Genomic DNA, 115343 nt, shown 5'->3' on the forward strand with positions numbered 1-115343 from the left:
ATCATACAACCACGTGCTTCCTGACTGGGTTGAGAAGTGTCGGATCTTTCGATGAACGCCAGACAGTGTGCCTCTCCGATGTGCCGAAGAAATGTCAGCGTATCATGTGTTGCTCAGAGAAGGCATTCGGTACGGTCTCTGAGCGCTCTCCATCAAGCCCAATCTCGAACGGCGGCCATTGCCTCGTCTCGATCGTGTGTCGGCGCAAATTCGCAGCCGACATAGCCGTCATAGCCGGCCTCGTCGATCGCTGCGAAAATGTTTGCGTAATTCAACTCACCTGTCCCTGGTTCGTGACGACCTGGCACGTCGGCAACGTGAATATGCCCGATTGACTCAACGTTCTCCGTGATTGTTTGAATGACGTTCCCTTCGGTGATCTGTTGGTGATAGACGTCATACAGTAACATGACGTTTGGTGATCCAACTTCATCGACGATTTCGAATCCCTCGTTGCTCGTCGTCAAGTAATAGCCTGGGTGATCGACACGCGTATTCAACGGTTCGAGTGCGATGGTGACGCCGGCGTTCTCGGCGTCAGGCGCAACCTGCGAGAGCACGTTGACGATAGAGTCATGTTGTGTTGCACGATCCAATTCGTCATGGTCGGGTCCGGTCGTCGCGATTAGCGTCGGAATCTCCAAACTCGCCGCCATGTCGATCGATTCCCGGATAGTCTCGACGGCGACGTCGGCTTCCTCAGGATCGGTCAGTACACCACCGGCGACGCAGCCGACGATCTTGACGCCTGCCTCGTTGGCCGCCGTCACGACGGCCTCTAGGTCCTTTTCGCGCCAGTCCCAGAACTCAACGGCGTCAACGCCGGCTGCCGCAGCGTGGTGTATTCGTTCGTGAAACGGATCACCGTCATAGACCATCTCAATACAGACTGATAACTGGGCCATCAGTCACCACCTGTACTCGGCGTAAGCGCACCCGAATCAAGCATCGCCCGAAGCGGATTGTCCTCAATCGTCAATGGGAGATCGACGCGGCCGCGGCATCTGGACGATTCCCACGTTGCAAAGATGAGTTCCGTTGCGTTGAGCGCATTCTCCGCACAGAGTTCTGGCGTTTCATCTTCGCGAAGACAGCGTACGTTCTCTGCGATAGCGCGGTCAATGAACTCCCAACCATGAAGGCCGTCCTCTGTTTCCACCGACGCCCAGTCTCCACCGTCCTGACGGATACGAAGTGGGGGGAGCACTTCGTTTTCGTCGTCACTTTGCGGGCCAACTTCGATGACACCTTTCGTGCCGATCAGGCGGTTATGGCATGCGAAGGCACTGGCGGGGCCACCGGTTCCGGAACTGTCGGACGCCGCGATCCCGTGAACGCCGTTTTCGTACTTCCAGTGGACGATCGCCTGATTTTCGTTGTGGGTACCGAAGAGAATGTTCTCTGTGGAGTAGTCGATCTGTCCAAGCACCCACTTACCCGGTGTCTCGTCGTTGAAGTAGTTGCAGAGGTCGAAAGAGTGGCTCCCATAGTCGAAGATGCCGACCGGTGCAGAAAATTCGACGCGCTGGAGATCGCCGATTTCACCGCCATCGAGTAGCTTTTTTGCGGTCCGGACGGCGTCGCTGAACCGTCGTTGGTGGTTGAACGTGAGTTGAACGCCGTAGCGATCGGCCTCTTGAGTCATCAGCTTCGCGCCACCGTAGGTGTCGGCCATGGGCTTTTCACAATGGATCGCCTCTACGACACCACTGCGGATGCAATCGATCGTGATGTCATCGTGCACCGCCGGCGGGACGCAGATTGAAACGATGTCTGGCTCAATCGCTTGCAGCATGGCTTCGTAGTCTTCGAAGACGTTGTCATCGTCGAGTCCGAACGCTTCAGCGAAGGCTTGGGCGTTTTTGAAAATGATGTCTGCACAGGCGACGAGATCACAGCCATCGGTGTTTTCATAGCCTGCTGCGTGGTGATATGCCATTGCGTATCCGTCACGTCCAGGATCTTCGGGCTCTGCTCCAGTGCCAATTACGGCTACTGTGTAGGTCATACCAGCGTTAGTTTCCGGTGTCGTGATAAAAACACGTTGTGAAGCGGCAACGTGGGCATCTTGCGGACCAATCGAACCAGAGCACGCTCGCTTCGTCTATGGCTAGTAAACACGGTTGATACAGCTTCGGGTCCCTACCCTTCGGATGTATACTAATTGTTTACTCGGGTCATACCCGTTACAGACCTAATTCAGTAATACAAGACCAAGATTGGTGTATACTATTTGTGGAATAGATACGTGTTCAATTCCTACCTGACTAGAAAGCAACCGTGAAGGTTACACAGACGCCTATTCGTCTCAGTTTTCTGCCTCGGTTGTGGATCAGCGGAGGGTGTCACAAACCAATCGATAATTTATGAATATCAATTAAAGTGATGTGAATGTGCAATCGGCGATATTCATTATAACCTATATTTTCGACAGAATCAGACACGGACAGCCGAAATAATCAGAATACAGATCTGACATGTTCGGTCTATAGTAGCACAGTAGATGATATCTATATCATTTGTATGTTCAAACAATATTGTTCAAGAAGCATCCTCCCAGTAGTCGCAAAGGAGAAGGACAATGTTCGTAGCAGCGAAGCACCAGTGGAAGAAATCTACTTCGGAATATTGTCAAAATACGGGCGATGAGGCCATTGCCGCGTGTGAGAACAGTATCCAAAAGGGAGAGGTGATAGTTCACGTGCGGACGATCGCTCTCTCCAGGCTGGAACCATTCGTTGTGCCGTGATAATAATAATAAGAATATAGATATAATTACCATCTCAGCGGATTTATAGCATTTCAACACGTATCTTGTTTGCAGTGTCTGTGAGTAATCCGCTGATATTATACTCCACGTCGAGACTAGTTGCTCGCTCGGAGGAGATGACTATCTCGATAGCCGCCACTGGGTGACCTGAGGGATCGATAACCGGCGTCGCAATGGATGTCCACTTTCGTGAAAAGGAAAGCGGCTCTTCAAGAAGCTGCCGCTCTCTGAGTTCTTTAAGTTGAGAGGCTAGCTTTTGGTCTTGTGCTTCGATCAGGTTGTCGTGTCGCTCACGCGGGAGGTGCGCCAGAATTACCTTTCCGGGGGGACTTTGCACAAGAAGTTCGCTATCACCTCGGCTTCTAGGGTAGGTATTTTGATCCGTAGAGGGGGCTGTGTGAACGCAGTGGCATCTATCGTCGTTATTAATCCAAAGATTAGTTGGCGCATTAAGCGACTGTGCTAGGTCATCGATCTTCGGTGTTTGTTTGAGTAAGAACTGTGAATACGTGTTTCCGAGCCCGTACTCAGTGAGCTTTGGCCCTAGGACGTAGACTCCGTTGCGATTTACGAGGGCACTTACGTCGACGAGTGTACGCAGATGTTTGTACACACCCCCTCGGGAGAGCTCTGTCGCAGTAATTAGCTCCTTCGCTGTAGCGCCTTGAGATTCGTGGATTATGTCCAGAATCTCGAAGGCTGTCTTTGTAGCCGCGATTCGATCTTGCTGAGGCATGCTCACGGGAATGTAATCTATCCAAATAAGTATACGGATAGTGTACTTCGCCATCGACCGACACGAGACCAGCCCCCTAGACGATTAGGTCGATCATCACCACTCGACGAGACTGCCGTCGTCGTATTGACGAGTTGGCGTTCGCCAGTCACTGACATTCCCTGCGTGGTCTTGGATTCCCTCTTCGTTGACGACGATCCCTAGACCGGGTCTCTTAGGAAGTGTCACATAGCCGTTCTCGCTTCGGAACTCGTCGACATTGTCGATGTATGCGTCGATGTATCGCTCATCTAACGAGGGTTGGAGGACAGCGTTCGGTATATGGTGACTGAGTTGCGTACTCGCGGCATAGGCAATTGGTCCGACAGAGCAGTTCATCATCAGCTGTGCACCGTATGTCTCAGCCATGGAGCCAATATTCGTGATCTCAGTGATTCCTCCAGCGTGAGAGATATCCGGCTGCACGATATCAACTCGACCCACTTCCAAATGAGGACGGAACTCCCATCTCGAATACAGTCGTTCGCCAAATGCGATCGGCGTATCGCAGTTTGACGGCCGCTCGAACAGGTGTAAATGTTCTGGACGAACCGGCTCCTCAACGAACATCGGATCGAACGCATCGAGACGTGATAGTAAACGTGGGACCATGGTCGTAGAGATATGTCCATGTAGGTCAATCCCGATGTCGATCTCTCTTCCAACTGCGTCTCGAGCAACGTCGAAATATTCACACAGTGCGTCGATGTCTGCGGTTGATTCGAGAGGGGACGTTTGGTACGTGGTCAGGAGTTTGAGCGTGGTGAACCCATCTTCGACCGCGTCCGTGGCCAATTCGGCAATTTGATTGGCCTCATCAGGGATGAGTTTCTTGTAAACGGAGACGCGTTGTCGAGTGCTGCCACCAAGGAGATCACAGACGGATTCGTTGCAGTGTTTGCCTTTGATGTCCCAGAGCGCTTGGTCGATACCCGCAATGGCGCTCATCAAGATCGGTCCTCCGCGGTAAAACCCATCGCGATACATCCGTTGCCAGAGGTCTTCTATCTGGGTTGAGTCTTCTCCGAGCAGGTACCCATCCATGAGCTCTTCAACCGCGGTTTTCACGGTGTCAGCTCGCCCCTCAAGTATTGGTTCCCCCCAGCCTGTGGTCCCATCCTTGGTTTCGATCTTCAGAAAGAGCCATCGGGGCGGCACTTTGAACAGTTCGTAATCGACGATCTGCACCATACTCGTCCTCACAGTGTTCGACTGTGTTAAGGTTACTCACCCTTTCTGAAAGCGGTGTCTCATTCTGTAAGCTACCCACGACTCAAGTCGTGGGCTTTTCCCCGAAGGTTTCGGCGCACGACTCGGTCACTCGTGGGCGCGGTTCACGGCGGCAGGACGGGCACACGGAGGGGATTCTTGCGTGGTTTTCAACCCGGTGACCGTTCTCGAAGACCTGTCGTACATCCGTGAGCATCTCGACTACGGGAAGTGGATGAACCGCCGTCTCCACAATTGGGCATTCGCACGTCTCACCGGACGCATTGAAGACAAGGCCCGTGACGCCGAGATTCCGGTTCGGTTCGCGAATCCCGCCTACACGTCGCAGACGTGCCACGTCTGCGGCCACCTCGGTTCTCGCAGTTCGCAGGCGGCGTTCCGATGCACGAACGATGAGTGTTGGGTGACGGAGTACCAAGCAGACATCAACGCGGCGGCCAACATCGCCGGTCGCCTCAACCCGTGGGGAGAGAGCCTGTCGCTGAAACCGACGGGCGATGACTCGCCACGGGACGAGAGTGCTTGTGACAGCACCACAGGACACCGCACGCCGAGTCCGAAACCGTACAGACGACGCTTGCGGCGTTTCAGTCCTGAAACCTCCCTCGACGCGAGGCTTCCCTTGTAGGAAGCCTCGCCCTTTAGGGCGGGTGAGGATGTCACACTGAGGAATTCTCCCCGAATGCAAGCGATTTGACGACAACAGGAACAGCGTCACCAGCACCGACCGGTTCTCCGATGTCGAGATAGTCCCCTCCAGAGACGACAACTTCGTCGATCAGTACCCGCGATATTGACGGGTGGCAGGTTGTTTCGAGTCGTTGTCCAAGCGCTTTAGCACAGTTCTGTCGAGTGAGGACGATACAGGCTTGATTATCAAGTACCTGTGAGTATACCTGCGCGAGTGCCTCGGCGAGGGTGGTCAGTCGCTCGTAACTCAGTGGAGAAACCTTCGGCAAGTAGAGCACGAACGGCATTCCATCGGCGACGTCGTATATCTGTGTTTCACGGTCTATGCATGTGACTAACTGATTCGTGACGGCGTTTACATTCTGCTCGGCATCGATACTGGGTCCCTCGATGACGGGGAGGTTCTTCACTGGGAGAAGTGACTCGTCGATATCGGTCGTCGTTCCGCTGAACGAGGTTGCGTGCGTACCAGCGCCGATGACGGTCGCTCTAATGTCTTCGTCCGAGGATCTGACCCGAAACGGTCGCCCTTCGATCCGCTCTCGGAGCGCAGTAGCGAGGACAATTCCGAAATCACCAAACTCGAACGGTGAATTATCTGACCGCTCGCTGAACCCCGCGAGCAACCGCCCGACGCCGCCGCTGAACATGACCTCGTCGACGCTCGAATCGACGTAGTCGGACGAGCCGATCGTCACCGACTCCGTGACCGGGCTGAGCGGGCAGCCGCCAATCGTATCGACGATAGCATCGGCCATCACCGCCGCGAGATCCGAGAGCTGGTCGTCCATGGGCTGACTCCCGACGGAAATCGTGATATCCGTGTGGTCGAGCAACCGCGCAGCCGGTTCCGAGATGTGCGTCACGATGCCTGTCTCGTCGAATCTGAGCAGACGACCACCGACATCCAAGCACCGGGTCTCGACGACGTCCTCGCCGGAAAACAGACACATATTGGTGGTCCCACCACCGATATCGACGTTGAGTACCGGCCGGCCCGTTGCCGCGGCGCGCGCCGCAGCACCGGCGCCTTTGCCTGCGAGAATTGCCTCTAGTTCTGGCCCCGCCACCGCGACGACGAAGTCACCTGTGTCGTCGGCAATCCGCGCCACTAGCGTTTCTGCGTTCTCCTTGTACGATGACTCGCCAGTGACGATGACAGCACCGCTATCGATCGAATCCGGAGGACACGCCGCGCGCGATAGCTCCAAGGTGACCAGTTCACTGATTCTCTCAACGTCAAGCGTCTGTTGGTCGAGGAGCGGCGTCTCGTAGATTTTGCCCTGATAGATGATTCGCGTATCGACGATTTCGACCCCAAGGTCACCGATGGTCGACCCCTTGACCGTCAGTTCGCTCACGACGACTTGCGTCGTCGTCGTGCCGATATCAATACCGACACTCGTCAGCGTCGATGGATCAGTTCCAGCCATGGGCACCCCTGGAGGTCACGCGAGATCGACCCCGCTTGCCTGTGCGTCGTGAATCGTCTCGACGAGATCGACGATTTGGGCACCCGCTTCGACCGCCGGTATCCCATCGGCGTGGATGTTCGAGATAACCGATTTCTTCGCCGTCGGTTTGCTCGGCAGTGGGTCGTAGACGAGATATGCGCTTAGACTCTTGGCGGTGTTCAGGCCTGGTCGCTCTCCGATGAGGTTCACGACGACATCCGCACCGAGCGTCTTCCCAATCACGTCCATCACATCGACGCGGCCGAACCGCACGAAGAGGGGCTTCCCGACATCGAACCCCCGATCTTCGAGACCGTGAGCGAGCGTCGGCAATAGGTCGGGGATGTTCGCTTCGACGGCCGTCGAACTCAACCCGTCGCACACGACGATCTGCACGTCAGGGTCGAGCATGCACGCGTCGCGGATGGTCGACCGGGTCTCCTCGCTGAGTTGCCGTCCTAGGTCGGGCCGTGCGAGGTACTCGTCCTGGTCCGTGATTCGGCTCTGAATCGCAAGCAAACCGTTCTCCTCGATGACCTCGTTCGGGACCGTGGTGAGGACCGCATCACGGGCCCGAGCGTGGTCTGCTCGAAACGAGAGGACAGAGGAGGTTCGAGGACGCGTCCCGCGCCGTCCGACCCCGAGACGAGAGGGGCTTTGACTCACGATACGTTCGAGTGCTACTTCATCGTCCGGGTCGTCGATGTGGTGTGGTCGGGAATCACTCATCTGCTCGCTCCAGAAAGTGTGTCGGGTCGCCAGCGTGCGCCGTCAACCGTCCATCCTGCATGATGCCCATCTCCTCGAGCCACTCCTCGAACTCGGGGGCCGGGCGCAAATCGAAGACATCCCAGAGCGCCGCAGCGTCGTGGTAGCTGTTCGACTGGTAGTTGAGCATCGTGTCATCGCCCATCGGGACGGTGATGAAGTAGTTCGTACCGGCGGCCGTCAGCAGGACAGCCAGGTTCTCGATGTCGTTCTGGTCGGCCTGGATGTGGTTGGTGTAACAGGCGTCGATCCCCATCGAGATGCCAGTGAGTTGGCCCATGAAGACGTCCTCGAGCCCGGCTCTGATGACCTGCTTCCCGTCGTAGAGGTACTCCGGCCCGATGAACCCAACCACTGTATTCACGAGAAACGGGTCGTACCGCTTCGCGAGGCCGTAACAGCGCGCTTCGAGCGTTACCTGATCGATACCGGCGTGGGCGTCGGCCGAGAGTTCGGACCCCTGACCGGTCTCGAAGTACATAACGTTCGGGCCAGAGGCGGTGCAGTGTTGTTGTCCGAATTTGTACGCCTCGTCGAGGAGGTCGACGTCGATACCAAAGCTCTCATTCCCCGCTTCGGTTCCCGCCAGACTCTGGAATAGGAGGTCCGCGGGCGCGCCGTTCTCGACGGCTTTGAGTTGTGTCGTGAGGTGCGAGAGCACACAGTTCTGTGTCGGAATGTCCCACGTCTCGATGAACTCCTTGGTCACCTCGAGCAGTCGCTTCGTCTGCTCGGCGGTATCTTCGACCGGATTCAGCCCGATAACGGCGTCACCGACTCCGTAAGAGAGTCCCTCTCGAATCGAGTGACGGATGTTCTCGATGTCGTCTGCAGGATCGTTCGGCTGAAGGCGAAACGAGAGTGTCCCCTCCGTCCCAATCGTGTTGTTGCACCGGGCGGTGACCTGCATCTTCGATGTCGCTTGTATCAGGTCCAGGTTGGACATGATCTTCGCGACGGCGGCGACCATCTCGCTGGTCAACCCGGGACGGATCTGGTCGATATCTGGTTCTCGGGTCCGGTCGTCAAGGAGGAACTCTCGTAGGTCGGCGACTGTCCAGTCTCTGATTCGGTCGTACACCGTCTCGTCGACCGCATCCTGGATCACTCGAGTCACTTCGTCGTCGTCTGGTACTGCAGGCGAGTCTCGGAGTGTTTCGAGCGGGAGTCGACTGAGCGCGTCCTTCGCGGCGACCCGTTCGGCTTCGGAGCTCGCCGCAATTTCCGCGAGTTGATCGCCGGTCTTCTCCTCGTTGGCCTTCGCAAGGAGCTCTGCGACCGAGTTGAAGTCCCGTGACTTTCCTGTGATAGATGATGTGTAGCTCATATACATTCGTGGTATTGTTCTAACGGTTTAGTAAAGGTATGCAGCTTCAGCGTCGGTGACCAAATCACTCATCTTTCTTAGGAGGAGTGCGTAGACACTAGGCAGCGTGTGGATGAGACTTTCAGTTCACGGTGGAGTATCTGTGAGGTAGGAAAGGTCGAATGTCACAATAAATCTGAGTTTGTGTTCATTTAACTGATCAACATCTGCCAGCTGCATATTTAACGCTGATTCGCCGACTAATAAAAAGTGAATTTTATTTGGGTCCTACGACTACGTGGAACACATGGCAGACGTTATCGTCGTCGGTGGGGGTCCCGCCGGTCTGAGCGCCGCATTATTCACGAGCAAGAACGGCCTCGAGACGACGGTGTTCGACACCGATAAGACGTGGATGCACAAGGCTCACCTGTTCAACTACCTCGGCATTCGTTCAATGGACGGTGATGTGTTCATGCAGCGCGCCCGTGAGCAGGCGACGAAAGACCACGGCGTCAACTTGAACGAGGGTGATGAGGTCACGGCCGTCGAGAAACGCGACGGCGGGTTCACAGTCTCTACCGAGGAGGACGAGGACGACGCGGACTACGTCGTCCTCGCGACGGGCGCGAACCGGGGTCTCGCCGAGAGTCTCGGGTGTGCATTCACTGACGAGGACGTCGTGGACGTGGACGTAACGATGGAGACGAGCGTCGAGGACGCCTACGCAACGGGTGCGATGGTCCGCGCGGAAGAGTGGCAGGCTGTCATCTCCGCCGGCGACGGCGCCGCAGCGGCACTCAACATTCTCACTAAGGAGAAGGGTGAGCACTTCCACGATTTCGACGTACCGAGCGACGTCGCCGACCAGTAGATGGACTGGTCGGGGTAGACTGGTCAGCTACCCACGACTACAGTCGTGGGCTTGCGGCGGCGTCTCGGCATGGACTCATGCCGACGAAAGCCGCTTGTGGCGCAGGGCCAGACGCCAGTGGCAATTTAATTAGCCGTAACCTCCACTCTACCCCGCAACCGAGGTCACGGGCGACGGAGAGGCACATGGCGTCACGTTCGCTTCGGTGGTCTGGCTTTCGGGGTCGGCTGACCACGACCCATCCATGCCGAGAAACGCAGCGTGGCCTCGGTGCCGCGCCAGCCCTCGCGGACTGTCTGTGGCCCGTCATGGACAGTCTGCATTCGTTGCGCTCGGTGTTAACTGTTCGCATGCGATTCCTCCCACGACTTCAGTCGGGGGATTCCTCGATACCGCGATTTGAATGCTTGATTGTGGGGCTACCTGATTCGAGGAGAGAGTCCCGCCGTTTACGGCGAGCGTGAATCCAACCACTTTCAGCGCGAACCACGTGCTTATGCTGGCCGGGGTCGTCTCTCCGGTAACTCAACGCGGAAAACTGGAGGTGGTTTGGCGTTCCTCCCGTCGGCGTGGTCGATAAGACACCTTCGACCGGACTCGCGTCCACCGACGCACCCGCCGAAAGGCAGGTATCAAAAACGCGAGCCTGCCGCGCTTGAGCGTCACCGTTGTGTCAGAGAGGTGACGCAGGTCGATGGCACGACCCGTGCTCGGACGCCTCGAAAGGGTCGTCCGGGGGCATCCCCCAACTCCCTCGTGGACGACGGGGATGCACGGTGCAAGGAGATACCGCGTCCCTCGGGACGCCGAAGACGCCACATCCCTCACGGGACTCACGTACTGCGCACAAACAGAGACACCCCGCGCAAGCGGGTGGATTTGCCCCCGTCGGACGCCCCGGAGTCCCACGCACCATTTTGCGAGGTGCGATGGCCGGGGCGACCCCGAGCGCGGATGGGGAAACCCCACCGTTCACGGCGGGGAGGATGTCATCACACTCCATCGAGCATGTCCTGCAACTTAGGGGCCGAACCGACAAGGCCGACGACCTGCCCAGTCCATCTCTACAATCTGTCGACTGATTCCGTATCCACACGCCGTCCCGTCGTCTTCGGGTGGGTATCGGAACATTCGGAACCGACACCCATCGGCCTATGTCCCGTCTCCACACAGTATCGACCGTCCATGTCGATTGACTCCACAGAACTCACGTCCAAGACGATGGCACGTCAGGGCGAACATTCACTCTGCGAACACTGTGGCGATTGTCACCCTCGCTGGGAATACACGGAAACACTCGAAGACAGCCTTCCACACCTCACGTGTCCAAGCTGCGGCGGGACGTTCAGCTACTGGACGCATCTCGACGTCCACACTGGGCTGTTCGTTACGATCAACAGATACCGCCACGGAGACCACGCCGCGAACATGGCCCAGGCGATCACTCGCTACGAACAGGGAACCCGAGAACTCGTGGCCTTAGATGCCGAGTGCACCAGAGCCCTCTACTGTAACACTGCGGCAGAGACACTCGTTGCCGTTGAGTTCAACAAACATGGTGTGTCCAAATCTGGAGAACGGGTTGCAGACGTGAGTGACGCACGCGCGTGGATCGATGCCTTCGGAGATGATCTTGCGTGGATCCATCCACGGTATCTCGACTAATGCAGAAGACCCTCCGAGAAGCCACGCTCTGGCCGTGTTGAACCTCAAGCGGTCTTTAAGATGGGTGGGTGCGTTACCACGCAAAAGGGATTCACTACCGACTGAGTATGTGCTAGGAGCTCATAATCCGCACACCTGGAACCGTATTGACACGTAGAGGCAAATTTTTCTCCACGTCACACCAACCGAGGAGGTATGACCGACGACTCGGAGCAGCCAGAAAACGGGGGAAACCTGCAACGAAGCGTCGATGACTACATCCGGAGTGCTCACTCGCCTCCTGCAGAGATCTTGGAGTTAGATTTCGTCTATGAGGCACTCGCCCACCCGAGACGGCGGTACATCATCTAGTCGCTCCTCTCGAGCTCGCGCTGGACGCTCAAAGAGTTGGCGACGGAGCTCGTCGCCTGGGAACGTGACATCCCCGAAGAGGATATCACAGCCACCGCTCGCGACGAGATGTACGTCTCGTTATACCACACTCACGTCCCAAAGCTGGTCAATTTGGATATTATCGAGGTCGAGGACGGCGAGACTGAAAAAATACTCGTCGCGGACAAAAACGCCGTGCAGGTGCTCGCCGTCCCCGAAGGGGCAGGAGCGAGTCTTGACGCCGCCCAAGAAACACATGCGCAAAGAGACTACGAACAGGGATAAACACGACCAAGAATAAGAAAACTCACAACCAGGAGTGACGCTAGTGGACGAGAAACCAGCCGATTCACGTCCTTCACACGAGACCGACCACACCGAACCCAAACCCGCACCCGCCGACAGGCGAATGGATGCTCCAACGCCCAGAGAAATCTCTGATGGTGATGGATGCTGGACCTTCGTGATACAAACTCACTATGACCCTACCGAGCCTCGCGACTTAACCACCCTGATTATGAGTGCGATCACTGAGACCGAGAACGTCTCACTGACCAACATCACGCACCCACGATTATACGAACTAGTGGATGTTACAGGATTTCAGGTGAGACAGCCCACGACTTGAGTCGTGGGATGAATCGCCGTCATCGTCTCCTTTCAGTGTGTGGCATAGTCTTAGGTGCTCTCCGCGCGGTTCTCTGTACATCCGACGCGGCACGTCCGCGCTCATACTGGGACAATCGGACACATTCGGACCTCCCGACCGAGGCTCGACGGTACCCCGTCGGAATACCTCACGTCAGGTACCGACGCTACATCCCCAAGTACCTCCGAATCCGTCGACACACCTCGTAATCCACTTGGAAACGAGTGGAGTAGTGGTGTTGAGGATAGGAGTAACGGCCGTTTGGCCCGGCCAGCACCTCGTTGGTGTGCGAACCGTACCCATCCTAACTCAACGGGCCGTCGCTCGTGGGAATCCCACGACTGTAGTCGTGGGAGGAGGTCAAAACCATAGAACGTACTCTCTTCGACCGCTCTGAGACGGTCGAAACCAACACGGACGCGACCGTCGAATTCCAGTACAAGCAATACAAGGTGCGCGTCGAAGCCGACGGCTGGGTAACTGTCTTTGATCGCTCCACGGAAGGAGCGACTGACGGAAAAACAGAGAAGATGTGAAGCCAAGGAGGTGAAAACATATCAGACGAAAGTGGGCTGGACTCACAACTGACTCGTTTCCACGGCTGGAGAACCTCGTCAGTCGGTATCACTATAACCGAGATGAAACGTTCGATTTGACGGCTGCCATCCTCAAAGCCGTCGCCAAAGCCGAAAGGGTTGACATCCTGTCCATCACTGGATCGCCGCTCTTGTACGACTCGGTTGACGCGGTGGCTCTCGAAAAATCCCTGTTTACCGGTTCGACGAGTGCTGTCCCTCGAGTAGTCCAGTTTTCATTTTACGACTATGAGATCACCGTTGAGAGCGATGGCTGGATTCAGGTGTATGAGCCAACACGTGAGTGACTCTCGCTAACTTGTCCAAGTGGACGTAAACCGCGTCCACCGATCTGATAATTGTCCGTCACCCACGAGGAGCTGATTCGCAGACGTGCTCGTCGCCGTGATCGGGTGGGACGGGTAACCCGCGCAGTCTTCGAACTTCGTACTCGAGGTTGCGTCGCTCGACGAGGCCGAAGCCGACGACGATGACTGCGAAGCCCAAGACGGTTCGGATGGGGATCGCCTCGCCGAGGACGACCGTGCCGACGCCCGTGGCCACGAGCGGCACCGAATAGCTGATGAGGTTTGCTCGAACCGGCCCGGCGCGGTCGATGAGACCGTAGTACGCTGGGAACGCAAGCGCCGTCGCGGGCAGACCGACCCAGAGAACGGCGACGAGCGCCCGGAGCGTTGGGGTGACGTCGGTCGGCGATTCGCCCATCAGCAGGCTGAGCCCGTGGACCAATCCAGCGGCGAGTACGAGCGCCCACGCCGTCATGCCGAGACCCGGGATCGAGCGATCGGTCCGGCGCAGGAGGACGCTCCCGAACGCCGCCGCGACCGCAGCACCGCCGACCAGAGCGACGCCGAGGGCGGTCTCTTCACCGGTCGTCGAGAGTGAGTTCAATCCGACGATGATCGCCACGCCGACCACGCCGAGCAGGATGCCGACCATTCCGACGAGGTCGACGCGCTCTTCAGGCAACAGCGCCAGCGCAAACAGCGGTGCTAGGACGGGAACGAGGCTGAAGATGACCGCGGCGGTCCCGGTGGTAAGGTATTGCTGCCCCGAAAAGAGGAGCGTGGCGTTCAACCCTGACAGGAAGACGCCGGCGATCGCGACCGCGATCACGTCGTTTCGGGTGTGCGGCCGCCAGTAGCCGCCGCGCCGGTAGACGTACGCGAGCAGGACGGCCGCTCCGATGTCGTAGCGAATCGCGGCGAAAAGCACCGGCGGGAGATCGACCAACCCGGCCTTGATGCCGACGAAGGCGGTACCGAAGGTCAACGAGGCGACGACGAACAACAGGAGTGTCCGACGACCCGATTCCGTTTCCGCTTCGTCCTCGTTCGCGGTCCGGCCGCCCGTGGCACTCATACTATTCGTACGCCAACCGAGCGCATAAGGGTGCTGAGGGGAAGCTCCACCGGAAACACGTTTCGTCTCGCTCACCGCAGCGGCGATTCGATCGTACGCGCTGGGGCACGCGACGGAAGCGTGATCAGCGCCGGAATACGCCGAGCAGTTTGTAGTCGTGATCGGGGGTGTACCGACGGAACAGCAGGCTGTTGGTCAGGACGGACACGCTGGAGAACGCCATCGCGGCGGCCGCCAGAACCGGCTGGAGCAGCCCGAGCGACGCAAGTGGAATCAGCGTCGCGTTGTACCCGAGCGCCCAGCCGAGATTTTGCTTGATCTTCGCCAGCGTCGCGTCGGAGATTCGAACCGCCTTCACCACGTCGAGTGGGTCGTCGCGCATCAGCGTCACGTCGGCCGCTTCAATGGCCACGTCCGTTCCGCTCCCGATCGCCGTGCCGACGTACGCCACCGCCAGCGCCGGTGCGTCGTTCACCCCGTCGCCGACCATCATCGCGCGCCGTCCCTCGTTTTGAATCCTCCCGATGGCCTCCGACTTGTCCTCCGGGAGCACCTCCGCGCGAACGTCCTCGGGGCCGATGCCGACCCGCTCGGCGACGGCGCGCGCGGTGCGCTCGTTGTCCCCTGTGATCATCAGCACGTCGACGCCGCGCTCCTGCAGCGCGGCGACCGCCCGCGCCGCGTTCTCCTTGACCGTGTCGGCGTTGGCGACGACGCCCGCGAGTTCGCCCTCGTTCGTGCCCACCGGCACACGGGCAACGAGCATCGCAGTCTTCCCCTCGTTTTCGAGGCGTTCCATCGTCGGCTCGGCCGTCGACGGATCGACGCCGTTGTCGCGCAGCAGCTTGCGGTTTCCGACCAGCACCTCCCCGCCGTCGACCGTTGCTCGGACGCCGTGTCCCGGGACGTTCTCGAAGTCTGCAGGGTCACTCACGTCAAGGCCGCGTTCCGCGGCTCCCCCGACGATGGCGCGGGCGAGCGGGTGTTCGCTCCCGCTCTCGGCCGTCGCCGCGAGCCGGAGCACCTCGTCCTCGGAGAGGCGGTCTCGCGCGGCGAGTTGGCCGCCGTCCGCCGTCGGATTGCGACCACCGGTCTCCGCGCCGGCGGCATCCGCCTCGCCGTCTCCGCTCCCCACGTCGCCGCCATCACCCCTCGCGTCGCTGCCGTCACCCCCCGCGTCGCCACCGTCGGTGATCGCTCCCCCCTCGGCGTCAAAGGCGATCACGTCGGTCAGCTCCATTTCGCCCTCGGTGAGCGTCCCCGTCTTGTCGAAGACGACCGCGTCTACGTCCTTGGCCCGTTCGAGAACGTCGCCGCCCTTGAACAGTACGCCGTTTCTCGCCCCGATCGTCGTCCCGACCATGGTCGCGGCCGGCGTCGCCAACCCCAGCGCGCAGGGACAGGCGATGAGCACCGCGCTCGCGAAGACGATGACCGCGAATTCGAACGCGGAAAGCGCCGTCGGCCCGCCCCCGACCAGCCCCCAGACCGGTAGGGCTCCGACGAAGCCGACGAGCGCCTCGGGGAAGAGGTACCAGACCGCCCCCCACAGAATCGCGTTCAGGATGACGGCGGGGACGAAGTACGCCGAGATGCGATCCGCGAGGTTCTGGATGTCCGGTTGACGGGATTGGGCCTCCTCAACCGTCCGGACGATCTGCTGGAGCGCAGTGTCTTCCCCAATTCTCGTCGCCCTGACGACGAGGACGCCGTTCTCGTTGACCGTCGAGCCGACGACCTCGTCGCCCTCGCCCTTCTCGACCGGAACGGACTCGCCGGTGACCATCGACTCGTCGACGGCGCTCTGACCCGCTACGACGACGCCGTCGGTCGGAATCCGCTCCCCGGGTCGGACTTTCATGTGGTCGCCGACCTCGACCTCCTCCAGCGGGATCTCGGATTCGTTTCCGTCGTCGTCGACGACGGTGGCCGTCTCGGCCTCCATCTCGAGGAGCTTCCGCAGCGCGTCGCCGGCCTGTCCCTTCGAGCGCGCTTCGAGGTAGTTCCCCAGCGTGATGAACACGAGGATGAGCGCGGCGGTGTCGAAGTACATCCCGCCGGCGACGAGTCCGAGTAGGACGACCACGCTGTAGAGGTACGCCGTGGACGAACCCAGCGCGATCAGGACGTCCATGTTGGCGGTCCCGTTCTTCGCGAGCGCCGTGTAGGAGTTCCTGTAGAACTGCCAGCCGAGCACGACCTGAACCGGCGTCGCCAGCAGGAACTCGACCCACCCGAACTCTACGCCGAGGATTGTCTCCGGCAGCACCGCCCCCCCGAGCAAAAACCGCTCCACGATGAAGAACAGGAGCGGGGCCGAAAGCGCAGCCCCGAACAGCGTCAGCCGGAGCTGCTTTCGGACCTCGACCCGGCGCGCGGCGTCACGTCGATCTCGATCGGACTCCTCGCCGTCACCGCCGTCGCGAACGGGCGTGTAACCGGCGTTCTCGATCGCATCATAGAGATCCTCACGGGAGACGTCCCGCGGGTTGTACTCGACCTGCGCCTCGTCGGTCGCGTAGTTCGCCTCCGTCTCGACGACGCCGGGCACGGATTCGAGCGCCCGCGCCGTCGTCTCGGCGCAGTTCGCGCAGGTCATATCCGAGATGCCGATCGCGGCCGTCGCCCGCTCCGCCCGGTACCCAGCGTCGTCGATCGCGCGGTAGATCTCGACGAGCGAGACTCGCTCCGGGTCGTACTCGACGGTCCCCTCGTCCGTCGCGAAGTTGACGTTCGTCTCGAAGACGCCGTCGAGCGAACGTAACGCGTCGGTGATCGTCCCCGAGCAGTTGGCACAACTCATTCCCCGGATGTCGAGTTGCGTTTTCCGCGTAGTCATTACACTAGACGAGGCGTCCCTCATTCATGCGGTTTGTTCTTTAGAATGGTAGCGACGTACGACCCCGTACTTTCGAATCAAAAGCTGATTCCAGATATGTCTTCCAATGGGTCGTCCGATCCGCGTTTCGCCGCGGGAACGAAGACGACGACGTGCTCCGCAGACGCGAGGTCGCGATCCCCATTTCGACGGATCCTTTCCGGATTATATATCAGGGGGCGGTCCCGAATCCATACCGGAGCACGGTCAGTGTGAGGAGTTTCGAATGACGTCGAATCGGTTGGTCGTCGACTCGCAAGTGCTCGCCCTAGCGCTCGCTCGGATGACCGAGTCGATCGGCAACTCGTTTCTGATCGTGGTTCTCCCGCTTTTCATCGGAAGCGAGTTGATAGCCGGGAGCACGTTCGGGTTGACCGAGGTCGCCATCACCGGCATCGTCCTCTCGCTGTTCGGGTTCGTCAACAGTCCGCTACAGCCGATCACCGGGCGGCTGTCGGATCGACTGAGACGACGCAAGATCTTCGTCCTCGTCGGTCTGGTGCTCATCGGAGCCGCGAGTTTTTCGTATTCACTGGCGTCGACCTACTGGCACCTGTTCGTCCTGCGCGTGTTACAGGGGGTCGCCGGTGCGTTGATCATTCCGACAACGGTCGCGCTCGTCAACGACCTGGCGACGTCGTCGAACCGCGGCGGGAACATGGGTCTGTACAACACGTTCAGACTCGTCGGATTCGGCGTCGGACCCGTCGCGGCCGGATTCGTGGTCTCCACCGGTCCTTACGAACTCGACCTCGGGGGGATCCGAGTCGGATTCGGGGGGTTCGACGCGGCGTTCTACCTCGCCACGTTTACCGCCACTCTCAGTTTCCTCCTCGTGCTGTTTTTGATTCGGGACCCGGAGATATCCCCGGCGACGGAGCAAGCTCCGACGGCGGAGAAAAGCGAGTCGACCGACGGATTTTCGATCTTTGACCGAACGGGTGCGGGAACGCTCGACCCCGTCTTCACCCTCGGCGTCGTCTCGTTTTTCATGGCGGTCGGAATCGCCATGTTCGCGACCCTGGGCGATATCATCAACGCCCGCCTCGATCAGGGTCCGACGCTGTTTGGCCTCCAGTTTGCCGCGTTCGTCCTCGCCCAGATACTCCTGCAAGTGCCGATCGGTCGCGCGACCGACTTCTACGGCCGGAAGGGCTTCATCGTGATCGGGATGGTCCTTCTCGTGCCCACCACGCTCGTGCAGGGGTTGCTTTACGACCCCTGGCTGATGTTCCTGGCCCGATTCGGGCAGGGCGTGGCCGGCGCGATGGTGTTCGCGCCCGCCCTCACGCTGGCCGGCGACCTCGCACCCGACCGGCGATCCGGATCGACGCTGTCGGTGTTGACGATGGCATTCGGATTCGGTGTGGCCTTCGGGCCGTTGCTATCGGGATTTCTGGTCGCGTTCGGCTTCGTCGTCCCGTTCGCGTTCGGCGCGGTCCTCGCGGCGGTCGGCGTGGTGCTCGTCTGGACGCAGGTCGAAGAGACCGTCACGCCGCGACGTTCGCCGTTTTGGGCGGATTGATCGTGAGGCGCTGGTTGCGATCCTCATCGAGCGCCGAGTTCTCGGTCGAGGACGTGGCGTCGGTCTTGGCCATTGACATCCTCCTGCGCGTTTACGCGCAGGAATCATCCGAACATATTATTCCACAGACTATTCCATAGAGTTACAATACTGGTCGAAGACACTACTGGTTGCAATGTTAGATAGTGGGGTTTTTTCTCATTGCAGGAGTTAAAACCCCGTCCTTCAGGGCGGGGATACAGCGCCGTCTTTGGGTGCGAAACAGTTACAGAGATTCCCGCCGTCTTCTGAGTGTCGGACGAATACAACCAACACACCAAACAACAGAGCGGAAGGAAACCCCTTCTGGCGCGTCCGAGTGCGACTCCAAGCAAGTAACTCCGAATCTGGCGACGACGTGTTTCGGTTCCGCCGGAACCGAAACGGCGGGTCCGAACACGGTGAGGATAGGAGTACCGGTAGTGTGGTGGTTCGAGACGGCTTCGCCGTCTCGTCATCACGAAAGACGCGGAGCGTCTTTCCGAACGACACTGCCAGCAGTCCACCAGTACCCTCACGGGACTGCGCTCGGAGATTCCAACTCCGACTGCGGTGGTGGAGTGCACACCTGCAAACACCCAATTCAGCAGAACCGGTCTGTGGGAAGCCCCGCCGTTTACGGCGAGGAGGATGTCACGCGCTAAAAAAGGACAGTGAAAGGGGAACACTGTCCGCAGGGATCAGCCTACTCGGTAAGTCGCCCCGGGCGGCTACAGCTCGTTCTCCCAAGGCCAGTCTTTCGCTTCCCCCCACGGCCACGACTCTGTCGCCTTCATCCCAACGTCGAATCCCTCTTCCACACAGTTTTGCCTTATCTCCTCAGCGTCGACGTGACTGACTTCAACATCGCGCTGGGCGAGTCGCGCGATGCCTGCGGCGCAGAGAATCGACAGATCGCGCAGGTCGCGCACGTCAAGTTTGTCGAGTGTATCGCCATGAGTGTGGCCCCACCCGCGCCCGCTTTCGTCTGAGGAAGATCGTCCTTGGACGCCCGCGACGCCACGCTGGACGAACGGCCAGTGATCGCTATTTGGTTGGATCTGGTCTTCGGTGGTAATGGGAATTCCGTACTCCTCGCTGACAGTGTTGAATACGTCGGCTATCGTTTCGAAGCCGTGACTGTGGATTTCGAGGTTCCGAGAGTAGCCTGCGCCGTCGATATTGACGATGCATTTCACATTGTGTAAGTCGTGGGTGTGGGTCCAGTAATACGACCCGTACAGGCCGGTTTCCTCGGCCCCGAAGACGACCAGGCGAACTTTCGTTTCCAACTCGTCTGCGACCCGCACCAGCATCTTCCCGACTTCGATGACCATGGCAGTCCCGAACCCGTTGTCGTTGGCGGCCGTCCCTACGTCATGTCCGTCCACGTGCGCCGTGAACAGCACTTCTTCGTCTGTGTCGGGACCAACGGTCCCCTCGACGTTGTGCGAGGTGCCGCGGCCAACCTCCGACATGACTGACAGGGTTGCCTCAACAGCGTCGTCATCGCAGTAACGCTGGAGTCGTGCGCCGATTTCTTTGCTCGTACCAATAGCCGGAATCGGCCCCGGTCCGTTCACGGCCCCGACGTTTCCTGTCGGTGGAAGTGCACCTTCGACGTGGTTGTAGAAAACGAACGCCGCGGCACCGGATTCAGCGGCGTAACGGTATTTTTCCGACCGGTGGACCCACCGACCGTAGTCGTCGGGGGTGAGACTGGACGCCATCGCAATGTCTCCCGAGAGGTCTACGGTCTCGAAGTCTTGGGGGAGACCGTATCCCATATCCACGAGTTTACCCGTCACCTCGCCCGATGGCGTCCCTGGCAACTCGACAAGTTCGTGCGACTGATCGAACGTTGTCTCTCGGTCGCCGTGAGCCACGGTGAGGCTAGCGTCGCCGCGCCACCAGGCTGGTATCGGAAACGCGTCCAACGAAACGTTGTCCAGCCCGATTGCCTCGAACGTCTTGGACACTCGGTCCGCACCGAGTCTTTCGCCCTCGTGACCCGGCATTCGGTCGTTTAGGTCCTCCAACTCGGTCAGGAGTTCCCATCCGACCGTACTTCGGTAGGCGTTTCCCACGACCTCGTCTGGTAGTTTGGTCATCGACATGTAGTGTGACATGGTTTCACAATAGTCTTCCTATTTATGGCAATATCAATGGTGATATAGTACAAAATATGTATCTAAACGGTTATAACTCGGATTTCACCGCTTTTGAAATTATATTTTAACTATTTCGTTACAATATTGTATACGTGACAAAGTCACCGGAAATATTTTGTAGGTCGGTTCACGATAACAGGTATCATGAGAGATGATAACACCCAAATGAAACGTCGCCGCTTTCTGAAAGCGACGACAGCGGGTGGAATCGTAGGTATGACGGCCTTGGCCGGTTGTTCAGATCAAGGCGGCGATGGGGCCGGTGGAGATAATACGGGCGGTGGCGCCAACAATAGTGGTCCAGGTTCAGGTCTTTCTACGTATACGTACGTGAACAATGCACAGAGCTACAACCCACCTAGACACGACGCGATCAATCTCATCGCGGACCAATTAAACAAGCTCGGGCTGGACGTGGAAGTCGACGTGCTCGAATGGGGCACGTTGTACAGTCGAGTGTCTGAAGAGTATAACTACAGCTTCGCGACGTGGCACACGTTTTTCGTTTCTGAACCGGTGATGGAGTTGAACAACCTGTTTAATTCCGAGAACACGGGGGCGGGTCAGGGTAACTATTCCGGCTACGAAAACCCCGAACTCGACAAGATGATGGCGAACTACCTGGCCGAACCGAATAGCGATACCCGAGTTGAGCTGGCTCACAAGATTCAGCGGACGCTGATGGACGACGTGCCGACAATGCCCATCACGCAGATGCCACAGGCGGCCATCTACAATAAGAATCAGGTTGGAAATTGGGAGGCGGATCTTGCGAACGGGTTCAACTCCTATTGGACCATGATAAACCTCGAGATGAAGGGCGGCGAGGACACCCTGAAGGGCTATTGGCCAGAGACACTGTCGACGATGAACGTACTGGGCCACAACGACGAGAGCAAGCACGTCTACCAGTTCAACGTGATGTACGACTTCTTGGTCCAAATTAACAATAATGCTGAACCTGACCCCGAGGTCAGCCTCGCCACGGATTGGAACCGAGTCGACGAAACCACGATGGAATACACCATCCGAACCGACCACTCATGGCATGACGGTGAGAATCTCACCGCCGAGGACGTAGCGTTCACATACAACTATATCAACGAGAATGAGGTGCCCCTGTACTCTACGCAGTCGGAGTATATCGACAATGCCGAAGTGATCGACGAGGAGACGGTTCGAATCAATATGTCTGAGCCGCTTGGTCCGTTCAATCTCGCAGTCGCGAATCTCATCCCCATTATTCCCGAGCATATGTGGGCTGACCGCAATAATCCGAGCCAGGCGAACATTCAAGAGCCGGTCGGTAGCGGTCCAATGATGTTCGACTACTGGGAGCAGGGAAGCGAATTTGGATTATCGAAGTTCACCGAGCACTTCGCGCCCGTCGATTTCGAAAAGCGGTTCTGGCGCGTTATCCCCGAGGCGTCCACGGTATGGGAAAACCTGATCAACGGCGACCTCAACTACGAACCGTTCGGTCGCATCGACCGTAGCCTCGATCAAAATCAAAACAACGAGAACATCGGTACGACGTTTCAGACCGCTCCAACGTTCTGGATGTTCACTCCCAACGAGCGCGAAAAGGGCCTCGGCGACAAGCAGCTTCGGAAGGCGATGGTCGAGACGATTCCGCGGACGCCCATCGTCAAGCAAATTCTATTCGGCCTCCCAGATCCCGGGTTCAACATCGTCTCATCAGCGTTCGGTTCGCTCCACACGGAGGACGTGCCCACGTACAAGGAGAGCCGAGAGGCAGCTCGGAACCGACTCAAAGAGGCTGGCTACACGTGGAACGACGATGGCATGCTCCAAGCGCCAAGCAACGACTGACCGATGGTGACCCAACTTCAATGTGGTCGTTCACATAAAGCAACGTAAACACAATAACAGTACAATAATATGGGAAAAGCGAATTTTGTCATAAGGCGCATACTCCAACTCATTGTGACGCTTTGGGCGGTCGGAACCGTGCTATTCGGGTTGTTTCGGCTCATGCCCGGCGACCCGACGTCCTACGTGGTCTCCTCGCAGATGACGCAGGAAGCACGCCAACAGATTATCGCGAGCTACGGACTTGACCAACCACTGCACGTTCAGTACATCAAGTTCCTCGAGAACCTACTAATGTTGGAGTTTGGTCGGTCATTCCACTCGAACCAACCGGTCACAGATGTCATCACGACCTACCTGCCGAACACGCTCGTGCTCATGCTGACGGCGTTCATTGCGGCTTACGCCATCGGTATCACGCTCGGTGTGTTATCGGGCTGGTATCGCGGCTCCCGGTTCGAGCGGAGTGCGGTCATTACCGCGCTGACCGCACGAAGTGTTCCTACCTTCTATGTAGGGTTGATCGTCCTGTGGATATTCGGTGCGGGCCTCGGCGTCATCCCGATGAGTGGCATGACCAGCCTCGGTACCCAAAACACGGGGTTTTGGGAGATGGTGTTCTCGGTGGACTTCCTGCATCATCTCTTTGCCCCGGCGTTGGTGCTGGGATTTTATTTCATGGGATATCCGCTGCTCATCATGCGCTCTAGCATGCTCGAAGTGCTCTCTGAGGACTTCATTGACGTCTGCCGCGCGAAGGGGCTGAAAGAGCGGACGATCATGTTTAGACACGCCGCGCGGAATGCCTTGCTGCCCATCGTTACGGCTGCGGCCATCGCTCTCGGCTACGCCGTCGGTGGAAGCGTCCTTATCGAGACGGTGTTCGCGTGGCCCGGCCTCGGTCGGGAGATGGTCCGAGCAGTGCTTCGGCGGGACTTTCCTGTCGCGCAAGGGACGTTTATGGTCCTCGCTTCGACCATCATCGTTCTGAACTTCGTCGCCGACTTGGCGTACGGATACCTCGATCCGCGGGTAACCTACGACTAAAATAATGGCTCAAGAAGAACAAACCAGACAGTCGATATTCGCCGACCTCGACGGCAGTTCATCCGACGAGGATATCAATAAGTGGCAACGGACTGCTCGCCTCTGGCGTGAGACGCTTCACGATCACTGGGGGAAGCTGACCGACGAACTATCGGTCAAGCTCTCGCTGATAACCGTGGCAGTATTCGTTCTTATCGCCATCTTCGCGCCATTCATTGCGACTCATAAGCCGCTCGAGCGCCAATATCAGGGCGACGCAGAGATAATTATCGACAAGTGGGCCGAGCCATCACTTCTTGGTGCCGACAACGCCTATTTCCTCGGGACGACCGCAGAAGGGTTCGACATCTTCAGCCAACTCGTGTACGGCACACGGGCGGCTCTGCTGGTCGGCCTCATCGCTGCAGTGTTCACCGCTGGGATCGGGACGCTCGTCGGACTCATTGCAGGGTACTACGGTGGGAAAGTCGACGATGCGCTGATGCGGCTGGTCGACTTTCTGTATGGAATGCCCTTGCTGCCGACCGTCATCGTCCTGGTCGCGGTACTGGGGCCGAGCCTGTGGAACATCATACTTTCACTGATAATTCTCCAGTGGCGTTCGACCGCTCGCGTCATTCGGTCACAGGCATTGTCACTCCGCGAGCGGCCATTCGTGAAGGCAGCGGAGGTCGCCGGTGCGAGCGACTGGCACATCATTAGCAGGCACCTCGTGCCCAACGTTCTGCCACTGACGTTCCTGTACGGTTCGTTTGGCATCGCATGGGCTATCCTCGCCGAGGCAGGCGTCTCGTTCATCGGCCTTGGCGACCCGAATACTATCTCGTGGGGTACGATGCTCCAAGCTTCGCGGGCGTATTCGGCGCTGCAGTTCGGTGCGTGGTGGTGGTTCGTACCGCCGGGCATCTGCATTGGGCTACTCGTGATTAGCGGCTTCCTCATCGGCCGTGGTTACGAAGAGATAACCAACCCCAAGTTACAATGAGTCTACTCGAAGTCAACGACATCGAAGTCTACTACGAAACCGAAGACGGTCCAGTGCAGGCGGTCGACGGCGTGTCGTTCGAGCTCGAAGAGGGCGAGAACCTCGGCATCGTCGGTGAGTCCGGCTGCGGCAAGACGACGCTCGCCAAGGCGATAATCGGCATCCTCCCCGACACCGGATACGTAAACGGCGGCAGCATCAAGTTCAAGGACGACGATCTCACCACGCTGTCCGACCCCGAGCGCCGCCGTCTCAAGTGGGAAGAAATCTCAATGATTGCTCAGTCAGCGATGAACTCGTTGGACCCCGTGTATACCATCCGCGAGCAGATTGTCGAAGCCATTGAGACACACCGACCAGGAACAGGTCGCGTCGAATCCAACGAGATGGTGACCGAGATGTTCGAACTCGTGGGGCTGGATCCCGACCGTGCTGACGATTATCCTCACCAGTTCTCAGGTGGGATGCGCCAGCGCGCTATGATCGCGATGGCCCTTGTGCTCGAACCGGCACTGATCTTAGCCGACGAGCCGACCACGGCGCTCGACGTCATTATGCAAGATCAAATCCTCAAACGTATCAATTCAATCCAAGAGGAAGTTAACTCCTCAATGCTGGTAATTACCCACGACGTGAGCGTCGTCGCCGAGACCTGCGACCGCGTCCTTGTGATGTACGCCGGGAAGGTGGCAGAGGAGGGACAAGTTGAGGAGATATTCAAGCAACCGTATCACCCCTACACGATTGGCCTAAAGCGGGCGTTTCCAAACATCCGAAAGATAGACCAAGACTTATTATCCATATCGGGTTATCCGCCTGAATTGGTAGACCCACCGCAGGGGTGCCGATTCGCAGCGCGGTGTCCGATGGCGACCGACCGATGCCACGAGGAAGAGCCTGAAGCACACTACACTGACGGCCTGCGATCGTACTGTCACTACGCCGAAGACATCAACACGGAACTGCGACCATACGCCGACGACCCGAGGACGTGGAACCAGGCCGCAGTAGCCCAGGATGTGGGGGACGACTGAGATGAGTGATGATGTACTCCTCAGGGTCGACAGCCTCAAAAAGCACTTTAAGGTCAGTCAGGGGTGGATAGCAAGTCTGATGCAGTCGATCTCCAACGGGGAGCCCGAATACGTCCACGCAGTTGACGGTGTCAGCTTCAATCTCCACGCAGGCGAGACGCTTGGGCTGGCAGGCGAGTCCGGTTGCGGGAAGACCACGACAGGGATGTCGCTCGTGAAACTCCACGAGCCGACCGACGGTGACATCGTGTATAACGACAAAGCGCTCTCTGAGGCTAGTGACGCTGAAATCAAGGAATTCCGGCAGAACGCGCAGATGATCTTTCAGGATCCGTTCGAGAGCCTGAACCCCCGGATGACGGTGTACGATATCGTAGCCGAGCCACTCCGCATCCATAACATCCGTAACGAGACCGCACGCGTCCAGCGTGCGCTAGAGTTCGCGGAGCTCCAACCCGCCGAACACTACTTCGACCAACACCCTCACGAACTATCGGGCGGGCAGCGCCAGCGGGTCGCCATCGCGCGAGCGCTTGTGCTTGACCCCGATTTCATCGTCGCGGACGAACCGGTGTCGATGCTTGATGTGAGCCTCCGAGCCGGAGTCTTGTCGCTGCTTGACCGAATGACCAACGAGTTTGGACTCTCGGTCGTCTACATTAGCCACGACCTCTCTTTGCTCCGACATATGTGTGACCGTCTCGCCATCATGTATATGGGTAAAATCGTCGAGAAAGGGCCGACAGACCAAATAATCGAAAATCCCCAACATCCGTATACGCAGGCACTCATTAATGCAGTCCCTGTGCCTGACCCGGAAGTGGGGCGCGAGCGGGTTGAGCTGCAGGGCGAAGTAGGCGACGTCATCGATATTCCGACTGGCTGTCGGTTCAAAGCGCGCTGTCCAGAGTACATTGGGGATGTCTGCGACAAGGTCGTTCCACCGCTAGAACAGAAGGCGGACATTGACGCAGACCAAGACATCGCGTGCCACCTCTACGAGAGCGCCGACGGGTTCAACCCCCACAACGAGTTACCGTCCAACCGTCGAACAGGCGACGTTGCCACGAGCGACGACGCCGAGTCAGCGCCAGCAATCGACTGATCCTGCGCTCTTCTACTCCCGCTTGCAGACGGACATCAATTCCGTCACCGCGAACCGAAGCTGAGATTTGTGTTTCCCACAGAGCTCGTAAGTACCTTCTGGAGGGCGTCGAGCGCTCAGTCCAAGCGGACTGGAGCACCTCAAATGGTAGTCCATCGAGACGCCGTCGATTTACCTGAATTGCAGGCGGATAAGGCGCCTTCCTCACCGAGCGCTGACGGCGCGAGGAAGGAAGGGATACGCCCGCCGTCTTCGGCTTTCTGACGTGTGCGCTAGCGTGATGTACTATCCCACCAATGCGGTACTGTGCATGATAGTAGAACGGGTTGGGGGTTCAACTCCTCGCACGCACTGCGCAGTGGGGTCAGATAGGCATGGGACGGGCTGAATCGACGCCTCTGGAGACTGCGACCGCTGTGGATTCCGTGTGAATCTGTAAGTCGCGTCGGTGACCGAGGAAGCTCCCACCTCAAGAAGCGAGGGGTGGGTAACCCCGAGCGCGGTAGGTGGGGGTAGTTCACCCCCGTACATCGTATTGTGTAGTCATCGGTTGCGTCCTCAGTCCAAGACGGCCTGCGGCAGCGTTGTCGGTCAAACTTCGGCGTCGTACGCGCGTCCCGTACGGATTGGCGTGGGCCGTACCTTCACTGGCACGATCGCTCGACTCATCGATCGTCTCTACAAGAGCGGTCACACCGGGTGTTTCCGCAATAACGATTCGTCGTCTGGAACTGCCATATCGAGGAGGGGATCGTTCTCGTAGACTGCTACGCCTTCGTAGCGACTGAGGACATATCCTGGGTGCTCGGCTCTCACTTGCGTCTTCGTTTCTCCGTGGGGAGTGACGATATCTGCAACCACCTGTCCCGGTTCAACCGATTCCCCCTCTTGTACCCTGTATCGAACGATTCCTGCCGTGTCTGTGTGTGGATGCACAGACCGTTTAAGATCATTTTCGGCAGGAAGGGTGAATTCTGCCGAGACCGTCACCGGTTCAGCAACCATCCCAGACGCGTAGAGTACGTTGTGCAACCCGCCGACGGCCGCCTCACAGACGTCTTGTTCTACAACGAACCGCCCACCGAGTTCCGGAGTGAACGCCGGAATGCCATCTTCGGTGGCGGCTGCGCCAGTTAACGTATGGTCTAGTGACCGCCGCTTGGTTTCGTCGCAACCAAATTGATTGACGACAGGAAGGCCGAACGCATCAGTGAGTTCGACAATACGGTCACGTAACTCGATCGCTGTCGTTTTCTCTCGGTGATCTCCGTAGGTCACTCGTGGGCGGATCGTATACGGGTACGTCGCGATCCAGGATGTGTGAAGCGAGATAACCGCATCTGCGCTTGCCCTGATAACCTTGTACACGCGCTCACATATCAACCGCTGGACGCTCGGAGGTATCTCGTCGGTTCCACTCTGGAGTCCAAAGTACCGGTTTGGGTCTTCATCGTGATAGTACGAGGTTCGAGCGTTCGTCCGGAGCCCAGATGGGTTCATGATCGGGACACAAACGACGGTCCCTTGAAGCAACTTATCTCGAATGTGGGTCACGAACTCATGTATCGCTGTCATTCCGGTCGGCTCATCACCGTGGATCGTTCCGGTCACCCAGATTGTCGGTCCCGGGTCTTCCCCGTCGACAATGATGACTGGGACCTGTTCTGGTTGCCCTGTCGGTAACGTAGTGACGGACAAGTAGCCAGTAGAAACCTCACCGGGCACTGACTCTGCTGTGCCGACCTTCATAGGTCTCTCAGACGAATAATCGTGCTAGTCTGGACTCTCGAAACGTGCTGTGACTCTTTTGGCAAATCACGCAACCGACTCGGCACGACAGGAGTAGTCCGTTGTTTCTGACTGACTTGTTGTCTTGTATTGGGATAATTCCCACACCGTTTAATAGTGTTTTTATGATACATGGTGGTCGTATTTAGTCGTGTAGTTGGCGTCTTTCTTCTCAGTAATCAATTATACTGATAATCCCCATGGGTGAAAAGCCGTAACGAACTTACATAACACCATCGACTGCTACGCTGATGATGATGTGCTCGTGGGTCATACCTCCTGCAGAAATCATTCCCCTGAACATCTTCTGCTAGTGATCTCTACTACACTGACGCCACCGATGCCGGTCGGAACAGTTCAGGAAGCGTATAAACGACTTCTACGGCCAATTTGGGGCCAAAACTCCCGATGACGTGAATTTCGAGCGCAAGCCTCGCCCTTTAGGGCGGGGTCGAGCGATAGGCCCGGCCCGAAAACCACAAATGTTAGGCCCTCTGGCGTCGCACACGGCGGTAAGCCAATCGCGTAAACTCTCAATCGGGAGATCCGGGGTCCCTCCCGTAGTCGCGCCGTGTCAAAACGCTCCGGGCGTGGATGCGGTTGGGCGAGGTTGTACGAGCGCCGGGGGAAACCGCCGTCGTGTGCCACCTGGCTTGGCGGCGAATTCGCCACCGAGCAATCAAAAACTACCCCATTCGCGGTTGTCCACTCCGCCGATGCGGTCTGGTGGAGTCCGGTCGATGGCACGGCCCGTGTCGGCCCCGTCGAAAGGGCGGGACCGAACGCACACGTCCGGACGGTCGCCCCTGTTGCGGTTGGGCGACCGGGCGTGTGTGGAGCCACAAGCGGGGGAGTCCGCACTAAGACGGACTGGCGTCGTCATGCGCCCACCGCCCCGACGTGGTGCTCACGAACCCGGTACTCCCTCCGGGGAAGAAGTTACCGCCGGGGTAGCGTCGGAGCGCCCGACGTGATTCGGAAGACCTTCGGTCTTCCGTCATCACGAAACGGCTTCGCCGTTTCGAACGACCCCACGGAGGACTCCTCGCGCTTCAGCGTGGGGAGGATGTCAAAGTGGACACCTTCGTGGCCGAACCACTTCGCATCCGTACCATCACCAACGAGACGATGCGGGATCAGGACGACTGACGCTAGTGGCATCCTCTCCGTGCTTACTCGACGGGCCGAAACGTCGTCCGGAGGCGAATGCCGGGCGCGGTCACCGCGTACGGAATATGCGACTTGTGTTTCTCGTCGACGCCTGTGACGGTGTCGCGAATATCTCCAATGGCGGTTACTCCGCGGAGCGTCGCAGGATCATATACAAGAGACACACCCTCAATATAGCCAGCGCGATCGCCATTTAGGAGGCGATAACCCTCCGCAACGGGGAACGCGGCGCAGCCTCGGCCGATTCGGTCGTCAGTCTTCCGGTCGATATCCCGTGCATAGAGGGCGCTGGCAGGCATGACGCCCGACCGCTGGACGCGTTCGAATTCGTCACGAACCCACGGATCATCGAATCGTTCGACAAGAACGTCGGCCCCGTCGCAGAGGGTTGAGTCAGTTGCATCGCCAGGTGCGACCTCTAAATGACGCGCATGAATCCGTGGCGGTTGTTCAAAGCTGACACTGTGCACCGCGTTTCCGGCGGGGAACACGTCTGCTTCGGCCCCAGTAGTGGTATTGTGAAGATATCGGGTCACAATTCCGTTCTTGACTAGTTGTACTGGGGTTGTCGGTCGGAGTTCAGCATCGTAGCCGCGTGCGGCCCACGACCCAGCATGAACGGTGTCCGCTATCGTTAGCGACTCAGGACCGAGTTCGTCGCCGACTTCATACGGACTTAGACCCATATCCCTCATATCGGCTTCGAGGTAGCGCGAAACAAAGGCGAATAACTGCCCCGCCGCACACGGACTCAAAACAGTTGTCATCTTACCGGTTGGCACGTCAGTTGCGACAGACTGCTCAAACGCCCGCGCGTCGACGGCCGCGGCTTCGAACACGTCGTGGAGGTCGTTCAGAAACGCTGCTCCCTCCGTAGACCCGGCGTGGCGTCGAACCGGTGGACCGTCCCGAACGGCGAGGGTGTACTCCACGCTCGCACGGTCCAGTGTCGTGCGGACGGTGCTTTCAGTGGTCGTCGCCATTGTCTCCTCAATGTGTGTATCGGCGTAGTTGACCCACTGACGTTCGATGTCGACATCGCCGGCCGTCGCAAGACCGGCTTCGACAAGCGACCGCTTTGTTTCTAGTGGCACGTCGTCGATTCGATCAGTCGCCCATCCGCCGTGGACGGCTCTGTGGGTGGTGAATTGATCAAATCTGGCGGAGTCAGCCTGTGCGAGAAATTTGCCGCCGCGAACTGCTCTATCCGCTACGTCCGCTAACGCCGCCTCGTCTAACGTCGTCGTATACCGGTAGTCAGCGGCTCCGTCGGCGAAGACACGGCACCAGACGCCAGTTTCGTCGAACGTGAGTTCGTCCCGCGGGCCGTTCTCGGTCACGATGAGGTCCGTCTTCGCCTGCGAAACGGCCCCGACCTCGGCGTACGCGACGTCGTCGTCGGTTTCGAAGCGGTCGAGTAACCACTCCATCGCCGCTATCGGCTCGTCACTCCCGGTCATGCGAGAGGGTACCTAACCATGGGGTATGAAATCCCCGACTAGCGGTCGGCGTCGCTGCGATCGGCCGCTTGAACGTATTGGGGTCCAACACAGCTATTGGCGGTTCTCGCGTTGCTGTGCATCCGCTTCCGCCTCATACAAATCGGCGACGATGGTGTCTTGTAATTTCCGTCGGAATTCCCACACACCGGCCAACAAAACTAGAAGTCCAATCACCGCACCGCGCACCGGTGTCCCCGCAAGTGCAAAGTAGACGAACGCACCGACGGCGAACATCAGTGAAAGACTAAGACCGACCGTCGCCCACCCATTCCGCCGTAGTTTGGAGTTCGGCATACGTCTCCGTATCAAGAGCCCACGTATCAACCTTCGGGAGATTGAGCACTGACGGGCTGCATCGGCCCCGGTAGCCAAACGCTTGACTGGTCTACGCTGGTTTCATACAAACCTCAAGGTAGATACCCGCGCTGTAAGGCGCGGGTATGCGCTCGCACTATCTATCATGGGAGGTCCCTCCAGTGTCGCCACTCTAGGACAGACAATCCGAGGCCGAGCGTGGCACGTCCGAGTGAAGGAGATGGCTCTCGCCGTTGTGTCTCTCACGCTCCTCCTCTGTGCTCCCAATCACAAACCACTTACAAACAGAGCCAGCTTCCGGTGATGCTGCACCGCGGCCACGAGCAAACACCGCCGGTTGACATCCTCCCACGACTGAAGTCGTGGGCTTCCGCTCGTTACATGTCATCGATAGCGAATCGCCCACGGCGTCGTGCGTTACGGGAGACCCTGACCGATGCAACGAGGGGCCGAACGGATCGCATCCCTCCTCAACGATGCGTCGGACGGTCACGGCTCGCGGTGACGCGTCGGGAATGTACCGGTCGGAGCAGAGGAGAACGGCCTGTCCGCCTTCCGCTGACCCGAACCGTTTAATGAAGTCCGGGGACGTCTGGGCGACGAACACATGGAGCCAGACGCAACTATCTACGACGAACTCGGCGTGCCGACGGTCATCAACGCCGCCGGAACGAAGACCCGCATCGGCGGGAGTCGTATCCGCCCCGAAGCCGCCGAAGCGATGCGCGATGCAGCGAACTCCTTCGCGCGCATATCCGACCTCCAGGCTCGGGCCAGCGAACTCATTCGAGAGTGTACGAACGCCGAGGCCGGATACGTCGCCAGCGGGGCCGCCGCGGCGATGGTGCTCGCGGCCGCCGCCTGCATCGCTCGCGACGACCTCGGTGCCATGCACCGTCTACCCCACACCGACGGCGTCGCCGACGAGGTCGTGATGGCTCGAACCCATCGTACCGGCTACGACCACGCCCTCCGCGCGGCGGGGGCGACCATCGTCGACGTCGGGACGAACGACCGCTACCTCGGAACCGGCGCGACGAACGTCGAACCGTGGGAGATCACAGACGCCATAACCGAAGAGACCGCCGCCGTGGCGTACGTTCAAAAGGAGTACACTGAACCGGCGCTGGAGACCGTCTGCGAGCGGGCCCACGAGTTCGACGTTCCGGTTATCGTCGACGCCGCCGCCGAACTGCCACCGAAGCGCAATCTCACGCGGTTCGTCGAGGCAGGGGCCGACCTGATCGTCTTCAGCGGTGGCAAGGCGATCCGCGGACCGCAGTCGACGGGCATCCTCGCGGGGCGGGCCGATCTCGTCGAGTCGGCCGCTCTGCAGCACCTCGACATGCACGCTTCCGAACCGGTTTGGGACCCGCCAGCCGACTTGATCGACGTCGGGCGATTCGACGGGGTGCCCCGACAGGGGATCGGCCGCTCGCTCAAGGTCGGTAAGGAGGAACTCGCGGGCCTCATCGTCGCGCTGAAGGCGTTCGTCGACGAGGATCACGATGGCCTGCGCAGCGAGTGGTCCGAGCGCATCGAGCGACTCGCCGAGCGAGCGTCGACTCTCGACGACGTTACACACGCCGTCACCGGAGGCGGGAAGGTCAGCGTCGCCCCGGAGCTCGAACTGTCGATCGATCGAGCCGCCGGCGTCTCGGCCGCCGATCTCGTCCGCCGGTTACGACGCGAAGATCCCCGCATCTTCGTTGGGGCGGACGCGGTATCCGAGGGGACGCTCAGCATTAACCCGATGTGTCTAACCGACGAGGAGGGACGGTACGTCCTCGATAGACTCGAAGCGAACCTTTGACGCGCAGTTGCGGCGAACGACGATCGCAGGCGGCGACCGTTCACGAGCGTTTGATCGGCTCAGCTGGGATGACGTCGAGAGGGAATCTCCATGCGGCGCGAATATTTGACATAACGAAATGACTCAGCGTGGAGCGTGCAAACGATCGCCATCGTCGGACGCCCGCGGACGGTTCGCCTCCGCGCGGAGCGGTGCGCACTCCTCGACGACGTGGCGGTGTTCGCTGCGGTGTCCCCGACCTCCAGAAGGTGCTCTCGCGAGAAGACACGGTCGCAAACGGCGAAGGTGTCTTCGGCCACGCTTGCGTTCTCGCACCAGGTGCTCTACCGGGCTATACAGTATCACGCTCAACGTCCGCCTCGAGGACCCAGTGGCACGCACCCGCGAGTGCACCGGCGACGAGGGTGCGGACATCTGCGTCGAGATCGAAGCCGCCGGCGACGACGACGACATCGTCGTAAAAACGATTCTACGCCCGTGAACCGATGGTGAGTGGCCCGAAGGGAAGAGAATAGCTACGCACTAGTCGTCGCGACGGCTTCGATCTCGACGCGGATGTCGACAGGAAGTTCGACGACCTGGACCGCGCTCCGGGCGGGGTACGGGTCGCTCATGTACTCCGCGTACACCTCGTTGACGGCGTCGTAGTCGTCCATGTCCGTGAGAAACACCGTCGTTTTGACGACGTCGGCGAGGGAGGCGTCCGCCGCGGCGAGGACGGCCTCGACGTTTTCGAGCGTGCGACGCGTCTGTTCGTCCGCGTCCGTGCCGACGACGTCCCCGCTTTGGGGATCGATCGGGCCCTGCCCGGAGACATATATGCGGTCGCCGTCGCGGATCGCCTGTGAGAATGGGCCGATACTCGGCGGTGCGCCGTCCGTTGTGATCTCCTGCATTATGGACGACCGTCCCTTCCGAACGATCAAAGCCGTGTCGGTCGGCTGAGACGGTGGCGGTGGTCGCGCCGTCATCACATACGTTTATCTCGGCTTCCTCCGCGACGAGATGGACGCGGGACCGCGCTGAAAATCGGCAGCGTTCCTCTGCGTTTGTTCGTCGTACTGGCGCATTTTTGGCTGATGCGACCCTGGCCGTACTGTCCGCGACCACTTCGCTATTGGCTAGACCCTGCCACGGCGACCTCATTTATATATTTGCTACAACTGTTTGCAACAGCTATTTGTAACGGTTGTATGTAACGATCGACCGCACTATCCTTGCAGATTCCGATGGGTTATGTGCGGCGAAGCGGCCGATCGTGACGGCGGTGCCGTCGGCGAGAAGGGATGTAGCGATACCGTTCCGGTCGGTGCGCGAGGCTCGTCGTCGTTCGCTACTCCTCGTTTGTGATGGTTTCCCACGACTACAGTCGTGGGCTTTCTCCTCGAACCTCTGTAAACGGGCGAATAGTGGCCACAGGTTGGACTTGCCGGTTCGCCGCTGAGGTGAGGATCGTCCCGCTGCTTGAACGTGACGTCGGGGCGACTCATACGATGAGATGGACTACCCGGACGATGGTTATTTGATAATAATTCAACGTATTAAGGAAAAGCGGGATATTATTTGCTTGTCTGACTAGATCCTGGGAAATCAGACGAATCAATCGGTTGACCACCCGAAGTTTGATAACACTAACCAGGATTGGACGTACTATGGATCGTTCGGGAAAATCGGTGATCGTGACCGGTGCGGGTTCCGGCATGGGTCGGGCGGTCTCCAAGCGGTTCGCTGAGCGCGGGAAGCGCGTCGCTTGCGTAGACGTCGACGCAGACGCTGCGGAGGAGACGGCGGTCAGGATCGAGCGCGACGGCGGTGATTCGCTCGCGATCGAAGCGGATGTGTCACGCGCGACCGACGTAGAAACGATGGTCGAACGGACCATAGAAGCCTTCGGGCGCATCGATGTCCTCCATAACAACGCAGGCATCCCACAGCGAGCGACACCCGTTGAGGACGTCTCTGCGGACGAGTGGGATCGAATCCTCGACGTGAACTTAAAGAGCGCGTTTCTCGGCGCGAAGTACGCTCTCCCTCACCTGCGCAGGAGCGGTGGCGTCATTCTCAATACCGCCTCGACAGCGGCGATTCGGCCACGAACCGGTCTCTCCGCGTACGTGGCGTCGAAGGGAGGAATGGTCGCGCTAACGAAGCAACTGGCCTACGAACTCGCGCCCGACGTCCGCGTGAACGCCCTCTGCCCGGTAGCGACGGATACGCCGATGCTGACAGGGTTTGCCGGCGGCGATCTCAGCGTCGAGGGGATGCAGGAGACGATTCCCCTCGGCCGTCTCGCCGAACCGGACGACGTCGCCGCAGCGGCGATCTTTCTCGCCAGCGACGACGCTGCGATGATAACTGGAACCGCGCTCGAGGTCGACGGAGGGAGGGACATCTGATGCCCACTCGGCGAGACGTGTACGACGCCGTCGACGCTCAACGAGACGAGACCGTCGCCTTCCTCTCGGACTTTCTCCGAATCGAGACTGAAAATCCCCCGGGTCGAAACTACCGCGAAGGGGCGAAGTTCCTCGGCGATGCGCTCGCAGATCGAGGATACAAGGTGGAGTACGTCGACGTTCCAAAAGAAGCAGTGGAGCGCCACTATCCCGATCGAATCGATCACGAGCGGGTCAACGTCGTCGGACGCAAACCGTTCGGAAACGGTCCGAACGTTCATTTCACGGGGCACTTCGACGTCGTCCCGGCCGGTGAAGACTGGACGAGGGATCCGTTCACTGCCCATCTCGAGTGTGGGCGGCTCTACGGACGAGGTGCGAGCGACATGAAATCCGGTATCGCCGCCAGCCTCCTCGCGATCGACGCGCTCGAAGCGGCCGGCGTCGAACTCGCCGGTTCGATCACGCAGAGTATGACCATCGACGAGGAGACGGGGGGATTCACTGGCCTCGGGTACCTCGTCCGAAAAGGGTATCTCGACGACACCGATTACTGCGTCTACACCGAGTGTTTCGATTCCTCGCGCGTCTGTCTCGGTCATCGAGGTGTTCTGAAATTCCGGGTCGTCGCGCGCGGACGGAAAGCGCACGGCTGTATGGCCCACGAGGGGACGAACGCTATCTCGGCGATGAATAACTTCCTCACGCGGATAGCGGAGTATCGAGAGGAACTCCACGAGCGAACGACTTCCCTTCCAGTCATTCCCGAGGACTCCCGGCGAGCAGACATCTCGGCGACGATGGTGAACGCGGGCTACTCCGAGAACGTCGTTCCCGACCGCTGCACCGCGACCTTCTACCGGGTTCTTGTCCCCCACGAATCGGTCGAGCTCGCTCGCCGCGAGATCAGACAGCGGATTGGTGACGCGGAGACGAGCACCGGGGTCTCCTTTGAGTACGAAGAGATCATGTTCGCTGAACCGACGAGCGTCTCCCAGGACTGCGAGGTGAGCCGAACCTATGCGCGGAACGTCGCGGCGTTTCACGGCGAGGCGGAATTCGTAATTTCGCCCGGGTCGGACGATCAGCGATTCGTCGTCAACAACGCCGGCGTCGAGGAGTGTATCGTCTACGGACCGGGCCTTCTCGAACAGGCCCACGTCGAGGACGAGTACGTACCCGTCGAAGAGGTACTCACCGCGGCGAAAGTGATGGCGGTCTCGACGGCTGAACTCATCGGAGAGCTACCGGTCTGACGTTTTCGCCCATTGAGGAGCGCACCGGCGGATGCCTTTGAACCGCGATCGAGGGACCTCACTCGAATCCGTCTCACTCAGGCGTCGGGCCATCGTTCGATGTAGATCGTCTTGTCGGTGTAAAAGTGGATCATGTCCTCTCCCTGGGCGTGAAGGTCGCCGAAGAACGACGCTTTCCGCCCGCCGAAGTGGAAGAACGCCATCGGACCGACGGTCCCGAGATTGACGCCGAGGTTCCCAGCTTCGGCCTCGTGTTTGAATTTGTTTGCGTCGACGCCGCTCGTCGTGAACAGACTGGCGGCGTTTCCGAATCGACTCCTATTGAGGCGGTTGATCGCGACGTCGATATCGGCGACCGGCGAGAGCCCCAGGACCGGACCGAAGATCTCCTCCTGTGAAATGACCATGTCTTCGGTCACGTCGCCGAAGACCGTCGGTCCGAGGAAATTCCCGTCCTCATGTCCTTCGACGGTGACGTCGCGGCCGTCGTGGAGAAGCGTCGCACCTTCTTCGATACCCGTCTGGATGTGGTCACGAACGCGTTGTTCGTGCTCACGGCTGATGAGGGCGCCGATGTCCGTCTCTTCGTCGAGTCCGTTCCCGACCGTCTGGTTGGCGGCGATCGTCACGACGAGATCAGCAAATTCGTCGTAGACGGATTCCTCGACGAGAACGACGTCGTTAGCCAAACACCGCTCGCCAGCGCACGCGCACGCCGAACTCACGGTCTTTTCCGCGGCAAACGCCAAATCGGCGCTCTCCGTCACGATAATGTGATTTTTCGCCCCTCCTTGGGCCTGAACGCGCTTACCGTTCGCGGCTGCCTTTTCGTAAATGAGTTCCGCGATCGGGGTGCTCCCGACGAACGAAATACCTGCGACGTCGTCGTGTTCGATGAGCGCATCGACCGTGTCGGCGCCACCGTTCACGAGGTTGATCACGCCGTCCGGAAACCCAGCCTCGTCGATCAGCTCGAACAGCTGTTGAGCGGTGAGCGGATCCTGCTCGCTCGGTTTGAGGACGAACGCATTCCCGGTTGCGACAGCGTACGGAAGGAACCAGAGAGGGATCATCCCAGGGAAGTTGAACGGCGTTACGGCGGCAAAGACGCCGAGGGGCTTCCGAACCGCCGTTTCGTCGATCGCTGGCGCTGCGTTCGGTAGGTGACCCGCTTGCATCATCGTCGGGATCCCGCACGCGACCTCGACGTTCTCGATCCCCCGCCGGAGCTCACCGCGGGCCTCCTCGAGCGTTTTTCCGTGGTCGTGCACGAGAATCCGCGCGATCTCGTCCTGCCGTTCTTCGAGAAGTTGCTTGAATTCGAACAAGGGCTGAATCCGTTCTTCGACCGGACGACGCGACCAATCTTCGAATGCTGCCTGTGCCGCCGTGACGACCTCGTCCACTTTGGCCCTCGACGTGAACGGAACGGTGCCCACGTGCGCGCCCGTCGCCGGGTTAGCTATGTCGAGCCCTTCTTGGGTCGGGGTCTGCCAATCGCCGTTTACGTAGTTCCTGGCGGTCACGTGCTCGGACTGGATTTCCGAAGGTTCCATGGGTGAGTATCTACGACGCCGTGCAATAAACGTTAGCCTACGATCCAGCCGTTCCCGGTCATATTCGAATATTCTTCTCCTGGATGGCGGATACTATTGATATTGTATCAAGAATGAGCCAGTAGACCAAAGATTAATCATTCAAGAGACAGCATCTGCGAGCGTATGACTAGCAAGAAGGAAGCGGCGCTCGAACGGGGAGACGGGCTCAACGAAATCGAACGGTTAGATCGTGAGTTCGTGTTCGGCACGTGGTCGTACCAGAGCGAAGTGAGTCCAACGCAGATCATCGGCGCCGAGGGCGTTCGGTTCACGGACGCGGACGGAAACGAGCGCATCGACCTCTCGGGGCAACTCATGTGCTCAAACCTCGGACATTCGGCCGACGCGGTCGCGGACGCGATCGCCTCACAGGCGCGCGAGGGTGCGTATTTTGCGCCGGGATTCACCACCGAAGCGCGCGCCCGCCTCGGAGAAAAGCTCGCAGAAATCACACCCGGCGACCTATCCAAGACATTCTTCTCAACCAGCGGGACGGAAGCCGTCGAAGCGGCGATTAAGATCGCCCGATTCTACACGGGAAAGCGGAAAATCATCTCCCGATACCGGTCGTACCACGGTGCGACTTACGGATCGATCAGCGTCACAGGAGATCCTCGCCGGTTGATGGCCGAGCCGGGTATCCCCGGGATGATCAAAGCGCCGGACCCGTACGCGTACGGTTCGACGCTCGATCCGATGCAGAGTCTCGACTACATTGAGGAGATGTTGATGCTCGAGGGAGACACCGTCGCGGCAGTCCTCGTCGAACCGATCGTGGGATCGAACGGTATCCTCGTTCCCCCGGACGAATACCTCCCAAACTTAAAGCGGATTGCACACGAGCACGACGCCTTGTTGATCTGTGATGAAGTCATGTCCGGATTCGGGCGGACCGGAGAGTGGTTCGGCTGTGACGTCTTCGACGTCGCGCCGGATATCATGACGATGGCGAAAGGTCTCACTGGCGCTTACGCGCCGCTGGGCGCAACGATCGTGACGGACGAGATCGCCTCCTACTTCGAGGACAATATGTTCTGTCACGGCCACACGTATTCGGGACACCCCGTCGCGGTCGCTGCGGGCCTCGCTGCGATCGAAGCGTACCAGGAGAACGATGTAATCGACCACGCCCGCGAGGTCGGATCGTACTTGGGCGAGCGCTTAGACGAACTCGCGACGAACCATCCGAGCGTCGGAGACACCCGCGGCGTCGGTCTATTCCGCGGTATCGAGCTGACGAAGAGGGAGGACGACCGAAAGCCGTTCGGTCGCCGGGAAGACAAGGTTTCGAAAGGGTCGACGGTCGTCGACGAGGTCGCTGCCGAAGCGTACGCCCAGGGCACATACGTTGCAAATATGATCAACACGCTCATTATCGCGCCTCCGTTGACGATTACAGAAGCGGATATCGACGAGGCGGTCGGCACTCTCGATGCGGCGCTCGACGTCTCGGATGCGGCGATGGACGAGTGACTCGCTCATCACTTCCCTGATTCACGCTCAGGGGCGGGGATAGTTCCGATTCGGTTTGGAAACAAACGAATGAAAAACGTCTACGATTTCCGATTGCGACCGGAATCTTTTCGAATATCAGTCGAACTATTCAGCAGTAGATTAAATAATGTTCGGGATCAACGGGTTGCTGATGGATTCTTCAGCGCCTAACGAAGGTGATTTCGACGAAAAAGATCTTCAATTGCTCGAGCACGTCGAGGACGATTTCGATAAGAGTCTTGAGGAGTTGGCGGACGAGCTCGATCTCTCGAAGTCCGCCATCCACTATCGGCTCAAAAAGCATCGTGAACGCGGCGTCATCAAGAGTGTAAACGCAACGCTCGATCCGCTCGCATTCGGGCTAAATATGATGGTGATCACGAACGTGTCGGTCACGCACGAGCGCGGCTACGCCGAGGAGATCGGCGAACGCCTCTCCGCAGTAAAGGGAGTCGAGCAGGTCTACTACACGATGGGCGATGTCGATTTCGTGGTGATCTCTCGGGTTCAGAACCGTACGCAGATGAACGATCTCATCGACGAGATCATAAGCATCGACGGGGTTAACGAGACGTCCTCACAGTTCGTCATGAACGAACTGAAAACTGATCGAAAAGTAATCTCGAACATGTCCGAGCAAATGCGGGCCGGCATCGGCAGCCGCACCGACTAACCGATCTTCTCTCCACTTTGTATTCGCGCTGTTTGAAGCAGGACTGCCCGCTCGTGAAAGTGGACAGTGAGGATTGGCGATATTCATCTGATTTCTTACTATTTCAGTAAATTTTAATAGAGAGTGAATAGCTAACGCATACCAGGATATGAGAACAAAATACATGTTGTCGACAGATACTCGAAATATATTCAAGATAGATTCCGATTTATCAGTACATATTTCATCAGAAGGGTGGTTGGGATGAGTGTATTTGGACTCCCGCTCGGAACGTTTATCGCCCTTTTCTTCTGGATACCCTTCTGGTGGCTGATTGCGGGAATCAGTCTCTATCGGATGAACAAACACGACCGGGAGAAACGGCGAGCGGCGACACGGGCTGCGCGCCGTCAATCGATCGTCCGGGAGGATTGAGCATGGCGGATCTGCTACTTATCACTCCGTTCGTTCTGTACCTTCTGGCGCTTCTTGGATTCGGATTCGTTGCCAATCGTCATCTGAATAGCCTGGACGATTTTCTCCTGGGTGGTCGGTCGATTGGAAGTGGTGTAACTGCCTTGACGTTACAAGCCACCTCGATGAGCGGATTTATGTTCATGGGTGGACCAGCGTTGGCGTTCAAACAGGGCGTCTGGGCGCTGTGGTACGCCGCCGGTGATTTCGGCGGCGGATTGGTAAATCTCGGCATCCTCGGCCGTGGACTTCGGCAAATCACCGAAGTTCTCGGTTCGCTCACTCCAATCGAATGGCTGGAGGATCGGTATCCTCACCCCAGCGTCAGAATCGTCGGGGCGATCATCGCGATCGTCTTTCTCTCTGCGTACGTGTTTGCCCAGTTCATCGCCGCCGGGAAAGCGATCGAAGCCATTAGTGGACTACCCTTCCTGTATGGATTATTGGTCGGCGCCGGGATTATCGTCCTTTATACGTTTCTCGGCGGCTACCTGGCCGTCGCTTGGACCGATGCGTTCCAAGCTATCGTGATGGCAGTCGGCATCAATCTCATACTCATTTCAGGACTACTGTCCGTTGGCGGCGTCTCCCCCCTTTTCGAGCGAATCGCTGCGAAAGATCCCACCTATCTCTCTATTTGGGGGAAAGGATTGGAACACGCCGGCGAGTTCGGCGTCGTTGCCGGAGCGGTCCTTATTTACGCGATCGGCTATATGGGTCTCCCTCACGCGGTCGTTCGGCATCTCAGCATGAAGGATGCTGACACGACAAAAAAGGCGACGATTTGGAACGTATTTTATAACACTTTTTTCGTCTACCAGCCCTATCTGCTCGGGCTTCTCGCAATCGTCCTTCTCCCGAACCTTAGCGATCCGGAGATGGCGATTCCGACGCTGGCGTTTCGGCTTCTCCCGACCGTGGTTGCGGCGATCGTTCTCGCTGCACTCATGGCTGCGGTGATGAGCACGGCCGATTCGCTCCTTATCATGGCGGGATCGATCCTGTCACGCGATGTCGTCCAGCGGTTCAGTCGACGAAAGTTCGCTGACCGGCAAATGTTACTGTGGTCGCGTGCGCTCGTCCTCGTGATCGGGATCGTCGGGATTATCGTTGCCGCCGTTCAGCCGCCAGGAATCTTCGAACTCGTCATCTTCGCATTTGGCGGCCTCGGGACGGCATTTTTAGTTCCTAATGTCGCTGGAGTCTATTGGGATCGTGCGAATTGGCCGGGTGCCCTCGCGGCGATGATCGGTGGCGCAGGGACGAACATCGTCTGGACGGCGTGGAATCTCGAGGAGATAACCGCAGTCCATCCGTTCTTCGCTGGACTCGTCATCTCCTTCCTGTCGCTTATCGTTGTCACGCTGCTCACCGAGCCGCCGGACAAAGAGGTTATCGCGGAGATTCAACTCGCGCGTGATGCGATCGGAGCGCCAACCGGTACAGCGCAAAAGTCATCACCGTCGCTCGCACCGGAAGCGACGGCACTTGCGAGACACGTGGAACAGATGCCGAATTCCGCGTCGGTGACCTCGCGCGGACGCCACTCAACCGCCGACTGAGGGGACGCTCATGGAGACAATCGAATCATTTCCTCTGCGCGTCACCGCGGATGATGCCGTTCAAATTCTCACCGAGTCCGATACGGACATGGCCGCTGCGGCTCCGCACGCGTTACTGTATTACCCGTACGGGATCTTCGAGTTTGAGGTGCAAGCGGATGCGCTTCTCAACTCGTTTCGTGAAACGGTCGTCTGCGCGGTGGATCTGATCAATGAAAAGGAGTTACTTGTCGACGAGCAGCCGACACCGAACCGGCGTTCCGTTCCACCTCGGAACGTACTCTCAACCTCACATTCGGTTGTGGATGTAGAAAGCGCTGCGCGGACGTATCTCTTCGAAATCACACAGCAACGTCTTAAACTCATTCGAACGCCGACGTTGGAAGTGCGATCACGGACGCTATTGTATCGGCCATTCCACGTTCTCGAATGCACGACTACCGCCGGTGACGAATATGATTACGTCGTCGACGGCGTTAGCGGTGAATTTCATCGCATCTATATAAATACGAAAGGTACTCCAACTACCTCCTAAGATTCTACCTCACCCAAAGACCACCTCGATCGCTTCGTCGAGAGCGGCCAACGCCTCGTCGATGTCCCGTCGGGTCGCTACCAGCGGGGGGGCGATGATGATCTGGAACAACGGACGGCCGCCGCCGAAGAGCGCGCCCCGGTCCCGAGCGGCTTTCAGAACGTCCGAGACCGGATTGGCGTCCTGATCGACGCGTGGATCGTGGAACGGCTCGCCCGTCTCGGGGTGAGCGAATTCGATCCCCCAGAGGAATCCTCGACCGCGGACGTCGCTCACGACGTCGTACGTCGCCGCAAGTTCCCCCAGCCCGTCTCGGAGCGCGGGCTCCAGGTCGCGAACGTTCTCGATGGGGCCCTCGGCGTACGCTTCGAGGGCGGCGATCCCGGCCGCGCACGCGATCGGGTGACCGCCGAACGTCTGTCCGAGATCGAAGCCCTCCTCGCGGACGAACGCCGCCAGATCCGGGCGTACCATGACGCCCGCCAACGGAACGTACGCACCGGTAATCCCTTTCGCGAAGGTGAGCATGTCGGGGTCGATCGTCTCCGTTTCGATTCCGAACCAGGCTCCGCATCGCCCGAAGCCGGTGATGACCTCATCCGCGATCAACATGATGTCGTACTCGTCGCAGAGGTCCCGGACGTGCGCGAAATACCCCGGTGGAGCGGGGAACGCGCCACTACTCCCGGCCACGGGTTCGACGAGCACGGCGCCGACCGAATTCGGCCCCTCGTTCCGGATGACGAACTCGAGATGCTCGCCCGCCCGACGAGCGAGCGTCTCGGGGCTGTCAGTGTCGAAGGCGCGTGGGAGCGGTGGCAGGAACTTCGCGGCACCGGTGGTCGATGCGTGGCGTTCGACCGTGGCGCGCGTCGCCGGATCGCCCGTGAGACTTCCCGCGCCGTATGTTCCACCGTGGTACGAGCGCCAGCGTGTGAGCACTGTGGAGGCGTCTTTGTACTCGCGGGCGAGCTGGACAGCCACCTCGTTGGCTTCGCTCCCCGAGACCGAAAAGAACGTGTGGGAGAGATCGCCGGGCGCGATTTCGGCGAGGCGGGTCGCTAACTGTTCGCGCGGCGGGGAGCGTTTCGCAGAGGAGACGTAGGGAATTCGTTCGGCTTGGTCGGTCATCGCCCGGATGACAGAATCTTCGTCGTGCCCGAGGTTCGTACAGTACAGCTGTGAGCTGAAGTCGAGGTACTCGGTGCCTTCCTCGTCCCAGACGCGTACTCCCTCTCCGTTCGTGAGCGTCAGGACGTCACCGCTCGGATCGTACCAGTGGGGGATGTTTGCCGCGTCGACTCGTCGAGGCCCGTCCTGAGATGGCATGTGACTGTGATTCCTCTCCCAAAATATAAAGATTCGTTTGAACACCGTTCAAGATATACAATCATTTGCGGACGTTGAGCTAACACCTCTGAAGTTCGCTTTTCGGCGGAAATCCGGTTTGACGTGGGACAGAGCGGCGGTATTGGTTCACTCCATCGCAAGAGCGAGTACCGCGTTCGCTAGCGTGTCAGCCGCTGCATAACAGTCGTCCCAACTGGTGTACTCCTCTTCGCTGTGGCTTTTCCCGCGCTCGCTCACCGCGAACACCATGCCGGTGTCCATGAGATCGGTCATGTGCGTCGCATCGTGGCCAGCGCCGCTAACGATCCGCATTCCGTCGTACCCACGGGATGCGGCCGTCTGCTCGACAGCCGTAATACATCGATCAGAGAATTCGACCGAAGGGGCGCGCATTCGCTCCTCCCATTCCCAGTCTACTCCCTCTCGCTCGGCGGCACACTTGGCTTCCCGAAGCACGCGGTCGAACGCCTGCTCAATGACTTCGTCGGTCGGATCGCGAAATCCCCACGTAACAGTGACTTCTCCGGGGATCGTATTGATGGAGTTCGGGTGCGCCTCGATGTACCCAGCCGTACCGACAGTATGCTCACCGAGCATGCTCGGAATGCGGCGAATCTGGGTGATAACATCCGCCGCTGCTACGAGGGCATCGTGTCGATAGTGCATCGGTGTCGGCCCGCTGTGATCCGCTTCCCCGTGGAACGTGATTGCGCCCCATGTGAACCCGATGATGCCGGTGACGATGCCGACGTTTTTGTCGTTCTCTTCGAGGTAGGACCCCTGTTCGACGTGAAGTTCGAGATACGCGTCGTACTCGTCAGACGGTTCTGCGGCGGTTTCCCCCTTGTAGCCAATTCGTTCTAAGACGGCAAGACTACGAACCAAGGCCGATGGCACGGCCCGTGCGATTCGAGTAGGACGACCCCGGATGGTTGGCGGTACCACACGCTCCCGCGAGGGAAAGTCCCAAAGAAGCACACACCAGAGTACGCTCCCGGTTTAGCGGAAAGTCGCTTACGGTGGGGACGGCACTCGGGCCAGACCCCCCGTGTAAGGATTCCCGCGTCTTGAGGCGCGGGAGGATGTCAATCCGTTGTCTGGTGCGTCGGAGCAGAGGCGTTGTATTTGGAACATGTCAAGTCGATGGTTAAGTACTTACGTTCGTCTCCGCCACCCCAGGACTCATATCGCTTGCGACCGCAGTCATCTTCGCCATACCCCGACCAAGGTAGCGAACCTCGTATCCACGCACACGGAGTGTCACGCTCCCGCTACCCGGACGAACGAGACTGTTGACATCCTCCCCACCCTGAAGGGCGAGGATTCCCACGAGCGAAGGCCCGCTGAGTTGGGATGTTTAAGGTTCGCACACCGACGAGGTGCTGGCCATGCCAAGTGGCCGTTACTCCTATCCTCGAATCGGACGCTCCCACCGTTTCCGGCAGGGTACGAACGATTGTCGGCAGATTCGGAGGTACTTGGTTGTTTAGCGTCGGTACCCAACCTATCCCGAAGGGGTACCTTCGAGCATCGGTCGGGAAGTCCGATTTTGTCCGATTGTCCCGGTATGGGCGCGGACAGGCCGCGTCGGATAGGTATAGGACCGCACGGAGAGCACCTAAGACTATGCCACACACTGAAAGTAGACGATGACGGCGATTCATCCCCGCCCTTAAGGGCGAGGCTTTCTCGCCTGCAATTACGTAACCGATGACCGCTAACGCCCACATCCGCAACCGCTTGTCCGACCTTCGTCGTGAGTTTCACCGATATCCCGAGCCGGCGTGGCGGGAGTTCTACACCACTTGCCGACTCGCCGAGGAGATTGAACGCATTGGCGTCGACCAGCTCTACCTTGGCCGCACGGCGATGAATCCCGACGAGCGGCTGGCCGTGCCGGATTCCGCCCAGATCGCTGCGTGGCGCGATCGAGCCCGCGCGAACGGTGCCAGCCACGATCTGCTCGAACGCCTTACTGATTGTACCGGCGCCGTCGCGGTGCTCAACCGTGGTGACGGGCCAACCGTCGCCCTCCGCGTCGACATCGACGGTCTCCTGCGGGAGGAATCGACCGACGTGACGCACCGGCCTGCGTCCGAAGGATTTCGGTCCCGCCACGGTGGCGTGATGCACGCATGCGGTCACGACGCTCACATGGCCATCGGCCTCGGCGTGCTCGAAGCCGTAACCCAGAGCGACTTCTCCGGGACGTTCACGGTCTTCTTCCAGCCGGCGGAGGAGAAAGCCGGAGGCGGTCGACCGATGGCGAAAAGCGAACACATCGAGGATGTCGACTATCTCTTCGTGGTCCATGTCGGTCTCGATCACCCGACCGGCGAGGTGGTCGCGGGGATGATCGAACCGCTGGCGGTCAGCAACCTAATCGCGACATTCCGAGAGGAGTCGGTCCACGCCGGTCGTGCGCCGAACGAAGTCCGGAATGCGATCCAAGCCCTCGGCACCGCGGTCCAGAGCGTCTACTCCATCCCGCGACACGCCGATGGGACGTCCAGGGTCAACATAGGGCGGGTCGAGGGGGGAACGACGCCGAATGCGCTGGGGGAACCAATCGAAGTGAAAGCCGAGGTTCGCGGCGAGACGACGGAGTTGATGGGGTACGCGAAAGGAGAGTTCGAGAACGCCGTCGCTGCCGCCGCCGACATGCATGGGTGCGATGCCGACGTGACTATTGAAGGGCAAGCACCGCGCGCCGACAGCGATCCCGAGTTGGCCGCCCTGGTTAGCGCGGCTGCGCGAGGCCATCCGGCCGTCAACCGTGTCGTCGACGAAACGCGGTTCGGCGCGAGTGAGGATGCGACCTATCTAATGCGCGAAGTTCAGGCGCATGGCGGTCTGGCGACATACGCCATCGTCGGCACGGATCATCCGACCGGCCACCACACGGCCACGTTCGACGTCGACGAGGCGTCGCTCCCGATCGCGGTCGACGTACTGACCGAGGCGGTGCTCTCGGCGGTTTCTCGCGACGTGCTCGGCCGCGACGATGTTCACGCGCGGTCGTCTGCCGTCGATCTCGAGTGAAATGGCCCTCTCAGACTCTTCGTTCGAGTCCCCACGACGCGCCGTTCGTTCGTCGGCGACGATGTCGCTCCGATGGCGTCGTCGCGCGCCGCGCCCGCTCGAATTCGGACGATCGCCCCACCGGACGGAGTTATCGGTTGGCGAGTATCTCTCGGAGCTTCTCCGCTGAGAGGTTACTCCCCGAAATCGGCAGTACGACGGTCTTCCCGGCGAGCGTATCGCCCAGTTGGAGCGCCGCGGCGACGCTGGTTGCGGCGGCCCCTTCGGCTAACACTGAATCGTCGACGAGGAGTTGGCGGATCGCAGCCCGAAGATCGTCGTCTTCGACGAGCACCATCTCGGTCAGGTGCTCTCGCATGATCCCGAGCGGCAGCGCGAACGGCGTTCGCGTTTTGATTCCCTCGGCGAACGTGTCGGCGCGGTCTTGGAGTTCGATGATCCCTTCGCTCCACGCCCGGTAAACCGCATCCGCCCCCGCCGCCTGAACGCCGACGACGTCGGCCCCGAGGAGCTTGCTGACGGTGAGCGCGTACGCTGCGGCACTGCTCCCGCCTCCGACGGGATTTATCACGACATCCACGTCGGGACAGTCCTCCATCACTTCCAGACCGGCGCTCGCGCGCCCGGCGATCAGGTGCGGTTCGTTTCCGCCATGGACGTATCGGTATCCTTTCTCGGCCGCCTCCCGCTCGGCGTGCTCACGGGCCTCGTCGACGTCCTGGCCATGCCGGACGACGGTCGCCCCAAGTCGTTTCATTCCATCGATCTTGGTCGGGTTCTCCAACGTTTCGGGGACGACGACGACGGCCGAAACATCGAACTCGCGGGCGGCGGTCGCCATCCCCTGGCCGTGATTCCCCATACTGGACGTGATGAGCCCCCTCTCGCGGAACTCCCGATTGAGGTTCGCGACGAGATTGTAAAATCCGCGAATTTTGAACGAACCCGTTGGCAGCACGTCCTCACGCTTGAGGTAGACGTCGGCGTCGAGATCCGCCGAGAGACTCTCGCTACGCACCAACGGGGTTCGCGGAAGATACCGTCGAACGATTCTCTGCGCCTCGTAGATCTCTCGGGTTGTTGGCGGGGTCAAACTGTGATAGGAGAAAATCGTCGTTTCGTCGGGAGATTCGACCGGTTCGTACGGCGACATTGGTGACCGTATGCGCGCGGGTGTGTTAAGTTCCCACGGTGGGACCCTATCTCCCACCCGTTGGCTGAACTCTTGACCCCACGACGAAGGCATCCGTACAACCTCTGCTCGATCATAACGACAGATGCACGGTTTCGTAATTACCAAGGCCCTGTTTTTCCGAGATCGGCGACCAAATCGTCAGGCGGTGTGCCAGGGGGTGCAGATTACCCCCTGGCGCCGAAGAAAAAGCCGTGTCCTCGTCGAATTCCCGCGCGGTGGCGAGAGTCGACTCTCAGACGAGTGCGTAGCCGACGCGGATGAAGCGCGTGACAGTACGGAACCGAACTACGACAAGTACGTTTCGGCGGGACTCCCTTCGCCCACTTATTTATTCAACATTACGTTACTATCTAAAATCATGACAATATCGTTTAGATAACTGTTTATATAATAAGAATAATACTAGAAATGTATCATGGAATTTACCAGACGAAATCTGATGGAAACGTCGATAGCCGCCGCGCTCGGTGCCAGCGTAGCCGGCGTGGCGAGCGCGGAACACGCTGAGGAAGTCGACGAGTCGGATACACCCGGTGCGCCGAGCGTCAAGGGGGATCTCAAGCGGTTCTCGACGACGGCGTTCGGCGCCGAGGTGACCGGCCCGTTCGTCTTCGAAAACGGGGGGCTGCTGTACAGCCTCCAGCACCCGAGCGAGGAAAACCCCGAGCCGTACAACAGGGCGGGAATTGGCTACTTCAGCGGCTTTCAGTTCGACTTAGATGGTGACAACGACGACTTCACGGAAGTGTCGACGCCCCAGACGAGGGACGAGCAGAGCGTCGTTCGCTCCGGCAACGGCGAGTACGTGCTCCTCGCCCAATCGAGAGAATCGATAAACGGCGGAACGGAGCGGCTCGGAGTCACCCAGACGCCGGACGGCACCGATATCACGACGGACGAGTTCGCGGGTACGCAGTACGGCGACGCGGCGACCAACCCCGACTGCAACCAGTTCGTGGCGACGAACGACGAGGGAACCGAGGGCTACCTCTTTACGAACTGGGAGAACAGTCCCGGGAACGTCTCCCGAATCCCGATCACCCAGTCTGAGGACGGCGAGTGGGAGGCTGACCTCGACAACGCGATCAACCTCGCGAACACCGAGCCGCTCCGCGACCTCGGCGGGACGCGGATCAACTGCTACGGCAACCTCACGCCGTGGAACACGATGGTCTCCTCTGAGGAGAACTACGCGCACCCACGCGTCTCCCTCACGCACACAGTGAGCGACATCATCGAAGCCGGCTCTGGCGAAGGGATGATCGGTGCGTGCCAGTTCTGGAACCGACCGAACCCGAGCGAGATCGTCGACGCGATCGACGAGTACTACGACGAGTCGTTTATCCCTCAGGGAGACTGGGCGCTGACGGGCGTCGAGTTCCTCGCATATTACCTCGGTGCCAAGCCGGTCGATCAGGCCGACGACGAGACGAACGACACGACCCCCATCGGCGACGTCTACCCGAACCCGTACCGGTACGGCTACCACGTCGACTTCCGCGAACCAGCTGCGGACGTCCCCGAGCCGATCAAGTACTACGTGATGGGCCGCGCCTCGTGGGAAGCGCCGGACTTCCTGGGCGACGAGCGCACCGTCTACGGCTGCTCGGACGGCGACAGCAAGGGTATCTACAAGTTCGTCGCCGATGAGCCGATCCCGGGCTACGAGGACCCGATGGACCTCGAGGGAACCCTCTATGCCCCCAAGATAACCAACGACGCGGCGTCCGTCGCCGATTCCGGCGAGCGGAACTCCCCGGCGGACGTGAACCTCGAAATCGAGTGGATCGAACTCGGTCATGCGAGTAACGCGGAAATCGATCGGTGGATCGCCACGTACGACGACGTCACCCAGGTGCACTACCTCGAAACCCACGCCGAAACCGACTGGCGGGACGACCTCGAAACCGCGCTCGAAGAGGCTGATCGGGAGGTCATCAAGAACGGCAACCGGAACTACGTCACCAATGAGGAGATCGTCGAGTGGGCCGAGCAGTTCGAGAGCCGCGGCCCGCGGGGCGTCGACGAGGACCTCCGCAAAGTACCGTTCCTCGAAACCCGTGCGGCGGCGAAGGAGATCGGCGCGTCGATCGAGTTCAACAAAGCCGAGGGCGTCGACAGCATCGACGGCGCCGGCCCCGGCGACTTCGTCTACTTCGGCATCTCCGAGTTCAACGACGACATGGCCGACGACACGGGCGACATTCAGATGGATCGCGTCGACGGCGGCGTCGTCTACCGCGGCGAACTCGAACTGGACTACAACGTCTCGACGCTCGAACCGGTCATCGTCGGCCCCGACTTCACCGACTCGCCCGCGGACGCGGACGACGCGCTCCGCAACGTGGACAACGTCTACGTGATGGACGACGGCCGCGTGCTCTGCTGCGAGGACGGCTTCGGCGGTCCCGCACGATCGTATCCCAACGACGGCCTGTACGTCTACCAGCCGAACGTGCTGGTCGACGTCGACTCCACGGCCGTGGATCTCGGCGGCACCGCAAGCACGGATCTGACGGCGTCGTTCCTGCCGGCCGGCGTCTCCGGCGGCTGCGTTACCGTCACCGTCTCCGATCCAGCGGTGGCGTCGATCACCGACGTCTCCTTCTCGGACGAGCTGACGGTCACGGAGAGCTCCGTCGCCGCGGACGGCTCGGCCGCGACGCTCCGGTTCGCCGACGTGGGGCAGGCCCTCCAGCCCGGCGCGATGAACGTCGTCCTCGCGTCGCTCGACGTGCGCGCCAGGCGCCCGGGAACGACCGAACTCGCGGTCGAAATCCACGATATGGATGACGAGGACGGCGACGCGATCGACGCCGAGGCGCGGTCGGGAACAATCGTGACCGGCCCGCCCGCGGTCGACGGCGATGGCGCACCCACCGATCCCGACGGCGACGGTCGCTACGAGGACGTAAACGGGGACGGCGAGGTTGACGGCGAGGATGTCGACGCGCTGTTCGAAAACTTCGGTTCGGAGGGAGTCAGCGAGAACGAAGACGCGTACGACTTCAACGGGAACGGCCGTCTCGACTACGACGATGTGGTGAGCCTCTCCGAGGAACTCGAGTAACGTAGGCCGCCGACCGGCGTACCGCGCAACGTCTTCGAATAATACCAGACAAGCCACATCCGACACATGTCCCGATCCGAGAATCAGAGCACGAACGGGCGGAACGAATCGACGTTCCGCGAGTACATCCTCGGCGTTCGAATCGTCGAGTGCACGTCGCGATCCGGTGACGTAGTCTACCGGTTCGAAGCGCCGCAGCACCGGGGTCTCGCGTTCGACGATCCCGACCTCGCGGAGCTGTACGCCGATGTCTACTTCGACGTCAACGGCTTCGAGGAGGCCGGCACGGGTGAGCGAGGCGTCCCGCCGGCGATCATCCAGGCCGGACGAGACACGCTGGCCGCGTATTTCCTCACGCAGCCGCACACAGACGTCTACTGGGTCGCTTCGTTCTACGGGGAGAAATCCGAGAAAATCAGGCGGTACGTCTCGCGGGTTCGCAAACGCGCAGAAGGCATCCGACGGGGCGCAACAGAGCGCGGTATCGAGTGAGGAGAATCAGAGATGTCACCTAAGAGTCATTTCAGCCGAAAAGTCTTAGTCCGGACTTCTCGAAGTCCTCCTCGATCGATTATGAAGGTCGAGATGCTGACGACGGACTTCCTCGACCGCGCCGTCGACCTGTACGACGACGTCGTCGGAGTGGTCGCTCACGACGGGACGAAGTACACCTACGCCGAATTCGGAGAGCGCGTGAACCAGGTGTCGAACGCGCTGCTCGAGATGGGCGTCGGGCGGGGGGATCGCGTGGCGTTGCTCGCACCGAACACCCACTACTTCCTGGAGTCCCTCTACGGGACCAATCAGATCGGCGCGGTGTTCGTCCCGATGAACTACCTGCTCACGCCGGACGACTTCGAATACATTTTGAACGACTGCGAGGCGAAAGCCGTCATCGCGGATTACGACTACGCGGAGAACGTCGAGGCCGTCCGTGACCGGGTCCCCGTGGAACACTTCGTCGGGTATCGAAACGACAACATACAGGGCGACTGGCGCGACTACGACGAATGGCTCGCAGCGCAACCGACCGAGGCTCCCGAACGTCCCATCATCAGCGAAGACGATGACGCTTCCATCAACTACACCTCCGGGACGACGGGCGATCCGAAAGGGGTTGTGCGGACCCACCGGACGGAACACTGGCACGCGATCGTTCTGAACCACCACATGGAGATTCAGGACGACGACACCTACCTGTGGACGCTCCCGATGTTCCACTGCAACGGCTGGGGGCACACCTACGCCATCACCGGAACAGGCGGAACCCACGTCTGCCAGCGAACCTTTGACGCCGTCGAGACGTTCCGTCGCGTGCGCGAGTACGATGTCTCGTTCCTGTGCGGGGCACCGACCGTGCTCAACCGACTCATCGCCCATTTCGAAGAGAACCCGGACATTGAGACGATGGGCGACCGCGACGTGCGCATCGCGACCGCCGGGAGCGCCCCCGCAACGGCGACCATCACCACCGTCGAGGACGAAATTGGCTGGCGTATCATCCATATCTATGGACTCACCGAGACGGCGCCCATCATCACGACGTCGAACTCCCCGCGACGGCTCGCCCAGCACGGGCGAGATCTCAAGGTCGCGCAGGGAAGCGAGACGCTTTGTACCGACATCCGCGTCGTCGACCGCGACGGGAACGACGTTCCCCGCGATGGCGAGGTGGTGGGGGAGATCGTCGTGAAGGGCAACCAGGTGATGGACCGGTATCTGAACAAAGAAGAGGTGACCGACGAGGCGTTCAACGCGAAGCTCCCGGGCTATTTCCACACCGGTGACCTCGCGACCATCGACGGCGATGGGATGGTCTCCATTCAAGACCGTGAGAAGGACATCATCATCTCCGGCGGGGAGAACGTCTCCTCCATCGAAGTCGAAGACGTCCTCTACGACCACCCGGACATCGCGAAAGCGGCCGTCATCCCGACGCCCAGTGAAGAGTGGGGCGAGGCCGTCACCGCGCTCGTCGTGAAGAAATCCGATGCGGAGCTTACCATTGACAACGTGAGGGAGTTCGCGGGCGAGCGCCTGGCCCGTTATAAGATCCCGAAAGAGGTCGCGTTCGTCGACGATCTCCCCGAAACCGCCACCGGTAAGGTCCAGAAGTATCAGCTCCGCCAGGAGTACTGGGAAGACGAAGAGCGCCTCATCGGACAGGGATGAGGGGCGATCAGCGATGGACCGCCCCAACTCCGCGTTCTCATCGACCACCGCCAGTCAAAGCGTTTACAGAAATTCGAGGAGAAAGCCCATGACTGTCGTCGTAGGATGAATACGACATTGTTAATATTTATGAACTATTTGTATGGGACGGTAGGGATGGGTAGAACCGAACCGACCCGAACGCCTCTGGAGACTGAGACCGCGTTGCCGCCTGTTGCGGTGACAGTCCTGTCGTGGACTGAGGAAGCCCACGACTGTAGTCGTGGGAAACTATCACGACCTTGCGACCGGAGAGCCCTTCACGGAAATCACGGTCGGGACCGAGGTCGACGTCGGGGCTGCGGTGGCCGCGGCCCGCGCTGCCTTCGAGTCGTGGCGCGAGACGCCCCCTCACGAGCGCGGGCGGATCGTCCACGGGATCGGCGAACTCATCGCTGAGCACGCCGCAGAGCATACGGCCATCGAGAGCAAAGGCCAAGGGAAGCCGCTGTCGCAGGTTCGAAGCGACGTGCGCGCCGCTGACCGGTACTTCGAATACTTCGCGGGGTGGCTGACAAGCTTGAGGGATGGAGCGTCCCGTGGGACCACATTAGGTGGACTTCACTAACGGAACCGTTTCCGTTAAGACCTCGATTCGAGGGAAATATTCCGAAAAGTCCTATTGCAACTGTATTCTATTCATAGCTTCGTCGGTTCCATTGAATACTATCAATCAAGCATCAATATGATTTTTCACGGGAGACAGGATATGGGTGCACATGGCTAACATGGACTCCGTGGAAGAGTTGACGTCGCTCATCGCCGATCTGGTGGCCATCGAAACCGAGAATCCGCCGGGCAACGAGCGCGCGTGCGCAGCGTACATCAGCGAGTGGTTCGCCGAGCGCGGAATCGAAGCGTCACTCGTAGACGACCCCCACCCGGACCGGCCGCAGGTCGGCGTCCGCGTCGGCGAAGGCGATCCCACGCTCGTTCTAAACGGTCACATCGACGTCGTGCCGGCGGGGGATGCCGATCGATGGACCCACGATCCCTACAGCGCCGCCGTCGACGATGGGTGTCTGTACGGCCGGGGGAGCGTGGACATGAAAACGGGGGTCGCGATCGGGATGCTGGCGACCGCAGAGTTGGCCGACGAGATCAAGTCGGGCGAGCTCCAGGGATCCGTTGTCTTCCACGCCGCCGTCGGTGAGGAGACCGCCGAGCCGGGGACGAAGACCCTGCTGGAACGGGGCTACGACGGCGATTACGGCGTCGTGCTCGAGCCGACCGAGATGCGAACCGCGACGAGCGAGAAAGGCCTTGCGTGGTACAGAATCACCGTCGGGGGCGACCCCTCCCACGCGAGCCGTCCCGATCAAGGCGAAAACGCGATCCAGCGCGCACGGCCAGTGCTCGATGCGCTCGCTGACTACGACGAAGAGGTGCGGACGCGTACGGACGATCTCGTCGGGCGGGCGTACGCCACGGTGACGATGATCGAGGCGGGGACGAAGGAGAACGTGGTCCCCGGACGGGCAACCATCACGGTCGACCGTCGGTTCCTCCCGGACGAGAACGTGCGGGACATCGACACAGAGATAGACGAGCTTCTCGCCGAGGTCGCCGCCGAGCACGGTATCGAGGGATCGTGGGAGCGTACCAGGACGTACGAGTCGGCCGCAATCGACGCGGATAGCGCTCTGGCGGCGGTCTTTCGACGTCACTCGGCGACGGTCGCGGACGTTTCGACCGATCCATGGGGCGTGAATGCGTCGACCGACGTCCGCAACTTCGTGAATGACGCCGATATCGAGGCCATTACCTGGGGACCGGGTGACCTCTCGCAGGCCCACACGTACAATGAGCATGTCAACCTGTCAGCCGCCGCAGACGGCCTCGATGCGCTCCGCGGTGCGGCACGCGAGGTACTCGACGGTACTCTGGAGTAGGTGTGCCGACCGTCGAGCGTCGGGCGGATGATTCTCTAGAATTATATACGGTTCTACGCGGGAGTTCTAGATATTTTCCCATTTTAAAAGGAATATAGAGGAACCTGTTTCGTGAACACAAATATATTTATGAGTCATTACGTCGAGGCCCACATATGACAGCATTTGGCATGCCCGACTCGATGTTCCTGGTGTTCGTCGCAACACTTCTCGCGGGGAGCGTAGGAGCGATTCACTACGTGGTCGTTCACGTGCTACTCGGCAGACCCGTGAACGAAGGTACTAAGGACGGTACGATAGAGGGGACCGACCCCCTACAGGACGGCGTGACCGACGGAGGATCGACCGATGGCGGACGTTAATCCGTTCTACCTCGGCGCGTTCGCTGTGTACCTTCTCATCGTGCTCGGCATCGGGGTCTGGGGGTACACGAAAACCTCGGACGTCATGGACTTTTGGGCGTTCGGTCAGGAGATGGGACCGTGGCTGGCGACCTGGTCGTTCGTCGCGAACTTCGTGAGTGCGGTCAGCGTCATCGGCTTCATCGGAGCGGTTTACGGTGAAGGGTACACGCTGATGACGCACACCATCTTCGGATTAATGCTCGGAACGAGCGGGCTCTACTTCGCGGTCGACCGGGTTCGGAACCTCGATCTGCTCACGTTCCCGGACATCATCGCCAGCGTAACCGGCTACGAGGTCGCCCGGCCCATCGCGGGCGCGGTCCTGCTCGGCAACGGATGGCTGTACCTGGTTATGCAGCTCGTCGGCGCGAGCCTCCTCGTCACCGCCATCACCGGAGTCCCCTACGAGTACATGGTCTGGGTCATCGGTATCGTGTTTATCGTCTACACCGTGCTCGGCGGGCTCGTAAGCGTCGCGTGGACCGATTTCCTGCAGGGAACGGTGATGGTTGGAGCCGTGTTGCTCGCGCTCGGGTACATGATATTCGACTTCGGCGGTTTCACCGCGATCAACCAGCAGTTTGCCGCACTCGACTCCGCGTACGTCCACCCCACAGGCGAGGGTGCGTACACCGCTATCGGAATCATCGCGACCATCGTCGCCTTCTTCGGGACGATATTTACCGAGCAGAACAACATCGTCCGTATCGCCGCGACAAGGGACGTTAGGACGGCGAAGCTCCACCTCGCGGCATCCGGCGTTATCCTCTCGATATTCTACTCGGCGCTCGTCATTCTCGGCGGCGCGACGACCGTCGCCCTCACCACCTCGGGGCTGGCCGTCGACAATGTGGACAGCGCGTTCCCCGTCTTAATCACCGACTACGTGCCCACAGGCGTCGGGATCATCATTATTCTCGCGGTCATGAGCGCAATCCTCTCGACGACGGACACGCGGCTCCACTCGACCGGCATCACCACTGCGCGCGATATCTACAGCTACTTCCGACCAGACTCCAGCGACGATTCCCAGCTTCGGGTCTCCCGGATAGCGACCATCGCCTTCGGTATCACGGCGACCGCGGCGGCGGTCAATCCACCGGGGACCATCATCGAACTCTACAATTTCCGCGCGGTTCTGCTGACGAGCGCGTTCCTCATCCCAGTCTACCTGGGGCTCTACTGGGCCGGACTGAGCGCGCGGGCCATCCTCGCATCCATCGTCACCGGCGCGACACTCGGCGTCGGGACCGAGATCGCGGGCGGTCTGTTCGGCGTCCCATCCACCTTCATCGGGGTCGGCGCGGCAACGCTCGTCCTCATCGTCGGCCACTTCCTCCTCTCGGACACCGAACCGAAGGGCGGTACGATGGCGGGCGACTGACGGCCGACCACGCGAACCCACACACTGATCCCCCCTTCACCATGAGTGAACTACCCCACATCGCGCTCTCTGGAACGGCGTACGAACGTGGCGTCGTCCACGGCGAAACGTTCGCCGACGAGATACGGAAGAACGTTTCAGTGTACCTTGACCGGTTCGAGCACCACGGTGCGTCTGAGGAAACCGTGCGCGAACGGGCCGCAGACTTCCTCCCGCGCATCGAGGAGTGGCACCCCGAATACGCCGAGGAACTGCGAGGCGTCGCCGAGGGGAGCGGCGTCCCCGACGTACTGGTTGCGCTCCTCAACGTCCGATATGAGGTCCTCTACGCCGCCTACTCGGACGAGAGCGCCGGTATCGACGGCTGCACTAGCTTCGGTCTCCTGCCGGAGGCGACCGCCGACGGCCACGCGTACGTCGGGCAGAATTGGGACTGGGCCGCGCCCATCGCGGACACGCTCATCGTCACAGAAGTCCGACGCGACGACGGACCGGACCACCTCGCGGTGACCGAAGCCGGAATCGTCGGTGGGAAGATGGGCGTCAACGAACGCGGCATCGGGCTCGCCGTAAACGGTCTCGTCTCGCCCAACGACGGCGATCGTCCCTTCAGAAAGCCGTTCCACATCCGCTGCCGAGAGGTACTCAACGCGGGACGGTTCGACGCCGCGCTCGAGGCGCTCGTTTCGTCGTCGCGGGTCTGTTCGGCGAACTTCGTCGTCGGCCACGCCGATGGCGAGGTGATAAACGTCGAGACGTCGCCGGATCGAACCGGATACGTCTACCCAAGCAACGGGATCGTCGCCCACGCGAACCACTTCGTCACCGACGGTTTCGAAAGCCGCATGGAGCGTCAGCTGCCGGATACGCTTTACCGGGCCTCCCGGCTCCGACGCCCGTTCGAACGGCGGTCTGGGGACGTCGATCTCGGTACTGTCGAGTCGGCGCTTCGCGATCACTTCGGCCATCCGGCGAGTATCTGCCGACACGTCGACGATGGTGCTCACCCGCTGGACGCTACGCAAACCGATACGAGTGTGATCGTGGATCTGACGGATCGGACGATCCGCGCCACGCGCGGGCCGCCCTGCGAGGCCGCCTACGCGACCTATCGACTAGAGCGAACGGCGTGATGAACCATCTCGACCGCGAGCGGTCCGTCGCGGTGACGAACGAGGGTGAACGGTTCGTTTTGACATCCTCCCGCTCCTAAAGACGCGGGTGTGCCCCGCACTATCGATCACCCTCGTCGACGACGGCCTAACTTCGGTTCTCAATCGTGAGCATTTCGATCGGAAGCCCTCCTCCCGTCGGATCGATTGGCCGAAGCACCATCTATATCGCCGGATCGGAGAGAACAGCGAGAATCATCCACTCTCACGGTATTTCACGGAATGTATAACGTACTGATGTATAAATATTTGGCCGATGGACCTTCCTAGCGATGCCTCTCTTCACCCTCAGCGGCTTTCAACGAGACCTCCTCGTCGTCGTTTCCGGCCGCGACCAGCCCTCGGGCCAGCAGATCAAGACGGAACTCGAACGGGCCCGCGATGAAGAGATCAATCACGGACGGTTGTACCCCAACCTTGACACCCTCGTCCAGCGAGGCTACGTCGAGAAGGGCGAGATCGACCGTCGTACCAACTATTACGAGCTTGCAGATGAGGGACAGGACGCCCCCCACGAGCACCGCGAATGGCAAGAACGGTACCTCCAAGAGACCGCGTTCGCCTGACGCTGTAGCCACACCTCTGCGTCTACGCTCGCAGGAAAGGACGAAGGTTATGCCGAGCATCAAACGGAAGGTCCAGGAACTATGAACCACAGAGAGTTGAGTCGACCTGAATGACGATGGAGTACGTCTTTATCAGCGATCTCCACATCGGTGGCGACGAACAGCTCACGACGCTCGATTTCGGGGACGAACTCCTCGTATTCCTCGAACGACTCGAAGAACGCGGCGGCCCCGTCGAGTTGATAATCGTCGGCGACACTTTCGGGCTCTGGGAATACACCGAGGTGTCGGGACTCGATAAGCTCGACGCGCTGGTAGCCGACCATCCCGCGCTGTTCGAGCAGTTCCGTGCGACCGGCGAGGAGATCCAGATCACCCTCATCCCGGGAAATCATGACTACGACCTCGCCTGTGACCCGGCGTACGTCGACCGCCTTGCCGAGTACAACCTCTCGCTCGAACCGGAGATCTACATCACCCGCGAGATCGGCGGTGCGACGATCTGGATCGAGCACGGCCAGCAACACGACGCGAACAACCACATGCCCGACTGGGGAAACGCGGACGCACTGCCGGTCGGCTACTTCGTGGTCCAGCGGATCGTTGCGGCCGCCGGCCGGTACTCCGATCACGCCCGGGGGAACTGGCTGCGGGACATCCAGTCAGTCGCCCCTATGGAGGAAATTCCCCACTGGCTGTTTTCGAACTACTTCTACCGCGAGATGAGCCCGTACCTGCGCGCCGTCATCGCACCGCTTCTCCTGTTTTTCAACGTCAGCCTGCTTTACCTGCTGGGCGCTACCCTCGAAGAGATCGGCGTCCTGCCGACGCGGTTCTTTCTCGGCAACGAACTGGTCCACGCGCTCGGAATTGCCGGCATCGTTCTCGAGGTGATTGTCGCGATCAACGTCACGATAGCGGCGGTCTTGCTCTTGCTCGCGGTGCCGCTTTGGATCTTCGGTCGCGACCTCCGACACACCCTCGAACGGTTCGGCGTCGTCGCCTCGGGGATCCGCGTCGGTCAAGGCGACGAGCCGTTTTTGAAGGCCGCCAGAGACGTTTTCGAGACACGCACCGATGTCGCGGTGTATGTCTACGGTCACACCCACCGGGCGTCGCTCACTCGGTGGGGTGACCGGCTGGTGCTCAACACCGGGACCTGGTTGAAGAAGCTTCAGCGCGTCCCGACGTGGTTTTCGCGGCTCCCATCGGTCTACTACCCTTCGTTTCGCCTGAACTACTACCGGATCTTCTCCGAGGGGGATCACCTCGTCGTCGAGTACGAGGAGATCGAAACCGATCAGCCGCGCGATCTCACCCTCTTCCAGCGGCTGGTCGCCCGCCGGCCGTCGCCCGAGGCGTCGATTCCTGCGCGGACTGCGATCGATCCGTCGGGGCCGCCCGCGTTCTTGGAATCGCGATCCGACGCTGAATCCGAACTTCCCGCCGAATCCGAATGATGCTCTTGATCTAGGTCTACCGCACGGTGTACCCACCGTCGACGACGATGGAAGCGCCCGTCATATACCGCGACGCGTCGCTCGCCAGGAAGACGGCCGTCGGCGCGACGTCCTCGGGGCCGGCGATATCGGGCAGCAGCATTTCGGACTTCCAGATCTCGTCGATATCCGGATCGACGGCGTCCGCCTGATCGGTGTTGTCGGTGCGGATGTACCCCGGCGCGATCGTGTTGACCCGGATGCCGTGTTCCGCCCACTCGGAAGCCAGTTGTCGCGTGAACGCCTCGATACCCCCTTTCGAAGCGTTGTAGGAGACCTGCCGCTGCGGGTAGTTCGCGACGAACGCCGACATCGACGACACACTGAGAATCGAGCCGCCGTCAGATTCCATCATCTCCCGTCCGACGTACTTCGAGCAGAGGAACGTTCCGCGGAGGTTGATGTTGACGACGCGATTCCACTCATCGACGGTCATCTCCTCGGCCGCTTCGTGGATCACGACGCCCGCGTTGTTAACGAGGACGTCGATGGCTCCGAACTCCTCGACGGTCGCGGTGACCATCGCTCGTACCGAATCCTCATCGGCGACATCCGTTTGGACGGCGCGCGTCTCGCTGTCGGTGTCGTTGGCGATTTCGGCTGCTGCTTTTTCGCCCGATTTTTCGTTTCGGTTGGCCACGACGATATTTGCACCCGCCTCGGCGAGCGCCTGTGCGATCGCTCGGCCGATACCGCGGTTGCCGCCCGTGACGATTGCCGTCTTTTCGTCGAGCCTGAACCTGTCGAGAACTGGCATAAGCTCTTCTCAGTTCGGGAGGGAAATTACGTTTTGGCTCGTGGAAGCGCCGGCCTCTCGGAGGATCCCCCGTATGGCGCGGTCGAAGAGTGGAAGTCCTTCCGCGTGGACGTCTCTAGCTGGGAGGACAGCGAACCCGTGCACCTCCGGCTGACCACCGTCGTTGCGTCTCGACTCGACGACTGGGGGTTGAACGCGACGGCGGTGTGGACCGGCGTCCCGATGCGCGTCGCCGCGGCGGTCGTCGGCCGCGGCGACGCGCTCTCGACTGGTGCGAAGCCGCCAGAGGAAGCGCTCGCCCCCGATCCGTTCGTCGACGAACTCGCCGAACGGAACATCGTGATCGAGGAGAGGCGTCTCGCATAGCGCAAGTGAACGCTAGGCTCGTCGGTTTGCACCCCGCTGGACGGCCCGCGACGGCCACGCGAACCGTTCGGAAGCTTTGCCGTGGCCGAGGCGGTGAACCGCTTATCGCTTCCTGAGTTCGTTCAGGGCGAGGAGGACGTAGAGTAAGCCGACGAGCCGTGTTCCGGGGTAGACCCACGGCCTCCACGAGCATCGCTCGGCGTCGACGTACGCGATCCGAGCGGAGTAATCGGTGAACCGCCGCGGATACAGTACGGCGACGAGGCCGACGATCCCGAGGAATTTCTTGAACGCCGAGTACGAGGCGTCGGACCGCCAAGCGAGAAACAGGTAGACGACCCCCTCGGCCCGTGCGACGGGGACGACCCACGACTCCATCCGGCACTCGTCCGGGTTTTCGAGCGCGATCCGTTCGGCGGCGTGAATGAGCTTCTCGGGCGAAAGAATGTCAAGGATGCCGATCAGCGTGAGAAGCGTTCGAAACATAGCCGTACGTACGGGGAGTATACTGAAAAAGGTCAGCGGGTAGTCCGGCGTGGCGGAGGCGCGAGCGTTCGGTACGAGACGGCCACGATGTCGGATCCGTTTTCAGAGCGAGGGGGACGTCACCCACGTTCCTCGGAGGAACCACAGCGCAGCGATCGACGTGGAGATGATGTATGACAGCGCGATCGCGTACCACACGCCGATGACGCCCATCTCGAACCACGTCAGGAACGCATAGCTCATCGGGAGCCGGAACATCCACAGCTCTTGGACGGACAGGATCATCGCGAGTTTCGTATTCCCACTTCCTCGGAAGGCCGCGAGCGTAACCTGGAACGCGCCGAGGAAGATCATCGCGGGACCGACGATCCACACGTATGCGGCACTACTTCGGACGATGGACTCGGCGGCGTCCGTGTCCGTCTCAGCGGCCAGAAACACGCTGACGATAGATTCCGCGAAGGGATAGGCGGCCGCGACGGCGAATACGAACATGACGACGACCATCCCCATACTCAGGTACACCGCGTGTTTCGCTCGCGTTACTTGGTCGGCCCCGAGATTCTGGCCGACGGTCGTCTCCGTCCCTCTCGCGAATCCCAGCGCCGGTAAGAACAGCAGTGCGGCGAGGTATTCGGCGATCCCGAACGCTGCGACGGCGGCGTCGCCTTCTATCGCGACGATCGCGGTCAGAATCGCGATGCCGCTCGCACGAAACGCCATTTCGATCGCCGTTGGAACGCCGATCGTGACGATTTCGGAGAGCGTCGTTCGTCGCAATCTGAGGGTGTCGAGCGTGAGGTCAAGTCCAACCCGGCCGGAGAAGAGCAGATAGAGACCGAGCAGGGCGGCGATCGATCTGGAGAACACCGTCGCGATTGCAGCCCCCTCGACACCGTAGCCGGAGAATCCCGTTCGCGCGTGGAGCGTCGTTTCGAGCGAGCGGAGTCCAACCGATCCGAAGATCGGATTGGCGGCAAAGCCGTGGATGGCGATCGGATCGATGAGGACGTTGACGAACACGCTGAGCCCCATCAGCGCCAGCGGCGTTCTCGTGTCGCCCCATCCCCGAGAAATCGAGTCGAAGATAAAGAACCAGAACATGGGCAACAGACCGAGAAACGTGATCCGCGTATATCGGACGGCGAGCGTGTGCGGTTCCGCTCCAGGTGTCGCGCCGACGAGGGCGAGCAACCACGGTGTGAGCGCGTAGCCGCCGATCGACAATGCGAGCGAGACGATCGTAACGAAGGAAACGGTCTGGCCGGCTGCCGCGTTCGTATCGGTAAGGCGTCCGGCCCCTTTGTTTTGCGCGACGAGGACCGTTCCCGCCGTTGTCAACCCGAGTCCGATGCTGATAACGAGGAAGATGACCGGCCACGAGTAGGACATCGCCGCGACCGCGTCGGTCCCGAGGTGCCCGATCCAGTACAGATCAACCAGGTAGTATACGATATCGAGCGCCTGAGAGAGGACGATCGGCGCGGAGAGAACGACCAGCGGTTTGAATAATCGCCCGTCGATTACGTTAACTGACCGATCACCGGAAGCGGCCGATGACGTGTCTGATTCGATGGACACGGTTGTCTCGCCGCTCACATCCCCACGTATCGGTCGTTCCTCATCGTCCATTCAGCATCAGAATTCGACCGCGTCGTTCGGATCGATTGTGTTGAAGCGTTCACGGCGTGGGACCGTGAGAGCCCACTCGGTCATCCCGCGTCTGTCGCACCTCATCGCCGGCCGCCCGCCGATTCGCCCGAGTAAGCCGCACGGCCGACCGAACGACCTCACCAAGGGCACATCTGGGAGTCTCATTCTGACGACCTTTGGTTCGGGTTCAACTTGTCGGTCTGCGCGTCTCGGTTGAGCTTCTGGCGCTTCGGTCGAGATTTCCCGTACCAAAATCCGACATACCAGATCACGAGCCCAAAGACGAAAAACAGGGCGAAGCTGATGGTTACCGCGTAGGGCGGGGCAGGACTCGCTAAATAGATTCCGGCATAGACGCCGTAAACCAGGACGAGCGCGAGGATCGTCTTCACCGCATTAAATCGCATGGGTACGTAGATGCGATCAGTCCGCATGAGAATGGTGCCGGAAATATTCGGCTCGTATCTATGCCCGCTCGCAGCCATCGCCATCAGCTGCAGAGATCGGCCCGTACGTGGAAGCGGTGCGGGTTCATCGTCGACGAAGCGAACCGGCCGTCGTTCTCCCTCTATACGAGGTCTCGGAAGATCCACAACTTCTATCGTTCGCTCCCGAAATCGGTATGTATGCCGAGGAAACCGGTATTTGAGTTGTATCAGGACGCCGCCGGAGAGTGGCGGTGGCGGTTAGTCGTTTCCAACGGGAACATCATCGCCGACAGCGGTGAGGGGTATCGATCGAAGCAGGGCGCGAAACGAGGCATCAAGAGCGTGAAAAACAACGCCCCCAGTGCGGAGATCGTAGTTTCAGACCGAAGGTAAGGGAGCGTCGAACTCTCTTTCCGAGTATTCGCTCAGAACGCGATCCTCAAGCCCTGTATCGGCTAAAAGTTGAGATCACCGGGGAAACACGGATACTGACGCGTCGGCCGCTCATTCTGCCGATATCGGCGTCGAACGCGTTATCTTGTGGTTTTTGAGCCATCTGCGTGTGTTTCGATACACGCATGAGAACAGGTCAAACTGGAGCGAGTAGCGTTTCGAAAAGGTACTTCGCGTCCACACCGTCGGCGAGCCGGCAACCAGCATTTACTTCCCGATCTCCCGTCGACGCCCCTCGCTCATCCGATCGGGCGTTCGCCCATCATCAATGATTGATCGTCTCCGCCATCCACTCGTCGCCGTCGCCACAGCGCTGCTCTTGACGCTTCCGTTCGTCGTGCTATTCGTTAGCCACGGCTATCACCTCGATCCGATCTCGACCCCGGAGGACCCCGGTACGAACGTCACCCCCGCCGTAGCGGTTCTCGTCGGCGGACTCGCCATCCTCGGGGCGGCGTTCCTGCTCGCGTGGGGGGCGGAGACGGCCGAAAAGGACGTCCCCACCGCGTTCGCCATCGCTGTACTCGCGGTGCTCGCGGTCGCCCCGGAGTACGCCGTCGACGCGCTGTACGCGTGGAACGCTGGGGCGTTCAACGGAACTCCCCAGGGAACGGAAGCGGCCCATCTCGCCATCGCAAACATGACCGGGGCGAACCGCATCCTCATCGGGATCGGTTGGTCCGGTATCGCGCTATTCACGCTCTACCGGGCGACACGCTCCGACGACTCGGCAGTCGTCCAACGCCCTGGATTCTTCACGGACGCGATCAAGATCGATCGCGACATTTCCCTCGAAATCGTATTTCTACTCGCGGCGACGGCCTACGCGTTTCTCGTCCCGTTTGGCGGCGGCATCGGTATCGTCGACACGATCATCCTCGTCGGACTCTATGGCCTCTACATCGGCATAATCGTACGCGGCGACGTCGAGGAGGGAGACGCACACGTTGGCGTCCCTGCATACTTCCAAGAGTATTCGAAGCGACGACGCATCGCGGTCGTGCTCTTCTTGTTCGGGTTCTCCGGACTGATCATCTTCGAGGCGGTCCACCCGTTCGCTCACGGACTCGAAGCACTCGGAACCGGCATCGGGGTTCCGCCCTTCTTCATGATTCAGTGGCTCGCACCGCTTGCGAGCGAGAGCCCCGAACTCATCGTCGTCGCCTATCTCGTGAACAAGGCGCGCTCGACCGCGGGGTTCAACGCCTTGATTTCCTCAAAGCTCAACCAGTGGACGCTGCTCATCGGCACGCTTGCTGTCGTATATTCCATCGCAGCGGGCCACATTGGCACGCTCTCGTTCGATCAGAAGCAAGCCGCCGAAATCTGGATTACCGCCGCGCAGAGTTTCTTCGCACTCGCCATCCTCGCAAACTTCGAGATCAGCGCTCGCGAGGCAGTGGCGTTGCTCGTGCTCTTCATTTCACAGGTCGTCGCGGAGTTCTACGTGATTCAAACCTACGCCGAGCCGGCTTCCGTGACCATCAGTATCCTCCTTCTGTACGCCTACACCGCCGTCTACGTCATCTTCGGCGTCGGACTGTTCGTCAAACGTTCCAGAGACGTCCGCGAACTCATCAAGCACACCGCCGCGAACGTCCGCAACGCGATCGGTCGTGATTCAAGCCAGCCCAACCGCGCAGACTGATGGCGACGCTCGGTCGCCGCGGGCTCGCTCTTGTTGTGGGTACGGCGGTTGTGACGGCAACGTCGAGCGTCAGAAACGATCGAGTGACGGTCTTTTCGGGACGGGTTCGTCGAAAAGCTACCCTGATCGGTTCGAACGGCAATGTCCACGAGAAATAGCGAGAGAAGCACGTAGCTACACGCGATCTCATGACTGAAAGGGGTATCACCATGGCCAGGCAGTCGAACGAGCAGCGTTACGGAAGATCACATTTCCCGAGATATGTTCCGAACCTTACTAGTTTATCATCGATCAAAGCCTATGTACTACCGATGACAATTGAATGGAGAGCGGTGTTGTACGGCTTCGTCGTGGCCCTCGCCATCGGGTTACTAAGTGGAGCGGTGCTACCAGGAACGGATATGACACTTCCGATCGTCGGATGGGGTCTCACGGGGATCCTCGCCGGTTTCGTCGCCGGCTACGCCGCCGGGGGAACCATGGGTAACGGTGCGGTTCACGGTGGCCTCTCGACCATCGTCGGCGCGCTCGTCCTCCTCTTGGCGGTGACCTTCACCGGTGCCCTGTTCGCCGGTCTCGTCCCGGCGGTCGGGCTGTTCGCGATGGGAATCCTTCTCATCGCGGTCTACGCCATTCCGGGCGCGATCGGTGGTGCGATCGGATCGTGGGGTAAGGAACGACGAACAATGCGCCGGGCTGCTCGACCTGCAGCCTGACAGATCGATCACCCTTTTTGGCTCGAACGGAATAGCCAGTAGAGACGATTCTACGAGCTGGTCTCGGGAATAAAACCGGGGGCCGTATCCGCTCTTCCGCCCGCGGCGAACGCGCTCCAAGCCACGGAAGATGATACTGGCAGTTTTGATCTGGGATCAGGATCTTCCGACGTACGATTGAACGAGAAGAGGAGTACACACCACGTCACAGCGGTGGTGGTTCATCGGAAATACAGGAGAAGTTCAAAGACGACGTACGAGCCGAGCGTTGAGAGCGTCGGCGTGAGGAGCCACAGAAAGACGATCTGACCGGTCGCCGCCCGGTTGAAGAGCACCGGAGCGTCCTCGACCAACTCTTCGAGGTTATCTTCACCGATTTTCGGAACATGCGGTCCAGTCACCGCGTCTCTTGTCGCCCGTTTTTCGGCCGATTGGTCCCTCTCGGCCGCGAGATCACCGATAGTGGGGCTGTGAAGGGGCTCGGTAGTTGCCTCTGCGTCTGATTCGTTCCCGTCGACTTCCGCGATGAGCGCGCCCGTCGAGAAGTCGATATCAGCGTCGTCTTCGAGCGCAGCGCTCGCCGCTTCGGTGAGGGTGACCGCACGACTTGCACGGCCCCAGCCGAGCCCGATGACACAAGAGGTCATACTCACCGCTAAGCTCGCTGGAATGCCGAGTTCGGAGAGAACCGTGATGATCGTCGCGCCCACGAACGAGACGATCATGGCAGCGTGGATTGGGATGTCAGTGATCCCCTCGCCGATCGTATCGAGCGTCCGCCGGGCAATCGTGAACCCGCCGAGGCCGGTTGCAGCGACTGCGAGGAGAATCCCCTGATCAACACTTACACTGCCGCTTCCCACCAGTGGTGCGATCGCATTAGCTGTGTTCGACGCGCCCGCAGTGAACTACCCTACCCTACTCGCTCACGGCTGACGCCGTTCGCTCCGTGAGGGTAGGGCTTCCTGCTTCCACGACGCGCTTTGCAGATACAGGCGTATCCACAGGGAGCGCAGTCTCCACAGGCGTTCGAAAATCGCGTAGCGATTTTCGCAGCCCATCAGAATCGCACCGCGATTCTGAGGACGTTGATTCGGAGTGTCCCACTCCTATATCTTCGAGGTCGCGAGAAAGAATGTTCCACGCCGCGTTCGCATCCCTGTCCGCCTCAAACCCGCAGGCGGGACAGGAATGTTCACGGACCCACAACGGCTTCTCCGTCGAGACGCCACACGACGTACACTCTTGGTCGTCCCTCTCGGGTTGACCGCCATAAAGTGCGTCCCCTCTCGCTTGCACTTGTATTCGAGCAACGAGAGGAACGTTTGCCACGCGGCAGACGCCGTATTGCGGCTGTTCGACGGCGATTCGAGCATCTCCTTCACGTTCAGGTCTTCGACCGCCACGAGGTCGTACTCTCTGGCGTAGTAGTTCGAGAGTTTGTGCAAAAAGTCGCGGCGCTTCCGTCGGAGGTCTGCGTGACACTCCGCGACCCGACGCCGTTGCTTCTCGTAGTTGTTCGACCCGTGTTGCTTCCGCGAGAGCTTCCGTTGCTCGCGCTCTAAGCGTTCACATTCGTTCGAGAGGTCGAGTGACCCGACCGCCGTACCGTCGGTGTCGTGGGCGTACTTGAGAATCCCCACGTCGATGCCGACGCACTTCTCGGGGTTCTCGGGTAGCTCAGGAGGTTCACGGTCCATTTGGACACCGAAGGTGGCGAACCACTCGCCCGTCGGTTCCTTCTTGACCGTGACCTGTTTGAGTTTCGCGTCGTCGGGGATGGCGCGGTGGAGCCGTATCGGTATCTCCGCGAGTTTTGAGAGTGACAGGACAGTCCGACCGCCCTTCTTGTCGAGCTTGAAGCCAGACTGACTGTACGTGAAACTACGAAACTCGCGTGGCGGCTTCCACGTGAGCTGACCGACGCTGTAGCCGTTCTCCTTGAGTGCTGAGAGGCCTTTGACGTTTTGCTCGATTCGCATGACCGCCGTTTGCAGAACTGTCGAGTACACGTCCGAGAGGTCATCCCACCAATCTTTCAGGGACGGGATTTCGTCTCGGATGGACCGAACACGCTGATTGAGCGTGCCTGCGTCCTCGGGGATTTGGTTGAAGCGGTAGAGTGCGTGATTGTATAGTTGCCTACAAATGTCTCGGTGGCGGTCCAACTCCTCGCGGTGGGCGTCGGACGGCTTGAGACGGTACTTGTAGGCGTAGTACATGATGCTACTCGTGTTCCTCGATGTACTCGTCAAGTCTCTCGCGGATAAACGATGAGAGGTTCAGGTGGTGTTCCTGAATCCACTCGTGTTGGTCCTCTCGGAGTGTGATTGTAGTCCGCTTCATCGTATGCATTATATTTACTATATGCACAAAAGAGTTGCGATTACGTGAGCCTGTGGGTCGAGTGTCGAATCGTGTATGAGAGCTGTGCGGCGCTGTATACCCTCCCTGCTCGCGCCTTCCCTTCGGTCGGCGCTCGCTGAGGAAGGGGGCTTAGCGCCTCAATTCAGTAAAATCATGAGGCGTGGAAAGACCACCATCGAGGCACTTGTTCGCGGAATTGCGTCGAGTCTGATCTTTGACGCGAGACAGCGTTTATCACGATACCCGTCGCGCTCGCTAGCGGAGGGAGAGACAATGACGGAAAACATGCAAGCGCAGGAGAGCATCAGCATCGACACGACGCGTCGACGGGTCCTGCGGACCGTCGGTGGTCTCGGCGCGACGGTCGGCTTCGCCGGTCTCGCGGGCGCACAAGACGGAACTCCTCAGAATCAGGACGGACAGCGGCCGGCGAGGTATGTCCTCGGCGGGAGAACGGAAACCTGGGTCGGACTGTCGCCTGTCGTCGGCGCGTTCTACGGCCAGAGTAATCCGCCGCTGAGGTTCCAGCCGGGTGACCAGTACGAGGTCGTCTGGATCAACCTCGACGGGAATAATCACGAATTTCAACTCCTCGATGAGGCGGGAGAAGATCTCGAAGAGACCGAATCCACAGCAAACATAGGGGAGACGCGCTCGGTCAGGTTTCAGGCGACGCAGGAGATGGCGCGCTACCGCTGTGAGTATCACCCACAGACGATGCTTGGCGAGGTTCAGTTCGATAGCGAGTACACGACAGCTCCCCCTACACCGACACCGTCGGGGAACGAGAGCAACCGCTGAAGCGGGGACGTGACCCCATCGATAGCACACGCTCGTGCGCTGTTGCTCGGTATGGCGCGTCAGTCAACCCTGCAATCGGAATTGTTCGAGGACGCTGTCGGGAATAGGGTTGCGATACTGAAACGCCTCGTCCACACACAGTTCGTTGAAATCGGTTTGGACTGTGGCCTCCTCGACCGGAGGTGGATCTCATCCCCCTCAAGGGAGCGGTCGAGATCATCATACTCTCCGAGCCGGAGCCGATCGCGGACATGCTCTGGGAGCGTGATTCGACCGCGGTCGTCGACCGTCGCCGTTACGTGTTCCGTGATCGTACCTATTATCGTTCACCCATCGGTAATTGCTCCGACTCATCGTAACGGTGTTTCGGTGATTCGAGCGCTCTAACATGTCGGACGCCACTGAGCGATCCGCAGCGTTTTATATTATCTTTTCGAGTGTCCGAGTAGCATCTATGCCGACTACCAAAGACCGCGTCGTCGTGGTTGGAGCCGGCGTCTCGGGGCTTGCCATCGCGCGAGAACTCGCGCCCGACCACGACGTTATCGTCCTCGATAAAGGCGGTGTAGCCGCGGACACGTCCTCTCGAGCGTCCGGGATGATCTCGCTCTCGCTCGAACCGTTCCCCGACGAATGGGCGTCGTTCGCCCTGTCCCAGTTCCGCGACCTCGACGGGCAGGGCGTCTTCTCGTTCGCAGAGCGCGAGACGGTTCGTCTCGTTCCTGAGGAGAACGCCGACCTGTACTCCGACCAAGCACCCGACGGTGGAACGTTTCTCACCCGGACCAAACTGGAGCGTCGCTATCCGGAATCGTTCGGTGACCTCTCGGCGTACGGGGGTGGTCTCGTCTACGACGGGACTGGGTTCCTCGACGCCCTCGACTATGCGATGACGTTGAAGTGGACAGCAGAACAGGACGGGGCGAGGATCTTCCGTGACCACGAAGTGACGGATATCCGAGTTGAGGACGGGACGGTGACCGGTGTCGAGACGGAGTACGGCCGTCTCGACGCCGACCGCATCGTCTACGCGACCGGCTGGAAGACGCGCGACCTCCTCGCCGAGTACGTCGAGCTTCCGGTGAGACCGCTCCGGTGGAACGCGGTTGTCATCGAACCCGACGCTCCCCTTCCGGACGACTGCCCCATGGGCTCTGAACCGACGATGCGGATCTACTGGCGACCGACCAACCACGGTAACGTGCTCGTCGGCGGGAACGAACACCTCCTCGACGACCCCGACGGGACACCGATGGGGGTTCAGACGTCGTTCCGCGAACGCGCGGTCGAGGACGTCGCACCGCTGCTCGACGGGGTCGCCGCGGGAACCGTCCGCCGTGAAGATTGCTGTCCGACCGCTGACTGTGCCTCTCCTGACGGCCTGCCTATCATCGACACACCCGTGGAGGCACCCGACGGGCTCACGGTCGTGACCGGTCTTCACGGCCGGGGCGTCATGCTCTCGCCCGTAACCGGGCGCGCCGTTCGTTCGCTGATCACCGGTGAGGAACCACCGTTCCCGATGGCCCAGTTCCGGCTCGATCGGTTCGACGACCGGTCCGCCGATTTCGACTATCGAAGTCACTGGGGGGCGGGAGAAGATGATTGCGTGCCGTAGGATTCGTCGATCATCACATTCAGGTGTACGGTCGCCGAGCGAACCATCCCGAGGGCGTCGAAGCGTACACGCTGTGGTCGGCCTTGGAGAATACTCCGAGTGGCCTTGGGCGCAGCCGTCGCGTCGATGACGGGGAGGCCGTCACCTCGCCGGCTCGACGTTCTGGTTCACGTGGAAGACGTTGTCCGGGTCGTACCTCGCCTTGACCTCCCGCAGTCGGTCGTAGTTGTCGCCGTAGGTGGCTCGAATTCGGCCCTGCCCCTCTTCCATCATGAAGTTGATATACGCACCATCCGTCGAATGCTCGTGCAGCGCCTGCCAGTAGTCGCGGGCCCAATCCTTGATCGTCTCCCGCTTGGCCGGATCCGGATCTACCCCCACGATGACCATCGACCAGGTGACGTCGCGGTGGCTCCACGCTGTCTCGTCTGCGCCGACGCGGTGGACGGCACCATCGACTGGATACAGATGCATCGTCGACTTCGCGGTCGGCACTTCGGCGAAGCGTCGGTGCTGGGCGATCGCACCGTCGCTCAGCTCGCGTACGAAGTCACCCTTCCAGTACCACTGATCGCCCGGCGGGTAGAGCCCATCGAACATGCTTTGCAGCGCCGAATAGGGCATTTCTCCGAGATGTTCGAAGATCGGCTCGGCGACATCTCGGGCTGGCTGGGTCACAGCTACGGCCCGATCCTGCGACCCCAAATAGCACCATATCAATCCGCAGACGTTCTCGCCGTGGATCGCTTCCGGGAACGGGTCACCCGGCACCTCGGCGATCAGGTAGAACGCGTACACGTCCTCGGGAGCCGTCGGTAACCACTCGCGATACCAGCGCATGGTGGATTCGAGTTCCTCAATCGGCCAGAACATCGGCCCGGCGACGACCATGTCCACTGGGTGGAGCCGGTACTCGAATGAGGTGACAGCGCCAAAGTTACCACCACCGCCGCGTAACGCCCAGAACAGGTCCGGGTGCTCGTCCGCGCTCGCGTGAACGAACTGTCCGTCGGCCAGCACGACATCTGCGCTCAGCAGGTTGTCGATGGTGAGGCCATACTTGCGGGTCAGATATCCGTGTCCGCCCCCGAGGGTCAAGCCGCCTACGCCGGTCGTCGAGATGACTCCACTGACTGTCGCCAGCCCGAACGCCTGGGTGGCATGATCGATATCGCCCCAGGTGCATCCGGGTTCGACGCGTACGGTTTTCTCGTCGGGGTCAACCCGGATTCCCTTCATGGCGGAGAGGTCAATAACCAACCCATCATCCACCAAGGCCAGACCGGGACCGCTGTGACCACCGCTGCGGATCGCGATCTCAAGGTCTTGGTCGCGACCAAAGTTCACAGCCGCGATAACGTCTGCGACATCCGCACATCGCGCGATCAGACGCGGCCGCTTGTCGATCATTGCGTTGTAGATCGTGCGCGCGTCGTCGAAGTTCGGGTCATTGGGTCCGACGAGGGTGCCCCGAAACGTTTCTCGGAAGTTTTCAACAGCCGTTTCGTCGACGTCTTTTCCAGTTGTCACCATTGTCGTCCCCCTCCAACGCCCCTTTCAACACCTCTACTTCCTCTACTCCTCACACTGGGAGCGCTAGGTCCGTTACGACTCATGTCGAGTTAGCTGTTACCGCACCTTACCGGGGTCGCATATTGTCACAATATTCTATATGTTTGAAGCTAAAACTAAGCTTTCTCCGGATTTGAAGACGCAGACTCGATATCGACTGACGCAGCTCTCTAGAGCGTCCCAAGAAGGAGAAGGAATTATCCCAAGGGAAGCCGTATGCACGGGGCATGGGTGAAATTGACTTACAGAAAGAACAGGAGCCGCTAAAAAACGAATACGAAGAGAATCCGGAGGCGGCGCAGATCACGTTGACCGCGACCGGAAGCGAACAGGATGACGTTCGAGCCTGCAGCGTAGATATTGGCCGGGCGATCTATGAGGCGGAGTTACACAAAGGCGCAGGCGGTCCCGGGGCGGGGGCCTGTTCTGGTGATCTCCTGTTGGGGGCGCTGGCAGCCTGTTCGCAATTGACGGCGCAGGCCGTCGCAGAGAACTTCGGCATCGACGTTGCTATCGACGTAAAGGCCAGTGGAGATCTCGATCTTCGGGGGACGATGGGCGTCGACAGCGACGTACCGGTCGGATTCGAGGACATCCGTCTCGACGTCTCCGTCGACGGCGATGTAGGCGAGGACACCCAGGCGGCGCTCCAGAAGTACACCGAGCGCTACTGCGTCGTGTACCAGACGCTACAAAACTCGTCCGAGGTCGAAACCATGTGGACGTTCGAGTGATACGAGGGTAGCTCGTGCGAGAGAGACGCGCCTTCTTATTACTTCGTACCTGAACGTGACGATCAAACGTGATGAGCGCGAATAGTCGAGATGCGAACGTCGGCAGATGAGGTTGAGGTTTCGCATTGAGCGTTTCTGAGCGGTTACGCCGCGCGGTCGAAGCAATCCCCACAGTTCGCGGGCGAGAAAACAGTTAAATAGAAGCCTCTTCATGCGGCTTGACAATGGTTATCGAATCGCTTGCACTTCAGTTGAGCGGACAGGCACCCTTGATTTCGCTCGTGGCAGGGGTCGTCGCGATCGTATTCTTCTTGACCGTGCTCGATCTGCCGCCGTTCATCGCGCTCGTTCTCTCGGGGGTTATCGTCGGCATCGCCGCACCGACGATCGCGTTCGCCGACATTCCCGGCCAGTTCGCGACCGCGTTTAGTGAAGGTATGGCCGGGATCGGGATCCCGATTCTGATGGCGGCGGTCATCGGCAAGTCGATAATCGAAAGCGGGGCCGCAGACCGCATCGTCCGCGGGTTCAGCGAGGTCGTCGGACAGGACCGAACCGAGATATCGCTGTTCGGCAGCAGCTTCGTCATCGCGATTCCGGTCTTCTTCGACAACGTCTTTTATCTGCTCGCGCCCCTCGCACGGGCGGCCCGCTCACGCACCGGCAGAAACTACGCGCTCTACATCGTCGCCGTAGGCGCAGCCGGGGCGGTCACCCACGGATTCGTCCCGCCGACACCCGGCCCGCTACTCGCCGCGGAGGAGCTCGACGCCGACCTCGGCTCGACGATCCTGATCGGGCTACTCATCGGGGTCCCGACCGCGATCGTCGCCGGTCTCGGGTACGGCCACTGGATCAACCGCCGCTCGACATCCCGCTTCGCGACGCGATGGGAACCACGGTCGACGAGATTCAGGAGAAAGTCGACACGCTGACCAGCGCCCTCCCGGGACTGTTCGAATCCCTGCTTCCGATCCTCTTGGCAGTCCTCCTCGTGGGCGCGCACACGTTTACTGAGACGCTCGTCGGAGAGGACTCGGCGGCGGCGTCCGTCACCGGGTTCTTCGGCGATCCGAACCTGGCGCTGACGGTGGCCGCGCTGGCGGCGGCGTACACGTTCCACCGCATGAGCGACTTCACCGATGAAACGTTCGCGGACGAACTCACGGACGCCCTCCAGAGCGGCGGGAACATCGCCGCCATCACCGCTGCCGGTGGCGCCTTCGGCGCGATGCTCGCCGAGGCGGGCGTGGGCGACTACATCGTGGGCGGACTGGAAAACGTCGGACTGGGGCTCCTCGTGACGGCGTGGGTTATCGCTGCGGGGGTGCGTGTCGTCCAAGGATCGGCGACGGTTGCCATCGTCACGACGGCCGGCATCATGGCTCCGTTCGCGAGCGAGCTCGCGGTCAACCCCGCGTATCTCGTCATGGTCATCGGCGCGGGTGCGACGTTCTGTTCGTGGTACAACGACAGCGGCTTTTGGATCGTCAAAGAGATCGGCGGTCTCACGCAGGCCGAGACGCTCAAAACGTGGACTGTCGCAACGATACTGATCGGAGTCGCCGGCCTGCTCAGCACGCTCGTCATCTCGAGGATCATCCCACTGGCCTGAGCCCCGCGACGACAGTACTCGCGTCCCGCCCCGTAATCTGGTCTACGACCTCGCCATCGTCCCTGATGCCCCGCTTTCCAGTGGATTGAATCGCCGTCTCGATCGGGCACATCCCAGTGCATTCGCCATCACGCCGCGTCGACTCGCAGCGGGCCGCCGCGAACGCGCCGAGAACCGGAGTGTCTTCCTCAAACTCGTCACGACCACCGACCTCGGCTGGAAACAGGCCGCCTGACGGGCTGTCGGGCGACCTGCTGGTCGAGGAGAACGTCTCCCTCCTACTGGACGTCGACGGGACTCGCGTGATGATCTTCGGAATCATCGACCTCGTCCATGTTCGTCCCAATCGCGTCGAGGTGATCGACTACAAGACCGACCACGGGCGACACGCGAAAGCCGAGTACCGAAAGCAGCTCAGCGTCTACTATCACGTCCTGCGCGAGCTGTATCCGGATCGCGAGATTCCGGCGTCCATCTTCTACACCGCCGACGGCGTCCGCAAGGAGATCGACTCGCGAGAGCGGGTCGACCTAACTACTCTCGTGAAGACCGTTTCTGGCCTGGAATCTGCTCCAATCGCTCGGTAGCGGTCCCCCTTTTAACCGACGCACGCGATTAGTTGGACCTGCCATCATTAAAATAGTCAACTAATGATAAACTCCAGACGTCGTGATGAACAAGAGGTTACAGCTATCGCCTGCTCTCGCGTTAGTGGATGTATGAGCGATGCTCACTCGGACGAAACAACCGGTACGCTCGTCGTCGGAACGTTCCTCACGCTTGATGGTGTGATGCAGGCGCCGGGTGGTCCCGACGAGGACCGTGATGGTGGATTCGAACACGGAGGCTGGTCGGTTAACTACTGGGATGAGAAGATGGGCGATATCATGGACGGCCAGTTCGCTGAGGCTGACGCGCTACTACTCGGCCGCAAGACGTACGAGATCTTCGCCGCACACTGGCCCAACGTCGATACAGAGGACGATCCCGTGGCGACGAAACTGAATACGATGCCGAAGTACGTAGCATCCAGAACCCTTGACGCAGTGGAGTGGAACAATTCGACACTCCTACAGGGCGACGTCGCGGAGGCCGTAGAGGACCTCAAGAAGGAGCGTGGGGACGTGATCGTGGTGCAGGGGAGCCAGGACCTGATCCAAACGCTGCTCGAACACGATCTCGTCGACGAGTTGTGGCTCTGGATCTTCCCCCTGATCCTGGGGGACGGAAAGCGGTTGTTCGGCGAGGGCACGATTCCTGCAGCCCTCGAACTGACGCACGCCGAGACGTCGAGCACGGGGGTCCAACTGCTCCGATATGACCGAGCGGGGGGGATCGAGTACGGCTCGTTCGCGTCGAACGATGTGGTGGAGTGAGGTGCGGTACGTTCGCGGGTATCGTCACCGTCGGTGTGTTTCCGAGATAGCGCCGTGTATTCGCGACGTCGTTCGCATCGACCGCCGAGTTCCTCAACGACCACTTTAATCTTAAGGGGCGTGGTTGGTTAGTCTCGATTACAGACTCGCTCGTGACCGACGGAGAGAGAGGGGGCGAGAAAGGGCGAAGTGGCCCGCTCGATCCAGTCGCTCCACTGGAAGCGTTCCGTCGAGAGGATGCACGCGAAGCGTCAGACGCAACTACAGATCACACGAGATGCCCTGACCAGTAGAGGATGGACCGATTGTGAGAAAACGAGATGCAAGCGGTCGACGTGGCGCTCCACGCCATTTCTTCGAGTCATCCGTCTTTATAAGCGAGAGAGGCTCACCGTTCACGGTGAGAAGGATGTCAATCGACGCCGTGTGAATCGGTTTTAGGTCGCTTGACGTGCGCCTCGTCCGTGGTCGCCAACGGTTCGTCGAGTAGGTCAACTGTGCCACGGGTTCCATCGAGACGGATGCGTTGTCCGGTTCGAATCCGTTTCGTCGCTTCTGGCACGGAAACGACGGCGGGTAACCCATACTCCCGGGCGACGAGCGCACCGTGACTGACGGCGCCGCCGACTTCGGAAACCAGCCCGGTGGCGTTCAAGAACAGCGGTGTCCACCCGGGGTCGGTCGAGGGCGCCACGAGTATCTCGCCCGGTTCCACCGTCGCAGCCGTCGGGTCACGGATGACGCGGGCTGCCCCCTCGACGACGCCCGACGACACACCTGTGCCGACAAGCGCCCCTTCAGGAACCGGTCCGCGGTCAACCTGTCCACGAACGGCTTCACCCTCGCTCGTCACCACAGGTGGGGCGTCCATGTCAACGTTCCGTGCGTGTTCCTGGCGGCGGGCGGCGATGTCGACGTCGACGCACCCACCATCGAGCGCGTCAAACAGTTCGTCCTTACGGAGATACCAGACGTCATCCGGCCGGTCGAGTTGTCCCTCATCGACGAGGAGGCCCCCGGCATCCAGTAGCACCGTCCGCCATGCGGTGAACGCCCGGGCGGCTTCCTGTTTGGGGTACTCCCGGAAGTAAACCGTGTCGCGGTACGTGCGGATGAGCCAGCGAACGTAGCGACGGCGAAGCGGCCCAAGCAGGCCATGATCAGCGTACGCTTCGAGACGCGCGGCGGCCGCCTCGGCGTCGTCGACGAGCCGCCGGATGCGGTCGCGGTGGTCGCCCGCCGCTTCGTTCGCGAGGTTCGCTCGGACGACGGCGAGGAGCATGGACGGGTCTTCGCGCCAGCGCGGCCTGCTGAGGTCGATCTCGCCGGTGCCACGGTGTCCGAATTCATCGAGAAAGTCGTTGAACGCTTCACGGAAGGTCTCGCCGCCATCTACGTCTTCCAGATCTGCAAGAGAGGCGCCGTCGCGGAGGGCCGAGGCGACCTGCGGGTGGGCTCGGGCGACATCGGCGAGATCGCCGAGGCCGAGGTTGATGCGGGTGACGACGTCGCGTTCGAACCCGCGGCCGATCGCGTTCACGTCTGTAGGCTGTTCAGAGAACGTCCGTGTGAGCCAGCCACCGAGCGCGAACGCGAGGAATAACGGGCTAATTCGCGGGTAGACATCGCGGAAGAAACGCCTGAAGTCGATCGCCTCGAACACGGCGCGGGCCCGAGCTTCCGGGGTCGGCGCGTCGGTGACCTGTCCGACGAATAGGTCTCCCATTCGAGTCCAAGACTCGTCGTCGGGGGTGGGCCCGCGGCCGGCCAACGCACCGAGGATGTTCCGAACGATACCCGGGGCTGCAGGACCAATCAGGCGGACCAGCCGACCGGTCGTCTCAACGTATCCCGGGAGTGCACCGACGGTGACGCCGCGGAATGCAAATTCCTCGGGCCGTCGTGATACGATCGCAGCGAGACCGGTGGAGATGGGTTCGTTTATCGCGGCAATTCGGTCGATCAGCCAGGACTGCAGCTTGGGGTGACGCAGGAACGAGGTGACGTCGATGAAGACGCGACCCCCCGCCTCGACCGTCGGGTTGCCGAAGGAGGCGTCGAGACCCGCGGATGAGAGCGCGTTTCCGGTATAGGTCCGCCAGACGTCTCGGACGAGCGGTGGCATTGCCTCCGGCATCGCCTGCATGTGGCCCATGCTGACGTAGACGTGGAGGCGACCGTCGACGGGCGGTGGTGACGGGCGCGGGAACAACGACGTGATCGGGCGGGACTGTAGGAGGACGAATTGTCCATCGGTGAGCGCCCATTCGACGTCTTGTGGCGCGCCGAGTAGCGTTTCGGCCCGCTCGCCGAGTCCGACGAGAGTGCGAAGCTGGTCATCGGTGAGCACGCGTGACTCCCGTCGATTCGCCGAAAGTTCGATTCTCCTAGTCCCGCCCGCTTCGGCGGGTTGGCTCTCTTCAATTTCTCTTCCCCGCGTTCTTTCGCCTGCGGCGCTGTCCCTGTGCAGCTCGACGGCAATCGTCTTCGTGCCGACAGTGTACTCCAGCACCTCGTCAGTTCGCGTGTTCACGAGCGCGTGATCCGGTGTGACGTCGCCGGCGACAATACTCTCGCCCAGACCGAAACCCGCATCGACTGCCGAGACGTGTCGGTTCCCGGTCGCGGGATCCGCTGTGAAGAGGACACCTGCGGCCGCTGCGTCGACCATCGGCTGGATGACGACGGCCATCTCCGTGTCGGCGTGGGAGATGCCGTTACGAGCCCGGTAGGCGACTGCTCTGTCGGTGAAGAGACTTGCCATGCAGTCACAGACGCGGTCGAGGACGTCGTCGCTCGCTACGCCCAGGAACGTCTCGTGTTGGCCAGCGAACGACGCGCTCGGCAGGTCCTCGGCCGTGGCGCTCGACCGCACGGCGAAGGAGTCGGTGCTCTCGAACGATGTCATCGCGTCGGTGATTGTGGTCTCGACGGACGCACTGAACTCTCGACTCTCGAGGAGCGATCGGAGTTCGGCTGCGACTGCAGCGAGAACGTCGGTGTCGGCGGCGTCGAGCGCGTCAAGTCGATTGATTGCATCCCGAATCTGAGGAGACTCGACGAGGTCCCGGTACGCGGCGGTCGTGACCACGAATCCCCGCGGGACAGGGAGCCCAGCCCGTGCTAGCGCGGCCAGGTTCGCTCCTTTGCCACCGGCTACGCCGATATTTTCAGCGCCCCGTTCGTGGAACCATCGCACGGCACTTCCGTTTGAATTCGCTGACATCGTAATTACTGGTTATTGATACGCACCGTGGAGCTATAGTGACATCCTCCCACGACTCAAGTTGTGGGCTTCCCACGTCCGTTTGCGCTGGATTGGGAACTTACGTTTCCGACCCGACACGCCGATGGGAGTGCCACGCCCCCGCTACTCGTACCCTGTATAGGACTTCGAGTTACTTGATTATTTAACGTCGGTTTGGGTGTCCGAAGGCTTACGTTTTGCTGAGGCAAACACCAAGTCAACTGCCAGTTTTCGGACAGTCAATTACGATGGGGAACCATCGCAATGACAACCACAGGAACGCAGTGTGGGCATTCATATGTTGCGGTTTCAGTGGTTACAAACCGTGCAGCGATTCAGTCCACAACTTCAGTCGTGGGTTTTCTCGCCTAATCTCTATAAATACGTATGAGGAGACCTACGACGCCGTCGGCTGTCGGCGCTGTCGTCACCGCGGAGGCAAGGGACGACCAGACTATTGACGATGTGTACAGCGACCTCGTCGACTGGGTGCCTGCTCGTGGAGAGCGCGAGCGCTACGAACGCGCCCGGCAGCAACGCGCCGACATCAACGGCAAGGCGACGTCTGGGTCACGGCGTTTTGTATGCGTAAACCTCAGTTTTGGCTGACGATTTCTCTGGCCACCACGTTAAAAACTTTTCACCAAGAATGTCCCATTCAAATGGGTAACCGGATATATAGTATAGATACGCTACGTGCTATCGCGATGTTTTTCATCGTCATTGCGCACGTCAAACCGTTCAAAGGCTTCGAGGCGTATGGGAACTACGCCTTCTTCGCATTAGATACGATTGGTCAATTCGACGTTCCATTCTTTTTCGCGGCGTCCGGATATTTCCTCGCCAAGACGGTGGACGCCGATAACGTAACATCCCAAGTGAGCAATGCGTTTCGAAAATTAGGATCGTTCTACCTGTTCGGCATCCTGCTTTATTTGGCAGCGACGGCAATTGTTGCTCTCATCCAAAACGTCCCTGTAAGAGATGCATTGATCGCTCATCGACTCGGTGATCTCTCCGCGGCTGGCTTACTATACTATGGGGACGCTATCGGAGTCCCGCTCTGGTTTCTGACTGCGCTATTTTTCTCTATCTTCTTCGTCGCGCTCTTCGTTTGGTTCGGAAAAACCCGCTACCTGCTGCCCGTCGCGACGATAGTCCACGTTTTCGGGCTTATCGGGACGAATTATCAACTGATCTTCGACGTTCCGTTTCTCACACGGGATGCCCTCTTCTTTGGGTTCTTCTACGTCGCTCTCGGATTTCAGCTCAGAGCGATCGACTGGACGCCGAGCAAAGACCGAAGTCACATCTATCTCGGAGGGGTCTGTCTCTTCTTAGTAACGCAGTTGCTCGAGCAGTATGTGATTGGATACGTGATCCGCGATCACACGCTTCCTCACGCGGTAATCTTGACAGAGTATACGTTGTCGACAATCTTCTTCGTTCTCGCGCTCTTTGCGTACGCACTCTCGAATCCGGCGTTAGGCAAACATACGGTACTTCCAGCAGTGGGACGGTACGCCGTCGGGATATATCTGATTCATGTTCCGCTGTACAGGATCCTTTTGGCAGTGAATAGGATTTGGGGAGCGGCAATCGGCGTCGACCTCACGACGACGCTCCTGTGGCAGTTGGCTATCACACCAGTCATCTACGTCCTTTCGCTACTCATCTATCTCTTCATGGCGAGGGCAGGTATCATCGAGCTTGGAGGGAGTCATATTCCGTGGCTCAATCGTGTCCGCGCGCTCGTCGGATCGGCCGTGTCGGAGGGAAGTTCCAAAGCCAACTAACGCTTTATATCGGTCGCTCGTTTTAGGGACGCGCGACAAGTACAGACGTATCCACCGAACGGATGACGATATCTGTCTCATTTCCAAGAGATCGGTCTTTGACCTCCTCCCACGACTACAGTCGTGGGATTCCCACGAGCGACGGCCCGTTGAGTTAGGATGTTTACGGTTCGCACACCGACGAGGTGCTGGCCGGGCCAAACGGCCGGTACTCCTATCCTCAACACGTCCGTTCCCGTTGTTTCCTCGGGGTTTCGGGCGTGCGTCGGCGGATTCGGAGGTACTTGGGTCTGTAGCGTCGGTACCCGACGTGAGGTATCCCGACGGGGTACCGTCGGGTCTCGGTCGGGAGGTCCGAATGTGTCCGATTGTCCCGGTATGGGCGCGGACGTGCCGCGTCGGATAGGTATAGAACCGCGCGGAGAGCACCTAAGCCTTCGCCGCGCACTGAAAGGAGACGATGACGGCGATTCATCCCACGACTCAAGTCGTGGGCTTTCTCGCCTGAATTCCTGTAATTGTTCGAGCCGTGTTCTTTGCGGGAGAAGTCGCGCTGCGCGCGCTCCAACCGTTTGCGCTCGTGGCTCAGGTCTAACGAACCGACTTCCGGTCCGCTGGTATCGTGAGCGTACTTGACGATCCCTACGTCGATTCCGACCGTGCGTTTCAGCACGGTTGGTTTCTCTGGCGGGTCGTCAGGCGTTTCGACGCCGAGAATGGCGTACCACTTGCTCGTAGGTTCACGTTTGCAAACCGAGGTGCTAAGTCCCCTTCCTCAGCGACCGAGTGTAGCGATGTCGTAGGGAGGGGATACAGCACCGCATGGTTTTCAAACGTGTTCGATAGCAGACCCACAGGCCCACGTACCGGCACATTTATGTCTATCCATGGTCTATACACTCGTAATGGATCGGTTCGAAATCGACGGTCACGAAGTCCTCGATGGCACCGCGAAACCATCCGGGAATAGCGCCCACGTCATCGTCCCGAAACGGTGGCGAGGTGCCGACGTGAAGGTGGTTCGTGTTTCTGAACCCCATTCAGACGAGTAGTCCACGTTCATGCAGTATAACTACAAGTACCGACTTACGCCGGATGAAGCCATCAGCAACGAGCTTTTGCGCCATATCGACGTGTGTCGGCAACTGTACAACCACTGCCTCTACGAACTCAACGAATCCACAGACGGTATCCCGACACGATACGACCTTCAGGGACAGCTTCCCGACCTCGAGAAATGGTGGAGCGACCTGAAAGGCGTTCACTCGAAGGTGCTTCAGATGGTTCTCAAGCGCGTCTACGACAACCTTTCGACGCTCAAAGCACAGAAGGAGAACGGACGTGCCGTCGGAATGTTGAAGTGGAAACGTCCTCGGGACTACCGTTCACTCACCTACAATCAGACCGGCTTCAAGCTCAAGAATACGAGCGGTCGGCCCCAGTTGTGGTTGAGCAAGATTGGTGACGTACCGATCCAACTCCACCGTGGCATTCCCGACGATTCAACAGTCAAGCAGGTTACAGTCAAACGCGAACCCACAGGCGAGTGGTTTGCCGTCTTCGGTATCGAAACCGAGAACGACGCATTGCCGAAACCCGAGGTGCCCGAGAAATGCGTCGGCATCAATGTGGGGATTCTTTCCTACACCCACGGTTCTGACGGCTTCTCGGTCGGCTCGCTCGATCTCTCCGAGGAACGAGAGCAGCTTGAACGTGAGCAACGGAAGCTCTCGCGGAAAGAACACGGGTCGGCGAACTACCGCACCCAACAGCGCGTTGTCGCCCGACGCCATGCCGACCTAAAACGGAAGCGCCACGACTTCCTCCACCGACTGTCCGCATACTACGCGCGAGAATACGACCTCGTCGCGGTCGAAGACCTCGACGCGAAGGGGCTGATGGAACTCCCGTCGAACAGCCGCAAACGTGCCGGAGCAGCATGGGGGACGATCCTACGGATGCTCGAATATAAGTGCGACCGCGAAGGAACGCACTACGTTCCAGTCGATCCACGCGGAACGACCAAAGAGTGTTCCAAATGCAGTGTTTCGACTGAGAAACCGCTCTGGGTTCGCGAACACTTGTGTCCCTCGTGCGGATTCGAAGCGGATAGAGACGCGAACGCGGCGCTGAACATCATTTCTCGCGGACTCAATCAGGTAGGAGTAGTTCACTTCGAATCAACGTCCGCAGAAACGCTTCGCGTTTCTGATGGGCTGCAAAAATCACGTAGTGATTTTCGAACGCCTGTGGAGACTGTGCTCCCGACGGGACCCATTGCGGTTCCTGCACAGCGCGTCGTGGAAGCAGGAAGCCCTGCCCTCACGGAGCGAACGGCACAAGCCGTGGGCGAGTAGGCTGTGGTAGTTCACTGTAGAATAGAGCATGACTCAAAAGAGGATGGTTTCTATGAACGCGCTCTCAGAAAAGTGGAAACAGGTCATTCTCGTATTGTTGGTTTTCCTTACAGTCGTGAGTATCGGATTGACTATCACATTACACGACGCGAGGGATCAATCGAAGGACTCCAGCCTAAGAAATACTACCGAAATCACACGATGTACTACGATCACTGAACCCGGGAAGTACGTCCTTGCAGAAGACTTCGGCGATCAGAAAAGCCTGTCTGCAAGTTGCATCACGATTCGATCGAGCCACGTGGTGCTGGACGGGGCGAACCACACCATTCGCGGGGGTGGAGTGAGTGACTCGACAGGCATCCTCGTATCACACTCCCAGCGTGTCACGAACGTCACCATCCACTCCGTCACCGTCATTGACTGGAATCGTGGGATCTACGCCAAAAACGCGTCTGATGTGTCAATTCAGGAGGTAAACGCATCACATAACTCTGAAGGAATTGCGTTCCAGAATACGAGCCAGAGTACAGTTACTCGGTCACTCGCAAAGCACAATCTGTTTGGCGTCGTTGTTGATAATTCAAGCGAGGGTATCGAGGTTGAGGGAAGTCAGATCGAGAGCAACTACGCCGACGATGTCAAGCGGTGGGAACACCATTCACCGGAGCGCACTAATCAAACTACAAATGATAGGAGGACTCAACATAGATAATCGCAGATACGCAGTGTGAGCACTCAATCCTTTCGATTTCGACAGTTGCGGCCAAAGACGGCGCTGTATCCCCGCGCCCTGAAGGATGGGGTTTTAGCGCCTGCAATTTAGCTGAATTGAGGCGCTAAGCCCCCTTCCTCAGCGACCGAGCGAAGCGAGGGCGTAGGGAGGGGAGACAGCGCCGCACGGTTTACGTTCACTGTCTGCGGCATCTGTACGACCTGCGCGGTCGAACGCGGTAGGAAGACGCTCGCCACGGTTCCGCCGGTGTTCACACGTGGTTGGAAACGGCCTCGCCGTGTCGTCATCACGAAAGGCGCGACGCGCCTTTCGAGCGACGACAAGAAGCGTGCATCGTCGGGTGTGGTCGGAGTGTCGAATCGGGAGGAGTGGTTCACTCCGAACCGCCCAGCGAGGGAACCGTCTGCGGAGTCTGGAACCGCTGTGGGGACGTTCCCTGCACGTTCCGACACAGAAACAGGAAGCCCCAACCTCAAGAACCGAGCGCCTTCGGCGCGAGGGAGTAGATCGGGGTAGTTCACATAACTATCACTCAGTTCTCGGATTCGTCTGTGGATGACTCATTCGCCGCTTCCGCGTCGGTCGGTTCGGCCCATTCGGGATACTCCCGTCGCTGGACACCCTCGAAGGACGCATCACCAGACATTGACTTGATTGCGCGAGCGTCATCCAAGCTCCACACTGCGCCATCTTCGTGGAATAGTCCGTTTATGACGCCACGTGTTCGGTTCTCTAGTGTGAACGCTGGTTTGAGCATTAGTGACCAAAAGAAATTGCCGACGCCCGCATCGCGGATGAGCGGGGCGAGCGACGAGTAGTCCGATGCCCATAGCGTGTCCTGCGTAGATCCCGCCGCACCGAGGGCTCCTGTCTCGGGGTCGTGCGTTCGCTGCCACTCAGATAGCCAAACAGGTTTACCAAGCTCGGCAGCGACGTGGTTTGCCTGCTGTAACACCCGGCGATAAATCCGCTTTGTCTCCGGGAAATTGTAGTGAAATTGAACGACGTCCATTCCCCACCCCAGATACGTGGTATTGTTCGTCAAACTCGTCGAACCGACCGTGAGCGGTCTGTCGCCACGGTAGGTAGTGAGCGTATCCGCCATGGCTTTCGAAAATTTGAGGTGCGTGCTGCTCCACCCCGGTTCATTAGAGAGTTCGATAGCGAGGAGCCGTTCATCGTCTCGGTACCGATCCATGAACCACTGGACGAACTGTCGTGGTGTTTCCCAGAGTTCCTCGTCATGCATTGTCCGGGTCGAAGGTGAGTGGGTCTGGACAGCGGTCAGGGGATTGTCATTGAGCAAGTTCTCGTACGTTGGCTCACGTCCAACCCCGTCAAATAATCCGAGCAGAATCCGAAGGCCATATTGATCCGCAGTGTCGAGAAAGTGTTCGAGCGCATCTGCATGCGCCTCGGAATCCTGCAACCAAAATTCGTAGCTTAACCACGTCCGAAGCGCATTCAAATCGAGACGAGCGGCGTAGCTCAGATCGCGTTCGATGATGTCGGAGTCGTACTCATGCCACATCTGATACCGGTTGTAGGCGCGTGCTGGAATGTAGATGGCACCTCGCACGTCGACTGGAACGCCAGAATCGAAGCGCGAGTCATCCAGTTGTTCGTCCTGATTTTGAGGGTAATCGTGTGCTTCGTGTCGCACTCCACTGGTGTCTCCCCGTATTCGCCCCACACTCGGTAACCCACTGATACTCATAGCAGTACCGACAGAAAGAACTTGCCGTCGGGTGAGTCGTTTCCCCATATTAGTACCGTTTGGAATCACAGCACCCGACGGTAAAAGTCCCACCGTGGTTGCCTTTCAAAAGGACTATCTTTGTGCCTGAATTAGCTAAATTGAGAGCGTTAAACTTCCATTTGTGAGCAAAGCGAGCGGTAGAGTTGAGTAGGACGGGGTGATCCACGAACTCGTGTTCACCGACTCTTTTGTGATTAGATCTGCTTTACGAAGACGTCCACCTTTTCGCCTGGGTTTCTAACGTCAAGGAGGACACCAAGAGCGAGATTATCACTGTCTGTGATGTATTCGATCCGGCGGATTCCCTCTCCCCGTCGTGCGAACGAAAGCATTGGTGGCTCTGTGTATGGCTTGGCAAATTCAATCGCTATCTGCCCATCTTCGTCTTCGTCGGCCACTCCACGGTGCGCATCGAACGGTGGAAGGTTATTTCGCACCACTGATGACGCGCTCGTGACCTCCCACGAATTTTCGTCTTCTGCTCGATTATTCTCGTAAATATTCTCACTCGCGTCACCTTTCTCTGCGAGGGCTGGTGAGGACGGAGTTTGGGCGATCGTATTGCCGCGAACGCCGATCTTTGAGCTTGCGATCTGAATTGCTGGTGTATTTGGGTTTAATTCTTTATTAAATTTGCTGAGATAATTCTCAGAAATTTCATGGTATGACTTCCCGGGACTTCGAACTGAGATCCCTGTCTTCGCTACTTCGCGGATGTGATTATTCGCAACAGTAATTGATTGTGTTTTAGTAAGTAGAATACCGTGGTTGCCTGCTTGCGAGATAATGTTGTTTATGATGGTTCCTTCCGCTGCGTTTTGTACCCGTATTCCTGTACCGTTTGGGCTTTGAATAATATTGTCTGCGATCTTGATGTCCGAGACTGGGCTCTGAACGTTTATTCCATGATGGGAGTATCCAGATAACTCATTACCGCTAACGGTAATACTCGAACCGCCTGCTGGGTCAATCGCAATTCCAGCAAATTTCGTCGTGTTCTTCGTCGAAAGGCCATCGGTAGATTGAGTACTGATATTCCCCCGGATGGAAACGTGGTGGATGTTCGTAGGACCACGGACATGGCAGAACGATTTGTGAGAGCCGAATCCGATATTGTCTGTGATAATACTATGAGTGCCTCCTGCTTCTTCTCCTTTTGGTCCACTCGCTACACCAGCTAGACTCCCTTCGCTACAATTTCCGAGGATATTTCCTGAGATTATCACGGTATTTGCAACATCGTTCTTTCCGTTAGGAGCCCAGAGATCACACGCGATTGCTCGATCAATTCCGTCTGTGATGACGTTTTCTGAGACGACGACATTCTTGCCACCGAGTTGGATCCCTCGGTCTCCAAAGAATTGAATACGATTATTTACAATCCTGACATTCTCACTATTTCGCTCAACGCTGATACCACTTCCTCCGCTTCCGTGTTCGCCATACGGATGAGTATGCGTAATCGTATTTCCTGTGAGAACGACGTTTACTGCATCACGGACGATAATTCCATGGCATTTCTTTGCGCTTTTATCTTGATTCGCTTCGTTCCCATGATAGCCAACATCTCGTATCGTGATATTCCTGCAGTGGTTGTGTTGTCCAACTCGAATTCCTCCGACGTTTGCTCCGTCAGCAGGCTTAATCGCGTTAGTTATTCCTGGACCAATGACGGAGACACCGCTCACGTCAATATCAAGCCACTGGGTCGTCCGGTATGGCGCATTTCTTCCATCGATCCAGACTGTGTCGCCTGCTGTGAGAGTGTTGAATGCGTTTTCGAGTTCTCTCGTCCTTTTTACAACGTGGTCTGCCATCCCCCTCACTGTCTTTGCATCAATCTCAGAAAGTGAGAGGCCGAGCTGGTTCCACCCGTTGTCTGTTGAAACAAAGGGAAGGAGGGTCTGGAGTGAATCTGACGGTCGGGCGCCAAAATACAGATCCCAATGATCGGGGTTAGCAGAGGGAAGCTCTTTGTCCAGGGCACCTCCTGCTATGTTAAGCGATTGATCAGAGTCAAATCGACCAGAGCCGAGATTTTGCGTTAATGTTCCACGAGTAAAAGGTATGCCAGCGGCCGCAAGCAACACTAAGAATTGTCGTCGTTTCGAATTCATCTTGGTTTTAAGCTGGTAAGCTTCTCGGTCGGGCACTTATCGTTAGCGAGGAGGGTCAGCAGTAACTAAAACGTTCTCACTGATCACTGACGACATCTTCATCGAAAAAGGGAGTATTACGTCTCCGTTTCGGACCAACACGGCGAACGTGGACCCTTCGAATCGGTCGATTTCTCGACCGTTTTCCCGACTATCTCCCTCTTTGCCGCAACGTGAAACTCGACCATCAGAAGATTCGTTGAAACTATGAAGACCACGTCGAAGGTGCCCTCTGATCGGTTCCATGTCTCGTGGAAATCCGCGTTTTTTGACTCGGAAGTTGGTGAACGTATCGCTGACAATCATTTTATTTCACAGGTGACCAGATTCGTTTCGTCATCGTCCGTACTAGCGATGAGCCGGTCCATCTGGTCGATTCCAGCCTCTCGAAGCGTCGAGAGCGACACCGTCATCTTATACTACTAGAGGGTGTCATAGAAGAGTTCTCACACTGTGATCACGGTACTTCCCGGATTGTCTCCACGTTCGTAGTTGGTGATTGCGACGACGAGACGAAAGCACAGCGCGAGGAATAATACTTGTGCTCGTGCGTGAACGCGGCCTCGGGCGAATGCACGCCCGAGGCCGCAGTCCTTGACTGATTCGGTGGGTCGTTCGACGCCACTCCGCCGGTTGTACGTCTCATGTAGCGTTGATTGCTTCAGCTGGACGTCCTCGCTGTGTTTTTCGATGCGGTCTTCGACCCTGTACTCGATGTCTTTCGGGTCATCAGCGTTCCGTGCGTTGTACGGAGCAACTGGCACGATCCCTGCGGCTAGGAGGTGGTCGTGCCAGTCGAGAATGCCGTAGGCACTGTCTCCAAGCATCCAGATTGGTTGCTCGACGGCGAGCGCATCACGTGTGACGCGCATCGCCGTCTCTTCCGGTGCTTGTTTGCTCTCGGTGCACTCGGCTGCAATCGGGATCTTTTGCCCGGTCGAGACGATCGTACAGCCGTAGCCGTAGTAGTACTCGTCCTCGGTTGGATCGTAGCACTTCGACGCGTCTGGGTCGGCTAGCATCGCCCTCACGTCGATCGAATCGATGCAGTAGGTTAAGTCGAGCAGGCCGCATGCCGCGGCCTGCTCGACGAGACGGGTGAAGACGTCGTCAACGACGTGTTCGAGGTCGGTGAGGAAGCGATCGACCGCGTCTCTCGACGGCGGTCGATCGAAGCCACAGCTCAACCAGATAACCGTGTTCCGAAGCTCTCGCTCAACGGGACGGATGCCGTAGATGTCTTTGTAGTAGCAGTGGAGAAAGCCACGCATCAGCTCTGGTGGTTCGTGGTCTCGTGTTCGCCCAGGCGGAGACGGGGCGAACACGTCGAACTCTTCGAGAACCTCGAAGGAGAGGTGCTCAAACAACGCTAACGTCTCGGTTTCACGACATTGAAGAACGACTCTACCGAAGGATCATCTTGCAGGGTCGCTGAACTCATTTCACCTCAGCGTTCGTCCTGCTCTTTGGTGTGGTCATCGTTCTATGACACCCTCCGTATTAGTCAAAGGGAGACCCAAGCGTGATATCATCGACATACTATCATAAGACGTGAGAATGCAGCATCGCTAAACCTCCTCTTGGTAGAACGCATTGACCCCGACGATACTCGCAAAGACGCCGCCAATGATCGTTGGCGTCCAAAATATAGCCCCTCGATAAATCACCACCGCTGCAAAGGCGATTGCCTTCGTCATCAGGGGGAGAGGCGCTGCCAAGAGTACCGCAATAAGGACGCTTTCAATACCTCCGACGCCACCCGGCAGAGGTGTGATGCCGGCAATCGCGCCAAGCGGCACCGCAAACATCACCACAGCCAGAGCAATTGGAGTCCCGATTGCTCTGAATGCCAACCACAGCGCGACGACCTGACAGAGCCACCCGCAGAGTGAGAACGTGAGTGCAAGCGCCAGATCAGTCGGGTTTGTAGCTACACGCTCAAGTGCACGAAAGAATCCGCGGACGCGTTGGCGGAGATCTGATCCTGGGATGACTGAGATGTAGGGAAGTCGTTGCGTGAGTTGGGGAACTAGGGTCGTCAAAAGGTGTGCAACGGATGTTTCGACTGTTTCTCGGTTCGTCCATCCAAGGTAGAGGCCGCTCGGTATCGCGAGTGAAAGGAACACAAGGACGCCCGTTGCAACACGGAGATTTGTGCTGAACGTCACTTTTGTCGCAAAATATGCCGCTCCAAGGAGCGCAAGAAGTATTGACGGGATAAAATTGAGCGTGTCCACGCTTGCAATGGCTGCAAGGCCTTTTTCGTAGTCTGTGTCTGCTGTTTTCGAGATCAACATTGCGCTAATAGGCTCTCCTCCAGCTTGGCCGAACGGCGTCACATTGTTGGCACACATCGCCCCGCAAATGACGAAGAACGCCTTCACTGAAGAGAGGGACACATCAAGAACGCTGAGGACAGTTCGAAGCGCTAAGCCCCATGCAAACAGCCAACCAAGAACCGCGATGACAACGAAGAGAACATCACTGATATCGGTTGTCGAGAGTACAGAGAGAAGATCTTCAACGCCAACAAAATGAAGTAACGCCGCAAGAATGACAAGAGAGCCAGCGACGCCGAGAATGAGCGACGGTACCCGATCACGGTCCATAAAGGCTGATCCGCAGTAGATGATTATGATTCTGTTGATGAGGAACTCGGATAGTCCCGAAAAGTTGAGCGGGGACCATAAAGGAGGTCTGCAAACAGATTTTTGAATTGGATAACAGTTGAGCAAACCCTCATCCATTAACAAGTTGTTCAATTATCCGGGTGGTCGCATATCTACCATTCATGTCTTCTCTGTACAAACCTCTACCCCATGGGTGAAAGCCATCGATTAGCTATCGATTATTTGACGCACAAACCTCGATGAGCCAACAACCCAGTGTTGACGGAAAACAGAATTACGTGCTGAACGTGATCGAATTCACAGGTGGCTCGATACGTCGACAGTCGTTAACGAGGGTCCCGATCGGGAGCCTTGGCTCCTACATTTGCACGACTCTGAGCTGATCCTCGATGTCTTCGACCGTGGTGCCAGCGGCATCTAGTGGACGGAGAGAATGTACAGCAATAGTCAAAGCAATGAGAGCGAACCCGTGAGTATCCACCCCTGAACCTGCTCAAATCAGCCCGAGTACTTCCAGAACCATATCAATGATCCTGCCCAATTTGCCGCTCTTCTCGTCATCCTCATTCGACGACTCGGTATCGTTATCGTCTGTCATACCTCAAATCAACGCCTAGGAAAGTAACCGTGTGGCCGCGGCGTATGGGATGTCAGCTTACTGGTTTTCGAGGGCATCGAGGATGCATGCGGCGGCGATCACCGCTTCTTTCGGAACAGTGCTGGCGTCGTCGATGCTGACCGTGTAGGTATCCCGCAGCGAGAACTGTCCCTTGATGTCGCCGACGTGACCGCCGTCGGCATCGAATATCTCGTACTTGTTCGGGATGAGGTTCATAACAGAGATGAAGTGCCGGAGCGCCGAGAGGAGCTTGCTCTTCGATCGAATGCTCGCCAGCGGTTCCCCCGTGTCAGGGTCTCGGATCGTCCAGGTCTCTACGAATAGCGAAAAGTCCTCGTCGAGGACAACCACCTCTTCGCCGGTACCTGCGTCCGTGATCGCGTAGTTCCCAGCGATGTCCATGATACCGCCAGCCTTCACCGTGAACGCGTCCTCGTCGTCGCCAGTCACGAACGGGAATTCTTCTTTCATCTTGATCAACTTCTGCTTTCCGCGTAGGACGACCTCGCCAGCGCTGTCACGGACGACGTACTTGTTCCGGATCGCTGACTGCTTGACCTCGTAGCGGTCATCGTCGAGATCAACCGTCGAGATGTTGTAACTGCTCGGTGTCGAATCGAACGAAGAGGACTCGGTCATGAATGACTGGTGTGGTACGTTCTGAGAAAAGCTTTCTGCTCGACACGAGACAGCGGAAGAGTGCGAACAATAATGCTATCATCGAATTCGATCGATATCGAAAACCACCAGACTGTGTGGGGGGTGAAGGGGTTTAAAAGGGTGAAATTGCAACCTTTTGAGTAGAGCCTAGGCCGGGGTTTGAATCCGGGCTCTCGCCGTCGGGCGGTTTGACGCTCCGCGTCTCTCCCTCCGGCTTGGTCGTTACACTTGAACGCTTTACCGGCTTGCTACCTGGGTGGCGCAGGCTCGAAGGCAAAATATGATCCTGAAAGCAACACCGCTGCACGAAGCCAGGAATCGCTTCCTCAACGACAAGAAGCCCAGGGTCTCCCACAAGAAGCGCAAGAACTACCGAACTGCGATACGTCAGTCTTCGACTAGTTGGACAGATAGGGAATCACGGACCTCAAAGATCTCGACAGCGAAGTGATTCTACTGTACAAGGAATACCGGCTGTCGAAGATCAAAGGTCCAAGAGTGGGTGCGTAGTGGAAACTGCGATTCAACACTACGTCTACACTGCAACTCGCCCCTACTATTACAACGGTGGGGAATGTCCTTTTGGCCACTACCCTGAGACGTGCGAGGCGATGTCGTGGAGCGCCTCGTGCAAGTGTCTTGGGAGCGTTAGCCCTGTCCATCGTACCCGCCCACTGCTCGCCGTCGACGGTGAGCGCAAGGACGTGTCGGGAGCCTCGGGTGGCTCGGCTAGACGATCGGCCTGCTCAACCGTGACGACGTGAACGGGGGCGGTCCCGGCGGTCCACCGGGCGGACCGACGCCCACGTCGGGTAGTCGTCCCTGAGAACGCCATGGTCGAATTTCGTATATGGCTTGTACAGCGCTCTTCAACGATGTTTCGTCCATTGATGAACTCGTTGATAGAGAACAGTAAACCGGCCTCGGCCCATGCAGAAAACATGGAGTAGTCGTCGCTTGAAGACGTGTAGGGCGGAGTCGGTGGTTCGGACCCGCCGCCCACGGGTGACGTACCCACGAAGGGCTGTGGTGGACGGCTCGCCGCCCGCACCGCGTTCCCCCTTTCGTCGGTAAGTGGTGTAGTAGTAGTACGCGGTCTCAGCGCCACTCGTCCGATAGGCGGGGCGGCCATCATCTATTTGCTTTGGAACTGCTCTCCTGCTCGGCGATCAGTCGGTAGAGAAAACATCTAACCGCATTCCGACATTAATCTATGGGAAGCGAATCGCCATATAGCATTGTATTATCGAGTTGTTACCGTCTGACGGTTCACTAGTCCCCCTGCATATGAAGCCCTCGTTTACTTCATGATTCACCGCAAGAGTACACCTACTCGTCGACCTCTACCTGATAGCGACCGATCCCCTAGAGGGAACCTGCAGTCGCCACCAAGGTAATGGTTGGCAAATAACAAACTATGTCGACGCAATTATGGTCAATAAAACTGAACAGCCGATTACGATTAGGGATTGATTCGGTAGGCACGTCAGGAGGTGGTGGCTGGTGAGCCTCGAAGATCCTCCGAGCGATTTCCGCGACCAGGCCAAACGGAACTACGAGTTTGTAAAAAGCGAGGTCATCACAGAGAAAAAACGATCGATTTTGTCGGGGTATCACGTTGACGACTTCGACAGCGTGTTGCTTATCACGTCGGCTCCGAGAGGGGGAAGTAGTCTCCTTTTTGATATCCTTCGGCACCACGAAGAAACATGTAGTCTCGATGGCGAACACGACCGATGGTATACCCTGAACGGAATCTGTTACCCGAAGTTTGAATCGGACGTCGTTCCGGCTGACTTCGAGTCATTCGATAGAGAACATATTCTGACAGATCTCCTCGCCGAGGTTGGTGCAACCGAACGATCTGGCGATCAAACGCATCGCGTGGATAATACGCTCATCCGGCTTCCGTTGCAGTTTCCCCGTCAAGAGCTTCCATATGAGGAGATACACGAAGAGCTGCTCAAAGGAGCGTCGCTCAACGAGATACTTAGGGAACTCGGAATCTCACCGTTGCAGTACGATGAATATGCAGAACGAGACGCGACCAGTCCATTCAAAACCGAAACGATCGAGGATCGACCGTTCGTTTCTTCGCACAGTTACAAGCGCGGTCTCACAGCTGACGACTTTGAGCGGACACTCGTCCTAAAAGCGAGCGGCGACGCATACCGACTCTCATGGATCCGCGAACAGCTATTTCCCGAAACCGATCTCAAAGTTATTCATCTTACACGGAACCCAGCAGCGTCAATCAACGGTCTCTACGACGGATGGCGGCTGAACAGGGGGTTCCAAACCTACGACGTGGGTGATCTCGATCTCGACGGATACAATGGCTCACTGTGGTGCTACGATCTCCCGCCGGGGTGGGTTAGCGAGGGAGAACTCATCGACGTTTGCTTGATGCAGTGGGCTCAAGCCCATCGCCATATCCTCAATAGCCGCGACACGTTCGAGAACGTCCTTCGAGTTCGATTCGAGGATGTTCTCACCGACACCCGCTCCACGGTCAAGGAGATCGTCGAGTTCGCTGATCTCGGCGAGTCAGCACTGCTTTCGGAGAATGTCGCAGACCCAAATAAGGTAATGACGACAAAGGAACCGAGATTCGCTCGCTGGCGAGACAGAGAAGACCTCGTTAAGAGCGCACTCAATCGAGCCGACGAGACGTATACCGAAGTGATCGAAGAGCTAGAATACACGGAGGAGTCGGAATGGATCTGAGCGAAGCAGCAAAGGACAGCGGCGAGGTGACTCACGTCGCTCGTCGGTGTCAAGACAATGATCGTCGAGGCCGATAACGATGAATTTCACGAACATAACCGACGAAGAAATGCTCATATCTAACGACACACCAAGTGCGGAGTCGAATCTGGCTAAGGCGTATAATGTCGAAGGTACTAGCATCAATAAAATTCAGAAAGAAGCAGGTGGGCTCAGCGATTTCACTGAGGGGATCAATTGATGTCGGGAGAAACTCGATGGCTCTTCGGACTGCCATGTTCCGGAAAGACGACGCTCGCTGAGGGGTTAATCGGTCCAAGTACGGTCCACTTAGATGGGGATTATCTTCGGAATACCCTCAATTCCGATCTAGGGTTTTCGAAAGAGGATCGAACCGAGAACCTCAGACGAGCTGCTGGAGTTGCACAAGCGTTGAACGAACAGGGGTTCGATGTCGTCGCGTCGTTCATCACCCCGTATCGGTCCCAGCGAGAACTGATTGCTGAGAAGATCGAGGACGTTTCGTTCATCCATGTCAACGCGCCCATCGAAGTGTGCGAGGACCGCGATGTAAAAGGAATGTACGAACGGGCCCGGAAGGGCGAGATCGAGGGTTTTACCGGTATTGACGCACCGTTCGAGGAGCCAGAAATAGAGGAGATCGGACTCGAAGTTCGGACGGCAACGCTCTCGGAGGAGGAGAGTATCAAAAAGATCAATACAGAACTGGAACGCAAGTTCGATCCAAGCCACATCTTCATTGGTCGCTGGCAACCACTCCACGATGGCCACCGGACGATCATCGATTCAGCCGCTGATAACGGAAAAGACGTCATTATCGCCATCCGCGACACCGAACTCAGCGAAAAGAACCCACTCACCGCACAGGAGCGCCGAGAACTAATTGAGGATGTTTACGATGACCATCAGAATGTCGAAACGATGATCATTCCCGATGTCGATACTGTCGCTATCGGACGGGATGTCGGGTACTCGGTTGTCTCGGTTTCCGAGAAGGTTGCAGAAATCAGCGGAACCAAGACGCGTAAGAAGTACGAGAAGAGCGAACTTCTCGAGGGACAACACTTCGAAGAGTAAACGATTCATCATCGGTACCTCAATCATGAATAAGACAGGGCTACTGTTCGATCAATCCGAGATACAGGACGCGATAGAGGCGGGAGAGCTGACCACGTGGAAGAAAAAGAGGTATATTAAATTCAGAGAGACGATGCGGGGCACTCACTATCCATGTCACTTCGCGGTGAACGCTGAACGTAACGATATCGCTCGTTACCTCTTCGTGGGGGATGTTCATGATCGTGATGCACTTTTCAAAGTGAGAGAAGGATTGCGACAATATCTCGAACGGTATCAGTCGATAGCCGAACGAACGACCTTGGTGATATTTTTTAAACCTCCTAACAATGACCAAAGTGAACGGGAGTACCGCGATCAATTCTGGAGGGTTCTTGAATTCTTGAACGAACGGGATCCGGAACCATGGCCCAGTGATATTCCTGAGGACCCAAATGATCCAGAGTGGGAATTCTGCTTCTGTGGAGAATCGATGTTCATTGTTGGGCGCGCTCCGTTCTATACGGATCGGAAGAGTAGGTATACGCCATATGGGCTAGAAATAACGATCCAACCACGGAGAGTTCTTGACGACGTTAGTGGAGATACGATAGAAGGCCAACATGCTCGCTCGGTCATCAGAGACCGGTTAAAGGGCTATGATGACGTTGCACCTCATCCGGACATTGGTGACTATGGAGATCCCAATACTCGGGAATGGAAACAATATTTGCTTCCAAACTCTAACGACGAAAGCATGAACGAATTTCCTTTTGAAATTAATACAAAGGGATAATAGAATATCTGGCCTTGTATAGCTGAATTGAGGCGCTAAGCCCCCTTCCCCAGCGACCGAGCGAAGCGAGGGCGTAGAGAGGGGAGACAGCGCCGCACGGTTTACGTTCACTGTCTGCGGCATCTGTACGACCTGCGCGGTCGAAGCGGGGAGGAAGACGCTCGCCACGGTTCCGTCGGTGTTCACACGTGGTTGGAAACGGCCTCGCCGTGTCGTCATCACGAAAGGCGCGACGCGCCTTTCGAGCGACGACAAGAAGCGTGCATCGTCGGGTGTGGTCGGAGTGTCGAATCGGGAGGAGTGGTTCACTCCGAACCGCCCAGCGAGGGAACCGTCTGCGGAGTCTGGAACCGCTGTGGGGACGTTCCCTGCACGTTCCGACACAGAAACAGGAACCCCCGACCTCACGGACCGAGCGCCGAAGGCGCTCGGTGAGGAAGGGGCCTTACCCGCCTGTAATTCAGGTAATGGCGAGTTCGACATTATGAGTCTATGTGCGCTCATCATTGAGAAGTTGCACCATCTGATCGAGCCACATTTCACCCCCCGGGTGGACTTTATCCAATATATCGTCTGGTAGATCTGGCTTGTTGAACAGAAGAGGCGAGAAATGTGTTTGGTCAAGCACGCCTAGATCGAAATCTGTTCGCCTGAAATCCGTTGGTGCTGGTGTAATCCGTCACGGGTTTAACTTTGAAGGATGACAACAAGCGTTGGGAGAAAATTGGTTGCACACTAGTCTCCTACCAGAGACATGCTGACTCGGTGGCCAGACTGGACGTACATGCGAAGGTTGACCCCGACGAATCACTCCCTGACGGCGACACCTATGCATCATTCCCCGACACAGGCACGGACGCGATCATCATCGGCGGCACCACAACCGTCACAGAACACCCTGTCCACTCACTTCTCGACGGTCGCTCTGCTTCCGGCTTGGAGACCCCTCTCTATATCGAACCAATGTACCGCCTAACCGAACTCCTGGGTGACCGCTTCATGGGCTATCTAATTCCGAGTGTGTTGAATGCAGGCAATATGGCGTGATGTACGGGCGTGCACACGCCGTGGGTGCCCCGCAGACACTATTCAGCGGAAGGCGACGCAGAGCAGAGATTTCGGCCCTCTTCTGTTACCACTCTATGCCACCGTTGACTCCAAGTATTTGCCCAGTCATATACGCAGAATCACGACTCGCGAGAAACCGGACAATCCCCGCAATATCGTCCGGATCGGCGAATCGGTCGAGCGGAATGCGCTGGCGAATCTTCTCCTTGACCTCATCGGAGACCTCTTCCAACATAGCTGTCTTCACAAACCCAGGAGCGACGCAATTAGCGGTTGTATTAAACGAGGCTAATTCGAGCGCAAGTGTCCGTGTCAGGCCAAAGAGGCCGCTTTTGGTCGTCGCGTAGTTTGCCTGGCCATAGTTGCCTTGTTGGCCAACGACGCTTGAGATGTTGATCAGTCGACCGTGATCGGCTTGCTTGAGATCGGAGAAGAACGTGTTCGTGCAGTTATACACACCGCCGAGATTCACGTCCATCACGTGATTCCATTCATCACGTGTCATTTTCTCAAAAATAGTGTCGACGGTGATGCCAGCGTTATTCACTAAGACGTTCGTCGTTCCGAAGGTATTTGTGACCGTCTCATGCATTGCTTCGACTTCGACACCATCGGTGACGTCAGCTTGGACGGCAATGGCGGTCCCACCTTCGCTTTCGATCTGTTCAACTACGTCATAGGCTTCTCCTTCGGAAGAACGATAGTTCACGACGACATTCGCGCCATGACGACCAAGTTCTTCGGCGATCCCGCGGCCAATTCCTCGCGATGAGCCTGTGACCACACAGGTGCGGTTGTCGAGCATCATAGTGGATCTCGTTTGGGTTACTCGGTTCCTCAGGCAGAGGCGGATGTACTCTCCCTACGGTAGTCTCACACCGTTATCCCACGCCTTTCAGTCGACCCTGCTTCCCACCAAGAGGTCCAACCAGCCAGCATAAAAACCTTATAAGCCAGCTACATGACTGAGAACTGTCCTGAAGTGATTCCCAAAAGAAAATCTCCCTCGACGTAACTAAAAAACACCTACACGGTTTCAGGAACAAAATCAGCTCATACATAATCGAGCGCATACCCGCGTCTTCAGGCGCGGTCGCGCTCAGCCCAACGGAATTTGTCGTATCTGGCCGCGGACCTCTCCGTCGGGATACTGCTCTGTGTGGACATTCACGTACGTGTTCCCGTCTCTCATCTCGGAGAGGAGTCTCCCGAGCGGTTCGTTCTCAAGCGGTCCGACGAGCTCTTCGCGGGTCACACCATCCGATAAACTGGTGAGATCGTCTATCGTTACGCCCTCTTCCCGGGGACCGACGAATCTCCCCTCGCCGACTTCTCGACCGAAGAGAAACGCCACCGCGGGGCCGTTTTCCCCCTCCCTTCCGAGGTGAACGTGCGCCTGCGTGACGTTTTCGATCGCGTCGAGAACGAGTACGTACCGAACCTCCCTCGTTTCCCTGGCGCGTTGAAACAGCGCCGTTCCCCGCGCGCTGGTCTCGACCGGCGGTACCTCCTGTGATCCCGTGAGAGCACCGCTGCTGAACACGGGCGGTTGAGCGTCGTCCGCTCCGGGCGTATTCTGCTGACCCGAAACGAGGCCTGCGGTCGCCGCGACCGTCCCGGTTACCGCAAGCGATCGTAAGAACGCGCGCCGAGACGTGACTGACCGATCCGACGGGAAACGTCGATCTCTCATAGCTTTTCTTTGAAGTCTTTTCCTCGTATCCCAATGAAACAGAAGCATCGTTTCGATCAGTTCCGAGCGCACTAGTCGATTAATCGCCCGTGAACCGATACAATATCCGGTTCAAGGCGGCTTGATCGACGTACAACGGCTCGATTATCCTCGCAGTCTAAAACACAGGTGAGCGTTCCCGTATCGCACACAAAAAAGCTGCGAGCCGGTTCCGATCGGTCTCGTCCGCGTTCGTAGCTGAATTGCAGGCGCTAAGCCCCCATCCTCACCGAGCGCCGAAGGGAGCGAGCAGGGTGGGGATACAGCGTCGTCTTTGGTGGTCTTACACGTACGATAGCGTGATAAACTATCCCACGAAAGCGGTACGTGTGCGTGAGAGTAGGAGGAATGGAAGCCCTCAAGGCCTCCCACGCACTGCGCAGTGCGGACACGTAGGCACGGGACAGACCGAATCGACGCCTTCGGAGACTGCGACCGCTGTGGATTCCCGGTGAATCTGCACGTCACGTCGGTGAACAAGGAAGTTCCCACCTCAAGAAGCGAGGGGTAGGTAACCCCGAGCGCCGTAGGTGGGAGTAGTTCACACTTCGGTGCTGTCGTCGTTCTCTTCGCTCTCGTGGTTGTCACTTTCGACGTCGACGTCGTCACTGTCGTCGGCCGTCTCGAAATTGAGGTCGTTTTCGCGGTCTTCGACCCTAAAATCCTCAACGCCGCCGCACAGACGTACCGGACTTGGACGTCGTCGCTTTCGAGCCCCTCACAAATGTCCGGAACTGCTGTGTCTCCCGCGCGGACCGCGAGAAGCCGCACACGCCAGTCGGCATTGTCGGGGTTTGCAATACCGTGCTCCCCCAGCTCCCGGTCGACCGTGAAACTCGTCTTGCTCACGGGGTGGAACTCGTGTGTCAGAACGCGGTCGATAACCTCTCCAACGGATTGTGTCCCCGTCCCATTTCCGTCGTGCTAACTCATACGGTAAGCAAGGGATGACATCACTAGACGGTTGCAGATCCCATTCGGTAACCTACTCACGGAAGGTAACGTTCAATCGGCAATGTGACAAAGTCACTTCAAATAAAAATGGCCCCCAGCAAGAGTTTGGGACCACACAGTTTCCAGAGTATTATACCTCGAATGAACCGCAGGCAGCCTCTTTTCGGGTATATCCACCAAACACCAAATATATTATATTCGTGGTAAAACGGACTTGGCGGGCCCTACGGCACACTCGACCGCAACCCCCTACGGCACGTCCATCGAGATCTTCGCCGACGAAAGCGTTTTAAAAGAGGGTGGGCAATCCGAGTAGCTTCCTGCACGTGAACCAGAGCTCGAGGAAATTAGGAACGCTCCCGCTCCCGTAACGAGAGGTTACCGAATAGAATGTTAACTGTCTTTAGGATAAATTTTAAATGGTCCTATATTCAATACCTACTTGAATGTCATCAAATTTGAAAGATGAAGAACGAGGCGATCAAGACGAACGAGACAGCCAAAACACACAACCTCCGGACGAACTCGGCCGTCGGGGATTCCTCGGGGGAATAGCCGGGGTGGTGACTGCCGCCGCCTATTCAGCTTCAGTCCCGGAGCCGGTAGCGGGCCAGATAGTCAATGATAACGACGCGGCCACACAGATGGTCTCATCACCGGATGACAACATCGAAGTCACAATCGACGTGGCTGGTGGAGTGCCGACGTACACCGTCTCGTACAACGGTACGACGTACCTCGAATCGTCGACGCTGGGATTCGAGTTTCAGAATCAGCCGACGTTTGGCGCGGCGTCAGACGGAAGCAGCGACGTTGATATCACCGTATCCGGCACCGAGAGCGGGATAGCGACCGAGCGCTGGGTGCCGATCTGGGATCAGTACGACGCTATCTCAGAGGAGTACAACTTCCTTCGTGTCGGATTGGTGGAGACCGATGCACCGGGCAGGTCGGCCACCCTCGAGATTCGTGTGTTCGACGATGGGCTGGGTTTCCGATTCGCCTTCGACGAAAGCTTCGCCAGCAACAGTGGTCGGACTGTCATCACGTCGGAGAACACGCAGTTCAACTTCGACGGCGACTACGATGCGTGGTGGATACAAAACGAGTTCGTCAATCCTCGCTTCGAACAGGAATACCAGCGGACCACGCTCAGCGAGGTCGAATCGGGCGTCCGAACCTCCCGTCCGACCGACAACACCATCCGAAACGGGGCGCACACGCCGCTCACCGTCAAGGCCGACAAAAACGCGTACCTGAGCGTCCACGAGGCGAACCTGACGGACTACGCGACGCTGTCGCTGGCCCCGCAATCCGCCGACGGCGGGAGGGAGTTCTCGGCCGAGCTCGCGCCGCTCCCCGACGGAACGAAGGTGTCGACTAAACCACCGATGGTGACCCCCTGGCGGACCGTGCAGGTCGGCGAGCGTCCCGGCGACCTCGTCGAGTCGTCGCTGATACCGCTCCTCAACGACGAGCTGGACGAGTCGGTGCTCCCGACCGGCGGCGGCGAACCCGACACGAGCTGGATCACGCCCCGGAAATACGTCGGTATCTGGTGGACGATGATCGCGGGGAACGCCAACTGGGAGTACAAATCCGACGAGGAGATCGAGGCGGACGGGGACGATCCTGCGGCGTACATCCACGGCGCCCGCACCGAGCGAATGAAGCGGTACATGCGGTTCGCCAGCCGAAACGGCATCGAGAGCGTACTCGTTGAGGGGTGGAACCAGGGATGGGACAGCTACCCAGGCTCGGGCGTGACGCTAGACTTCGACCAGTCGTACCCCGACTTCGACCTGACCGAAGTCACCGACTACGGGCAGTCGCTCACCCCGAGCGTCGAGATGACGGCCCACAACGAGACCGCCGGGAACATCGTCAACTACGAGGACCAGATTCTGAACGACGACATCTTCCGGTACTACGAGGACAACCACATCCGCAGCATCAAGAACGGCTATGTCAACGACGACGGGGTGGGCCACGAGGGAGACGGCGGGACGGCGACCACCAGCCAACACAGCCAGATCGCGATCAACCACCACGAACTGGTCACGCGTCACGCGGCCAGGAACCGACAGCTGCTCGAGCGCCACGAGGCCGACAAACCCACCGGAAAACGCCGCACGTATCCCAACTTGGCGGCCACGGAGACGGTCAAGGCACAGGAGTACGACGGCTTCGACGCGCTCGGCTCGGACGTCGGCACGGAACATCACGTGACGCTGCCGTTCACTCGGATGTTGGCCGGCCCGACGAGCTATCAACCGGGCATCTTCGATATCACCTTCAACGACGACACTGGTGGGCAGATTCAGACGACCAGAGCCAAACAGCTCGCGATGTATCCGAACTACAACGCCGGGCTACAGATGGCCGCCGACCGCATCGAGGCCTACGTCAACCCGGAACTGGCGGTGGGCGAACTCCTGCAGGCGGTCGCCGGCGACCTTGACGGGTTCATCACCGCGGACGACTGGCGCGACGCGTTCGGGACGAACTACGTCGCCGTGGATCCGAACCAATCTCCGTCCGGGTCGTCCGCCTCGTGGACGGTCAAGAACGTCCCCTCGGACGGAACGTACGACCTGCACCTGCGCTACGCCAGCGCGCCCGAGGAGAACGCACCCCGCGTTGTCGAAGCGGGCGCGCCGCAGGCGACGCTCCGGGTGAACGGCAACACCGAGACGATCAATCCGCCGTTCACGGCGTACTGGGACGACTGGCAGGTGTTCACGACGCAGGTCGAACTCACCGAGGGTGAGAACACCGTCGCCGTCGAACTCCGCTACGACGACTCCGGGGAGACGTTCACCGGCGACGTCGGCGGGTTTAACCTCAACACGGTCGCCGTCACCGAGAGCGGCGCGGAGTCGCCGCTTCCGGCCGACTACGAAGGCTATACTCCCGAGAACGAGAACTTCGAGGCGGAGGCAGAGTTCGAGTTCATCGAGAAGATCCCCGCCGGCGGGTGGGACGACACGGTCGTCGTCGACGCCGAGATCGGCGAGTACATCGTCACCGCCCGACGGAAGGGCGTGGAGTGGTACGTCGGTGCGATGACCAACGGAGACGGACGCGCCGTCGACGTCCCGCTAGACTTCCTCAGCCCGAGGAGCGCGACCGGCCGCGATCAGGGCGCTCCGCGGGGCCCGAAGTACGTCGCTGAGATCTACTCTGACGCCAGCGGGACCCGGTACGACGAGGACCCCACGGACGTACGAATCGACGAACTGATCGTCGATCCGAGCACGACCTTCTACTCCTCGATGGCCGCGGGCGGCGGCCAGGCGATCCGGCTACAACCCGTGAGCGGTACCGATGTGACGGACCTCCCCGCCTACGAGCCGCCCGAGCAGAGATACACCGCCTTCGAGGCGCCGGACGTCGCGGTCTCCGAGCAATCGATCACCGTCACGATCGCGGGGACGAACTCCGGGTCGGTCGTCGGGGGCGAACAACTGAGCGTCTTCCTGGACGGCGAGGAGATCACGACCACGTTCGTCCGGCTGGCACCTGGCGAGAGCGAGAGCACCGCTCAGTTCGTGTTACCCTCACTGTCTGCCGGCAACCACGAGATCCGGGTCGGTCGGTCGCTGAACGAGGCGCTCCCCGCTCAGACGATTCGGGTGCTTCCGTCGAAGCCGCTCCCGTCGACGTGGCTGTTCCAGAAAGGCGACGACAAGGCCTGGGCTGCGCCCGGCCACGACGACAGCGGCTGGGAGCGGGTCGAACTGCCCGCCATGTGGGAGGACCACTCCGGATACACAGAGGACGACGTCTTCGGGTGGTACCGGACGACGATCACCATCCCCAAATCCTGGGACGACTACGACGTGGATCTGCTCCTGCAGCTAGGGAAGATCGACGACGTCGATCGGACCTTCTTCAACGGAAAGCCAATCGGTCAGACTGGTAGCTTCCCCGAAGAGGGCTTCGACACCGCGTGGCAGGTGTCCAGAGCGTACTCGGTGCCGTCCGAGAACGTCAATTACGGCGGGGAGAACGTCGTCGCCATCCGCGTCTACGACGCGGGCGGCGGCGGTGGACTCTACGCGGGGCCGCTCGGGCCCGTCCGACCGGATTACGACGGCGTCTGAGGTGATAGTCTCCCACGACTACAATCGTGGGTTTTCTCCTCGGACCTCTGTAAACCACCCCACTACTTCGCTCGCCTAATACGATCTGGTGAGTCATCCAGGTTACGCTTTCCCGTCCGAACGTGCTGAGAGAACCGACTGACAGCGACGTTCGACGTTCCAATCTCGGAGGAAAACACTAAGTCGAACTGTGGGCTTCACCCGCTTCTCAGACGGAATTATCCGAATATTCAACTAAAAGGTTAAATATGGGCGCGTCCTATGTTCAACCAGATGGTTGAGCGACGATCGAACGATCCGGACTTGGACGCGATCTTCGGGGCGTTAGCGAACCCGACGCGTCGGGCTCTCATCGAACAGCTGGCCGGCGGTCCCGAGAGCGTCGGCAACCTAGCGGAGCCCCACGACATGTCCTTAGCAGCCGTGTCAAAGCACATTCAGGTACTCGAAGACGCAGGTCTCATCGAAGTGGAAAAAGACGGTCGCGTGCGTCGATGTCACCTGGATGCCGCACCGCTTTCCGACGCCTTCGGCTGGTTGACCCGGTACCGCGTATTCTGGGAGGACCGGTTCGACGCGCTCGCAGACCATCTGGAGAACGAAAACCGATGACAGACGACAACAGCGAAGGCGGAAAATCGACGACAGACACCCAGACGAACGAGGGACGGAACGTGACCGTGAGTCGCGTGATAGAGGCGCCACCTGACCGGGTCTATAATGCCTTCCTCGATCCCGACGATCTCGCCACGTGGTTACCACCGACCGGCTTTAGCGCCGAAGTCCACAAACTCGAGCCCGAGGAGGGCGGATCATTTCGCATCACGTTCATGGCCGAGAGCGACGAGTTGGAACCGTACTCCCACTCCTTTGGCGGTACCTACCTGGAGCTGAAACCGGGCGAAAAAATCGTTCACACCGACGAGTTCGAGACTGACGATCCGGGTATGGCCGGCGAAATGACCGTCACGATTACGTTCGAGGAAGTGGCCGACGGGACTGAACTCACCGTGGTTCAGGAGGGCATCCCCGAGAACATCCCCGTCGACGACGCCGAGGCGGGTTGGACCGACTCGCTCGAGAACCTCACGCGGTTGGTGTCATAGAACAGTGCCACCATGAACGACATAGTCGTCTCAGAGTTCAAACATGCCGAGGTGCTCGAAAGCTTCGCGCTTCTGCCTGGCCGGGTGACTCATCCGGGTTCGCGACGGTCTGGCTGTCCGCAGCTGGGGAGGTCGGATTCGTCGACACGAAGACGGCCGGTCCGGGTGCGTCCGTATCGTCATATAACTTACATAAAAGAGAGGAGCCGAATTCAGGACAGGGAGCCGCCACAAAGCGCGCATTCGCAGGCAGAAATGAACTGATCAGTGCTGAAGATACTACCCTAACGAAACAAAAGAAATCACCATGATAGCAACTATCCTCCCCCGCTTCCGGAGCGGTAACAGCGAGATACGACGGCAAACTTCGATCAGACACGCTGTACTATGGCTCGTACAAGGAGTGCTTGCACTTGTCTTTCTATTCGCCGGCAGTGTAAAGTTGGTCACGCCGGTTGAGGTGCTTCTGGCGCAGATGCCAGTCCCACTGCCGGGTCTATTCGTGCAGTTTGTCGGTGTAGCCGAGGTCCTCGGCGCATTCGGTTTGATCCTTCCCGGACTCCTCCGTATTCGAGAGGGACTTACGCCGCTGGCCGCCGCAGGGTTAGTGATCATCATGATCGGTGCGACGGTGCTTACCTTGGTAGGCGGTGGGGGCACACTGGCGCTGTTTCCGCTGGTGGTGGGGCTTCTCGCCGCGTTTGTCGCTTACGGTCGCTGGCGGCTACGACCACTGAGCCGCTAACGTCACATCGTAGCCTCTCGGAGTCCAAGATACCCCATCGTATTTTCTCGACCAAGTAGGAATATTCGAGAATTGGACCTGACTCGATGATTGTACCGGCCATACGGGATCGATTCCAGTGAAACTCCGCTTGGAGGTCGGTACGTCGGTATACTATTGGTTTTCGGCGTCGATATGAAAGCCATGGACGACGGCATCATCGACCCCGATTTCTCCGAGGAGTTGATCCGCACCTGTCGGACGACCCTCGGCGATGAACTCCGCAGTATCGCAATTTTCACCGAAGACACGTACGAGCAGGTATACCTTCGCGACGATCTCAAACGCACGGCCGATCTCGTGGGCTTCGCTGAGGAGGAACGGCTGGGCTTTCAAAACCAGAAGGCGTACCGGAACTCCCAGCTCGGGGAGTACCGGGCCACGATTCGAATGTTCGAACGTGGCTACCTCACGCGAGTCATCCAGGGGCCCGTCGGCGTCTGGGTAACGACCGATCAGATGTCGATCGATCGATTCGAAGAGCTGGTCACCGCCCTCAAAGCCATTCTTGCCGACACTGGAGATACCGACGAAGGAGCCGAAGCGTAATTCGTTCTCGATGGGGCGAATTGGGGTCTCCCTGTATACCACCAGCGGCCGAGAAACGGCGCCGAAAGGTGACAATGGATCACTTTCGCTCCGCACATGGCTCTGGTATATGCCCTCACGAGGTGTAAGAGAAGTGAGGAACCGTAGAGCTATGAGCGCCTATACACACACAGAAGAGTCAGTGGAGGCGAGCGCATGAGCAGACGCCAAACTTCAATCGAGGCGAATGGAGAGTACCCGTCGTCGTCGTTACTCTCTGCTGGTCGTGACCGGACTTTCGAGACGTCCACCGATGAACTCGACCTCGCAATCGAAACCAATGATATAAAGAAATCATTCGGAGACACGCGGGCCGTGGACGGTGTTGACCTTCGGATACCCCGAGGCACCGTATACGGACTCTTGGGCCCTAACGGCGCCGGCAAGACCACGACAATTCGGATACTCACGACGCTCCTTCGCCCGGACGCTGGCACCGCGACCATCCTCGGACACGACGTCGTCCAAGACGCAGCCGAAGTCCGCGCAAAGGTGAGTCTCACAGGACAGTACGCCTCCGTCGACGAGGATCTCACCGGGCGTGAGAACCTCGTCCTCGTCGGACGCTTGCTCGGATTCTCCTGGCGCGACGCGAAGAAGCGCGCCGACGAACTGCTTACGGCCTTCGGTCTCGAGGACGCTGCCGCGCGCCAGGTGCGGACGTACTCCGGGGGTATGCGGCGCCGACTCGACATTGCCGCGAGCCTCGTCGTTACGCCCGCCGTACTGTTTCTCGACGAGCCGACGACGGGCCTCGATCCGCGCAGCCGAAATCAGGTCTGGGCCATCATCCGCGCGATCGCCGCTGAGGGAACCACCGTTCTCCTCACGACGCAGTACCTCGACGAGGCCGACCGCCTCGCCGACCGCCTCGCCGTCATCGACAACGGCCGCGTCATCGCCGAGGGCACGAGCCGCGAACTGAAGGCCACCGTGGGCGCCAGCACCCTCCACATCCGACTGCAGGACCCGGAACACCGAGAGGAGGCCGAAACAGTCCTGCAGAACCACCTTGACGTGGCTGTCCACGACGGACCCGACCGGGACGCTCTCTCCGCGAGCATCCCGCACGACCAGGAGGTAGCAGCGGTGCTGACAGCGCTCGCAGACGCCGATATCCGCGTCGCTGAGTTCTCGCTCGGGCAGGCAAGTCTCGACGAAGTCTTCCTCGCTCTCACGGATCGGCCCGCTGAGGACACGACGGAGGAGATGTCCGCATGAGCGGCGAGACCACTCCACCGACCACCGTCGCAGAGGAGGAACTCGGCGATGTCCTCTCGCGGATCGAGCGACCACCCCGCCCCGGACCCGTTTCCGCCTCGATTACCCTCGGCTGGCGGGCGCTCCTAAAGATCAAGCACGTGCCGTTCCAGCTCTTCGACGTCACAGCGTTCCCGCTCATGACCACAGTGCTGTTCACCTTCCTGTTCGGCGGCGCCCTCGCGGGGTCCCCACGCGAATACATCCAATTCCTGCTGCCGGGCATCCTCGTGCAGGCCATCGTCTTCATCACCGTTTACACGGGCGTCGGACTGAACACGGACATCGACAAGGGCCTATTCGACCGCTTCCAGTCGCTCCCGATCTGGCAGCCCGCGCCGCTGGTCGGCGCGCTCCTGGGCGACGTGCTGCGTTACTCGATGGCGGCGTTCATGGTCGTCGGACTCGGTGTCATCCTCGGCTTCCGCCCCAGGGCCGGCATCGTGGGAGTGTTCCTCGCACTCGCGCTCGTGCTCGTCTTCGCGTTCAGTCTATCCTGGATCTGGATCGTTGTCGGGCTTCTCGTCGACACGCCCGAATCCGTCATGACAACGAGCTTCCTCCTGCTCTTCCCGCTCACGTTCGTAAGCAACATCTTCGTCGACCCGGCTACTATGCCGGCGTGGCTCCAGACCGTCGTTCGTCTGAATCCTGTCACGCACCTCGTCGACGCCTCCCGCGGCCTCATGCACGGCGGCGTCGACCTTGCGGACGTGACGTGGGTGCTCGTCGCCTCCGCGGTACTCGTCGCTACGTTCGCGCCGTTATCACTCCACATGTATCACAAAGAACGATAATGGGACGCTTCCGCGAGCGCGTTAGTCTCCGGTCGTGTCCGAGTGAACCTCCTTCGTCAGCGGGAAGTAACAGGCTGCAGCCTGTTCGCTCTCAGCGTCGGCGCCTAATTCGGGCTCCGACTCGTAACACTCTTCTTCTGCATGCGGACACCGAGGCGCGAATGTACACCCGCCGGGAAGCGCAACCGGATCCGGAGGTTCGCCCTCGAGGACGACCCGTTCGCGTTCGATGGAGGGGTCCTTCTCCGGCGCCGCCGACAGCAACAGCGAAGTGTACGGATGCTTCGGCTGCGAGACCAGGTTAGCAGTCGGGCCGGATTCGACGATCCGCCCTAAGTACATGATCGCCAGCCGATCAGAGACCTGCGCCAGGCTCGCCAGATCGTGCGAGATATAGATGATGCCGATCTCCTCTTCGTCCGCTAGCGACCGAAGCAGGTTGAGGAGATTGACTTTTAACGAGACGTCCAGCATCGACGCGGGCTCATCGCAGATCAAAAAGTCCGGATCCAAGACCAACGCCCGCGCAATCGCGACGCGCTGGCGCTGGCCGCCGCTGAGTTCGTGGGGATACTGATCGAGGAACTCGGCTGGCGGTGTCAATCCGACCCGTTCGAGGGTGTCGCTAACGATCGCGTCACGATCTTCGGGGTCTCGGTCGTGGATCGCCAGCGGTTCCCCCACGAGCCGTCGAACCGGTTGCCGTGGGTTCAACGAGTCGAACGGATCCTGGAAAATGATCTGCGCCTGTTCCCGGAACTCCCGCATGGCCCCCTGCCGGTACTCGTCGACCGATTTCCCGTCGAAGACGATCTCGCCGCCGGTCGGTTCTTCGAGCAGCGCGATCGTCTCACCGAGCGTCGATTTTCCACAGCCGCTCTCACCGGCGATCCCGAGCACTTCGGATCGCCTCACCGACAGGGAGACGCCGTCGACGGCCCGGACGTAGTCCGGTTCACCCCCTCGAAGGCGGTCGAGAAGTGGTCGGCTTTGTCGGTACCACTTCTGAAGGTTCGTCGTCTCGAGGATCGTCTCCGTTGCGTCCCGGTCAGTGGTGCGTTCCTCCGTTGAGATTCCCCACGTCCGCGGATCGGTTGCTTCTCGCCGCAGTTGCGCCGCTTGTTCGACGAAGTGACAGGCGGATCGATGGTTACGATTGGGGAGGTCGACGAGATCGGGATGTGATTTCTCGCACGTCGCTTCGGCGAACGGACACCGATCGCGGAAGGCGCACCCGGTCGGAGGTTCGCTCACGTTCGGCGGCGAACCGGGAATCGAGACGGGATCGTCCTCGACGGATTCGATTTCGGGGAAGGAGTTCTTCAGCCCCATCGTGTAGGGGTTCGTTGGATTGATGAGCACGTTCCCGACGCTTCCCTGTTCCATGACCTTCCCGCCGTAGAGGATCGATAGTTCATCGCACGTCTCGGCGATCACGCCGATTTCGTGCGTGATGAGGAGCAGAGAGCTCTCGATCCGATCCTGAATGTCGAGGATTTTGTCGATGATCTTGTCCTGGACGATCACGTCGAGGCCGGTCGTCGGCTCGTCGGCGATGATGAGATCCGGTTCGAGAGCGAGCGCCATGGCGATCGTAACCCGCTGGCGCATTCCGCCGCTGAACTCGTGTGGATAGTCGTCGATCCGATCGGGATCGAGCCCGACGAGATCGAAAAGCTCCCGAACGCGATCGCGAGCGTTCGACATCGAAACGTTGCGGTGCGTTTGGATCGCCTGCCGAATCTGTGACCCGGTCGTCATGACCGGATCGAGCGCGTCCATCGCGCTCTGTGGCACGTACGCGATCTCCTCCCACAGGATATCTCGACGCTCTTCATCGGACAGTGAGAGTAAGTCTCGCCCTTTGTAAAGGACTTCTCCATCGGCGACGGTTCCGTTCTCGGGTAAGAGGCCGAGGATCGCCTCGGCGGCCGTCGATTTGCCGGAGCCGCTTTCCCCGGCGAGGCCGTAATTGATCCCATCGCCGATCTCGAACGAGACGCCATTTACCGCGTGGACGACGTCGTCTTGGGTACCGTACGTGACTTTCAGATCGTTGATTTCGAGTAGCGTCATCTGTCTGTCTGAATTTCGGGGTTGATGATCTCTTCGTAGGCTCGGCCGATGAGGAAGACCGAGGTCGTCGCCGCGGCGATGCCGAACGCGGGGGGAAGCACCCACCACCAGGCGGTCCGAATCGTCCCCGATTCGAAGACCATACGGAGCATCCGACCCCAACTCGTCATGGTCGGATCGCCGAATCCGAGGAACGCCAGGCTGGCCTGTGCAGCGATCGCCCACGCGACGCCGTACGCCGCGTACAGAAAGCCGATCGGGAGCACGTTGGGTGCGACGTGCAGGAACATCGTCCGCAGATGGCCTGCGCCGCTCGCGCGAGCGGATTTGACGAACGTGCGTTCGCGCACGGAGAGAACCTCCGCGCGGACGACACGTGCGGGCATTTTCCAGAGGAATCCAGCGATGATAAGCGTGATAAGCCACACGCTGGGCGTAACGAACGTCAACAGCAACAGCGCCATCGGCATGAACGGCAGCGAGAACGTCAGGTCGGTCAACCGCATGAGCACCTCGTCGACCCAGCCGCCGAAGTAGCCGCTCACGAGACCCACGAGGAACCCCAACGTAGCCGTTCCAAATCCGCCGAGGAGTCCGACGATGAGCGTCGGTCGCGCACCGGCTAAGAATTGGCTCAGCACGTCTTTCCCGAACTCAGTCGTCCCGAGGGGAGCGGCCGCGCTCGGCGGGGAAAGGCGCACGATATCTCCCTGATTGGTGCGAACGTAGTCCTCGATCGGATCGTGAGGCGCGAGCGTCGGACCAAAGAGACCGACGAAGACGAACGCCCCGAGGACGACGAGCCCGGCGAGGGCGAGCCGATCCCGACACAGGAAGGCGACCTGTGAGCGAACCTGGTCAACGCGCGTCTCGACACGGTCTCGAAGCGGAATCGTCGTGGTACTCATCAGACGGCACCTCCGTTCACGTTCACCGTCGGATCGAAGTACGCGTAGAGCACGTCCGCAACGAGATTCATGACGATGACCGCAAGCGCCATGACGAAAACAGCGGCCTGCACGAGCGGGTAGTCCTGCTGTTGAATCGCCAAGACGAGCGCTCGCCCGATACCCGGCCACCCGAAGACGACTTCCAGAAGGATCAATCCCTGGAAGATCATCCCGAGACGGAGTGCGAAGTACGTCAGCACGGGCAGCATCGAGTTGCGTCCAGCCCTGAGGAGTTGTTGGGACTCCGTGAGCCCTTTCGCACGGTGAAGTTTCAGGAATTCGGACCCCTTCTTCTCGATGATCCCGTTCCGGGCGAGCAACAGAAAGTCGCCACTGTAGTAGAGGACCGTCACGACGAAGGGGAGGAAATAGTGAGCCACGAAGTCCTTCGACAGGTACGTCTCCGCGATACCGTCCGGCGTCGCGGTCACTCGGCGCATCCCGAACGCGGGAAACAGACCGAGCGTGTACGAGAAGATGATCAGGCAGAATATCGCCGTGATGAAAACCGGCGTCGATCGAAGGAACGTCGTGGCGAGAATACTCCCCGTCTCGATCCGCGATCCGCGGTTCCAGCCGGCGTACATCCCGAGGAGCGTGCTGAAAACAGCGGTCGTGACGAGCGCCGGGACAAGCAAGATGAGCGTGTTGGCGAGCTTCGGCGCGAGGATCTCCCAGACGGGTCTACTTTGCAGTATCGAGTACCCGAACTGGAACGTCAGGAGATTCCGGATGTACAGCACGTACTGCTTCCACAGCGGCTGATCGAGGCCGTACAACGCCATAATACGGTCTACCTGCGCTTCGGTGAGATTGCCGGCGGTGATGAGCGACTCGAACGGACTCCCGGGCAGGAGTCGAAGGACGAAGAAAATGATCGTCACCGCGACGAGCGTCAGCACGCCCGCGATCGCGATCCGTTTGAGAAGGAAGCGTCTAAAATCGCTCATGAACGCACCTCCTCGTGGCGGGCGAGAAGCGTCTTGTACTGATCGACGATTGCCGTATCGAGAAAGACGCCATCGACGGTGATCGCGTCCTTCGGTGAATCGGCAAACGTTTCGACGAAGCGTCGGGCCTTTTCGACTTCTTCCGGTGTGGGGGTGAACACGTCATTGATAACGTCGAGTTGGGACGGATGGATGACTTTCTGACCGATGTAGCCGATCTCGCGCGCTCGTTCCGCCGCCTCGCGAAGCCCTTCGAGATCGGTGTGATCCTGATAGACGGTGTCGACGGGGCTGAGGTTGCCAACGGCGGCTGCGCCGACGATATGGTGTCTCAGGAACCAGCGCACTTGCGAGGGGCGGCCGGTTGCACCGATC

At 59.1% G+C, this 115343-nt stretch carries 90 protein-coding genes and 9 pseudogenes (2 of these 99 only partly in view); 59 read left to right on the forward strand and 40 right to left on the reverse strand.

The window, feature by feature from the left end:
* The 5 genes and pseudogenes from C3L37_RS05630 to dgoD form a co-directional block, all read right to left on the reverse strand.
* Nucleotide 1: pseudogene (locus tag C3L37_RS05630) on the reverse strand (transposase) (its annotated part extends 809 nt beyond the left edge of the window); the annotation flags it as partial.
* Nucleotides 2-152: 151 nt separating this feature from the next.
* The gene (locus C3L37_RS05635) at nucleotides 153-905 is read right to left on the reverse strand and encodes a hydroxypyruvate isomerase family protein (protein WP_228546120.1); all 753 of its coding nucleotides are present in this window, start codon (nucleotides 903-905) and stop codon (nucleotides 153-155) included.
* Nucleotides 905-2008, reverse strand: a complete 1104-nt coding sequence (locus tag C3L37_RS05640) for a Gfo/Idh/MocA family protein (RefSeq protein ID WP_129113649.1) — start codon at nucleotides 2006-2008, stop codon at nucleotides 905-907. The genes C3L37_RS05635 and C3L37_RS05640 overlap by 1 nt, the downstream gene beginning before the upstream one ends.
* 784 nt (nucleotides 2009-2792) lie before the next feature.
* Entirely contained in the window at nucleotides 2793-3506 is a 714-nt protein-coding gene (locus C3L37_RS05645; protein WP_129113650.1) for an IclR family transcriptional regulator, read from the reverse strand.
* Between the two features lie 96 nt (nucleotides 3507-3602).
* Nucleotides 3603-4736, reverse strand: coding sequence for a galactonate dehydratase (dgoD, locus tag C3L37_RS05650; RefSeq protein ID WP_129113651.1), 1134 nt, complete (start codon nucleotides 4734-4736; stop codon nucleotides 3603-3605).
* A 190-nt stretch (nucleotides 4737-4926) separates the two neighbouring features.
* Between dgoD and C3L37_RS05655 the strand changes: the two are divergent.
* Nucleotides 4927-5372, forward strand: a pseudogene (locus C3L37_RS05655) (zinc ribbon domain-containing protein); the annotation flags it as partial.
* A 62-nt stretch (nucleotides 5373-5434) separates the two neighbouring features.
* Here C3L37_RS05655 and C3L37_RS05660 read toward each other — a convergent pair.
* The 3 genes from C3L37_RS05660 to C3L37_RS05670 are packed head-to-tail and all read right to left on the reverse strand — an operon-like array spanning nucleotide 5435 to nucleotide 9014.
* Nucleotides 5435-6898, reverse strand: coding sequence for an ethanolamine ammonia-lyase reactivating factor EutA (locus C3L37_RS05660; RefSeq protein WP_129113652.1), 1464 nt, complete (start codon nucleotides 6896-6898; stop codon nucleotides 5435-5437).
* Between the two features lie 15 nt (nucleotides 6899-6913).
* Nucleotides 6914-7648, reverse strand: coding sequence for an ethanolamine ammonia-lyase subunit EutC (gene eutC, locus C3L37_RS05665; protein ID WP_129113653.1), 735 nt, complete (start codon nucleotides 7646-7648; stop codon nucleotides 6914-6916).
* Nucleotides 7641-9014, reverse strand: coding sequence for an ethanolamine ammonia-lyase subunit EutB (locus tag C3L37_RS05670; protein WP_129113654.1), 1374 nt, complete (start codon nucleotides 9012-9014; stop codon nucleotides 7641-7643). The genes eutC and C3L37_RS05670 overlap by 8 nt, the downstream gene beginning before the upstream one ends.
* A 286-nt stretch (nucleotides 9015-9300) precedes the next feature.
* Here C3L37_RS05670 and C3L37_RS05675 point away from each other — a divergent pair, with 286 nt between their 5' ends.
* From C3L37_RS05675 to C3L37_RS05690, 6 genes and pseudogenes are all read left to right on the forward strand, one after another.
* Nucleotides 9301-9867, forward strand: a complete 567-nt coding sequence (locus C3L37_RS05675; protein WP_129113655.1) for an FAD-dependent oxidoreductase — start codon at nucleotides 9301-9303, stop codon at nucleotides 9865-9867.
* Nucleotides 9868-11052: 1185 nt separating this feature from the next.
* Complete coding sequence (locus C3L37_RS05680; RefSeq protein WP_129113656.1) at nucleotides 11053-11532, forward strand: hypothetical protein; 480 nt, start codon at nucleotides 11053-11055, stop codon at nucleotides 11530-11532.
* A 195-nt stretch (nucleotides 11533-11727) separates the two neighbouring features.
* Entirely contained in the window at nucleotides 11728-11883 is a 156-nt protein-coding gene (locus C3L37_RS24175; protein ID WP_164974682.1) for a hypothetical protein, read from the forward strand.
* 18 nt (nucleotides 11884-11901) lie between these two features.
* Nucleotides 11902-12189 (forward strand): annotated as a pseudogene (locus C3L37_RS05685) (DUF7344 domain-containing protein); the annotation flags it as partial.
* 732 nt (nucleotides 12190-12921) lie between these two features.
* A complete protein-coding gene (locus C3L37_RS25675; protein ID WP_164974713.1) occupies nucleotides 12922-13089 on the forward strand; it encodes a HalOD1 output domain-containing protein in 168 nt (55 codons plus the stop codon).
* A gap of 116 nt (nucleotides 13090-13205) precedes the next feature.
* Nucleotides 13206-13436, forward strand: a complete 231-nt coding sequence (locus C3L37_RS05690; RefSeq protein ID WP_129113658.1) for a HalOD1 output domain-containing protein — start codon at nucleotides 13206-13208, stop codon at nucleotides 13434-13436.
* A gap of 58 nt (nucleotides 13437-13494) precedes the next feature.
* On the opposite strand, the gene C3L37_RS05695 is transcribed toward C3L37_RS05690, so the two are convergent.
* Together C3L37_RS05695 and C3L37_RS05700 are read right to left on the reverse strand one after the other, a co-directional pair.
* Complete coding sequence (locus tag C3L37_RS05695) at nucleotides 13495-14511, reverse strand: DMT family transporter (RefSeq protein ID WP_129113659.1); 1017 nt, start codon at nucleotides 14509-14511, stop codon at nucleotides 13495-13497.
* 124 nt (nucleotides 14512-14635) lie between these two features.
* A complete protein-coding gene (locus C3L37_RS05700; protein ID WP_129113660.1) occupies nucleotides 14636-17350 on the reverse strand; it encodes a heavy metal translocating P-type ATPase in 2715 nt (904 codons plus the stop codon).
* Between the two features lie 265 nt (nucleotides 17351-17615).
* Between C3L37_RS05700 and C3L37_RS05705 the strand changes: the two genes are divergently transcribed.
* The gene (locus tag C3L37_RS05705; protein WP_129113661.1) at nucleotides 17616-18914 is read left to right on the forward strand and encodes an MFS transporter; all 1299 of its coding nucleotides are present in this window, start codon (nucleotides 17616-17618) and stop codon (nucleotides 18912-18914) included.
* Nucleotides 18915-19663: 749 nt separating this feature from the next.
* On the opposite strand, the gene C3L37_RS05710 is transcribed toward C3L37_RS05705, so the two are convergent.
* Nucleotides 19664-21043 carry a M28 family peptidase gene (locus C3L37_RS05710; protein ID WP_129113662.1) on the reverse strand — a complete coding sequence of 460 codons (1380 nt, stop codon included), beginning with the start codon at nucleotides 21041-21043 and terminating at the stop codon, nucleotides 19664-19666.
* Nucleotides 21044-21247: 204 nt separating this feature from the next.
* On the opposite strand from C3L37_RS05710, the gene C3L37_RS05715 reads away from it, so the two are divergent.
* The 5 genes from C3L37_RS05715 to C3L37_RS05735 all read left to right on the forward strand — a co-directional run bounded on the left by C3L37_RS05715 (nucleotide 21248) and on the right by C3L37_RS05735 (nucleotide 27107).
* Nucleotides 21248-22936 carry an ABC transporter substrate-binding protein gene (locus C3L37_RS05715; protein ID WP_228546121.1) on the forward strand — a complete coding sequence of 563 codons (1689 nt, stop codon included), beginning with the start codon at nucleotides 21248-21250 and terminating at the stop codon, nucleotides 22934-22936.
* Nucleotides 22937-23005: 69 nt separating this feature from the next.
* Complete coding sequence (locus tag C3L37_RS05720) at nucleotides 23006-23983, forward strand: ABC transporter permease (RefSeq protein WP_129113663.1); 978 nt, start codon at nucleotides 23006-23008, stop codon at nucleotides 23981-23983.
* 4 nt (nucleotides 23984-23987) lie between these two features.
* Entirely contained in the window at nucleotides 23988-24968 is a 981-nt protein-coding gene (locus tag C3L37_RS05725; protein ID WP_129113664.1) for an ABC transporter permease, read from the forward strand.
* On the forward strand, nucleotides 24965-26002 hold the full coding sequence (locus C3L37_RS05730) for an ABC transporter ATP-binding protein (RefSeq protein WP_129113665.1): 1038 nt from the start codon (nucleotides 24965-24967) through the stop codon (nucleotides 26000-26002). Before C3L37_RS05725 ends, C3L37_RS05730 begins: the two co-directional genes overlap by 4 nt.
* Nucleotide 26003: 1 nt before the next feature.
* The gene (locus tag C3L37_RS05735; protein WP_129113666.1) at nucleotides 26004-27107 is read left to right on the forward strand and encodes an ABC transporter ATP-binding protein; all 1104 of its coding nucleotides are present in this window, start codon (nucleotides 26004-26006) and stop codon (nucleotides 27105-27107) included.
* Between the two features lie 690 nt (nucleotides 27108-27797).
* On the opposite strand, the gene C3L37_RS05740 is transcribed toward C3L37_RS05735, so the two are convergent.
* The 3 genes from C3L37_RS05740 to C3L37_RS05750 form a co-directional block, all read right to left on the reverse strand.
* The gene (locus C3L37_RS05740) at nucleotides 27798-28856 is read right to left on the reverse strand and encodes a succinylglutamate desuccinylase/aspartoacylase family protein (protein WP_129113667.1); all 1059 of its coding nucleotides are present in this window, start codon (nucleotides 28854-28856) and stop codon (nucleotides 27798-27800) included.
* Nucleotides 28857-30067: 1211 nt separating this feature from the next.
* Nucleotides 30068-31525 carry a metallopeptidase TldD-related protein gene (locus C3L37_RS05745; protein ID WP_228546122.1) on the reverse strand — a complete coding sequence of 486 codons (1458 nt, stop codon included), beginning with the start codon at nucleotides 31523-31525 and terminating at the stop codon, nucleotides 30068-30070.
* A 93-nt stretch (nucleotides 31526-31618) separates the two neighbouring features.
* Nucleotides 31619-31861: a hypothetical protein gene (locus C3L37_RS05750; RefSeq protein ID WP_129113668.1), complete on the reverse strand. Its 243-nt coding sequence runs from the start codon at nucleotides 31859-31861 to the stop codon at nucleotides 31619-31621.
* A 628-nt stretch (nucleotides 31862-32489) separates the two neighbouring features.
* Here C3L37_RS05750 and C3L37_RS05755 point away from each other — a divergent pair.
* Entirely contained in the window at nucleotides 32490-33695 is a 1206-nt protein-coding gene (locus C3L37_RS05755) for an aminotransferase class V-fold PLP-dependent enzyme (RefSeq protein ID WP_129113669.1), read from the forward strand.
* 515 nt (nucleotides 33696-34210) lie between these two features.
* Here the strand turns inward: C3L37_RS05755 and C3L37_RS05760 are convergent.
* Entirely contained in the window at nucleotides 34211-34591 is a 381-nt protein-coding gene (locus C3L37_RS05760) for a Rid family detoxifying hydrolase (protein WP_129113670.1), read from the reverse strand.
* A gap of 756 nt (nucleotides 34592-35347) precedes the next feature.
* On the opposite strand from C3L37_RS05760, the gene C3L37_RS05765 reads away from it, so the two are divergent.
* Entirely contained in the window at nucleotides 35348-36091 is a 744-nt protein-coding gene (locus tag C3L37_RS05765) for an SDR family oxidoreductase (protein WP_129113671.1), read from the forward strand.
* On the forward strand, nucleotides 36091-37347 hold the full coding sequence (locus C3L37_RS05770) for an ArgE/DapE family deacylase (protein ID WP_129113672.1): 1257 nt from the start codon (nucleotides 36091-36093) through the stop codon (nucleotides 37345-37347). Before C3L37_RS05765 ends, C3L37_RS05770 begins: the two co-directional genes overlap by 1 nt.
* Before the next feature lie 77 nt (nucleotides 37348-37424).
* On the opposite strand, the gene C3L37_RS05775 is transcribed toward C3L37_RS05770, so the two are convergent.
* A complete protein-coding gene (locus C3L37_RS05775; RefSeq protein ID WP_129113673.1) occupies nucleotides 37425-38903 on the reverse strand; it encodes a CoA-acylating methylmalonate-semialdehyde dehydrogenase in 1479 nt (492 codons plus the stop codon).
* A 165-nt stretch (nucleotides 38904-39068) separates the two neighbouring features.
* Between C3L37_RS05775 and C3L37_RS05780 the strand changes: the two genes are divergently transcribed.
* From C3L37_RS05780 to C3L37_RS05795, 4 genes are all read left to right on the forward strand, one after another.
* Complete coding sequence (locus C3L37_RS05780) at nucleotides 39069-40418, forward strand: aminotransferase family protein (protein ID WP_129113674.1); 1350 nt, start codon at nucleotides 39069-39071, stop codon at nucleotides 40416-40418.
* A gap of 148 nt (nucleotides 40419-40566) precedes the next feature.
* Nucleotides 40567-41112 carry an Lrp/AsnC family transcriptional regulator gene (locus C3L37_RS05785; protein ID WP_228546123.1) on the forward strand — a complete coding sequence of 182 codons (546 nt, stop codon included), beginning with the start codon at nucleotides 40567-40569 and terminating at the stop codon, nucleotides 41110-41112.
* Nucleotides 41113-41528: 416 nt separating this feature from the next.
* Entirely contained in the window at nucleotides 41529-43127 is a 1599-nt protein-coding gene (locus tag C3L37_RS05790) for a sodium/proline symporter (RefSeq protein WP_129113675.1), read from the forward strand.
* A 10-nt stretch (nucleotides 43128-43137) separates the two neighbouring features.
* On the forward strand, nucleotides 43138-43662 hold the full coding sequence (locus tag C3L37_RS05795; RefSeq protein ID WP_129113676.1) for a hypothetical protein: 525 nt from the start codon (nucleotides 43138-43140) through the stop codon (nucleotides 43660-43662).
* Nucleotides 43663-43671: 9 nt separating this feature from the next.
* Here the strand turns inward: C3L37_RS05795 and C3L37_RS05800 are convergent, their stop codons facing one another.
* Together C3L37_RS05800 and C3L37_RS05805 are read right to left on the reverse strand one after the other, a co-directional pair.
* Nucleotides 43672-44991 carry an aminotransferase family protein gene (locus tag C3L37_RS05800; protein WP_129113677.1) on the reverse strand — a complete coding sequence of 440 codons (1320 nt, stop codon included), beginning with the start codon at nucleotides 44989-44991 and terminating at the stop codon, nucleotides 43672-43674.
* 147 nt (nucleotides 44992-45138) lie between these two features.
* Nucleotides 45139-45876 (reverse strand): annotated as a pseudogene (locus C3L37_RS05805) (hydantoinase/carbamoylase family amidase); the annotation flags it as partial.
* Between the two features lie 846 nt (nucleotides 45877-46722).
* Here C3L37_RS05805 and C3L37_RS05810 point away from each other — a divergent pair.
* Entirely contained in the window at nucleotides 46723-48054 is a 1332-nt protein-coding gene (locus C3L37_RS05810; RefSeq protein WP_129113679.1) for an amidohydrolase, read from the forward strand.
* A gap of 130 nt (nucleotides 48055-48184) precedes the next feature.
* On the opposite strand, the gene C3L37_RS05815 is transcribed toward C3L37_RS05810, so the two are convergent.
* Nucleotides 48185-49207: a threonine ammonia-lyase gene (locus tag C3L37_RS05815; protein WP_129113680.1), complete on the reverse strand. Its 1023-nt coding sequence runs from the start codon at nucleotides 49205-49207 to the stop codon at nucleotides 48185-48187.
* Between the two features lie 481 nt (nucleotides 49208-49688).
* Here C3L37_RS05815 and C3L37_RS05820 point away from each other — a divergent pair, with 481 nt between their 5' ends.
* The 10 genes from C3L37_RS05820 to C3L37_RS05865 all read left to right on the forward strand — a co-directional run bounded on the left by C3L37_RS05820 (nucleotide 49689) and on the right by C3L37_RS05865 (nucleotide 61408).
* On the forward strand, nucleotides 49689-52319 hold the full coding sequence (locus C3L37_RS05820; protein WP_129113681.1) for an alkaline phosphatase PhoX: 2631 nt from the start codon (nucleotides 49689-49691) through the stop codon (nucleotides 52317-52319).
* A gap of 66 nt (nucleotides 52320-52385) precedes the next feature.
* Nucleotides 52386-52811: a hypothetical protein gene (locus C3L37_RS05825; RefSeq protein WP_129113682.1), complete on the forward strand. Its 426-nt coding sequence runs from the start codon at nucleotides 52386-52388 to the stop codon at nucleotides 52809-52811.
* A gap of 81 nt (nucleotides 52812-52892) precedes the next feature.
* The gene (locus C3L37_RS05830; RefSeq protein ID WP_129113683.1) at nucleotides 52893-54491 is read left to right on the forward strand and encodes a class I adenylate-forming enzyme family protein; all 1599 of its coding nucleotides are present in this window, start codon (nucleotides 52893-52895) and stop codon (nucleotides 54489-54491) included.
* 262 nt (nucleotides 54492-54753) lie between these two features.
* The gene (locus C3L37_RS05835) at nucleotides 54754-55098 is read left to right on the forward strand and encodes an aldehyde dehydrogenase family protein (protein WP_228546125.1); all 345 of its coding nucleotides are present in this window, start codon (nucleotides 54754-54756) and stop codon (nucleotides 55096-55098) included.
* Between the two features lie 151 nt (nucleotides 55099-55249).
* Complete coding sequence (locus C3L37_RS05840; RefSeq protein ID WP_394345778.1) at nucleotides 55250-56422, forward strand: M20 family metallopeptidase; 1173 nt, start codon at nucleotides 55250-55252, stop codon at nucleotides 56420-56422.
* Nucleotides 56423-56577: 155 nt separating this feature from the next.
* Nucleotides 56578-56784 (forward strand): hypothetical protein, encoded by a 207-nt coding sequence (locus C3L37_RS05845; protein WP_129113684.1) that lies wholly within the window; start codon nucleotides 56578-56580, stop codon nucleotides 56782-56784.
* Nucleotides 56771-58210 carry a sodium:solute symporter family protein gene (locus C3L37_RS05850; protein ID WP_129113685.1) on the forward strand — a complete coding sequence of 480 codons (1440 nt, stop codon included), beginning with the start codon at nucleotides 56771-56773 and terminating at the stop codon, nucleotides 58208-58210. The genes C3L37_RS05845 and C3L37_RS05850 overlap by 14 nt, the downstream gene beginning before the upstream one ends.
* A gap of 41 nt (nucleotides 58211-58251) precedes the next feature.
* The gene (locus C3L37_RS05855; RefSeq protein WP_129113686.1) at nucleotides 58252-59343 is read left to right on the forward strand and encodes a C45 family autoproteolytic acyltransferase/hydolase; all 1092 of its coding nucleotides are present in this window, start codon (nucleotides 58252-58254) and stop codon (nucleotides 59341-59343) included.
* Between the two features lie 311 nt (nucleotides 59344-59654).
* A complete protein-coding gene (locus C3L37_RS05860; protein WP_129113687.1) occupies nucleotides 59655-59948 on the forward strand; it encodes a PadR family transcriptional regulator in 294 nt (97 codons plus the stop codon).
* Between the two features lie 110 nt (nucleotides 59949-60058).
* The gene (locus C3L37_RS05865) at nucleotides 60059-61408 is read left to right on the forward strand and encodes a metallophosphoesterase (RefSeq protein ID WP_129113688.1); all 1350 of its coding nucleotides are present in this window, start codon (nucleotides 60059-60061) and stop codon (nucleotides 61406-61408) included.
* Between the two features lie 16 nt (nucleotides 61409-61424).
* Here C3L37_RS05865 and C3L37_RS05870 read toward each other — a convergent pair whose 3' ends face one another.
* Entirely contained in the window at nucleotides 61425-62204 is a 780-nt protein-coding gene (locus C3L37_RS05870) for an SDR family NAD(P)-dependent oxidoreductase (RefSeq protein ID WP_129113689.1), read from the reverse strand.
* A 33-nt stretch (nucleotides 62205-62237) separates the two neighbouring features.
* Here C3L37_RS05870 and C3L37_RS05875 point away from each other — a divergent pair, with 33 nt between their 5' ends.
* Nucleotides 62238-62570, forward strand: coding sequence for a hypothetical protein (locus tag C3L37_RS05875; RefSeq protein WP_129113690.1), 333 nt, complete (start codon nucleotides 62238-62240; stop codon nucleotides 62568-62570).
* A 102-nt stretch (nucleotides 62571-62672) separates the two neighbouring features.
* On the opposite strand, the gene C3L37_RS05880 is transcribed toward C3L37_RS05875, so the two are convergent.
* From C3L37_RS05880 to C3L37_RS05890, 3 genes are all read right to left on the reverse strand, one after another.
* Nucleotides 62673-63056: a hypothetical protein gene (locus C3L37_RS05880; protein ID WP_129113691.1), complete on the reverse strand. Its 384-nt coding sequence runs from the start codon at nucleotides 63054-63056 to the stop codon at nucleotides 62673-62675.
* A gap of 102 nt (nucleotides 63057-63158) precedes the next feature.
* The gene (locus tag C3L37_RS05885) at nucleotides 63159-64688 is read right to left on the reverse strand and encodes an MATE family efflux transporter (protein WP_129113692.1); all 1530 of its coding nucleotides are present in this window, start codon (nucleotides 64686-64688) and stop codon (nucleotides 63159-63161) included.
* 182 nt (nucleotides 64689-64870) lie between these two features.
* The gene (locus tag C3L37_RS05890) at nucleotides 64871-65200 is read right to left on the reverse strand and encodes a hypothetical protein (RefSeq protein ID WP_129113693.1); all 330 of its coding nucleotides are present in this window, start codon (nucleotides 65198-65200) and stop codon (nucleotides 64871-64873) included.
* Nucleotides 65201-65335: 135 nt separating this feature from the next.
* Between C3L37_RS05890 and C3L37_RS05895 the strand changes: the two genes are divergently transcribed.
* From C3L37_RS05895 to C3L37_RS05905, 3 genes are all read left to right on the forward strand, one after another.
* Entirely contained in the window at nucleotides 65336-65530 is a 195-nt protein-coding gene (locus tag C3L37_RS05895) for an HVO_2922 family protein (protein ID WP_129113694.1), read from the forward strand.
* Between the two features lie 328 nt (nucleotides 65531-65858).
* Nucleotides 65859-67238 carry a sodium:calcium antiporter gene (locus C3L37_RS05900; RefSeq protein ID WP_129113695.1) on the forward strand — a complete coding sequence of 460 codons (1380 nt, stop codon included), beginning with the start codon at nucleotides 65859-65861 and terminating at the stop codon, nucleotides 67236-67238.
* 311 nt (nucleotides 67239-67549) lie between these two features.
* Nucleotides 67550-67954 (forward strand): DUF5518 domain-containing protein, encoded by a 405-nt coding sequence (locus tag C3L37_RS05905; RefSeq protein WP_129113696.1) that lies wholly within the window; start codon nucleotides 67550-67552, stop codon nucleotides 67952-67954.
* A 221-nt stretch (nucleotides 67955-68175) separates the two neighbouring features.
* On the opposite strand, the pseudogene C3L37_RS05910 reads toward C3L37_RS05905, so the two are convergent.
* Both C3L37_RS05910 and C3L37_RS05915 read right to left on the reverse strand, forming a co-directional pair.
* Nucleotides 68176-68850, reverse strand: a pseudogene (locus C3L37_RS05910) (inorganic phosphate transporter); the annotation flags it as partial.
* 22 nt (nucleotides 68851-68872) lie between these two features.
* Nucleotides 68873-70176, reverse strand: a pseudogene (locus C3L37_RS05915) (RNA-guided endonuclease InsQ/TnpB family protein).
* 418 nt (nucleotides 70177-70594) lie between these two features.
* Between C3L37_RS05915 and C3L37_RS05920 the strand changes: the two are divergent.
* The gene (locus tag C3L37_RS05920) at nucleotides 70595-71122 is read left to right on the forward strand and encodes a hypothetical protein (protein WP_129113698.1); all 528 of its coding nucleotides are present in this window, start codon (nucleotides 70595-70597) and stop codon (nucleotides 71120-71122) included.
* A gap of 59 nt (nucleotides 71123-71181) precedes the next feature.
* Here the strand turns inward: C3L37_RS05920 and C3L37_RS25680 are convergent, their stop codons facing one another.
* Nucleotides 71182-71445: an AbrB/MazE/SpoVT family DNA-binding domain-containing protein gene (locus C3L37_RS25680; RefSeq protein WP_129113993.1), complete on the reverse strand. Its 264-nt coding sequence runs from the start codon at nucleotides 71443-71445 to the stop codon at nucleotides 71182-71184.
* Nucleotides 71446-71576: 131 nt separating this feature from the next.
* Between C3L37_RS25680 and C3L37_RS05930 the strand changes: the two genes are divergently transcribed.
* Nucleotides 71577-72740: an NAD(P)/FAD-dependent oxidoreductase gene (locus tag C3L37_RS05930; RefSeq protein ID WP_129113699.1), complete on the forward strand. Its 1164-nt coding sequence runs from the start codon at nucleotides 71577-71579 to the stop codon at nucleotides 72738-72740.
* A 141-nt stretch (nucleotides 72741-72881) separates the two neighbouring features.
* Here the strand turns inward: C3L37_RS05930 and C3L37_RS05935 are convergent, their stop codons facing one another.
* On the reverse strand, nucleotides 72882-74273 hold the full coding sequence (locus C3L37_RS05935; protein ID WP_129113700.1) for an FAD-binding oxidoreductase: 1392 nt from the start codon (nucleotides 74271-74273) through the stop codon (nucleotides 72882-72884).
* A gap of 266 nt (nucleotides 74274-74539) precedes the next feature.
* Here C3L37_RS05935 and C3L37_RS05940 point away from each other — a divergent pair, with 266 nt between their 5' ends.
* The 5 genes and pseudogenes from C3L37_RS05940 to C3L37_RS05960 all read left to right on the forward strand — a co-directional run bounded on the left by C3L37_RS05940 (nucleotide 74540) and on the right by C3L37_RS05960 (nucleotide 78037).
* Nucleotides 74540-75046 (forward strand): OsmC family protein, encoded by a 507-nt coding sequence (locus C3L37_RS05940; protein ID WP_129113701.1) that lies wholly within the window; start codon nucleotides 74540-74542, stop codon nucleotides 75044-75046.
* A gap of 224 nt (nucleotides 75047-75270) precedes the next feature.
* A pseudogene (locus tag C3L37_RS05945) lies at nucleotides 75271-76661 on the forward strand (GntP family permease).
* A gap of 37 nt (nucleotides 76662-76698) precedes the next feature.
* A pseudogene (locus C3L37_RS24720) lies at nucleotides 76699-76893 on the forward strand (hypothetical protein); the annotation flags it as partial.
* On the forward strand, nucleotides 76841-77248 hold the full coding sequence (locus C3L37_RS05955; protein WP_394345779.1) for a PD-(D/E)XK nuclease family protein: 408 nt from the start codon (nucleotides 76841-76843) through the stop codon (nucleotides 77246-77248). The pseudogene C3L37_RS24720 and the gene C3L37_RS05955, both read left to right, overlap by 53 nt.
* A gap of 132 nt (nucleotides 77249-77380) precedes the next feature.
* Nucleotides 77381-78037, forward strand: a complete 657-nt coding sequence (locus tag C3L37_RS05960; protein ID WP_228546127.1) for a dihydrofolate reductase family protein — start codon at nucleotides 77381-77383, stop codon at nucleotides 78035-78037.
* A 412-nt stretch (nucleotides 78038-78449) separates the two neighbouring features.
* Here C3L37_RS05960 and C3L37_RS05965 read toward each other — a convergent pair whose 3' ends face one another.
* Complete coding sequence (locus C3L37_RS05965; RefSeq protein WP_129113703.1) at nucleotides 78450-81263, reverse strand: PEP/pyruvate-binding domain-containing protein; 2814 nt, start codon at nucleotides 81261-81263, stop codon at nucleotides 78450-78452.
* A 408-nt stretch (nucleotides 81264-81671) separates the two neighbouring features.
* Here C3L37_RS05965 and C3L37_RS24725 point away from each other — a divergent pair, with 408 nt between their 5' ends.
* From C3L37_RS24725 to C3L37_RS05995, 5 genes are all read left to right on the forward strand, one after another.
* Nucleotides 81672-81893 carry a hypothetical protein gene (locus C3L37_RS24725; RefSeq protein WP_228546128.1) on the forward strand — a complete coding sequence of 74 codons (222 nt, stop codon included), beginning with the start codon at nucleotides 81672-81674 and terminating at the stop codon, nucleotides 81891-81893.
* A gap of 53 nt (nucleotides 81894-81946) precedes the next feature.
* Nucleotides 81947-83080 carry an acyltransferase gene (locus C3L37_RS05975; protein ID WP_129113704.1) on the forward strand — a complete coding sequence of 378 codons (1134 nt, stop codon included), beginning with the start codon at nucleotides 81947-81949 and terminating at the stop codon, nucleotides 83078-83080.
* A 905-nt stretch (nucleotides 83081-83985) separates the two neighbouring features.
* On the forward strand, nucleotides 83986-84132 hold the full coding sequence (locus tag C3L37_RS05985; RefSeq protein WP_129113705.1) for a DUF2080 family transposase-associated protein: 147 nt from the start codon (nucleotides 83986-83988) through the stop codon (nucleotides 84130-84132).
* A gap of 9 nt (nucleotides 84133-84141) precedes the next feature.
* On the forward strand, nucleotides 84142-85437 hold the full coding sequence (locus C3L37_RS05990; protein WP_129113706.1) for an RNA-guided endonuclease InsQ/TnpB family protein: 1296 nt from the start codon (nucleotides 84142-84144) through the stop codon (nucleotides 85435-85437).
* Between the two features lie 52 nt (nucleotides 85438-85489).
* A complete protein-coding gene (locus C3L37_RS05995; RefSeq protein ID WP_164974683.1) occupies nucleotides 85490-86152 on the forward strand; it encodes a right-handed parallel beta-helix repeat-containing protein in 663 nt (220 codons plus the stop codon).
* Between the two features lie 553 nt (nucleotides 86153-86705).
* On the opposite strand, the gene C3L37_RS06000 is transcribed toward C3L37_RS05995, so the two are convergent.
* The 6 genes and pseudogenes from C3L37_RS06000 to C3L37_RS06025 all read right to left on the reverse strand — a co-directional run bounded on the left by C3L37_RS06000 (nucleotide 86706) and on the right by C3L37_RS06025 (nucleotide 93976).
* Entirely contained in the window at nucleotides 86706-87836 is a 1131-nt protein-coding gene (locus tag C3L37_RS06000; protein ID WP_228546129.1) for a glycoside hydrolase family 5 protein, read from the reverse strand.
* Nucleotides 87837-88126: 290 nt separating this feature from the next.
* On the reverse strand, nucleotides 88127-90085 hold the full coding sequence (locus tag C3L37_RS06005; protein ID WP_129113708.1) for a right-handed parallel beta-helix repeat-containing protein: 1959 nt from the start codon (nucleotides 90083-90085) through the stop codon (nucleotides 88127-88129).
* Nucleotides 90086-90390: 305 nt separating this feature from the next.
* A complete protein-coding gene (locus C3L37_RS25685) occupies nucleotides 90391-90501 on the reverse strand; it encodes an NAD-binding protein (protein ID WP_129113709.1) in 111 nt (36 codons plus the stop codon).
* Between the two features lie 33 nt (nucleotides 90502-90534).
* Nucleotides 90535-91529 (reverse strand): annotated as a pseudogene (locus C3L37_RS06015) (transposase).
* A gap of 127 nt (nucleotides 91530-91656) precedes the next feature.
* Entirely contained in the window at nucleotides 91657-92697 is a 1041-nt protein-coding gene (locus tag C3L37_RS06020) for a lysylphosphatidylglycerol synthase transmembrane domain-containing protein (RefSeq protein ID WP_129113710.1), read from the reverse strand.
* A 676-nt stretch (nucleotides 92698-93373) separates the two neighbouring features.
* A complete protein-coding gene (locus tag C3L37_RS06025; protein ID WP_129113711.1) occupies nucleotides 93374-93976 on the reverse strand; it encodes an LURP-one-related/scramblase family protein in 603 nt (200 codons plus the stop codon).
* A gap of 1524 nt (nucleotides 93977-95500) precedes the next feature.
* Here C3L37_RS06025 and C3L37_RS06030 point away from each other — a divergent pair.
* From C3L37_RS06030 to C3L37_RS06045, 5 genes are all read left to right on the forward strand, one after another.
* Complete coding sequence (locus C3L37_RS06030; protein WP_129113712.1) at nucleotides 95501-96724, forward strand: sulfotransferase domain-containing protein; 1224 nt, start codon at nucleotides 95501-95503, stop codon at nucleotides 96722-96724.
* 79 nt (nucleotides 96725-96803) lie between these two features.
* The gene (locus tag C3L37_RS24185; protein ID WP_164974684.1) at nucleotides 96804-96965 is read left to right on the forward strand and encodes a hypothetical protein; all 162 of its coding nucleotides are present in this window, start codon (nucleotides 96804-96806) and stop codon (nucleotides 96963-96965) included.
* Entirely contained in the window at nucleotides 96965-97822 is an 858-nt protein-coding gene (cysC, locus tag C3L37_RS06035) for an adenylyl-sulfate kinase (protein WP_129113713.1), read from the forward strand. The genes C3L37_RS24185 and cysC overlap by 1 nt, the downstream gene beginning before the upstream one ends.
* A 25-nt stretch (nucleotides 97823-97847) precedes the next feature.
* Complete coding sequence (locus C3L37_RS06040) at nucleotides 97848-98597, forward strand: YqcI/YcgG family protein (protein WP_129113714.1); 750 nt, start codon at nucleotides 97848-97850, stop codon at nucleotides 98595-98597.
* A gap of 765 nt (nucleotides 98598-99362) precedes the next feature.
* Nucleotides 99363-99644: a geranylgeranylglyceryl/heptaprenylglyceryl phosphate synthase gene (locus C3L37_RS06045; protein ID WP_164974685.1), complete on the forward strand. Its 282-nt coding sequence runs from the start codon at nucleotides 99363-99365 to the stop codon at nucleotides 99642-99644.
* 85 nt (nucleotides 99645-99729) lie between these two features.
* Here the strand turns inward: C3L37_RS06045 and C3L37_RS06050 are convergent, their stop codons facing one another.
* Both C3L37_RS06050 and C3L37_RS06055 read right to left on the reverse strand, forming a co-directional pair.
* Nucleotides 99730-100473: a beta-ketoacyl-ACP reductase gene (locus C3L37_RS06050; RefSeq protein ID WP_129113716.1), complete on the reverse strand. Its 744-nt coding sequence runs from the start codon at nucleotides 100471-100473 to the stop codon at nucleotides 99730-99732.
* Between the two features lie 291 nt (nucleotides 100474-100764).
* The gene (locus C3L37_RS06055) at nucleotides 100765-101430 is read right to left on the reverse strand and encodes a CHRD domain-containing protein (RefSeq protein ID WP_228546130.1); all 666 of its coding nucleotides are present in this window, start codon (nucleotides 101428-101430) and stop codon (nucleotides 100765-100767) included.
* A 1472-nt stretch (nucleotides 101431-102902) separates the two neighbouring features.
* On the opposite strand from C3L37_RS06055, the gene C3L37_RS06065 reads away from it, so the two are divergent.
* The 7 genes from C3L37_RS06065 (at nucleotide 102903) to C3L37_RS06095 (ending at nucleotide 110992) form a co-directional block, all read left to right on the forward strand.
* A complete protein-coding gene (locus tag C3L37_RS06065) occupies nucleotides 102903-106457 on the forward strand; it encodes a glycoside hydrolase family 97 catalytic domain-containing protein (RefSeq protein ID WP_228546161.1) in 3555 nt (1184 codons plus the stop codon).
* Between the two features lie 273 nt (nucleotides 106458-106730).
* Entirely contained in the window at nucleotides 106731-107069 is a 339-nt protein-coding gene (locus C3L37_RS06070) for an ArsR/SmtB family transcription factor (RefSeq protein ID WP_129113717.1), read from the forward strand.
* Complete coding sequence (locus C3L37_RS06075; protein ID WP_129113718.1) at nucleotides 107066-107563, forward strand: SRPBCC domain-containing protein; 498 nt, start codon at nucleotides 107066-107068, stop codon at nucleotides 107561-107563. The genes C3L37_RS06070 and C3L37_RS06075 overlap by 4 nt, the downstream gene beginning before the upstream one ends.
* A 307-nt stretch (nucleotides 107564-107870) precedes the next feature.
* Nucleotides 107871-108308, forward strand: coding sequence for a DoxX family protein (locus C3L37_RS06080; protein ID WP_129113719.1), 438 nt, complete (start codon nucleotides 107871-107873; stop codon nucleotides 108306-108308).
* Between the two features lie 183 nt (nucleotides 108309-108491).
* A complete protein-coding gene (locus C3L37_RS06085; RefSeq protein ID WP_129113997.1) occupies nucleotides 108492-108896 on the forward strand; it encodes a DUF7522 family protein in 405 nt (134 codons plus the stop codon).
* A 195-nt stretch (nucleotides 108897-109091) separates the two neighbouring features.
* Nucleotides 109092-110156 carry an ATP-binding cassette domain-containing protein gene (locus C3L37_RS06090; RefSeq protein WP_129113720.1) on the forward strand — a complete coding sequence of 355 codons (1065 nt, stop codon included), beginning with the start codon at nucleotides 109092-109094 and terminating at the stop codon, nucleotides 110154-110156.
* A complete protein-coding gene (locus C3L37_RS06095) occupies nucleotides 110153-110992 on the forward strand; it encodes an ABC transporter permease (RefSeq protein WP_129113721.1) in 840 nt (279 codons plus the stop codon). The genes C3L37_RS06090 and C3L37_RS06095 overlap by 4 nt, the downstream gene beginning before the upstream one ends.
* A gap of 21 nt (nucleotides 110993-111013) precedes the next feature.
* On the opposite strand, the gene C3L37_RS06100 is transcribed toward C3L37_RS06095, so the two are convergent.
* The 4 genes in view from C3L37_RS06100 to C3L37_RS06115 are tightly spaced (each overlapping or abutting the next) and all read right to left on the reverse strand, a layout consistent with a single transcriptional unit that may run on beyond the window.
* A complete protein-coding gene (locus C3L37_RS06100; protein ID WP_129113722.1) occupies nucleotides 111014-113068 on the reverse strand; it encodes an ABC transporter ATP-binding protein in 2055 nt (684 codons plus the stop codon).
* Complete coding sequence (locus C3L37_RS06105) at nucleotides 113065-113976, reverse strand: ABC transporter permease (protein WP_129113723.1); 912 nt, start codon at nucleotides 113974-113976, stop codon at nucleotides 113065-113067. The genes C3L37_RS06100 and C3L37_RS06105 overlap by 4 nt, the downstream gene beginning before the upstream one ends.
* The gene (locus C3L37_RS06110; RefSeq protein WP_129113724.1) at nucleotides 113976-114968 is read right to left on the reverse strand and encodes an ABC transporter permease; all 993 of its coding nucleotides are present in this window, start codon (nucleotides 114966-114968) and stop codon (nucleotides 113976-113978) included. The genes C3L37_RS06105 and C3L37_RS06110 overlap by 1 nt, the downstream gene beginning before the upstream one ends.
* A protein-coding gene (locus tag C3L37_RS06115; RefSeq protein ID WP_129113725.1) for an HpcH/HpaI aldolase/citrate lyase family protein crosses the window boundary here: on the reverse strand, nucleotides 114965-115343 show its 3' portion. Its footprint extends 476 nt past the window's final position; 379 of the gene's 855 nt are visible here — the last part of the coding sequence; its start codon lies beyond the right edge, outside the window; its stop codon occupies nucleotides 114965-114967. The genes C3L37_RS06110 and C3L37_RS06115 overlap by 4 nt, the downstream gene beginning before the upstream one ends.

Origin of the sequence: Halegenticoccus tardaugens (genome assembly GCF_004116405.1) — an archaeon.
GTDB lineage: Archaea > Halobacteriota > Halobacteria > Halobacteriales > Haloferacaceae > Halegenticoccus > Halegenticoccus tardaugens.

Bases quoted from the DNA above. Each gene is read 5' to 3' on its own strand.
- cysC (WP_129113713.1), top strand. From the start codon at position 96,965: ATGTCGGGAGAAACTCGATGGCTCTTCGGACTGCCATGTTCCGGAAAG.
- C3L37_RS05785 (WP_228546123.1), top strand. From the start codon at position 40,567: ATGTTCGGGATCAACGGGTTGCTGATGGATTCTTCAGCGCCTAACGAA.
- C3L37_RS05845 (WP_129113684.1), top strand. From the start codon at position 56,578: ATGACAGCATTTGGCATGCCCGACTCGATGTTCCTGGTGTTCGTCGCA.
- C3L37_RS06085 (WP_129113997.1), top strand. From the start codon at position 108,492: ATGGACGACGGCATCATCGACCCCGATTTCTCCGAGGAGTTGATCCGC.
- C3L37_RS05825 (WP_129113682.1), top strand. From the start codon at position 52,386: ATGTCCCGATCCGAGAATCAGAGCACGAACGGGCGGAACGAATCGACG.
- C3L37_RS05775 (WP_129113673.1), bottom strand. From the start codon at position 38,903: ATGGAACCTTCGGAAATCCAGTCCGAGCACGTGACCGCCAGGAACTAC.
- C3L37_RS05765 (WP_129113671.1), top strand. From the start codon at position 35,348: ATGGATCGTTCGGGAAAATCGGTGATCGTGACCGGTGCGGGTTCCGGC.
- C3L37_RS05705 (WP_129113661.1), top strand. From the start codon at position 17,616: ATGACGTCGAATCGGTTGGTCGTCGACTCGCAAGTGCTCGCCCTAGCG.
- C3L37_RS05750 (WP_129113668.1), bottom strand. From the start codon at position 31,861: ATGCCGAACTCCAAACTACGGCGGAATGGGTGGGCGACGGTCGGTCTT.
- C3L37_RS05725 (WP_129113664.1), top strand. From the start codon at position 23,988: ATGGCTCAAGAAGAACAAACCAGACAGTCGATATTCGCCGACCTCGAC.
- C3L37_RS05645 (WP_129113650.1), bottom strand. From the start codon at position 3,506: ATGCCTCAGCAAGATCGAATCGCGGCTACAAAGACAGCCTTCGAGATT.
- C3L37_RS05940 (WP_129113701.1), top strand. From the start codon at position 74,540: ATGGGTGAAATTGACTTACAGAAAGAACAGGAGCCGCTAAAAAACGAA.
- C3L37_RS05745 (WP_228546122.1), bottom strand. From the start codon at position 31,525: ATGACCGGGAGTGACGAGCCGATAGCGGCGATGGAGTGGTTACTCGAC.
- C3L37_RS05675 (WP_129113655.1), top strand. From the start codon at position 9,301: ATGGCAGACGTTATCGTCGTCGGTGGGGGTCCCGCCGGTCTGAGCGCC.
- C3L37_RS05865 (WP_129113688.1), top strand. From the start codon at position 60,059: ATGACGATGGAGTACGTCTTTATCAGCGATCTCCACATCGGTGGCGAC.
- C3L37_RS05960 (WP_228546127.1), top strand. From the start codon at position 77,381: ATGAGCGATGCTCACTCGGACGAAACAACCGGTACGCTCGTCGTCGGA.
- C3L37_RS05820 (WP_129113681.1), top strand. From the start codon at position 49,689: ATGGAAACGTCGATAGCCGCCGCGCTCGGTGCCAGCGTAGCCGGCGTG.
- C3L37_RS05815 (WP_129113680.1), bottom strand. From the start codon at position 49,207: ATGTCGCCGTACGAACCGGTCGAATCTCCCGACGAAACGACGATTTTC.
- C3L37_RS05930 (WP_129113699.1), top strand. From the start codon at position 71,577: ATGCCGACTACCAAAGACCGCGTCGTCGTGGTTGGAGCCGGCGTCTCG.
- C3L37_RS05900 (WP_129113695.1), top strand. From the start codon at position 65,859: ATGATTGATCGTCTCCGCCATCCACTCGTCGCCGTCGCCACAGCGCTG.
- C3L37_RS24725 (WP_228546128.1), top strand. From the start codon at position 81,672: ATGAGGAGACCTACGACGCCGTCGGCTGTCGGCGCTGTCGTCACCGCG.
- C3L37_RS05895 (WP_129113694.1), top strand. From the start codon at position 65,336: ATGCCGAGGAAACCGGTATTTGAGTTGTATCAGGACGCCGCCGGAGAG.
- C3L37_RS05985 (WP_129113705.1), top strand. From the start codon at position 83,986: ATGGATCGGTTCGAAATCGACGGTCACGAAGTCCTCGATGGCACCGCG.
- C3L37_RS05850 (WP_129113685.1), top strand. From the start codon at position 56,771: ATGGCGGACGTTAATCCGTTCTACCTCGGCGCGTTCGCTGTGTACCTT.
- C3L37_RS05935 (WP_129113700.1), bottom strand. From the start codon at position 74,273: ATGGTGACAACTGGAAAAGACGTCGACGAAACGGCTGTTGAAAACTTC.
- C3L37_RS05700 (WP_129113660.1), bottom strand. From the start codon at position 17,350: ATGACTACGCGGAAAACGCAACTCGACATCCGGGGAATGAGTTGTGCC.
- C3L37_RS05640 (WP_129113649.1), bottom strand. From the start codon at position 2,008: ATGACCTACACAGTAGCCGTAATTGGCACTGGAGCAGAGCCCGAAGAT.
- C3L37_RS05840 (WP_394345778.1), top strand. From the start codon at position 55,250: ATGGCTAACATGGACTCCGTGGAAGAGTTGACGTCGCTCATCGCCGAT.
- dgoD (WP_129113651.1), bottom strand. From the start codon at position 4,736: ATGGTGCAGATCGTCGATTACGAACTGTTCAAAGTGCCGCCCCGATGG.
- C3L37_RS05870 (WP_129113689.1), bottom strand. From the start codon at position 62,204: ATGCCAGTTCTCGACAGGTTCAGGCTCGACGAAAAGACGGCAATCGTC.
- C3L37_RS06110 (WP_129113724.1), bottom strand. From the start codon at position 114,968: ATGAGCGATTTTAGACGCTTCCTTCTCAAACGGATCGCGATCGCGGGC.
- C3L37_RS05990 (WP_129113706.1), top strand. From the start codon at position 84,142: ATGCAGTATAACTACAAGTACCGACTTACGCCGGATGAAGCCATCAGC.
- C3L37_RS05880 (WP_129113691.1), bottom strand. From the start codon at position 63,056: ATGTTTCGAACGCTTCTCACGCTGATCGGCATCCTTGACATTCTTTCG.
- C3L37_RS06095 (WP_129113721.1), top strand. From the start codon at position 110,153: ATGAGCGGCGAGACCACTCCACCGACCACCGTCGCAGAGGAGGAACTC.
- C3L37_RS06075 (WP_129113718.1), top strand. From the start codon at position 107,066: ATGACAGACGACAACAGCGAAGGCGGAAAATCGACGACAGACACCCAG.
- C3L37_RS05830 (WP_129113683.1), top strand. From the start codon at position 52,893: ATGAAGGTCGAGATGCTGACGACGGACTTCCTCGACCGCGCCGTCGAC.
- C3L37_RS06040 (WP_129113714.1), top strand. From the start codon at position 97,848: ATGAATAAGACAGGGCTACTGTTCGATCAATCCGAGATACAGGACGCG.
- C3L37_RS24175 (WP_164974682.1), top strand. From the start codon at position 11,728: ATGACCGACGACTCGGAGCAGCCAGAAAACGGGGGAAACCTGCAACGA.
- C3L37_RS05975 (WP_129113704.1), top strand. From the start codon at position 81,947: ATGGGTAACCGGATATATAGTATAGATACGCTACGTGCTATCGCGATG.
- C3L37_RS05760 (WP_129113670.1), bottom strand. From the start codon at position 34,591: ATGCAGGAGATCACAACGGACGGCGCACCGCCGAGTATCGGCCCATTC.
- C3L37_RS06105 (WP_129113723.1), bottom strand. From the start codon at position 113,976: ATGAGTACCACGACGATTCCGCTTCGAGACCGTGTCGAGACGCGCGTT.
- C3L37_RS05660 (WP_129113652.1), bottom strand. From the start codon at position 6,898: ATGGCTGGAACTGATCCATCGACGCTGACGAGTGTCGGTATTGATATC.
- C3L37_RS05740 (WP_129113667.1), bottom strand. From the start codon at position 28,856: ATGAAGGTCGGCACAGCAGAGTCAGTGCCCGGTGAGGTTTCTACTGGC.
- C3L37_RS25685 (WP_129113709.1), bottom strand. From the start codon at position 90,501: ATGACGGTGTCGCTCTCGACGCTTCGAGAGGCTGGAATCGACCAGATG.
- C3L37_RS24185 (WP_164974684.1), top strand. From the start codon at position 96,804: ATGAATTTCACGAACATAACCGACGAAGAAATGCTCATATCTAACGAC.
- C3L37_RS05715 (WP_228546121.1), top strand. From the start codon at position 21,248: ATGAGAGATGATAACACCCAAATGAAACGTCGCCGCTTTCTGAAAGCG.
- C3L37_RS05800 (WP_129113677.1), bottom strand. From the start codon at position 44,991: ATGCCATCTCAGGACGGGCCTCGACGAGTCGACGCGGCAAACATCCCC.
- C3L37_RS05890 (WP_129113693.1), bottom strand. From the start codon at position 65,200: ATGGCGATGGCTGCGAGCGGGCATAGATACGAGCCGAATATTTCCGGC.
- C3L37_RS05860 (WP_129113687.1), top strand. From the start codon at position 59,655: ATGCCTCTCTTCACCCTCAGCGGCTTTCAACGAGACCTCCTCGTCGTC.
- C3L37_RS05770 (WP_129113672.1), top strand. From the start codon at position 36,091: ATGCCCACTCGGCGAGACGTGTACGACGCCGTCGACGCTCAACGAGAC.
- C3L37_RS06100 (WP_129113722.1), bottom strand. From the start codon at position 113,068: ATGACGCTACTCGAAATCAACGATCTGAAAGTCACGTACGGTACCCAA.
- C3L37_RS05670 (WP_129113654.1), bottom strand. From the start codon at position 9,014: ATGAGCTACACATCATCTATCACAGGAAAGTCACGGGACTTCAACTCG.
- C3L37_RS06050 (WP_129113716.1), bottom strand. From the start codon at position 100,473: ATGATGCTCGACAACCGCACCTGTGTGGTCACAGGCTCATCGCGAGGA.
- eutC (WP_129113653.1), bottom strand. From the start codon at position 7,648: ATGAGTGATTCCCGACCACACCACATCGACGACCCGGACGATGAAGTA.
- C3L37_RS06090 (WP_129113720.1), top strand. From the start codon at position 109,092: ATGAGCAGACGCCAAACTTCAATCGAGGCGAATGGAGAGTACCCGTCG.
- C3L37_RS05780 (WP_129113674.1), top strand. From the start codon at position 39,069: ATGACTAGCAAGAAGGAAGCGGCGCTCGAACGGGGAGACGGGCTCAAC.
- C3L37_RS06070 (WP_129113717.1), top strand. From the start codon at position 106,731: ATGGTTGAGCGACGATCGAACGATCCGGACTTGGACGCGATCTTCGGG.
- C3L37_RS05710 (WP_129113662.1), bottom strand. From the start codon at position 21,043: ATGACCAAACTACCAGACGAGGTCGTGGGAAACGCCTACCGAAGTACG.
- C3L37_RS05810 (WP_129113679.1), top strand. From the start codon at position 46,723: ATGACCGCTAACGCCCACATCCGCAACCGCTTGTCCGACCTTCGTCGT.
- C3L37_RS05735 (WP_129113666.1), top strand. From the start codon at position 26,004: ATGAGTGATGATGTACTCCTCAGGGTCGACAGCCTCAAAAAGCACTTT.
- C3L37_RS05885 (WP_129113692.1), bottom strand. From the start codon at position 64,688: ATGGACGATGAGGAACGACCGATACGTGGGGATGTGAGCGGCGAGACA.
- C3L37_RS05680 (WP_129113656.1), top strand. From the start codon at position 11,053: ATGTCGATTGACTCCACAGAACTCACGTCCAAGACGATGGCACGTCAG.
- C3L37_RS05795 (WP_129113676.1), top strand. From the start codon at position 43,138: ATGGAGACAATCGAATCATTTCCTCTGCGCGTCACCGCGGATGATGCC.
- C3L37_RS06020 (WP_129113710.1), bottom strand. From the start codon at position 92,697: ATGGACCGTGATCGGGTACCGTCGCTCATTCTCGGCGTCGCTGGCTCT.
- C3L37_RS05635 (WP_228546120.1), bottom strand. From the start codon at position 905: ATGGCCCAGTTATCAGTCTGTATTGAGATGGTCTATGACGGTGATCCG.
- C3L37_RS05720 (WP_129113663.1), top strand. From the start codon at position 23,006: ATGGGAAAAGCGAATTTTGTCATAAGGCGCATACTCCAACTCATTGTG.
- C3L37_RS06080 (WP_129113719.1), top strand. From the start codon at position 107,871: ATGATAGCAACTATCCTCCCCCGCTTCCGGAGCGGTAACAGCGAGATA.
- C3L37_RS05995 (WP_164974683.1), top strand. From the start codon at position 85,490: ATGAACGCGCTCTCAGAAAAGTGGAAACAGGTCATTCTCGTATTGTTG.
- C3L37_RS05905 (WP_129113696.1), top strand. From the start codon at position 67,550: ATGACAATTGAATGGAGAGCGGTGTTGTACGGCTTCGTCGTGGCCCTC.
- C3L37_RS05755 (WP_129113669.1), top strand. From the start codon at position 32,490: ATGGAGCCAGACGCAACTATCTACGACGAACTCGGCGTGCCGACGGTC.
- C3L37_RS05855 (WP_129113686.1), top strand. From the start codon at position 58,252: ATGAGTGAACTACCCCACATCGCGCTCTCTGGAACGGCGTACGAACGT.
- C3L37_RS05695 (WP_129113659.1), bottom strand. From the start codon at position 14,511: ATGAGTGCCACGGGCGGCCGGACCGCGAACGAGGACGAAGCGGAAACG.
- C3L37_RS05790 (WP_129113675.1), top strand. From the start codon at position 41,529: ATGGCGGATCTGCTACTTATCACTCCGTTCGTTCTGTACCTTCTGGCG.
- C3L37_RS05730 (WP_129113665.1), top strand. From the start codon at position 24,965: ATGAGTCTACTCGAAGTCAACGACATCGAAGTCTACTACGAAACCGAA.
- C3L37_RS06025 (WP_129113711.1), bottom strand. From the start codon at position 93,976: ATGACCGAGTCCTCTTCGTTCGATTCGACACCGAGCAGTTACAACATC.
- C3L37_RS05965 (WP_129113703.1), bottom strand. From the start codon at position 81,263: ATGTCAGCGAATTCAAACGGAAGTGCCGTGCGATGGTTCCACGAACGG.
- C3L37_RS05920 (WP_129113698.1), top strand. From the start codon at position 70,595: ATGACGGAAAACATGCAAGCGCAGGAGAGCATCAGCATCGACACGACG.